Here is a 115,343-nt window from a genome sequence, read left to right as displayed (position 1 = left end):
GCCAAGCGACACCCGAAACCTGGGACCATCAGTTGGGCGAAATGCGCTCCGCATTGGCCACCCAGCAGCGCCGCTGGGACAGTGCCAACGAGCAGTCCCAAGCCCTTGATGAGGACCGGCTGGCCTTTACTGATCTGGTGGCCGCATTTGAGCAGCTGCTCACACTGGCTGCGGATATCAATGCGACAGACTCACCGGATGCCCTGACCGAACTGTCCGGCCGTTGGCCCGGCGAGTATCAGCCCCCATCGGCATTGCTGGCGCTACGCACCCTTAAAGCCGAAGCCGCCGATGCGCAAGCTCCAGCACAACCCCGACCTGCGCAACCTCACCGGGGTCTGCTGGTCGCCCTGAAACGGGAGCTGCGCCAAGGCAATCTACGCCATGCGAACCGCCTCTGGCACAAGGCCCAGGCCATTATCGAAAACCACGGTGATCGCCTGCTCGATGCAGAACTGGCCAAGCTCGCTCCGCGCCGTGCAGAGCTGCAAGACTGGCACCGTTTTGCCGCCGAACCGAAAAAAATCACCCTGTGCGAAAGCATGGAAGCGCTTAACGGCGCCACCATGGATGCACCGGAGCTGGCCACGGCTATTCAGGCGCTTCATGACGAGTGGCGCGCGCTGATGAGCTCGGATCAGGGCGAAGACCAGGCCTTATGGGCACGTTTTAAAGAAGCGTCAGATCAGGCCTACCAGCCTTGCCGTGCCCACTTTGCCGAACTGGACGCAACTAAAGCTCGCAACCTGGAAAAACGTCGAGCGCTGTGCGAGCAACTGGAAGGTTTTATTACTGCTCAGAACTGGGAAACCGCTGACTGGCATGGTGTCTGGCAGATTCGCCAACAGGCGCCGAAAGACTGGAAAGCCCTGCACCCGATCCGGTTCACTGACGCCCGGGAGGTGCAGAAGCATTTTTCCTCCCTGCTCACTCAGCTCGACGAGCAACTCAGTGGCTACATCGAAAAAGCCGAGGGCGAGCGTAAGCAGTTGCTGGATCAGGCCCGTGCATTAACGGAGCTTGATGATGCCCAGCACGCCACGCGCGAAGCCCAAGCCATCCAGAAGCGCTGGCGGCAATCAGCATGGCTGCCGCCCGGTCAGCACCGAGCGCTGCAGAAGCCATTTCGGAAAATCATGGATGCCCTGTTCGATGCCCGCAACCGGGAGATGGCAGCCCGGCGCGAGCAACAGGAGCAGGCCAGCGATGTACTGGCGACGCACATCGATGCGCTGGAAGAATCCCTGGCGAAGCCGTTCAGCAATGACACCGCCAGTAGCCTGCGTAGCGCGGCGTCCGCCGTGGACGAGCACCTTGCTGGCAACCCTCCTCAGCCACTGATGCGTAAAGCGCAACAATTAAAGCGGAGGGCCAGTGAGCGCCTTCAACAACTCAGCCGTTGGCAGCAGTGGCAGCAGCTTCGCGATGCCGTCGCCGCCCTGCCGGAAAGCACTGGGGCCACCGCAGAGAAAGAAAGTGATACGCAAGCGGATGCGGCCCTGACCCTGGCGGTGGCGTTTGAAGCCCTGGCGGGAGTGCCCAGTCCGGAACCTGAGCGCCAACGCCGCCTGCAGTGGCAGCTGGAGCAGTTGCCCAGTGCCATGAAGCGGCAACAATTTGATGCACGTGAAGAAATGCAGCGACTTATCGGGGAACAGAAAGCCCCGGTGTCCGCTGCAGTAAAGGCGCGCATGGATAGTGCCATTGCCGTGCTGGAACCCGGCAATGCGTAACCTGCTTTCGCGCTTTACGCGTTCGCCCAAGGGTCTGCAGTGGTTCCTGAACTTGTACGGCCCCTATCTGGGCGCCGGGGTTCGTGTTGACTATCTGGCAGAAGACTTCCGCGAACTGAATGTCTCCATGGGGCTGCACTGGTACAACCGGAACTATGTAGGCACCCATTTTGGTGGCAGCCTCTACTCCATGGTGGACCCGTTCTACATGCTGATGGTGATGACCGTGCTTGGTCGCGACTACGTGGTGTGGGACAAGGCGGCGGATATCGAATTTGTCCGCCCCGGCAAGGGCCGGGTCTTCGCCCATTTTCTGCTCACCGATGCCATGCTCGACGATATCCGCGCGAACACCGATGGGGGTGAAAAATACCTGCCAAGCTGGCCAGTTGAAATCGTGGATGGCAATGGCAACCGCGTTGCGGTGGTCAACAAGACGCTCTACATCCGCCGCAAGTCCACGTAACGCGCCCTTCTACTACAGAGCTAACCTGATTACTGTCCGAACCCGGAGCTGTTTTCCAGGAAACCAAGCTCTTGCGCGGTGCTGTCCCGACCCAGTGCGCGATTGCGATGAGGAAAGCGACCGAATTGCTGAATGATCTGCTGGTGCTCCCGCGCAGATTTCAGCGAACTGTCCACATGGCCTGCCAATGTTTCCGGTGCCTCGGTTTTAATCACTTCCAGCGCAGACAGGCATTGCTGTTGCAATTCCTCGTCCTCGGCATGCATTAGCGGCATGACAAAGAAAACCTGCCCGCACAGCGGCAGCTTGCTGTGCATCTGCCGTGACAGCCCTTCGATGGCCAGCGTGGCGGCCCGATGATCACCACTGAAAGCCTGGGCCTGACCGCGATAGATGTTGCGGGTAAATTGGTCCAGCAACAAAATCAACGCCAGCCGTCCCTGAGGATTTCTCTCCCAGTCCACCATCTCTTGGCGAAGCGCCGCTTCCACCAGCACACCAAAGCGATGCTCGATATCGGCATCGTCTCCAGCCGTAGCCGCAAACCATTGTTTGGCCATATTGCCCGATGGCCAGCCCAGCGCCATGCCATCCTTAAACCAGTAATCCAGTATTTCTTGCCACGACGGACCTAAATCAAACATGGGGCTCACTCGGTTTTGTTCACTGATGGCTTCTGGTTTGGCAATGCTCAGGCAGTTGCGGCTCAATCACTGACAGCGCGGCTTTCAATAATAGTGGCTGGGCCTCGATGGTGGGGTGAATGCCATCATCCTGCACCCAGCCTTGTTCAATCACGCCATCCAGGAAAAACGGCACCCAAGGCACATTGGAGGATTGCGCCACATCACGAAATTGTTGTTCAAACAACGCCGTGTACTGCTGCCCGTAATTAGGAGGAATACGCATGCCCAGCAGAACGGCGTCGGCCTCTGCCTCACGGGACAACGTGACCATTTGCTCAATATTGCTCGCCATGGCCATGGGCGACAGCCCGCGCAGGCCATCGTTACCGCCCAGCTCAATCACCACCAGATCCGGCTGGTGCCGTGACAACAGGGCCGACAACCGTTCTTTGCCTCCAGCCGTGGTTTCGCCACTCACCGATGCATTGATGACAGGATAATCTGGGCACCTTTCTTGCAGCTGCTGGTCCATAAGAGCAACCCAACCGGCTGACTTTTCAATCCCATAGGCAGCACTGATACTATCGCCCAGTATCAGCACACCGCTGGCGTGAACCGATACCGTCAGGCACAACAATTGAATCAGTAGAAGATATCTTGCCATGAATACAGCGTCTCCCGTTTTGCTTGCCCACAATATCAGTAAGCGCGTTCAAGGCCCGGAGGGCGGGCTCGATTTGCTGCAGGATATCACGCTTGAAGTGAATGCCGGTGACAGCCTGGCGATTACCGGTCCCTCCGGCTCCGGCAAATCCACCTTGCTATCGCTGTTAGCCGGCCTGGACGTACCCACTGACGGTGACGTGCAGCTCAACGGGGCATCGTTTAGTCAGGCCAATGAGGATGAACGGGCGCGACTGCGCGGCGAACAGTGCGGTTTCGTGTTTCAGCATTTCCAGCTAATCAATGATCTCACCGCGTTGGAAAATGTCATGCTACCGCTGGAAATTCTTAACCGCGAAAAGCGTCGCGAGCAAGCCATGCACTGGCTGGAACAGGTGGGTCTGGGGCACCGGCAACATCACTTCCCGGCACAGCTTTCCGGTGGCGAACAGCAGCGTGTCGCCCTGGCGCGGGCTTTTGTGGTGTCACCCGCCCTGCTGTTTGCCGATGAGCCCACCGGCAGCCTGGATTTCGCCAACGGCGAACATGTGGCCGACCTGTTATTTTCGTTAAACGCGGAGCAAAAAACCGCGTTGGTACTGGTTACCCATGACCCGCAGCTGGCAGGCCGCTGCAAGCGATCCGTCTCCCTCACGGAGGGTCGTCTCAGTGTTTAAACCCTGGCGCTCCCCCGCGTTCCGGGTCCAGGCGTTGGCATTGCTGGTCGCCGCCTTTGCCATGACGGCCATGTTGATTCTGCGCGATAGCGTGGATCAGCGCTTTAATCAACGCACCGCCGTGGCGCTCGGGGCAGACTGGATTTTGGAAGGCACCCGCTTTCCGGAAGTCCCCCAACAGCAGGCGGTAGCCAACCTGCCCCACGCCGAGGCAGCCAGCTTTGCCAGTGTGCTGATTAATGAAGACCAGTTTCTGCTGGCCAGCATTCGTGCGCTGTCCAAGGGTTACCCGCTTTACGGCGAGTTATCGGTCAGTGATTCCCGCTTCAGTGACCCCTATTCCGTGGATCATGGCCCCACATCGGGAACCGTCTGGTTGGCCGGCCCGGCTCTGGACCGGCTGGACCTAAAAACAGGTGAATTCATTACCCTTGGGGAGCGTAGCTTTCTCATCGACAAGGTGCTGGTGCAGGAGCCAGATCAGCAAGCGGGTTTCTACAGTATGAATCCCCGCGCCCTTATTCACCTGTCGGACCTAGAAAGCACTGGCGTGCTCGGCCCCGGCAGTCGCTATCGGCACCACCTGCTAGTCGCGGCAGATAGCGAGCAGCGCACTCTTCTTGATGAGGCTCTTGGCGACACTCTGCGCCCGGACCAGTCCATTGAAACCGTGGCAACCACAGATCTGAGAAATCGCGGCCCGGTGGAGCAGATGTTCCTGTGGTCACAACTGGCCGTCATGCTGGTGGTACTGTTATGTGCCGCCGCCATTTACCTCACCGCCAGTCACCGGGCGCGGCAACAGCAGACATTATGTGCCGTCATGAAAACCGTAGGCGCCCGACAGCAGCAAATCATCCGTCGCTTACTGGGTGGCGATGTGCTGGCGCTGCTGCTGCCGATTGTTGCCGGTGTGGCTCTGGCGATACTGGTGGGCTGGCAGCTCTCTGCCCTGCTCGGCGCTGAACAGATCTTCGTCGCGCCTATTCTCTGGGGGCTGCTGGGGCCGATACTCCTCTGGCTAGGATTTGCCGCTCCAACTTTGTGGGTTAGCCTGTCCCTGCCTGCCACCGCACTGCTTAGCGGCCGTGAAGCACCCAGCAATTTGGGGCGGCGGGTGTTGCTTATCGCTATTCTCACCCCCATTCCGCTAGCCGCAATCATGACCGGTTCGCTGGCGGCTCTGTGGCCGCTATTGCTGCTGACGCTGGCGGTCTCGCTGGGGCTACCCATGATTTTGTGGCCGTTGGTGCTACTGTTGGACCGTTTCAGCACTCGCCTCAGCCTGCCCGCTCGCCTGGCCCTGCGCCGGCTGAGCCGACGCAAAGCCACCACCCTGCCCTTACTGGCGGCTCTGATCATTTCCCTGACCGTGCTGTCTCTGTCGGTTCAGACCGGGCGGGAATTACTGGGGGACTGGCGGGCCACGCTTCCGGAACAAGCACCGAACTATTTCGTGATTAACCTGTTCGATCAGGATCTGGATGCTTTCAATAACTGGCTTTCAGAACACAACAGCGAATCCCAGCCGCTTTACCCAGTGGTTCGCGCCCGGCTAACCGCCATTAACGACGAACCCGTGCGCAGCGCCGTCACCAAGGAAGAAGACCGGGCCGAACGCGCCCTCAACCGGGACCTGTCTCTCACCGAAGCGGATGCCTTGCCGGACAGCAACATTCTGACCGAGGGGCGCCTGGCCACTGGTGCCGAGGAAGTCACCGTGGAAACCAAACTGGCACAATCGCTGGGTCTGAAGCTCGGGGACTCGCTCACGTTCACCGGAGCGGGTCCCGCCATCAGTGCCACCGTGGTGGGGCTGCGCGAAGTGGATTGGGAAAGCTTTGCCCCTAATTTTTATTTCATCTTCTCACCCGACACGCTGAAGACTCAGGGTCGTACCTGGATCACCAGCTTTTTCCTGCCTGCCGATCAGCAGCCGGAACTGGGGGAGCTAGTGCAGCAATTTCCGCAAATCAGCTTGCTCGACGTGAACGCCATTCTCGCCACGCTGCAAGACATTATCAGCCAGGCCAGCCGCGCGGCCTTTGTGGTGGGTGTCCTGTTGTTGTTGGCAGCGCTGCTGGTATTAATGGCCGCGCTGTTGGCGATGACAGACGCGTTGCGGCGGGATAACCGGCTATTGATCGTTATCGGCGGGCGCCGAGCCTTGCTGCGCAAAACGGCGGCACTGCAGGCGTTCTATCTGTTTGGCGGTGCCGCCTTGTTGGCCAACCTGATCCACCTTGCCGCGCTGATACCGCTCGGGGCACGCCTGTTTGACAGTCAACTGCCATTGAGTGGCTGGTTATTGCTACCGTGGGGCGTAGCCGGACTGGTCACGATAGTCGCGCTGCTGGCGCCACCGTTGATGCCGACAAAACCGGTTCAGGGCACTATGTAGGCAATGGCAAGGCATCGAGGTTTTCCAGCCGATGTTACCGTGGAGCGTGCTTGACGCCTGATGCCCAGTGCTTGAAGAAAATAATCGAAACGGCTGTTAATCCAGGCTTTACGGGTAAGAAGCAATGCGGCCTCTTCAGTCCGCGTTGCGTTTAGCGTCAGGCACCGGGCACTTGGGCGTCCAGCAATGCGCCCATTACCCGCAACCACAAAACCCAATTAAGATAACGGCGCTTTTCACTCCAAGCCGTGATGGCGCCAATATTCAGGCCAGTCGGCGAGCCAGTAGGGAAAAGGCCACCCAAGCCGCCACGCTGCTGGCGGCCATCAAGGCGGTCATGGGTAGTGTGCTGCCGTCGTGGAGCATGCCCAACACAACCCCGATAAGGCCGGCGAGTAAAAACTGCAAAGCACCGTTCAAGCCAGTCGCCGCACCGCTGTCCCGCTCAAACAGGTCCAGGAAACTGGCGATGCCGTTGGGCATGATCAGTGCCACCATACCAGCGGCAACCATGATCAACGGCACCACCATCCACAGCGTTAGCAACCCGGCGAGAGTCAGTCCCAACAAAACAACGCAGGCGATTACCTGCAGGGTTAGCGCCACCTGCATGATCGAGGTGCTGGTGTAGCGTCGCAACAGCAACACGTTCAACCGGTTCATACCCAGCATGGTTACCACGTTGGCGCCAAAATACAGCGGAAATTGCTCCGGACTGATGCCGAAATACTCCATGTAAAGAAACGCGGCATCGGTAATAAAGGTAAACATGGCGGCAAACGCCAGGGCATTGGCCAGAATAAACCCCATGGCCTGGCGGTTGCGCAGCACCCGGCCATAGGCCAGAAACATACGCTGGCGCAGGGGCTCAGTGCTTGGCTGTACCGGCACGGTGGGTAGCAAAAAGCGCACAATGCCGAACAGCATGAATCCGTAAACCGCCAACATGTAGAAGATGCTCTGCCAACCAAACAATTTGAGGAGCAACGCACCAAGTGCCGGCGCAACCAGCGGAGCCACCAACATCACCAACCCAATGGTGGTCATCACCTTGGCCGCTTCCTTGCCGGTGAAATGATCCCGTACGGAGGCCGCCGCGATAACCACTGTGGCGCCCCCGCCCAGGGCCTGCAAAAACCGCAGCGCATAAAGCATGTCGATATTCGAAGACAACGGAATGCTCATGCAGCCAAGGATAAACAGGATCAAGCCCACATAAGCCACCGGCTTGCGGCCGAACTGATCAGACAATGGACCACCTATCCATTGGCCTGCAGCCACACCCAACACATACACACTGACTGACACTTCAACCGCATGGATCTCCACCGAGAAATGGCCGGACATGGCCAGCAACGCGGGCAGGTAGGTATCAATGGCCAAAGGCCCCAGCGCCACCAGCGTGGCGAGTAAAAATGCCAGGCGGCCGGGAGAAAGGTTTTGCATGAAAAGTCCTGATGCCGGTCCGGGTGCAGGTTCAGAGCGCAGAAATAAAGTACCGGTTTAGAGTACCTTGCAAGCCCTGATGGAGAACGATCGGGAACGACAAGTCGATTCGGGAATGCGCTAACGCAAAGCCCTGAGGGTGCGGTTGGAAAGAATGGTACCGCAATAGGCGGCCCCTTTCAGCTGCTTTGTGAATCTGATTCACTATCAGCAGCCAAGGAGCAGACGAAAAACGAGTTGCGGCGCCATTGAGGGGCTGGGACTATTACCCGGCTCGCAGGAGGCAGTCTGTTGCGCTCTGCCAGAATACGCGTTTACCGCCACTGGCAATCATGCATAATGCGCCTTGGTTGGTGGCAGCATGGCAGTAGCCGTATTGCTCCGCCCTGCGGCACTCTCAAAACCCCATCTGCCGGCCAACGGATAAGCCGCCCACCAGATGCGGATTCGTCTAATCACCTAGGAACTTCATGGATTTAAGTGTCCCTTTCCAGCTAGCCATCATCACCGTGGTTGCGTTTGCCTGCCAGTGGCTATCTTGGAGAATCAAGCTCCCCGCCATTTTGCCGTTGTTGCTTACCGGCCTTGCTCTTGGCCCGTTTTTCGACGTACTGCAACCCAAGGAGCTGTTCGGCGACTTACTGCTTCCCGGGGTATCGCTGGCGGTATCCATTATCCTGTTTGAAGGCGCAATGACGCTGCGCTTCGATGAAATCCGCGGCCTGGAAAAGACTGTCCGCCGACTGGTGACCTGGGGTGCTCTGGTCACATGGAGCATTGTTACTGTCTCTGCCTGGTGGGTATTGAAACTGCCGTTGGGCCTGGCCTTGCTGTTTGGCGCCCTGGTTGTGGTTACCGGGCCCACCGTGATTGTTCCCCTACTTCGCAGCGTGCGGCCCGTAAGCAGCGTAGCGCGCCTGCTTCGCTGGGAAGGGATTGTGATTGACCCGCTCGGCGCGATTTTTGCGGTACTGGCCTATGAGTTGGTAGTGGCAAGCGGTCAGGATGGCGCAGTACTGCACACGCTCTGGCTATTTATTCAGACCATTGGTGTGGGGGCCGCAATTGGCGCTGTGGTGGCTTTCGGTTTGGCGGAACTACTGCGTCGGCACTTGATCCCTGAATATCTGCGCAGTTTTCTGGTGCTGTCATCGATCATCGGTGAATTTGTCCTGGCCAATGGCCTGAGCGAGGAATCCGGGCTGGTTGCGGTGACCGTTACCGGTATTGTGCTCGCCAACCGCAAAGGGGTGCGCACCGACGACATTCTTCACTTCAAGGAGAACCTGTCCGTCATGCTGATTTCCGGCCTCTTTATTGTGCTCGCTGCACGGCTGGAAATGAGCGAATTGAGCCAACTTGGGCTCACCGCTCTGGCGGTACTGGCGATCATTCAATTCGTCGCCCGCCCCCTGTCCGTGTGGGTTTCTACACTGGGTTCATCGCTAAACTGGCGAGAAAAGTCTTTGCTCGCCTGGATTGCGCCACGGGGCATTGTTGCCGCGGCGATTTCCGCTCTGTTTGCCGAACGCTTGCAGCAAAATGGCGTTCCCGGAGCGGAAAAACTGGTACCTCTCACCTTCATGGTGATTATCGGCACGGTGGCGTTGCAGAGCCTTACGGCGCGTCCTCTTGCCCGCCTGCTGAAAGTGGCAGAGCCGGCAGCGCGCGGCTTCCTGATTATTGGCGCCAACCCGGTGGCCCGCGCCATTGGCGCGGCCTTGCAGAAAAACCAATACCCGGTGGTGGTCACCGATTCCAGCTGGGAATCCATTCGCTCCGCCCGCATGGAGGGGCTCGGCACTTTCTATGGCAACCCGGTATCCCAACACGCGGACCAATATCTGGATTTGGTGGGATACGGCAAGCTACTGGGGCTTAGCCCACGTCGTGAGCTTAATACCATGGCGACCATGCGTTACCGGCTGGAATTTGGCGAACAGAACATCTTCAGCTTGCCCACCCAGAAAACGGAAAAGGAAGTGAAGCACGAAGTGGCCCCCGAGCACCGCGGTGCCACGCTGTTCGCACCGGACATGACCTATGCCCGGCTGGCCAGCCTGCTTAGCCAGGGCGCGGAAATACGCAAGACGCGTCTGACAGAAGAATTCAGTTTCCAGGCATACAAGGAGGCCCCAGGTCGCCAGGTCTGGCCCCTATTTGCCATCGATGCCCGTGAGAGAATTCACGTGTTCTCCGCAGAAGAGCAGCCTGACCCCAAAGCCGGCTGGCACATTCTTGGCCTGGTGAAAGAAGACGCCGCCAAGGAAGAAAAGAAGGCTGAAGCCCGTGCGGAAGCCGCCGCCGAGAAAGTGGCAGCGGAGAGCAAAGCAGACAACAAGGCGGAGGGGAAAGGCGGCAAAGCTGACGAAAAACCCGACAAGGGCAAGTCAGCTTCAGCCGTTACGGGAAAAAAGAAAGAGAGTCTGAAAAGGCCGGGGACGTAGGATTCACATCTGACGAGAGCCTGTAACCGAACGATTTATCGGCTGCAGGCAATCCCTTTTTCTATAAAGTAACGCGTTGCGCGAATACTAACCGTCAGCGCTACTGATGCTGCTTAGGCTCGTCGCCCACAAACGAATCAATCAGGCCGCATACCCGGCCATCATCCAACCGACAGTCCGGCGCGCCCTGCCATTCATTCATGGCGTTACGCATGCGAGAACTGAGCGCTTGCAGCTCAGCGATTTGAGCCTCCACCTGCGTTAAGCGGTTTTCAATCAAGGTGCGGACCTGTCCGCAAGGCGTCTCCCCTTCGCGGGAGGCTTGGGTTAGTGATTGAATGTCACCCAGCGTGAATCCCAGAGAGCGTGCTTTCAGGGCAAATCGCAACAACCGTAAATCCTCTGCCCCGTAATAACGATATCCGTTATGACTGTCGCGACCAGGAGACAGCAAACCGATGTCCGTGTAATGACGCACGGTTTCTGCGGTGGTGTTCGCCTGTTTTGCCAGTTCCGATACGCGCATGGCGTTACTCCTGATCCGCGGGCAGGATCGGTAATGAATAGGTTAGCGCCCATTGATGCCAACTTTCCGGCACCGGGCGGTTGTGGGCGGCAAAAAACGCCGCCACAGAATCCATAATCGTATCCACAGACAGTTGCTGGGTCAGTGCCACACCAAAGGCGGTCTGCTCCGGCATGTGGCTCAACGAGCATTGCAGGGCCACGTCTGCCAACGCCAGCACGTCCTGGTGGCGCCGCCAGGCGTCGCGCAATGGCGAAACCAGCCAGCTACATTGTTGGTATTCCAGCGCGTACTGCCCTTCCAACCACCACAGGTAAGCATCATCGCCCAACGCAGCCAGCAACGCAGCATGCTGTTGCCGGTACTGATCTGTGTCGCCACTGGCAATGGCCCGGCGCAGCAACCAGATCATCGGTTGCTCGGACTCAAGTTGGTGGGCAGCAGCAATGCGCTCACAGGGGTTACCCAGACATTGGGTCAGCCACAATTTCAGTGCGGCCGGTCGCCCTTCAGCCAGAGTAGCCACGCTGGGCCCATCCGGAGACTCCCCCAGCTCACTCAAAAACGCCTTGCCGTCTTCACTCTGCAGCCAGCGTCTCTCTTCCAGTAATGCGGTTAGTCGCAACCCGGAGCTATAGTCGTACCAATCGGTCACCGTGTAGGGCTTGGCCGGGGTGCCTTCCAGGCGGAGAAAACTGATGTTGCCGTCAGGGAAATGCAACCGCACCCGCGCCGCAAAACGGTGATCGTTTTCATTGAATCCAGTGATCGCAAAACGGTCGATGGGTTGTGGTTGTATCCAGGGTTTGAGGGTCGATGCCGGGAGCCGCACGATATCCTGGCGTTGCAACAACACATCCAGCTGGCCCTGTGAGAGGTCCGATCGTAATTGGCTCAGTGTGCCGTCACCGTCCTCACTCTGCGCAGGCACAGCCACCAGCAGCAAAGACAGAAAGAGAGACAGCGTTGAGCACCAGCGAAGCATGGACACAGACCGGGAAGACAATGGAGGCACGACCCTACCACAGGCAGCGCACTCGGGAAGGATTAAACCCGTGCCGGGTAGCCGGTAATACGGCGGATGGAGCGGTATAACGGCGCTAGCCGGGGATACAGTTTGCGGTAAACGTCGCGGTAAAGGGCGTCGTAGTGACCTGCCGGTGCGGCTTCAGGCAGGAAAGTGTCGCCCGGGCGAGTCATCGCCGCCACCGCGGAGGGGTAATCCGGGTGCAAGCCCAACGCCACCGCCGCATTAATCGCAGCGCCCAATCCGGAGGTTTCCGTGGTGTGGGGCCTGATAGCGGGCAGGTTAAAGATATTCGCGGTGATCTGCATGATCGCATCGCTTTGCGAGCCACCGCCGGATACACGCAGGGACGTAACCGGAATGCGGTTACGTTTTTCCAGCCGCTCCTTCCCCTCACGCAGGGCGTAAGCAATGCCTTCGATAATCGCCCGGTACATATGGGCACGGGTGTGTACATCGCCAAATCCGATAATGGCGCCTTTTGCCTCTGGGCCGGGGATGCGCACGCCCGGATTCCAGAACGGCTGCAGCATCAACCCCATGGCTCCCGGCGATGATTCTTCAAGCAAGGCTTCGAACAGGGTTTCCGGGGCCACGCCAAGCGTTTCGGCTTGCTGTACTTCCTGTTGCCCGAATTCGCGTTTAAACCAGTTCACCATCCAGTAGCCACGCTGCACGATGATTTCGGAATTGTATCGATCCGGCACGGCGGCGCCGTAGGCCGGGACAAAGGTGATCGGCTCGACGTAGCGCGCGTTGCAGGTGTTGAACGTGGCGGTGGTGCCGTAACTCAGGTTGCCGATTTCCGGGGTAAAAGCGCCCGCCCCCAGCACTTCGCAGGCTTTGTCTGCGCCGCATGCGATCAGGGGCAGTCCCTCAGGGATGCCCGTGATAAGGCTGGCCTGCTCGCTGATAGTCCCCAGAGGCTTGCCCGGCTCCACCAGTTCCGGGAGCTGTTCACGCCGAAGCCTCAGCGCCTTCCACTTGAGATCATGGGCCGCCGCCCAGCAGCGGCCTTTGTAATCGAAAGGGATGTAGCCCACCTGGGACGCGGTGCAGTCGCGCAGCTGTCCAGTGAGCTGATAGGTCAGGTAGCCCGACAATAACAGAAAGTGCCGGGTTTTCTGCCATAGCGCAGGCTCATCCGCCGCCAGCCAGTTGCATTCGGCCTTGGCCTGGAACTGTCGCAGGGTTTCCCCCTGCCCCGCTACGATGACAGGCGCAGCCAGCCACCAAGGTAACCGGGGTATCGAATCCGTGCGGCGCTGGTCCAGCCAGATAATCGCCGGGCGTATCGGTTGCTTGTGTTCATCAAGGCACACCACTGATGCCCGCTGCGTGGTCAGTGCCACCGCTTTAACCTGATGCTTCAGTGCGCCGTGCTTCTCCCATAATCCTTGGCAAGCGAGCCCGAGCTGTTCCCAGAAATACCCGGCATGCTGCTCCGCTTGGCCCGGTTCGTGGGAGAAATAAGGTTCAATATGCTGCTGGTAACGGGCGATCACTTCACCGTTGCGATCAAAAAGCATGGCCCGAACACTTTGCGTGCCCTGATCCAGCGCCAGTACCAGCGGCTCGTCCATCATCCTGCTTGTTGCTCCTGAACCTCAGCAGCCGGGCTTGCTTTAGACGTGTCAGTCTCTGGCTTGGGTACCCCATAGAAGCGCTGATGAATCTCCCGATAGCGCACTAGCTCCTTGTCCCACTGGCTGTCAGTCCAACCCAGAGCCTGCTGGATTTGCCCGCGTAATGTCGCCAGTACCGCAATGCCGGCAGCGGGTTTGATCAGCCCCAGACGAGTGCGACGCAGCATCAGGTCATCCAGATGCACTACCGATTCATGCGCCAGAACCCATCGGATAAACGCCGAGTCCGCTTGATCCGCATGCAAAAAGGCTTCCACGGCACCGGGGGCATCCTGGAGTGGCTCAAAACTGCGAGTTTTGCTTTTTTGGCTACGGCGGTGATCGCCATCATCGATTAAACCCGTAGCCAGCAACGCGTCCAGGGCAATTAACCTGAACGTGGTGAGCTTGCCGCCACTGACGGTAACAATGCCGTTATCCCCCCACACCGCATGGTCCCGGCGCTCCTTGGACGGATCTACGCCTTTGCCTGAGGCGATGACCGGGCGCACGCCAGCGATAGTGGAATAGATATGTTCCCGGGTCACATTGCGCCCGGGGAACTGGGTGTTGATCAGCTTGAGTAGATAAACCACTTCCCGGTCACTGGCAGCGGCTTCCACGTCCATGTCCTGGGGATGATCCAGATCCGTGGTGCCGACACAGGTCACCCCTTCCCAGGGGAAGACAAACACCGGGCGCCCATCGTCGGGGTGCATCACCGTCAGGCAGTCACTCACCGACAAGACGGCGGGGTCAATAAACAAATGGCTGCCGCGCAATGGCCGTACCCGCGCCTGTGCGCCGGAAAACCGATCCGCCCAGGCCCCAGTGGCACTAACCACCGCTCTCGCCTTGAGTGTCGACTGTTCGCCGCTGACCCGGTCCTCTACAGTAACGGCAAAGCCCTCTTCACCATTTTCACACTGCACAGCCTTAACGACCCGCGCGTAATTTTGCGCTAACCCGCCATGGCGGGCACCTTCCAGCAATGTGCGCATAACCAGACGACAATCATCAGTGAGTGCGTCGGTATAGCACATGGCGCCGGTGAGATCCTGATCCTGTAGCCCAGGCACACGCTTCAGAAGCTGCGCCCGGTCCAGGTAACGGTGATCACGAATACCGGCCAAAAAATCATACAGCCACAACACCGCTTTCATGGGCCAGCGTCCGGGGAACACGCCTTTGCGCAGAGGGAAAAGATAGGTTGCCCGCTCCACCAGCCCAGGTAACTCGTTCAGCAACCGTTCGCGTTCCAGCAATGAGTGCCGTGTCAGGGCGATATCGCCCTGGGCGATATAGCGCAAGCCGCCGTGGACCATTTTCGAGGATCGACTAGAGGTGCCCCAGGCAAAATCGGTTTGCTCAAGCAGCAGCACGCGGTGCCCGCGCCGGGCCGCTTCCAGCATGACGCCGGCACCCGTAATACCGCCACCGATGACGATCAGGTCCCATTGTGGCTTGCCCTGCGTGGAGGGTGCAGCCAGTTCAGTCAGCGTGCGGCGTTGGCCGAGCATAGAGTCTTCCCTGTTTGTTCGTAAGAGCGAATCGTGCGCGTATCAGTCGTCGATCAGGCAGCCGGGATTCAAACGATGCAGGGGGTCGAAATGGTCAACCAGCCGATGCAACACCGCCATCCCCTGCTCACCTTTTTCATGGTGCAACCAGGGCGCATGATCCCGGCCTACCCCGTGTTGATGACTAATGGTGCCACCGTTCGCCACAATGGCTTCACAGGCAACCTGCTTTAGCACGCGCCAACGAGCCAGGGTGGTTTCGTAACTGTCCGCGCAGCGAAACACGTAAGTGGTATAGATACTGGAACCTTGCGAGTACAAATGTGACAGGTGCGTAAAGACATGCACCTGCTCGCCGTCACCAGCGTTATCACGCACGGCCTGCTCCATGGCCACCATTGCCGGGGTCACCCGGTTCCAATCCACCGCCGTTTCAAAGGTATCCACCACATAACCATGCTCCCACAACCCGTGGCGCAGGTACGGTGAGCGGAAGCGAGACTCTTCCCACTTTTTACCCAACAGGGTGCCAACCATGACGCCCCCAGCCTGACGAATTCGCTTGCGGGCCTGGCCAAGCACATGGCGCGCCTGCGCTTTGTCGCCGGTGACACCGAAGGTGATCATGCATTTTCCGTCGCCACAGCCGCGTACATTCAGGTAGCGATGCAAAACCCCGACCAGTTTTTCGTGGCCGGCCAGCATCAGGTGTGTACGGGTTTCTTCGGCGTTGGACAGGCGCAGCATGGACAGCGGGATTTTTGCCTGGGTCATCTGCCGCACCAGTTCTTTACCGGTATCCCAGTCCGGGGCAAACGCCACCTGAAAACTTTCCGTTTCCGGTAACGGCGTAACGCGCACTTTCACTTCCGTAATCACGCCCATCCGCCCTTCCGAGCCGAGGATAATTTCGCGTAAATCCGGCCCTGCGGATGAGGCAGGAATAGTCGGAATGGTCATGGAGCCTTTCGGCGTTTCTACTCGGCCGCCGGCAAACATCTGTTCAATCCGGCCATAACGCATGGATTGCTGACCGCTGGAGCGGCTGGCCACCCAGCCACCGATCGTGGACAGCTCCCAGGACTGGGGGAAATGCCCCAGCATATAGCCACGCTCACGAAGCTGTTGCTCTACCTTTGGGCCGGGTGTTCCTGCCCCGAAGGTCGCGATCTGGCTTTGCGTGTCCAGGTCCATCAACTGGTCCATGGCAGCCAGGCTCAAGGTCAGGACCGGTGCATCGCCTTCAGGGGGGTTGATGTGTCCGGCCACGGACGTGCCGCCACCATAGGGGATCACCGTGATGCCCTGAGCCAGGGCCCAGTCCAGCAATGCGCGCACTTCGTCGCTACTGGTCGGGGTGGCAACGCCGTCGGGGAATCGCTCGAACTCGCCGGAACGCATGGCCAGCCAGTCTGGCAGGCTTTGTCCACGGGCATGTCGCAGCCGGGTTTCCGGGTCAGTGTCCACACCCGGGTGGCCCGGAAGGCGAGATGCCGGCACCTGAGCGATGACTGCCGCCATTTCTGCGTCCGGCAGTGGCTCGGCGCGGCCCAGACGGTCCTGGATAAAGGCCAGCCCAGACGGTTTTAACGGATAGTGATTATTGCTGTCACCCCAGCCATTCCAGCGTCGCATGCATACACTCCTTATTTTCACCCATAGTAGTCCCGACACGCTGCCCTTTCACTGGCGTGGCAGGACATTGCATGGACTATTTGTGACAAAGAAATGATTTCAGGGCAACGAGCAGGCTCAAGGTGTACTGACGGTTATAGCAACCAGCGGCGCCAACCCTGCTGCCGTGCCGCTGAACGCTCCTGATTCAATGAATCCAGCATACCGTTAATAGACGAAGCGACGGCTTCCCGGGCTTCCCAGCAGGCGTCGGGTTCTCCCTGCCTTCCGGCCCAGGGAGCGGTGGAAATCGGTGTCCCGATTTGGAACCAGAGAGGTTCGGGCCTGGGAATTAAGGTGGGGCCGACGCCGCGGCTAAGCGGCATAAACATATCGCCACCGCGTAATAATTTGTCGAGCCGCGGACGTTTCAACAACGTACGTCCCAGCCAGGATTGCTGGAAGTCATTACCGTCAATCAGCACGCGGTAAGCTTCATCACAACCTGCCGACGCAAACGGGATGATGTCGTAGCCGTGTTCAATGGCCATGCGCGCAAAGCCCGTGCGCTTCTTCCATACCAACTGGTGTATTTCATCCTTGCGCATGGCCACTTCCCGCGCGCCACCAGGAAACACCAATACCGGCTGGCCGGCCTGCATCAGTCGGGTACAATTTTCAGGGTTCCCCTCCACCGCACCCCAGCGCTTAAGCAATGGCCCCCAGCCCGGCACACGGAAATGCAATCGGTCGCCGAGGGCTCTGGGGAACACCCCGGTTTGCCGGTATAGCTCCAACACAAAAAGCGGGGAATCGATCAGCCCGTACAGGCCATGATTGCCCACGAATAAAGCTGGGCGTTCCGGGTTCACATTCTCGGCCCCAAATAAGCGGGGAGCGAAATAGTGCCGGGAAGCAGCCAGCAATCGATCCATTGTCGCCAGCGGTGGCGGAGAAAAATCCTGAATAGCCAAGCGGTATCCTGTAACGATTTGATCAAATAAGGTGCTGTCGTGACGCCGGCACTTTACCAGCTTTTACACTACGGCTATGGTTCATTCAGGCATAAACCAGTAAAAAAACCAATATGTTATCGAATCCCAAGGAGCTTTCATGAAACGATTTGCCGGATCACTTGCGCTCGCGAGTGCGATTGCCGTTACGGGCTGCAGCACGGTTAACCCCTACACGGGTGAGAAACAGACCTCCAAAGCCACATCCGGTGCGGCAATCGGTGCGGTAGCTGGCGCCCTGATCGGTATCGCTACCTCCGACAGCGCCAAAGAACGTAAAGAGCGGGCGCTGGCCGGGGCTGGCATTGGCGCGGTTACCGGTGGTGGTGTGGGCTATTACATGGACGTTCAGGAGGCCAAGCTGCGTCAGAAGCTTGAAGGCGCAGGCGTTTCCGTTACCCGTGATGGTGAGAACATCATCCTCAACATGCCGGGCAATCTGACCTTTGCCACCGACAGTACCAATGTGAAGTCTTCCTTTGATCCAGTACTGGACGCGGTGTCCGAGGTGCTCAACGAATACAAGTCCACCATGATCCAGGTAGCCGGACACACCGACAGCACTGGCGGGGATCGCTACAACCTGCTGCTGTCCCAGCAACGGGCCCAGGCGGTATCCAATAAACTGTCTGCCCACGGGGTTGAGCAGGTTCGCTTGGACACCGTCGGCTTTGGTGAAACCCAGCCCATTGCCAGCAACAGCTCGGCCAGCGGCCGGGAGCAGAACCGTCGCGTGGAGCTGACACTGCTGCCTTACACCAAATAAGCACAGCAGCGACACCCGAATCGATTGCGGCGAGCCTGGCTCGCCGCAATGGTTTCACCGCCCCGCTATAGTTTCCCCCTCCTCACCGTTTTCTCGAATACAACCGCAACATTTCGAATGTCTGCCCAGCCCTTTTTCTCCATGCTCCCAGTCAGCCCCATTTCCCTTCATACTGCGGAACAGGACCCATGCGCACAGGCCAATGCACAACCATGAATGCAGACCAGCAACGCCAACAGGCCATCAACGAACATCGATGTATTCCCGGTGATGACTTTGTCTATGGGGTAGTCACAACGGGCATTTTCTGTCTGCCCACGTGCCCATCGCGCCGCCCGCGCAGTGAAAATGTGCGTCTGTTCGATAACGTCAGTGCCGCATTGCAAAACGGCTATCGCCCCTGCCGGCGCTGCCACCCACTCGGTGACAACCCGTCGCCCACAACAACAACGGTGATTGCCCTTTGCCGAGCCATCGAAGCCGCTGAACACAAACCCACTCTCGCGGCGCTGTCCGCGCAATCCGGTTGGAGCCCCTCCCACCTGCAGCGCCAATTCAAGGCCATCACAGGCATTTCTCCGCACCAATACGGCGCTGCAATCCGTCGTCGCCGAGTCCGGCAACAACTCCGTGACGAGCAGCCCCTGACCCATGCCGCACACCTCGCCGGTTTCGACTCCAGCGGCCACCTACACGCTGCAGCCGGGGCAACGTTGGGAATGAAACCCGGGCAGTATCGCCAAGCAGGAAAAGGCCTGGCACTGCGCGTCGCCATCGCCGACAGCTCAATGGGGTCGGTGCTGGTGGCAGAAAGCGAAATCGGTATTTGTGCGGTTGCCATGGGGGATGACCCCGACATCCTGCTTCAGGATTTCGAACGGGAGTTCAGCGGCGCAGAGCTTTTGCCCTGCGATAGCGCATTTGACCAACGTGTTGCCATGGTCATTACATTGATCGACGTACCACTGAACGCAGAGTTCCAGTCACCTGACACGCAGGTTCCGCCTGCCTTGCCTTTGGATATACGAGGCACTGCCTTTCAAGAACAAGTGTGGGCCGCGCTAAGGACTATTCCGGCAGGACAAACGCTCTCCTACCAAGCACTAGCAGAGAAACTGGGAAGGCCGACGTCGGCCCGCGCCGTGGCCCGCGCCTGCGCCAGCAATCGGCTGGCCGTACTGGTACCCTGCCATCGCATTGTGCGCGCCGATGGCGGCCTGTCTGGCTATCGCTGGGGTGTCGAGCGCAAGGCCGCCCTGCTTGGCCGCGAGCGCGGTGATCAGGAAGGAAGTGAAAAACAGTGAATAGCCTTTCAATCGCGCTGCCGCCACACTTTAGCGTGGCGACCTTTCTCGATTTTCATGGCCGTGATCAGCACGCCATTTCCGAGAAAGTGGAAGACAGAGTGCTCAACAAGGCCATTACACTGGACAGCCAGCCCTGCCTGTTAACCATGGATTTCAATCAGCTCGGGCAAGTCTGCACAGCGTCCAATACACTCACCGGTCCGCCGCTGTCCCGGCAAGCGCATGCCATGCTTGGCCTCAATCAGCCCATCGAGACCTTCGAGCAGGCGATGGCAGAGCGCACACCTCTCTCCAGCCTGGTGCACAAGCAACGAGGCCTGCGTGTGCCGCAATCGGCCACCCCGTTTGAGGCGTTGAGCTGGGCCATTATTGGTCAACAGATCAGTGTCAGCGCAGCCACGGCCATTCGGCGACGATTTATCCAACTGGCCAGCCCCGAGGAAATCGGCGGGCTGTGTTGTTACCCCGATGCAGCAGCGGTGAGCCTGCTGGATGCCAACGCGCTGCGCAGTGTCGGTTTTTCTGCCAGCAAGGCGGACACGCTGTTGGCGGTGTCGCGACGTTGCTGTGATCACCAACTGCTACCTGACGCTTTGCGTTCAGACACGGATGCACAGGATCTGGAGCGCGACCTACTGGCCATTCGCGGGCTGGGGCCCTGGAGCGTGAATTACACCCTGCTACGCGGCTATGGCTATCTGGATGGCAGTCTGCATGGGGACGTGGCAGTACAGAAAGCACTGGAGCGATTACTTGGCTGGAACGAACGCCCTACAGCGAAAGCCACCCGAGATTGGCTCGTTGATTTCACGCCTTGGCGGGCGCTGGTGGCGGCGCATCTGTGGCAATCGCTATTGCTTCAGGCCTGATTTGGGCTCAGGCCTTACGGCTAAGTCGCCAGGCGAGTACGGACATGGGCACCAGTAACCCAATCACCAACAGATAGGGCCAGCGGTGATCCAGAGTGTACAGGCCCGTGCCGACCAGTGGCCCGACGATGAATCCCAGAGCCGGACAGGCGCTGGCCAGCCCAGCCACCCGGCCCTGCTCTTCCGTGGGCACCCGCAGGCTCGCCAAAGACATGATCGCCGGCATGCCAAATCCCAGACCCAGCCCGACCAGCAGCACCGCCCCGCTCATCAATGCCTCTGTGTCCGCTAGCCAGAGAATAACGGCGCCGGCACCAATGCTGGGTACTGCCAAGGCGATCAGCAGAGTTGCGGGCGCTTTCAGCCATTGCACCACGATTAACTGCCCTGACAGCGACGTGAGGGCTGCCATCATCATGGTCAGCCCCAAAGCCCTTGCGGCTTCGGTTGGGCTCATCTGGAATTGATCCTGGAACAGAAACCCCAGGGTTTGCTGGATCAACGCGAAGCTCATAAACAGCATCACCCCGGTCAGCAGTAGATCGCGCAACCGTGGATCCGCATAGGCTGCCAACCCGTGACGCAGCACTGACCGCAATGGCACGGTTCGCGCTGTGGGCTTGTGAGGCGACGGCGGCAACCACAGGGCCACGCTGATCGCCATAAGCGCGGTCAGCACTGCCACCCCATAGAGCGGGAACACCAGTGCAATGGCAGCCAGAATGCCGCCGGACACAGGGCCCACAACGGTGCCGATATTGTTGGCAGCGCCAATGCGTCCCATGCCCTGGGTACGCTGCTCCGGTGTGGTGATGTCGGCGGTATAGGCCGCGGCCGCTGCCGGGGTTGCTGCCATGATGGCAGCCTGCAGCATGCGGCTCAGCACCAGAGCCGCCACCAGCCCGACACCCACCAGCGCCCCTCGCAGGCCCAGATCAAACACCACGGCAAACGACAACGTGCCCACCGAATAGCCCGACAGCCCAATCACCATAACCCGCTTGCGGCCCAGCGATTCACTCAAGGTGCCCCACACCGGGCTGGCCAGGGCAAACACCAGCGATGAACAACTGATGATCAGCCCCACCTGCATCTCGGTCATGCCAGTGGCGCGCCCCAGTGATGGTAAAAGAGTAAAAACCAGGGTCTGACCCAGCGCCGTGACCGCTACTGCCGCCAACAACATTGTGTGACTGAAGGCCTGCGAGGTAGTCTTGCCAGCGATTTCGGTGGAAGGGTCAAGCTGTGACATTACACATTCCGGTTCAAGGTGTGGCGGATCACGCTCCGCAACGGGGCGTATCTCGACAGGAGTTGCTGGCGGATTGGCTAGCTAAGGCGCCTTTTACGCTCGCCATGTCATCCGGTTTTTTTGGTTTTTTTGCTCATTTCGGCACGCTGCGCGCCCTGCTTGATCATGGCCTGTCACCCGCACGTTTGTGTGGCTCCAGCGCCGGCGCCCTGGTGGCTGCCAGTATGGCTTCTGGTGCTAGTATTAATGCCATCGAAGATAAGCTGCTCGGCCTGGATCGGGCTCAATTCTGGGATCCGTCCCCGGGCCTGGGGTTGTTATCCGGCCAAGCGTTTCGTCGAATGCTGTCGGACCTGTTGCCCGCACAGCGCTTGGAAGATACCCGAACGCCGTTGGCGGTGTCTGCCTGGCAGGGGAAAAGCCGGCGCACGCAGGTGCTGCGACAAGGGAATCTGGTCGAAGCCGTATACGCCTCCTGCGCTGTCCCCCTGCTATTCCATCCTGCCCGTATAGGTGGCCGTTACTACTGGGACGGCGGCATTGCCGACCGGCACGGGCTGGCCGCTACCTATCCCGGCGAGCGCGTACTTTATCACCATTTACAATCCCGCTCTCCCTGGCGTGGCCGAAACAGTGCCTCTCTGCATCACCCCGCGCGCCCGAATCTGGTCACCCTCGCCATTGACGGCCTGGCCCGCTCCGGGCCCGGCAAGCTGGAACAAGGGCGCCTGGCCATGCACCAGGCCTATAATGCCACCGGCCGAGCATTGGCCCGGCCGGTGGATGATCCATTGATTATCGAATCGGTTCAGGACGCCTCATCGTAGAGCGGCTTGGACAGTTCCGCCCAGTCGATCTGGCCGTCGTCCACTAGATTTTCGAATTGCAGGATACCCAGCTCTTCAAAGCGCGGGCGCACGGAATCGGTGAGCAACCCAATGCGTTTCAGGTTGGGCATAATGCGGGTGAATAGCAGATTGCGAAACTGCGCCATGATGGTCGACGACAATACCTGCTCGCGGGCAGCGTCCACATCCCAGCCAAAGTGCTCGAACACTTCGGTGCTGATTAGCCGCTCCCGCATAACCACGCAGGCCTCGAAGGCAAAGTGGGCTCGCTCTTCTTTTTCCTCTTCAGACAGTGTCTCAACAAAGTCCTCCAAGTAATTGACCCCAAAGGTAACATGCCGCGCTTCATCGCGAATTACCAGGTGGATAATCTGCTTCAACAGAGGGTCCTGGGCAGTCATTTTCAAGGTATTGAATGCGGCCAGTGCCAGCCCTTCGATGATGATCTGCATGCCGATAAACTTCAGATCCCAGCGGGGATCGGACAGAATCTTGTCCAGCAAAGACTTCAGGTTCGGGTTCACTGGGTAGAGAATGCCGATCTTTTCCTGCAAATAGCGGGTAAAAACTTCTACATGGCGGGCTTCATCGAAGGTCTGGCTGGCCGCATAAAGTTTGGCGTCGTAGGTGGGTGCACAACTGGCCAGCTGGGACGCCACCAGCAACGCCCCCTGCTCGCCATGAACAAACTGTGCCAGCATCCAGGCCAGGTTATGCCAGCCAAAGCGCAGCTTTTCTTCCTCGCTTAATGCATCGAAGGTTTCCCAGCCATAAAATGGATTGAACGATTTATCGAGCGGCACCTCGGATTTGGGAAAGGTTTCTGACCAGTCCACATCCATGTCTGCATTCCAGTTAAGCTCTTTGCCCAGCTTGTACAGCTTGCGAATGCGGCCATCGGCGGAGGAATAATCCCAGTTGTAGTGGCCGGTGAGTGGGGTCTGGAATATTTCCACCACATCTTCCACGTGTTGCGCACTCAATTTGTCTTCAATGTCTTCGTGACCCGGTCCATCCCAGTTGTCGTAGATACTGACCTGGGTGGGCGGTGTGCTGACTTTGGTTATTTTCATGAGGCATCCCTGGTAGCGCTAAGTCATAACTTAACGCTAGGCGGATGCCGGGAAAGGAGCAATGTCGTGATATGACAATTAGCACCGTCCGTGGCGCCTAAACACAATGAATCGAAAGGTTAGTCCGTGCTGCCATCATCAGAGAGGAGGAAGTGAGCGCGAGCAATGGTAATCGGCTCCTGGCGGTTTTTCTGCCAAGCACTGATGTGCACGTTGGCAATGCGCCGCCCCAGACGGGTAATGCTGCATTCTGCGAAGGTATCGCGGAACAGGCCCGCGCGCAGATAATCGATGGTGAAGTCGATGGTTTTAGGCACTTTCGGCTCGCCCATCTGTAGCAGGATGAAGATAATCGCCGCTTGCTCCATGAAACCGGCCACCGCCCCACCATGTAATGCGGGCAAGGTCGGGTTACCCACCACATTGTCATGCTTGGGCAGCACAAAGGTCAGTTCATCGCCTTGGGCAACCACCTGAATTCCCAAAAACCGGGCATACGGTACCCGGTCGATCAGGGTCTGATAATCAGCCTTGCCACTACGGCACTCTTCGATCAGCGTTTTCAGTGCTTTCATTTCCCCACCACCGTGCCAGCTTTATCAATTTTCAATCGTGTGTAGGTTGCCAGCCCGGTGGCAATCGGCGCGTCGTCGCCGCCTTCCTCCCAGGTTGTCACGCGGACAAAGGCCACGTGAGTGGTTAACCGGTAGCAGGTTGCCTCGCATACCACTGCCTTCCCTTTTCCGGGGCTGCGCAGATGGTCCACGCGGAAATCAATGGTCGGGGTAATTTCAAAGGTCGGGAAGGTGCTGCAAGTAATCGCCATGCCGCCAGCCTGATCCATCATCGCGAAGATGGCCCCACCATGCATAACCCCGGTATCCGGGTTGCCGACCAGATCGTCTCGCCAGGGCATTCTGACACGAACGCCTTTTTCGGTGGCACTGACGACCTCAAGCCCCAGCACAACAGAGTGACGGACGGACTCCAAGAAGCGATTGCATATATCCAAGCGTGTATACGGAAGCGTTTTATCTGTCACGGCGGCCAATGTCTCCAGCTGATATCGGGGGCAAGATTAACGGCTGGCAGCTAATCTGCAAGTGTTACTGTTTTACCATAGAAGCGACCCTATCCTCTGCTAAGCTTCCCCGCCCAATTCAGGAGGCGTTTGAATGGCGACATCACGATTAAAGAACAGCCTGCGGGCCGTTGGCCACATTGTGGAACGCAGACGCCACCCGCAGCGCTTTATCCAGGTGGATAAATCCCCGTGGGATGAAATTTATCGTGATGGCATCATGGCTGTGCGCCATTACAGCCTGCCCCCCATGGCCGAAATCCCGCTAAACGACGACGTCGTGCCGGTATCCGCCAACAAACACCGCATCCCCCTGCTGCTGGTACCCGCGCTGGGCATTCATTGCTGGACCTACGACTTGATGCCCAACCGCTCCATGGTTCGCTATCTGATGGCCCGCGGCTACGATGTGTATTTGGTGGACTGGGGCAAACCGTCCAACGCGGATCGTAGCCTGGACCTTGATACCTACGTGAATCGCTGGCTTCCCTCTGCGGTTGAAGCGGTAAAGGCCCATGCAGAATCCGATGTCATCAACATGATGGGATACTGCATGGGCGGGTTGCTCTGCCTGATGTATCTGGGCGGCCACAGTGATGCGCCGGTCCGCAGCCTGATCACCATTGCCAGCCCGGTGAACTTCCATAAAAGCGGCCCTTTCGGGAAGGCGCTGGGGCTGGCCGCCATTCCTGCCATGCAGGCACATGACTGGTTCCAGGTCCGCCTGGAGCCGCTCAGTGACAAGCTGTTCCACATCCCCGCCAACCTGCTGGCGCTGGGCTTCAAAATGACAAACCCACCCGGTGTGGTACAGGCCTACATGGATTTGATACGTAATCTGGGTGACCGTGAATACGTGACCGAGTACATGACCATGGGTCAGTGGTTCAACGACATGGTGGATTACCCCGGTGCAGTAGTCCGCGAGGTGATTGAGAAGATGATTCTGGCCAACAGTCTGGCCAAAGGAAAAATTCGCATCGGTGGGCGCAGTGTGGATTTTTCTTCCATTGACCAGGATTTACTCGCCTTTGCCGGCATTACCGACGGCATCGTCAGCCTGCGTGCTGCCCGGGAGGTGATGCACCTAGTTGGCAGCAAGGAAAAACGTTTCGAGGAAGTGCCGGGCGGCCATGCCGGGGTATTTTCCGGTTCAAAAGCCCCTTCCCATGCCTGGCGTATCAGCGCTGACTGGCTGGTAGCGCGCTCACAGTAATCGCACCACCAGCCCGATAGCACTACGTGGTTAGGGCTGGGTAAGCTCGCTAACCCGTTCCGCCATTTGTGTGGCGTAGCGATAGAACAAGTAAGGAATTTTCTGCGTGTTCGGGTCATCCATACCGGGGATAGACTTGCGCACGAAGGTCCAGCGCTGATCAATAAACGCCAATACCTCCCGGGCCTTTGCATCCCCTGCATATTTCCCCTTCAGGCTAACCAGCGACTCATCGATGGCCCGGGCTTCCGCGCCAAAATTCATGGACTGCAGCCCCGTGCCGGTTTTCAGGCCCGCCGACGGGAAGGCCGCCAACGCCGCATACTCACTGGCTAGACGCTGCATCGCCACGGATAACCGAGCAATATCCAAGTAGGTCGCATCGCCCGCCGCATCCGCCTCCCGCACTAGCGCATCCACTGCCAGTGTGGTGGTATTAATCTCACTCATGGCGCTGTAATCCGCATAGCCCAGTGAAGCCAGTGGATTATCCAGAGCGCGGTCGCTGAGTGCTTCCCATGACGCATCCAATTGCGTAGCGGTCTCTTTCTCACCCGGCGCAGCTTGTGCCGTCAATGCATCCAGTTGCTGCTCACCGTTCGCCAGCAGGGCTTTCAGGGCTACGCGATCTTCCGGGTTGTCCCCACGGATCGAGAGCAGATGAAACCCCATGCGGACCCGCCATGCATCTGCCTGAACCAGTGCCAATTCCGTGGCTGACATCGCTGCCTGTGTCCCTGCTGACACCAGAAGTAGTGCCGCAACCAGGCCATGTCGAATTTCCTTATTCACCCCATTCTCCCCCTATGTATTGTAAACAATAGCGGCTTAAGACAAGCCACCATCAAAAAACCCCCGCACAAATGCGGGGGTCAGTAAAACAGAGCCATCACTGGCTCCGTTTTATTCAACTGGCCCGAAGCTGGGCTTTTCCACATCCGTGGAGGCCAGGCTGATCGCCTGGCTCATGGTGTCTACCATCTGGTTGGTATAGCGATAAATCAGGTAGGGCACCGCGTTTTCATAAAACTTGACCATGGACTCGCGAATAAACATCCACTTGACCCCCACCTGGCTAAGCGCGCGGCTAATGGCTTCATCATCAGCGTGGTTCTTTTTTGCCGCTGCCAACAACCTCTCAAATTCAGGCACTGCATCCTTGAATTCAATACGGCTTTGATCCGAGCCAGAAGCCATGCCACCCGCCGGATCTGCAGCGATATTCAGGTACTCGGAAGTCATGCGCTGAAGGTAAGCCGAAAGTTCACGGATGTCATCATACTGACCTTCAGTGGCACCAGAGAATGAGCCTATGCGCAGCGACATTGCTGTCGGCATCTCATTCACATCCTGAATCGTGTAGGCATTGGTGAAACCCTGCTCCGCCATGGTGTTGCTTTGGGCTGACCCTTTTAGAATGTCCCAATTCTTGTTTAGGTCATCAACCAGCGCGCGCTCTTCACTCCCCTCGGCATCATTACGTAAATCCGTCATTACGGACTGCGCCTGGGCGATAGCGTCATCAAGATTGGAAATATAGGTTTTGCTGCCCGCCATGACGGTCAACATGTGGAAATCGGCGCGGACTTTCCACAGCGCCGATTCAAAATCTTCGAGTTCCGCATTGCTGATTGATGCAACCCCCTGCATTGGCAGCAATACCATCGCAATGAGGCACCCCAGAAGACGCTTTCTCATAGCTACTCCCTATTATCACTATTGTTGTTGTTGCTGACTTATTCTTGCTCTATATATCGCGACAGGTCAGCTCATCCCCGGACCTGAGTCACAAGACAATAGCATAAAAGGTAGCAAAAATAGGAGCCTGCGACTAATAGTTCATAAGGTGTTGAGCCCCTGCTGCATTGACTCAGTCCACCCCTGCGGCAGGTGGTTAAGGTAAGGGACCAGCAGCTCAGGTAAAAGCCAGCCCATCGCGCCGATAACCAATATCGCCACAAGCGCTAACAAATTGATAAACCAGCACAAACCGCCCACCAACATCACCACGCTGCTAACCGGCGGATTCGGTGTTCCGAAGCGGTTCATCATGCTGCTGCCATCGCCAAGATACAGATAGAGCTGAAATGGCAAATTGACCAACGGCACAAACGCCAGGATGACCCACCAGCCACTTTTTCCCATATCGTGCAAACGGCGGACGAGAAGTCCGATTTGATAGACCAGCAGCGCCACCGACGTCATTGCGGCGACACCCCACCCCACCCACTGCGGCAGCAGTTCAACGGACAACAGCAGAAACAGGGTAATCACCAACGTCGCCAGCAGCGCAGCACCAAACTGGTAGCAGGCAAACCGCAGGCGGCCAAGCCGCTGCCACAGGCTGAGCACAGAGAGCGGCTCGTAAACGATGGTGCCCTTCCCCTGATACCCGGGCTTGAGCGATGCGCTCTCGTAAATCTCATTCATGGCTTTCCCCCCGGCCATTTTCCTGCTCAGTACGCCACTGCTGGTAGCGCTCCAGATCGTTGCGGGTTAGCTTCAGTGTGCGCGATATTACCGCGATGTCATCCACAAACCCCAGGGCCACAATCGGGTCGGGGATGGCATCAAGCGGCATCAGGAAATAAACCAGCGCACCGGTGATCGTCAGCAAGGTGCCCCAGGGAACCGTTCTGTATCGACCGGTTACCCAATCCCGCAGCAACGAGGTCAACAACATCAGGTCCGCAAAGGTGTCCCCTAGCCGAGCCTTGAATCGATCAGAGCGATTAAACACCGCCTGAATTAGCCAGCGGGTGGCCGTCGTAGAGCGAAGAATTCGCCCAGCTCGGCGTCGGGCCTCAACCCGAAATGGATTAACGGGCACTGATTTCCCGAAACAGCTCACGGTACTCATCAGTGAGCTTGTGCCGTGGCTGCATATTCACCAGTGGTGTGGCTTTTTCATGGGACTCACGCATCACTACGCTGCTGGAGAGCTTGTTGGCGAGAATCGGCAGGCCCTCTTCTTCCAGTGACGCCACCAGCTCCTGCGGTAAACGCGCCCGTGGCTGATATTGATTGACGACAATGCCTTCCACCTGCAGGTCATCATTGTGGTCTTCCCGAGCCTCCTGAATATTTTCCAACAGCGTATACAGCGCCTTGCGGGAAAACGCATCGCAGTCAAACGGGATCAGCACCCGGTCTGCGGCAATCAGCGATGACAAGGTGTAGAAGTTATACGCCGGCGGTGTGTCCACAAAGATTTCGTCGAAGTCTTTCGCCAGGGATTTCAGCAGCCCGCGCAACTTGTAGATCTTGTGCTTGGACTCGAGCATGTGTTCGATTTCCCCCAGCTCACCATCGGACGGCAATACAAACAGGTTCTTGAACGGCGTGGCATGCACATAGTCACGGGGGTCTTTTTCCTTCAGGCGAAACGACAGGGTTTGCGCAAAGAAAGTGCCGATATTGGGTTTGGGGCCCTGGCCGTTGCTGTACGCCGGCATGCCCAGCAAATACTGGCTGGCGTTACATTGTGGATCCAGATCGACAACCAGGGTGCGCTTGCCTTCCGACGCGCTGATGGCAGCCAGATTGACTGTGATACTGGATTTGCCCACGCCCCCTTTCTGATTGAACACCACTCTACGCATTCCTTGTTCTCCTTAAACAGCAAGTATTGGCGTTGCCGAATCATACACAGCCTGCAATGCCACTCACAGTGCCAAAGTGACAGCGGCGATCTGCCATTAAGACTGTCCACAGAATCTGTGGATAACCTGGTGAATAACCGCTGAGCGAAATCGGCAAACCATGGTGAACCAGACGCAGGTTACGGTTCGATTAAAAAACACCCAGATTAAACGTGGGCGTGAAATCTATTTACTTTCCCTTGCTGAGATTTACCAAGCCAGCTAAAAGTAAACACGTTGTTTCGCCTCGATGCATCACTTGCTTGCGTCGTTCACGGCTATTTTCAGGTGTCTTATATGTCTCAGCCATTTTGCGTGCCGCCACGGACAAGTACGCTCAAGGCCATCCCCGGTGATGCGGGGTTGCCCCTTATCGGCCATACACTGGGTTTTATGCGTGATCCGATCGGATTAATGCGCAAGCGCTACAACACCTATGGCCCGGTATCCTGGAGCAGCGTGTTTGGTTTACGCATGATTCAGATGCTTGGCCCCGACGCCAACCAATTTGTGATGCTCAATCGTGGTGATCTTTTTTCCAACCATGAGGGCTGGGATTACTTTATTGGCCGGTTTTTTCACCGTGGCATCATGCTGCTGGATTTTGAGGAGCATCGCTGGCATCGCAAGATCATGCAGCAGGCCTTCAACAAGAACGTGCTAAAAGGCTATCTCGACCGCATGGGGCCACACATCGCCAGCGGCATCGCCGACTGGGATAGCATCGATCAATTCAAGGTTCTCACCGAGATTAAGCAGCTGACCCTGGATCTGGCCACCGATGTGTTCATGGGCTATGAGTTGGGGCCGGAGGCTGACGCCATTAATCAGGCCTTTGTGGATACAGTTCGCGCCGGCACGGCCATCGTGCGCACCAATGTTCCAGGGTTGCGCTGGTCCAAGGGGCTCAAGGGACGCCGGGTTTTGGAAGCGTTTTTCCGCAAGGAATTACCCGCCAAACGTGCCAGTCAGGAATCGGACCTGTTCAGCGCGTTGTGCCATGCCAGCACCGAAGACGGCGACCGATTCAGTGACGATGACGTGGTCAACCATATGATTTTCCTGATGATGGCTGCCCATGACACCACGACTATTACGCTCTCGACGCTTTTCTATTATCTCGCCAAAAACCCCGAGTGGCAGGAACGGTTGCGCGAAGAAAGCCGCGCGTTGAAAAAGCGCGATCTGGAATATGACGATTTGCCCAAGCTGGAAGGTATCAGCATGGCCATGAAGGAAGCTCTGCGGCTGTGCTCTCCGGTGCCATCACTGCCCCGCAAAACCGTCAAGGATGTGGAATACGAGGGTTTCTTTATTCCCGCCGGCAGCTTTATCAACGTGGTCCCCTACTTCACTCACTACATGGATGAGTACTGGCCAGAGCCAGAGCGTTTCGACCCGGAACGGTTCAGCCCCGAACGGCGCGAAGACAAGGTGCACCCTTATGCCTGGGTGCCTTTTGGTGGCGGCGCTCACAAGTGCATCGGGCTGCACTTTGCCGACCTGCAAGTGAAAGCCATTCTGCACCAGGTATTGCTCAATTATCGCTGGTCAGTGCCGGCTGATTACGTAATGCCGGTGGACAACAGCAGCCTGCCGGTACCTGCCGACGGTTTGCCGGTGAAACTGGAAAAACTCTGATGAGAAGTGATCAGTGAGTTGCGAAAAGCCAAAAACAATCACGCTGAAACTACCGGTTTTGTTTTTCGAAACTCACTTCTCCTAACTCGATACTCATTGCCATCAAGCCGTGATCAATACCCCCTGACGCATTGTGACCAGCTCTTCCGCCGCGGTCGGGTGAATCCCCACGGTGGCATCAAAGTCGGCTTTGGTGGCGCCCATCTTGATCGCCACCGCAAACCCCTGGGTGATTTCTGCCGAGTCTTCCCCCGCCATATGCAGGCCAAGCACCTTGTCGGTGGCGTCGTCCACGATCAGCTTGATCAGTGACCGCTCCTGCTTGTCTCCCAGGGTATAACGCATGGGCCGGAACGCACTTTTATACACCCGGATCGCCGGCACACGAGCCAATGCCTGCTCTTCGCTCAGACCTACAGTACCGATATTAGGGTGGCTGAATACGGCGGTAGCAATATTATCGTAATCCATGGCAGCTTCAGGTTTCTGCTCGCCATAAAGTTGCGCCGCCAACCACATACCCTCGGCCAATGCCACCGGCGTCAGCTGCACGCGGTCAATCACATCACCCAGTGCGTAGAGCCCATCAATGCTGGTAGCAAAGCCGTCATCTACCTTGATGGCACCGCCCACTGCCATGGCCGGCGCGGCCCCTTCGGCAAACAAATCGTCTAGCTTGGGAATGCGCCCGGTGGCATAGAAGACGTCGTCGAATGCCGCCTTTTCACCGCTCTGATAGGTAACCTGCTTTTCACCGTTAACCACGTCAATACGGGCAACATCCGCATTGAATTTCAGCGTAACCCCCTGCTCGGTCATCTGGTCGGCGATAAACTGGCGAATGTCCTGATCGAAGCCACGCAGAAACAAATCGCGACGGTAAATCTGCGTTACCTCACAACCCAGGCCATGCAAAATGCCAGCAAACTCCGTGGCGATATAGCCACCCCCGACCACGGCAACCCGTTTCGGAAGCGTGTCCAGATAGAACAGGTCGTCGGAAATGCGCACATGCTCACGGCCAGGCAAGTCCGGCACAAAGGGTTTGCCGCCCACCGCCACCAGAATATGGCGGGCCGTCAGCACCGTGTCGCCCACGGAAACTTTGCCGCCACCTAGCACCTGTCCGTGGCCTTCAAAAATAGTCACCCCGGCCTGATTCAGAATTCGCTGATAAATGCCGTTAAGCCGGCTGATTTCCCGGCTCTTGTTATCTCGCAGTGTGGCCCAGTCGAACTCCCAGCCTTTTACGGTGTAGCCATAATCTTCTGCCAGCGCAAACTCCTGGGGAAAGTGGCTGCCGTACGAAAATAGCTTCTTGGGCACGCAGCCTACGTTCACACAAGTGCCACCAAAAAAACGCTCTTCGATAATGGCAACGTTGGCACCATGGGATGCAGCCATGCGTGCCGCGCGTACGCCACCAGAGCCGGCACCAATTACGACAAGATCAAATTTCGTGGTCACTTAACGCTCCTCTGTGTTTTGTTCATTGTGAAGGCTGCAAGCATCAACACAAACGCAGCCATTCGATATAAGTCATAGACGCCGACGATTACGGGCCGGTTCCAATGCCCTGCCAGCGGACAAAAGGCTGTTTCTCACTAGGTCGCCCATCACGCAGATAAGCGCCCGCCTCAACCTGAGGCCACAGCCGGTCCAGCGGGATGGACTCGCCGTTACTGCTGAGCATGCGGGCATGGTAGCGGCGTAACTGGCGAGGCTCGGTGACACCGCAGGAATGGGCGATGGTCTCCACTTCCTTGACCAGGTTGTTATGAAAGTGCGCCACACGTTGGGATTTTTCCGCCGGCACCAGCCCCCGCTGTAATCGTGGATTATGCGTGGTGACACCGGTCGGGCAGGTATTTCGGTTGCACTGCAGCGCCTGAATACAGCCTAAGGCGAACATATAGCCACGTGCAGACACGCAGAAATCCGCCCCCACCGCTATCGCCCAGGCCACCATGCTGGGTGTGATCAGCTTGCCCGACGCGATAATACGAATACGATCCGTAAGGCCGTAGCCATCGCGTAGATCAACCAGTAACGGCAAAGATTCCGCCAGATACAAACCCACATCATCCATCAGCGACATGGGGGCCGCGCCGGTGCCGCCGTCACCGCTATCGATGGTGATAAAGTCCGGTGCCGACTCCGGCCCGCGGGCATGAATGGCGAGGAAGAGATCCTCCACCCAGGCCCAGGCACCAAGCACACATTTGATGCCAGTGGGCTTGCCACTGACCTCGCGCACATGGGCGATCAGGTCCAGCAAGTCATCCGCGTTATTCACGTCCGGCTGGCCGTTGGGGCTAATGGATGCCTGGCCTGCCGGGATGCCACGAATGGCCGCAATTTCCTGAGTCACCTTGGCTGCGGGGAGAATACCGCCCTTTCCGGGCTTGGCGCCCTGGCTAAGTTTGATCTCGATCATTTTTACTTGCGGCCTAGCCGCAATTGCCGCCAGGCGCTCATCATTCAGGTTACCCTGCGCATCGCGCACGCCGTAACGGGCCGTGCCCACTTGAAAGACCACATCGCAGCCGCCCTCCAGATGATAAGGGGACAATCCCCCTTCCCCGGTGTTCATCCAGCAATTGGCGATGGCTGCACCGTGAGACAAAGCCTGTACCGCCGGGCGGGACAAAGCACCAAAGCTCATGCCGGACACATTGAAGAAGCTGTGCGCCACATAGGGCTGCTCGCAATGAGGACCGATCATCAGAGGCAGGGTTTTCGCCGCGTTTTTCTCCAGCGTCGGGTAGGGACAATTCATGAAAATCACCCGCCCAGCACCAACTTGCTTGGTAGAACCGAATGCCATGGTGTTGCTCAGATCCTTGGCTGCCCGGTAAACCCAGGCGCGCTGCGCTCGATTAAAGGGCAACTCTTCACGGTCCATGGCGAAGAAATATTGGCGGAAAAACTCGCCAAGAGTTTCGAAAAAGTAACGAAAACGTCCGATTAGCGGGTAATTACGACGAATAGCATGGCCTTTTTGAAAAAAACGATCCTGTAGCCATAACCCCACAGCCACCAAGGTCAACAGCAATACCAACAGCAGAAAACCCAGCTCCAGCCAGGCAATGGTGTTGTTCAGCCAGGGTTCCAGGTACTCGGGAAACATTCGCTCTCCTCGCTCGCTAAATTCGCCGCTGGGTAGCTCAAGGCGGAAATGTGCGCCAGTGCACTTGGGCCACCCCCGGCGCAATAGTATGATGTCTGTCCGTCGATTTTGTTACGCTTAGCGGCCAGTGTGGTCAATTCGTCTGGTGCTGGCCAGAAAGAAAAAAGAATGGCGTTATCATGGGGGTAGCGCTTGGCGATAAGCCAGAACGACGGAAGAACAACAAACTAACGGTGTTCGCGGTGCCCAACAAGCACCTTGAGGCATCAGAAAAGGGGTACGGGGTTCCATGCGGGTTTTATTGACGAAATCCTGGCTGACGGGGGTCTTTGCGGCTGGCTGCATGCTGGTGGCCAGCAACGGCGCACAGGCTGACAATATCTACAAATACCGCTCTGCGGACGGCACCATTCTGTTCACTGATCAAGCCCAGGAACAGGTCGGCCAGCAATACACCCTGCTATCCGTTCGTAAAGGTTGGAGCTACACCCCCCGCGCACTTTCCAATGCCCAGCGTGACCAGTACGACACCCTGATCACCCAGGCTGCTACCCGCTTCCGTGTTGACCCAGCTCTGGTCAAGGCCGTCATCCATGCCGAGTCCCTGTTCAACCGTAATGCCATTTCCCGGGTGGGCGCCCAGGGGCTTATGCAGCTAATGCCAGAAACCGCCGCCTACCTGAAAGTCAGCAATCCCTTTGATCCCCGCGCGAACATTACCGGGGGCACCCAGTTCATTGCGTACTTGAAAGACAAGTTTTCTGATCTCGACCACATTCTCGCCGCTTACAATGCTGGCGAAGGCAATGTGCGACGCTATGGTGGTATTCCACCTTTCAAGGAAACCCAGGCTTACGTAAAGAAAGTAAAGCAGCTGCGCCAAAGTTATGCGCATCAGTTTGTGGCCGAGCTTGGTGACGAAGAAACAGTGTTTGCGTCCAGGTAAGAGCGTTTCACCGGGTCCATGTCGGGTTACGCCCTTCACCTATTAAAGCTCCCGTAGGTCTGATTAGCCTGAAAGGCGTAATCAGACAACAAGCCAAACGTTCAATCAAATCTCCACCCCCAGCCACTGGCCATCGTAATCAATCCGGAAGTGCTCGAGCTGATAGCTAGATGTCTGGCATTTGCCATTACGCAGCGAGAATGTCAGCCCGTGACCTGGGCAACGCAGCTGATCATTCATCACCGTGCAGCGGTCGAGAGGAAAGTCCGCGTGGGGGCAGCGCCGCTGCATCAGCCAGGTGCGTCCCTCTTCATGAATCAGCAACAACTCCTTACGCCCTACCGTCACTGGCAGTCGCAGGCCGTCGTAAAGATCCATGATGCGAATTAATCGGTGAAACATGTCACCTCACAGGTTTCTCTAACGTAAAAAGCCCGCAGAAGCGGGCTTTTTACTGTGCTGCGAAGCAGCCGGTCGGTCAAGCAGGCATTAGTTGCCGTGCTTCTCCGCCAGATAGAACCAAGTATCCAAAACCGAATCCGGGTTAAGGGAAACGGACGAGATGCCCTGCTCCATTAGCCACTTGGCCAAGTCCGGATGATCCGAGGGGCCTTGCCCGCAAATCCCGATGTACTTGCCTTTGGCATTACAGGCGTCGATGGCCATCTTCAGCAGTTTTTTCACCGCCGGATCACGCTCATCAAACAGGTGGCTCACGATACCGGAATCCCGATCCAGGCCCAGCGTCAGCTGAGTCAGGTCGTTGGAACCAATAGAGAACCCATCAAAGTGCTGCAGGAAGTCATCTGCCAGCAAGGCATTGGTCGGCAGCTCACACATCATGATGACACGCAAACCGTTCTCGCCACGCTTGAGGCCGTTTTTGCCAAGCAGGTCAATAACCTGCTCCGCTTCACCCACGGTACGAACAAACGGCACCATCAGTTCAACGTTGGTAAAGCCCATTTCATCACGGACTTTCTTCATGGCACGGCATTCGAGCTCGAAACAGTCGCGGAAATTTTCGCTGATGTAACGGCTGGCACCGCGGAAGCCCAGCATCGGGTTCTCTTCCTCGGGCTCGTAGAGCTTGCCGCCGATCAGGTTGGCGTATTCGTTGGACTTAAAGTCCGACAGACGCACGATGACCTTCTCCGGGTGGAACGCGGCCGCCAGGGTAGAAACGCCCTCGACCAGCTTCTCCACGTAGAAATCGACTGGATCGCCATAACCGGCAGTCCGCTTGTCCACGTTCTGCTTCACGTCTTTGGGCATGGAATCGTAGTTCAGCAGCGCCTTGGGGTGCACGCCGATCATACGGTTGATGATAAATTCCAGGCGGGCCAAGCCCACGCCCTGGTTCGGCAGGCCGGCGAAATCAAAGGCGCGATCCGGGTTGCCCACGTTCATCATGATCTTGAACGGCAGCTTGGGCATGGACTCGATGGAGTTACGCTGAATATCAAATTCCAGCTGACCTTCGTAGATCTTGCCGGTATCGCCTTCTGCGCAGGAGGCCGTGACTTCCTGGCCATCCTTGAGAATTTCGGTGGCATCACCACAGCCAACGATGGCCGGCACACCCAGCTCACGGGCAATAATGGCGGCGTGACAGGTGCGCCCGCCACGGTTGGTAATAATGGCAGCGGCACGCTTCATTACCGGTTCCCAGTCCGGGTCGGTCATGTCGGTCACCAGCACATCACCGGGCTGCACCTTGTCCATTTCCTTGATGCTGGTCACCACACGCACTTTACCTGCGCCGATGCGCTGACCAATAGAGCGCCCTTCCACCAGCACTTTACCGGTCTGCTTGAGCAAGTAGCGCTCCATGACGTTCACGTCAGAGCGGCTTTTCACGGTTTCCGGACGGGCCTGAACGATGTACAACTTGCCATCGTCGCCATCCAGCGCCCACTCGATATCCATGGGCATGCCGTAGTGTTTCTCGATTTCAATCGCCTGGCGGGACAGGTTTTCGACCTGCTCGTCAGTCAGGCAGTAGCGAATACGCTCGTCTTTATCCACATCGACGATTTCAACGGACTTGCCCGCGCTGCCTTCTGCACCGTAGACCATTTTCTGCATCTTGCTGCCCAGATTACGGCGCAGCACAGCAGGCTTCTTGTTCAGCAAGGTCTTCTTGTGAACGTAGAATTCGTCCGGATTAACCGCACCCTGCACGACCATTTCGCCCAAGCCGTAAGACGCGGTAATAAACACCACATCCTTGAAGCCGGATTCGGTATCCATGGAGAACATCACGCCGGCGGCGCCCGTCTCGGAACGCACCATGCGCTGCACACCCGCCGACAGAGCCACCAATTTGTGGTCAAAGCCCTGATGAACCCGGTAACTGATGGCGCGGTCATTAAACAGCGAGGCGAACACCTCTTTCACCGCAATCATGACGCTGTCCACGCCACGAATGTTCAGGAACGTTTCCTGCTGACCGGCGAAAGACGCATCGGGCAGATCTTCCGCCGTTGCGGAGGAGCGCACAGCCACTGGCAGATCGGCGTTGCCCTCGCCAATCTCGGCGTAGGCATCACGAATGGCCTTGTCCAGTCCGGGCTGGAACGGCGCATCAACCACCCATTGGCGAATCTCTTCGCCGGTTTTCGCCAACGCAACCACGTCTTCAACGTCCAGCGCGGACAGTGCTTCGTTGATTTTCTGGGTCAGGTTGTTGTGCTCAAGGAACTCACGGAAGGCTTCAGCGGTAGTAGCAAAGCCGCCCGGAACGGAGACACCCGCCGCAGACAGATTGCTGATCATTTCACCCAGGGATGCGTTCTTGCCACCTACGTGCTCAACGTCATTCTTTCCCAGGTCCTGAAACCAGACTACATATTCCGCCAAGGTCGTCTCCTTTTACGTATTACCGGTTGGTTTGTTGGCCAAAGCAGTACCGGCACACCTTGTGCCGATAGCACCTGAATGCAGGCACAGCGCAAGGTGCCGGATCAAATCGAGCCGACATTCTACTCAAAACCGACGCAGTTTGCCTGCCCCCTCTTTCAGATTTAGCCAGTATTTGGGCATCACTTTGGTCAACGCCCGGCCCAGCCACTCTTTATCCGCTCACACAAGACACTATGCCATTGAAATTGCAGGGTTATTCTTCACGCAGCAGAATGATTGGGCGCAGTGTCGTGCCTGCGTCTTGCCTGGACAACGCATGGCGCCACAAACCAGCAAACGGACTGCCCAGCGCCCTCAGATAGCACTGGTCGCACAGCGACACAGCGTCTAGACTGGCTCCATTCAAAACAACGACTTACCCGTAGGAGCGGCACTTGAGCCGCGAAGGACTTGCGTCACACCTTGCCACTACCCTTCGCGGCTCAAGCGCCGCTCCTACTGCACAGGAAACGGCAGAGCCAATGAAGCGAACCGCATTCTACCTATCCGATGGCACCGGCATTACCGCTGAAACCCTTGGCCACAGCATGCTGAGCCAGTTTGGAGACTTCGAATTCGTGCAGATGACCCTGCCCTTCGTGCAATCCGATGAGCAGACCCGCGAAGCGGTTGCGCGCATCAACAAGGCCGCGGAAGAGGACGGCGCCAAGCCAGTGGTATTCTCCACCCTGGTCAATACCGATCATCGCACCATCCTGCATGGTTGCAACGCCCTGATCCTCGACCTGTTCGGCGCCTTCCTTCGCCCCCTCGAAGATGAGCTGGGCGTGCGCTCCAACCACAAGATCAACCAGAGCCACGCCATTCGCGACGCGGAGTCCTACCGCATTCGCATCAACGCGGTGCATTTTGCCCTGGATAACGACGACGGCGCCCGCACCCGCCATTATGACCAGGCCGACATCATCCTCATTGGCGTCTCTCGCTCCGGGAAAACCCCCACCTGTCTTTACCTGGCATTGCAGTTCGGGCTATTCACGGCCAACTACCCGCTCACCGAAGACGACTTCGATGACCTGCGCCTGCCCAAGGCCCTGATAGAGCACAAACACAAGCTGTTCGGTCTCACCATCGACGCCGACCGCCTCAGCGCCATCCGCAGCGAACGCAAAGCCGGCAGCAAATACGCCTCCCCGCGCCAGTGCGACATGGAATTGCGCGCACTGGAAGCCATGTACAACAAGCACAACATTCCGTATCTGGACGCGACAGAATTGTCGATTGAGGAGATCAGTACGCGGGTGTTGGCGATGAAGGGGTTGTCGCGGCGGTTGCAATAGCCAAAACGTGTAGGAGCTTGCTTGCAAGCGAACCCCGGTGATTCTGCCAGCCCAGGTTCGCCTGCAAGCAGGCTCCTACAGTAAACACACAGCACATCGGTACAAATACAATGAAACTGGATGAATTCACGCGCGCCGTATACCGACTAGATGACGCAATCCGGCAAGAAAAGAACGAGTTTATCCGTGACTCAGTCATTCAACGCTTCGAATTCAGTGTCGAGCTAGCCTGGAAAACAGCCAAAAAGACCATGGGGGTATCCACCTCCGCCCCGAAAGATGTCATCCGTGAAATGGCACAAAGCGGCTACATTGAAGATGTAGCGACCTGGCTGAAAGCCATCGACATGAGAAATCTATCTTCACACACCTACAAGGAAAACCTTGCAGAGCAAGTCTACACGTTTGCCTGTGACTTTCTGCCTGCGCTGAAAGCGCTAGTCACACGCCTGGAGCGAGAATGAAGTTTGGATTAACGGAAGAGGAATACGGTTTTATCACCGAACAGGTCATTACGCCCCTTCGGGCACAAGGAGCCCACGTATTCTGCTACGGCTCCCGCGCCAGAGGCGATAACCAACCCTTTTCTGATCTAGACATCATGGTTGAGGCAAGCGTCGAACTTTCTGAGCTTATCAGCCAGCTACAGGAGCAACTCACAAACAGCAACTTCCCCTACAAAGTCGACCTGGTGGAACTGAAGGATTTTGCTGAAAGCTATCAATCCGGCTATCAGCAGGACAAGGTTCCCTGGTAGCACGCCCCCATTGCTGCCCTGCAGCTTAAGTGGTATTACCAACCCAGGTTCGCCTGCAAGCAGGCTCCTACAATAACCAGCCGTGAATTCTGCCGCTCAATCACCGTTTTAGCATCGCGGTGGAAGCGCCCAATATTTGTAGGAGTGGTGGTTCCACCACGAAGGGACTTGACCGAGAATCGCGGTGGAGCCGCAGCTCCCGCAGAACAGGGCGAAGCCCGCTTTTCTGTAGGGTATTCGCCAAGGGGTGGGTGTCCTTTCTTATCCACTTTTTGGTGGTTAATTCGGACCACAAGGTGGTAATGATTAGACATTACCGCGTAGGCACAAAGATCAATCGCAAAAATGGCAGCCAACACCGCCAGATGCTCCACTACCCACTGGCGGCGATGCTCGTACTCGTAATCCTGGCCAGAGTAATGGCCTTTGCCACAAAGAAAGGCCCGCCGCACGCAGCGACAAATGCAGTGCAAATGCAGTGATAGTACGGCGTGGAATCCAGAGATACTTGAGTATATAGCGAGCACGGATCATGGGAAGCCTCCTTGCGTTTCCATGACCCTCAATACTGACCTTGCAGACAGCATAAATATCAGACAAGAACCTAACCTAGTGTAGGAATTCCTCTAATTTATGCGTGTCTCAGACAGCCTTCCCAGACAGCCCTCTTTGCTTCAGGGTCGCCAGGATCTGGCTGCCGGAAAATCGAGACTTCTTCATCATTCGCTCCTTGTGAGAGGATTGTAAAAGTCTCTACTCAAAACCTCGATTAATTTTCGGGGGGATTACACTAGACTTCTCCTCCCGTACTGCTGCGCTGTTCTATTTTTTAACAGAAACGAGCGTCACCCCAACAATTTGGAGTTACATATTGGGAGGTCAACTGCAAATTCGATAGATGCAAATCCACCGGATTACCTCCCTGTGAAGGATCAGTTGCAGCATCAAGATCAACAATAACCGGTTCGGGGGTCGTCATGGTAATACCGAACAGAGTGCCAAGTGAGGCTACCGCTGGCGCATAAACTCTGTTTTCTTCTTTCAAAAGCTCTGCAGTCATTAACGTAGCCACTTGGGGCAAAACACTGTCTATATTCACTGGATTTGAAGCATTAAGCTTGCCTAAATCCACCTTATCTGAAAACGACATCCACCACCCCTGTTTAGCTACATCATCTTGATGAGCTCCAGGCCACTTCACATCCTTGCCCTGCATTGACAAATAAAACCCTGTTCCGGTTAAAGGAATATTATGAATCATGCTTAATTTTTGGCTAAAATCGATTTCCATATTCAAATTTTGAATAGCAGAGCCATCAGCCAGTTCAACTTTTGCCTGGCAGGCAATAAGTAGAATACAAGGAAATGAAACACGTAGCTGGTTTTTCGGCCCATCACTCAATGAAATTGAGTCAACTTTCGTAGTGATCCCTTCAATAACAGCGGCCGTCTGCCTCTTTCCGTTTACTGTAAAAGACGGAACGTAAAAATCTGTAGTAAGCGACGGTACCGATATTCCATCGGTATCTCTATGGCCAGGGGTGCTTGTGAATTGCCGATCAAATCCCAAAGCGTTAAGCAGCCCGGATATTTCGTGATCAGACTCTGTGCCAAATAGCGTGGCCTCTGTGGAAGCAGAGCCGCTTGTCTCTTTAATCTGCATGAAGCCACTTAAAGACTGAATTCCATCTGTAGAAGACGCAGAACTTCCATTAGCAGTCCCAGATGACAACAAACCCAGCATTTCCGATGCCCCCATCCTAATCCCAACAACTTCCCGCAAGGTTTTAGAGTGGTCATTTTTTATCGCAAACTCAAAGAATGGACGACTCAGTGATGCACTTGTAGCAACACGTCCTCCATTACCTGTGAAGTCGGGGCTCCCCAGTGTTGGGGCATTTGGATTGGTAACATAAGAAGATGGCAGCCCACTTAATGAAAAATTACGAATATCAATGTCGCAATTCCTCCCATTATCAACAGCGTTCGTACAGCCAAGTTGAAGTTTTTCAATATTCATATTCAGCTCAAGCTGTGCATCCAATCCTGCTTTATAAAAAGTCATGTTTTCAGATATAGATCCAACCTCGCCTTGCGTCTTCCCCATCTGCAAAAGCGCCTGCCCAGAAACGTTCGACAGTTCATCGTCTTTCATTTCCGTCATCGCGCCTGCAGCTGAGAAAACGATGGTCAACAACAGTGTTAACAGCAGCCTGACAGTCAGTCCGATTTTACCCATTTGGGATTGGGCGAAGGCAATGCCGCCAGTGCGCTGCAGATGAGAGGCCGCGCGAACAGAAAAGGGTTTCTTAAGCTGGGCGCCGAGCATTCGCCATGCAAGCATAGCTCCTACAAAGGTAGGCTCCATAAGGGTGGCTATTATTGTTTTTTTTCGGTTGCTCATCTTCTGGCCTGTTCAGTTGTTCTGTACGACAGATTCTGTCGTGTTGTTTGCCATAACTTATGGAGCCGCTGCGCTTTGTGGCTCCAGGGTAATACTGGAATATATTTGTGCAGACGGAATGACCATGCGGCCAAGATTGGCGTCACCCAACATGATGTTGTCGATCATGACGGGGTTGCCTGGGTTTCCTGCAGCAATGCTGTCAACGCCCGGCACTGTGTCGAGAACACTATTCATGTGAGGTTTTGCCGCATAACCCAGCTTGATGTTGTTGGCGATGACCATTTGAGGCTCTGAATCCGTACCCAATTCGCCAGTACCCACCAGATCTACCCGCCCTTCAGTGAAAGCGATATCGCCGGTTATGTTTGCCAGTTTAATGGCAGCTTCAGGTTGGCTGGGCTCGGCAATGGAGAGGTAGCTGCCACAATCTTCGTTACCACCGGAACCACAGGTTGCCAGGTTGGAGGTGCCACCGACCATGCTGGGGTCAGTGGTATTGCTGCCCAACCTCAGGGCGCCGCTATAGCCCAGGAAATTGCGGGCGCCGCCGGGATTGTTGGCCTCGACTGGATCTGACGGTGAGAAGCGCAGGCTGACCAGGCCTTCCAGGTTCACATCCAGGTTGGCGCCCCGGATGGTCTGGGCGACGCTGGTATTTCCATAATTGGCATGGCCTGGCAACAGGCCGCCACCAAAGGTGGCGCGGTAGTTGAAGCGTGCCTGAGGGGAAAAGAAATCAAGGCCACCGGAGTAATAGTCGGTTCCATCTTGCGGTTTCACCCAGATACGAGTGTCGTTAGCGGCCAGCACAAAGCTGGAGCTCATAAAGCCAATACCCATGTTAGCGGCGGTATCGGCAATCATCAGGTGCGTACCGTGATCCCAGTTGTGGCCTTGATAGTCGCCATCCAGAGTCTGGGACATCAACAGAATATCCGCGATGACCCCCTGGTTGTCTGTCACAGCCCCTGCTGTGCCATCGCGGGTGATACCCGGGTATAGGTAAATATTGCCATTCACATTGGCAAGGGAGTAAATCAGCCCCCAGTCGAATTCCCTGCCTTCTTCTTCTGGGCGGTTCGGATCGGTATCGGTGCGAATATTGCCACTTGCATCTCGCTCCAACAAACGCACCTTGCGGGAATAACTTTGTAACTGGCCATCTCTAATGATAATGGCAAGAGCATTTTCATCGTTTTCCGTAATGCCATAATTGGTGATCGATCCCGGCGTCACATCAATAAACTGGGTGTCTGGCTCAGCCGTGCTGCCACAGCCGGAGGCCCCTCCGCTACCATCAACCAAGGCAGAACCGTGCCCCCAGCAAAGGCCCCCGGGGCCTTGGCCGGCGCCACTAATCACATCCAGAGCGATTAACGGGAAGTAATGGGCGGAGGGTTTGGCCGCAGTGCGAGAACCCCAGATAGTCCAATCACCCAACTCGAAGTTGACCCGGGATTTGTCTGCACTTGCTACATCGGCGGTTTCGCCAAGACGCCAACGGAACTCTTTTTCGGCGTCACCAAAAACATGTTCTGCCTCGACCTGACTGACATAATCCCACTGGGAGCTGAAGCGCAAACCGTTAGAGGTAACGGCTTCGGTTCCATAAGGATCGAAAACACCATCTGTGCTGCCCTGCCAGACCCCTCCAGGCATCCATTTTACTTCCGCATCTTTAACGCTACCCAACCAACCAAAATGCATCAGGCCCCGGGCACCTGCGGTGATTTCGAACTCATTACTGCCCTGCTTACCAAAGATGTACTCGAAATCCAGGGCGAGGTTGATTAAGTCCGAAGCAGAAGGAAGGTAACCTGATAGTTCGCCCTCATCTACTGTTCCGTTACTGTTAGCATCCTGCCACTCGGTTGCCTGCCTCTGGGGATCACCCTCACTCCATAGTTCGCCGGCACGATGCACAATACCCTCATTATTGATGCCCAAAGTGCCCTCGGGAATTTCCCAGCTCAGGTTGAAGTCATGCATGGCCATCCAGGCATTGTCGTCCTGGCTGTAGAAAAGGTCAGCGTCGGTGATCTGCCCCAGCAAATAGGCCTTCTTATAGGCCATATTGAAAATGCCTTTGTTAATCAGATCAACGTTACCTTCGAAATCAAACGCCCAAGTGCCGTAAGAGCGATCAGACCCCACCGGAACATCGGGCGTTTCAGGGTCGCTGTCATCATCGGTATAGACAAAAGCTGTCAGGTTATCGATGCGCAGGCGGGTGCGTTCTGTTGTGCCAAAGCCCAATCGCAGTAGCGGGTCTGTGCCATTTGAACCAGCATCCAGGGTAAATTCCATGCCCGCATTGCCATCAATAACACCGGTGGGACTGACTCCCTGAAACGTCAGGCCGTTGGTGCTTATCGTAGCTTCACGGGCAGTATCTGTATCCAGCGTAGCTCTGATGGCATCGGCGCTCATATTGCCATCCAGTTGCACGGAGATACCATCCTGGCCTGCAACACCTGCCAAATCACTATCATCCAAAGCCTGCATCGCTGAAGCCTGCAAGGTCATCATCAACAGGCATACGGGAAGCGCACCGATTAGTAGTACCGGACGGGCCATCGAAGTATAAACGCTTTGTGTTGTTATTCTGCGTTTTTTCATGTTCAGAACCCGTACATATAGAAGTTGCCGCCAATGGCGATACCGGCCTGATGGGCATTATTATCGGCGATTTCAAAGCCTAGGAAGGAGCCGAAGTTATCGGATTGCCAGCCTGGCTGAGTGGGGAAATTTTCTCCAGCAGCAGGGTCTGGTTCGTTGTATTCAATCGCCAAGCCTTCGACATGGACACCGAGGCGGACATCGTTGTAACCCGTGGTGGTGCGAGAGCTGTGATCATAGCTGCCACCACTTTCCGGATAGTGAGCACGGACGCCAGGCATCTTGTCGATATAAGGCTTCACACAGTTACCTGTACCGAGCAAACAGTCACCGGGAGTGGTTCCTCCGTCTGGTGATTCGGCCCGAAATTTTTCATCGTTTAGCGCAATATCTTTGTTTTCTGTACTAACACCGTTCGGAACTCCACCTAGTAGAGAGGCGTCCAGGCTCAACCGATTCATTTCCAGCGAAGCATGGCCGTTTTTAAATACCAGCCAGCCGAAGTCGCGGTTTTCCAATTGCAGGGCGAGACGGCAGTTTACGCTGGCCAGACCGGTGCAGTCTGCATTGGCTGCGCCGATATCGTCAGCCCCCCTCCCTTCGGCTCGAACCGTTGCATCGTCCTTATAGAGAGGCTTGCTGTTGTAGTAGTAGTCCAGGCTGACAAGGATGCCTTCCTGGCCGGTGACGGAGCCCATTTCGGTGTCGTTCAGAGGGTCCATTGCCTGGGCCGGGTTCGCGTGCAAGCACGCTCCTACGACAAAAGCAGCCAGGAAAACTTTCACGGTAGCATGATGCCACCCATCAAAAAAAACTAAAACCGGAGAAGTGCTGGCTCGACTCATGGCTGCCCTGCCCCCAAGGTGGTGATTTTCATGTGGTGGATGCGCATGCCTTCGATGCGGGAAATACCGATATTCGTGATACTAGGATCCCCTGAGTCCGCCATGCTCGGGGCAACGGGAACACATGTGGCCCCCGAAGAACAGCCGGTCGCCCCCCCCACAAAGTAGATGCCATTGCCAGTACTGTTTACCCCTGGGAGATTACCATACGGGTCTGTAACAACACTTTGTTTATATGTCGTTTCTGCCCCCTCTATCTCTGTAGTCCAAGGAATATCCCCTGTTCTGGTTTCATACGAAATATCCACACCTTCCCAATCACCCCAGCGTACATAGCCGACAGTATCGGAATTAGGGTTGGTGATGTTATTATTCGCATCCAGAGAGCACTCTTCGCCTGAACAGTAAAAATCTTCATAAACCGCTTTAAGATTAGGAATGCGAGTAAGTTCGATCACGAAATTGCCGCGCTCACTTCCGGTGCGCACGGCATCAAGTGTCAGAGCCTGGTAATGCAGCTGCCCCAGCGGCAGGTAGGCATCTACTTTCTTGAAGTACATGCCTTCGTTATCTTCGAAATTGGGCACCCAATGCAGGCGATCTTCGGAGTCGGCTTGCTGGCGAACAGAGAAACGAAAGTCGCCAGAGAGGGCACTTTCGTAGGTGATGCCGAAGGTGTCGCCATCCGGGTTATTGGTTGTGTGCATCAGGCGCAAGCGGGCAGGTCTGCCGTCAACGGTTACCGGTTTGCCGTGAATGATGGTCTGGCTTTGCAGGAAGTCTGCACCGCCAGAGCCGATCACAACACTATTGTTGTCTGCACCATCAGTCTGGGTGGAGCGGTCCACTTCCAGCTCCCCCCAGAAGGCCCACCGCCAAGGGTTCGTTTTGCTAGGGCCTATCAGCTCCATAACCGTGGGCATGTCTGTCGTGTTATCCAGATCGTTGCCCGCGTAATCATACCCCTCGTATTGATAGGCACGGAGTACATAGGGGTCGTAGATGGAAGCAAAGGCGCCGATCCCATAAGGGTTATCCGGACCACCTTCGCTATCAAGATTAATGGGACTGCCATTACCCAATGGCGAAGCCAGGAACTCGTTGCCAAAAATATAGTCACCGCCGTCCTGATAAGCCGCAGTGCCGGAACCATGCCAATCAGTGCCTTCGGGCATTGCTCCATTGGTAATAGAGAGGCCATAGTAGCGGGCATCGCCTCGATCCCAGCCTAATCCCTGAGCTTCGGTACCGGTCAGTTCAATGTAGCTGGTAGGCGCCATTCTGAAACTGAAATTATCCATGGCAAACGCCAACCCCGCGCCCTGGACTTTGGACAGGGAGTCATCACTGAGTTCAGTAAGGGCTTGCGTTTGAGCGGCGCCCAAGGTGAGGGTCGCAGCCAACAGCAGATTGGTCGATTGGAGTCTTGGGCGCACTGTGACCTCGTTTTCTTGTTATTCCAGCCTGATCCTTTTATTGAGCACTTTGGCCAAGTCTGGTGATCTTTAGTCACAAGGCTACACAGCGCCAAACCGTATGGCAACACTTGTTAACGCAAACGCTACACAAGGTCGTCGTTATTAATCTATTAATATCAGCAAGTTACGCATAATAAACACGACGTATACCAACCCCGTGCATGCTTGTACTCTTTACTCAAAAACGGCTTGTTACCAAAGTGCACATATAGTGCCGGAATATCCCGATTGGTTATGTTTCATTCAGCTTGACGTTCAAGGCTGATGATCCCTGCTCACGGGCAACTGGATAAGGAGCCAGGGTTGCCGTAGTCGGAGAAGGACCGCTTATGCATCTGGGGTTTGGTGCAGGGAACCAAGGTGGCTATAGCTCAAGTGTGAAAGTGTAGTATCGCGCCGCGAGGGACGTTATTCGCTACGCTCACCCTACGGGGCGACCTTCGGTCGCTGCTCCGCTGCGCTCCTACAGGGCCGGGTCTATTGCACCAGCATGTGCATAAATTCATGCACTGGCATGGAGGCAAGGGACTGGGGGTTATTACAGGCGCCGAGGATCCGTTCCGCTTTGGCTGGGGGGAAGCAGGTCAGCAGGTTCTGGTGGAGTTTTTTCTCCAGCACAGGCATGCCCTCCTCCCTGCGGCGTCGATGGCCTATGGGGTATTCCAACTCTGCCGTATCCGTCTTTGTGCCGTCGCTGAAAAAAACCTGTATCGCATTGGCGATGGAGCGCTTTTCCGGGTCCAGGTAATCGCGGGTGTAATCGTCGCTTTCCACGACCTCCATTTTATTGCGCAGCGTATCGATCATGGGGTTGTTGGCATGGAAGCCATCTTCGTAATGTTCCGCGCTGAGGTCGCCCATGATTAACGGCACGGCGATCATGTATTGCAGGCAATGATCGCGGTCTGCCGGGTTGGCCAAGGGGCCTTCTTTGGAAATAATGCGAATGGCAGACTCATGGGTGGTTACAACGATTTTTTCGATGTCATCCAGGCGCCCTTTCACTTGTTCGTGAAGTAACACCGCCGCTTCACACGCTGTCTGCGCGTGAAACTCGGCCGGAAACCGAATCTTGAAAAGGATATTTTCCATCACGTAGGAACCATAATCGCGCTGGAAGCTGAATTGGCGCTTATCTTCCGGTTTGATGGCTTGGTCCTGGTTGGTTTTGCTGAACAGCACATTATAAAAGCCCCACTGGGGCGCGCTGAGCGCGCCCGGAACTCCCATTTCGCCGCGCAAGGCAATATCCGCAAGGCGCACCGCCCGGCTGGTGGCATCCCCCGCTGCCCAGGATTTTCGTGAGCCGGCATTGGGAGCGTGACGATACGTACGCAATGCCTGACCATCCACCCAGGCATGGGAGACGGCAGACAGCATCTGCTCCCGATCGGCGCCCATAAGGTGAGACACCACAGCGGTAGAGGCGACCTTCACCAGTAGCACATGATCCAGACCGACACGATTAAAGGAATTTTCCAGTGCCAGCACGCCCTGAATTTCATGGGCCTTGATCATCGCTTCCAGAACAGCCTTCATGGCCAAGGGCGGCTCTCCGTTCGCTACCCGTTTTTGCGAGAGATAATCGGCTACGGCCAGAATGCCACCGAGGTTATCCGATGGATGCCCCCACTCTGCAGCAAGCCAGGTGTCGTTGTAATCAAGCCAGCGAACCATGCAGCCGATATCCCAAGCGGCTTTTACTGGATCCAGGCGGTACGGGGTGCCGGGAACCCGAGCGCCATGAGGCACCATGGTGCCCTCCACTATCGGGCCAAGATGCTTGGTGCATTCCGGAAAACGCAGGGCAAGGAGCCCGCAACCCAGGGTGTCGAGCAAACAATAATGGGCGGTTTGCCAGGCTTCTTCCGATTCGATGGTGTAATCGCGAACGTAGTCGACGATGTCCTGAATGACCTGATCATAATCGGGTCTTTCGTTCTTATCGGTATTGCTGGCCATAGTGCGCACCTCCCTGGATAGCTTGACGTTCAGGGTCACCCCGGGGTGGCAGAGGGTCAAGTGTAGCTGGTGGTTAATTGAGCGGCTTTTACAGTTGTAGGTCGGGTTCCCCCAAGGGCACAGAGAGGCAAAGCAGTAACCCGACAGTGGCGTTGTCGGATTACGCCTTCAGGCTAATCTTATCTACATGAAATGGCGTTAGCTGTGATGAGGCTCGCCTGCATCAGAAGCTGTCGCCCGGAATCCGGACATTACCTTCCATCAGGACCCGGGCGCTGCGGCTCATGCTGGCTTTGGTGGCGCTCCATTGGCCGTTGAGCTCCGCGGCTTCAGCGCCGACTTGCAAAGTACCAGATGGATGACCAAAGGTGACCGCATTGCGCTCACCGCCACCGGCAGCCAGGTTTACCAGCGTACCGGGAACCGCTGCCGCCGTGGCAATGGCCACCGCTGCGGTGCCCATCATGGCGTGGTGCAGCTTACCCATGGACAACGCACGCACCAGCACATCGATGTCAGCCGCGTTGATTTGCTTACCGCTGGATGCCGCATAGCTTTTTGGCTTCGCGACAAACGCTACCTTCGGGGTGTGTTGACGGGCTTCGGCTTCTTCAATGTTGTCAATCAACCCCATGCGCACGGCACCGTAGGCGCGAATGGTTTCGAACATGGCCAGAGCTTTCTTGTCTTCGTTGATATCACCCTGAAGCTCGGCGCCTGTGTAACCGATGTCTTCTGCGTTGACGAAAACGGTGGGGATGCCGGCATTGATCATGGTTGCCGGGAAGGAGCCCACACCTGGCACGTCCAGCTCATCGACCACATTGTCGGTGGGGAACATGGCGCCCTCCCCGTCTGCCGGGTCCATAAAGTCCACTTTGACTTCGGCGGCGGGGAACGTCACACCATCCAGTTCGAAGTCACCGGTTTCCTGAACGTCTCCGTTCGTGATCGGCACATGAGCGACGATGGTTTTCTGAATGTTTACCTGCCAGATGCGCACCACGGCAATACCGTTTTCGGGGATACGATCTTTGGCGACCAAGCCATTGCTGATGGCAAACGAACCGACCGCTGCGGTCAAATTGCCACAGTTGCCGCTCCAGTCCACAAACGGTTTGTCGATGGACACCTGGCCGAACAGGTAATCCACATCGTGGTCGGCTTTTTCGCTTTTAGCGAGGATCACCGATTTACTGGTGCTGGACGTGGCGCCCCCCATGCCGTCGGTGTGCTTGCCGTAAGGATCGGGGCTACCGATCACGCGCAGCAAGATCTTGTCACGGGCTTCACCCGGCACTTGGGCGGTTTCGGGCAAGTCGTTAAGGCTGAAGAAAACACCTTTACTGGTGCCGCCACGCATATAGGTGGCAGGTATTTTGATTTGTGGTGCGCAGGGCATGAGTTTGCTCCTTAAAAACCCCGACGGGGTTACATTGTTCGGTTTCCGCCAAGAGGTTAAGCGGCTAAAGCAGCCTTAATGCGGGAGCCTGCCTGCAGGTTAAATACAATGAATCTAACCCATATCGTTTGCAGGCGAACTCCCACAGGGGCCTCAGGTTTAGCCTGCTTCTGCCATAAATTCGTTAGCGAATTTCTGCAAGATGCCGCCGGCGGAATACACCGATACTTCTTCTGCGGTATCCAGGCGGCAAATGACAGGGATGCGCTCTACGTCACCGTTGGCGCGATGCATGATCAGCGTTAGCGTGGCACCCGGTGCCGGTTCACCTTCCACGTCGAAGGTTTCAGTGCCATCGATGTTCAGGGTGTTGCGCGTCGTGCCCTCTTCGAACTGCAGAGGCATAACGCCCATGCCGAGCAAGTTGGTGCGGTGAATCCGCTCGAACCCTTCCGCCACGATACTTTCTACACCGGCCAACGCCACGCCTTTGGCTGCCCAGTCACGGGACGAGCCCTGACCGTAATCCGCACCGGCGATGATGATCAACGGCTGTTTGCGTTCCATGTAGGTTTCAATGGCTTCCCACATGCGCTTCACTTCGCCTTCCGGCTCAATACGCGCCAAGGAACCTTGAATCACATTACCGGCTTCGTCCTTAACCATTTCATTGAACAGTTTCGGGTTAGCCAGTGTCGCGCGCTGGGCGGTCAGGTGATCGCCCCGGTGGGTGGCGTAGGAATTAAAGTCCGCCTCCGGCAGACCCATCTTGTCCAGGTAGGCACCGGCAGCACTGTCCAGCAGGATCGCGTTGGACGGTGACAGGTGATCTGTGGTGATGTTATCTGGCAGTACTGCCAGCGGACGCATGCCTTTCAGCGCACGGGCTTCAGCCATGGTGCCTTCCCAGTAAGGCGGGCGACGAATGTAGGTAGACTGCGGACGCCAGTCGTACAGCGGGCTCGCGGCACGTACGCCATCGCCCTTCTTCTCGAACATTGGGATGTAGGTCTTGCGGAACTGTTCCGGCTTCACTGCGGATTTCACGATGGCGTCGATCTCTTCATCGGACGGCCAGATATCTTTGAGCATAATCGGGTTGCCGTCCTGATCATGGCCCAGCACATCCTTCTCGATATCGAAACGAATGGTACCTGCAATGGCGTAAGCCACTACCAGCGGCGGCGAAGCGAGGAACGCCTGCTTGGCATACGGATGAATACGGCCATCGAAGTTACGGTTGCCGGATAGCACCGCGGTGGAATACAGGTCACGCTCGATAACTTCTTTCTGGATTTCAGGATCCAGCGCACCGGACATGCCATTACAGGTGGTGCAGGCAAAGGCCACCACATCGAAGCCCTGCTGTTGCAGCTCTGGCAACAAACCGGATTCTTCCAGGTACATTTTTACGGTTTTGGAACCCGGCGCCAGAGAGCTTTTCACCCAAGGCTTACGCACCAGGCCAAGCTTGTTGGCGTTACGGGCCAGCAAGCCAGCGCCAATGATATTGCGTGGGTTGGACGTATTGGTACAGCTGGTGATGGCGGCGATGATCACAGCCCCGTCCGGCATCAGGCCTTCTTCCTGTTCCCACTCTTTGGCAATGCCACGGCTGCCCAGTTCGGACACCGGCAAGAGTGAATGGGGATTCGATGGACCTGCCAAGTTACGCGCTACGGAAGACAGATCGAACGTCAGTACACGCTCGTATTCCACCTCTTTGAGGCTATCGGCCCACAGCCCGGTTTCCTTGGCGAACTTTTCTACCAGTGCCACTTGCTCATCTTCACGGCCAGTGAGGCGCAGGTACTCAATGGTCTGATCATCGATAAAGAACATGCCAGCGGTGGCGCCGTACTCCGGGGTCATGTTGGCAATGGTGGCGCGATCACCGACAGACAGGCTGTCTGCCCCTTCACCGAAGAATTCCAGATACGCGCCGACTACCCGCTCTTTACGCAGGAATTCGGTCAACGCCAGTACCAAGTCGGTACCGGTGATGCCCGGGTTCAATTTACCGGTCATTTTTACGCCGACGATGTCTGGCAGGCGCATCATGGAGGGGTTGCCCAGCATCACGTTCTCGGCTTCAAGGCCGCCCACGCCCACGGAAATCACGCCCAGTGCGTCGACCATGGGGGTGTGGCTGTCGGTGCCCACGCAGGTATCCGGGAAGGCAATGCCGTCACGTACCTGCACCACCGGAGACATCTTCTCCAGATTGATCTGGTGCATGATGCCGTTGCCCGGCGGGATCACGTCCACGTTATCAAACGCGGTCTTGGTCCAGTCGATGAAATGGAAACGGTCCTCGTTACGGCGATCTTCCACCGCACGGTTTTTCTCGAACGCGCCCTCTTCAAAACCGGGGTGTTCCACAGCGAGGGAATGATCCACGATCAGCTGCGTTGGCACTACCGGGTTTACCTGGGAGGGATCACCGCCCTTCTCAGCGATGGCATCACGCAGGCCAGCCAAGTCTACCAGTGCGGTCTGGCCAAGAATGTCATGGCAGACGACACGGGCGGGATACCAGGGAAAATCCAGGTCGCTTTTGCGTTCGATCAGCTGCTTAAGCGCATCAGTCAGATCCTGTGGCGCACAACGGCGCACTAACTGCTCCGCCAGAATGCGGGACGTGTATGGAAGTTTTGCATAAGCCCCAGGCTGGATCGCATCGACCGCCGCACGGGTGTCGAAATAGTCCAGCTCGGTGCCGGGAAGGGATTTGCGGTATTCGGTGTTCATAGCCTGGGGATCTCTTGTCTGGGTGCTTGAATGTGAGCAGAGGAATAAATAAATCGACGCTGGATGCCAGACGCACAATGCCCGACGGGGTTAGCGTCAGGCATTGAGCGTCAGGCGTCAGGCGCTATCAACCTCGCTCAGCGATCGGCGTTACCGGGCGAAGCTCTTCACCGGTGTAATCCGCGCTTGGGCGAATAATGCGGTTATCGGCGCGCTGCTCCATCACGTGGCCAGCCCAACCGGTCAGGCGGCTCATCACAAAAATCGGCGTGAACAGCTTGGTCGGAATGCCCATGAAGAAGTAGGCAGACGCGTGGAAGAAATCCGCGTTACAGAACAATTTCTTCTCGCGCCACATCACTTCTTCACAACGCACAGACACTGGGTACAGCACGCTATCGCCCACATCCTGACCCAGCTTTTCCGCCCACTGTTTAATGATGGCGTTACGCGGATCGGACTCGGTGTAGATCGCGTGGCCAAAGCCCATGATCTTTTCTTTACGTTCCAGCATGCCCAGCATTTCTGTTTCGGCTTGGTCCGCACTGGTGAACTTCTCAATCAAAGCCATGGCCGCTTCGTTGGCGCCGCCATGGAGCGGACCACGCAGGGTGCCGATGGCACCGGTGATGCAGCTATGAATATCGGACAACGTGGACGCACAAACACGGGCGGTGAAGGTGGACGCGTTGAACTCATGCTCTGCATACAGGATCAGGGACACGTTCATCACGCGCTCATGCAGCTCGTTGGGCTTTTCGCCACGCAGCATGTGCAAGAAATGTGCGCCGATGGAAGCATCGCCGGTATTCTCGTCGATACGTACGCCATCGTGACTGAAGCGGTACCAGTAACAGATGATGGACGGGAAGCACGCCAACATACGATCTACGCAGGCTTCCTGAGTCGGGAAAGCCCCCATCACGCTGGTGTCTTCCTGCTCCAGGTTACCCAGCATGGAACAACCCGTGCGGATTACGTCCATGGGGTGAGCATCAGCCGGAATCTGTTCCAGAACGGTTTTCAGTTCTGTCGGCAGACTACGCAGACCTTGGAGTTTGCTCTTGTAAGCATCCAGTTCCGCCTGGGTCGGCAGCGCGCCCTTGAGGATCAGGTGTGCGACTTCTTCAAATTCGCAGTTTTCCGCCAGATCTTTAACGTCGTAACCACGGTAAGTCAGGCCTGAGCCAGAAACACCTACAGTGGAAAGTGCGGTTTTACCAGCGACCTGGCCACGCAGGCCTGCGCCGCCGAGTTTTTTTGCTTCTGCCATGATTTGTCTCCTTGTGAATCTTATTTCCGCCAAAGCGGATTCTGTACTGAAGGGCGCCCCTCGAGACTCGAACCGGCATGAAGAGGCTCAAAACCGGGTTCGCACCTCAAGAGGAACTCCTACAAAATTGGTATCAGCCCTTGCCCTTGGCGAAGAGTGCATCCAGTTTCTGCTCGTAATCGTGGTAGTTCAGGAAATCGTACAGCTCCATACGTGTCTGCATGATGTCCACCACGTCTTTCTGATGGCCTTGCTCACGAATACTTTTATACACTTGCAGCGCGGCGTTGTTCATGGCGCGGAAGGCACTCAATGGGTATAACACCATATCCGCTCCGGCATCAGCCAGCTCTTCGCGGCTGAACAGCGGCGTGGCACCAAACTCAGTGATGTTAGCCAACAACGGTGCATCACCCAGGCCTTTCTTGAAGGCTTTGTAATCTTCCAGTGTGTGCACAGCTTCCGCGAAAATGCCGTCGGCACCGGCGTCGATGCAGGCGCGAGCGCGCTCCACCGCAGCGTCCAGGCCGTCTTTCTGGAAGGCATCGGTACGGGCGATAATGAAGAAATCATCATCGGTCTTGCCGTCCACCGCCGCTTTTACGCGGTCGACCATTTCTTCCTGGGTGACAATTTCCTTGTTCGGACGATGACCGCAACGCTTCTGGGCCACCTGATCTTCCAAGTGCACCGCGCCAGCGCCTGCCTTGATCATTTCCTTCACAGTGCGGGAAATATTGAACGCCCCACCCCAGCCGGTATCGATGTCTACCAGCAGCGGCGTTTCCACGGCACTGGAGATACGACGCACATCTTCCAGCACGTCGTTCATGCTGGTCATGCCCAGGTCCGGCATGCCATAGCTGGCATTGGCCACACCGCCACCGGACAGATAGATGGCGCGGTAACCAACCTGTTCCGCCATCATTGCCGCATAGGCGTTGATGGTTCCCATGATTTGCAGGGGCTTTTCTTCCGCGAGCGCTTTACGGAAGCGGCCGCCGGCGGTCAGGTTTGCTGACATGGCGTTCTCCTAATTGTCCGATTTGAGGTTTTCCGCCTTGTGAGCGGCATATTGGGTTTCGATATTCTTGCGAGCACTGCTGATGTGACGGCGCATCAACAGCTCCGCCATTTCGCCATCGCGGGCCTCGATGGCCTCCACAATATGGCGATGTTCGTTAAGGGCTTTTTGCGGGCGATTGGCCACCGAGCTGAACTGGTAACGGTACATGCGCACCAAATGATAGAGCTCGCCAATCAACATCTGGCTGAGGGTGCCGTTATGGCTGCCTTGGATAATGCGGTAGTGAAAATCCAGGTCACCCTCGCGCTGAAAATAGGCGGTGTCCTGCTGCAAATCCTGCTGCTGCTCATGCTGGGCCAGCACGTCATAAAGGCCTTTGACCTCCTCTGCTGACATTTGCTCGGCCGCCAATCGCGCCGCCATACCTTCCAGCGCTTCACGCACATGGTAGATTTCGATGAGATCGTCGAAGCTCAGTGAGGCGACACGGGTGCCCACATGGACGACGCGTTCCAGCAACTTGCGGGATTCGAGGCGACGGATAGCCTCACGGAGGGGTCCACGGCTGACGCCGTATCGACCAGCCAGCTCGGTTTCGCTGACTTTGGAACCGGGCGGAATCTCGCCACGCACGATATCGTCCTGCAGACGGGAAAAAACCCGGTCAGCCAGGGTTCGTGCAGATTCTGGTGCAGTAACAGACATAAAACAGCCCGATTGTTGACAATTTCAACGACCGAGCTGGACTTTACGCCCTCATGATAGGGACTTCAAGGGCAATTGTTGACAATTAAGCGGCATCAAATGTGAATCGATGGCCTGTAGGAGCGTGCCTGCATGCGAACACCTTTTCGTTTCGCCGGGTGTGTTCGCTTAGAAGCAAGCTCCTACAAAACAGGCTCATGGCTGATTGGCAGGGTCACAGGTATTCCCCGGCACTGGCGCCCCGGCAAAAAACTGCACTGCCCCCTGGGAGAGAGCCACCAGCATCTCCTGCTGGTCCTCAGTGAGATCGTTCACGTTATTGGTATCATCAGGATCAGCAGGCGCCGGCAACGCGTCGACCCACTCTTTCTGCTGAATGTAGGGGTAATAGCCATCCACCCAAAGCGCGCGCAGGCCTGCATCAAAGTTGACATCACCGGTGCGGTACAACGGCACGCACGCATCATCAATATCAACCCGGCCGTTAATCGTGACGCCGAAGTTAGCAGCAACATCCGGCTGACTAGCGTCCGGGGCCAACAACAATGAAATATTGGCGGAGTTCGAATCCGCCAAGGTACGGGTGACAAAGCCCACCGCCCAGCTATTGGCAGCACTAGTGGGGCAAGAGCCATCCGCCGGGCCAGCCATGATCACACCGTAATCCGGGCTGCTGATATCCGCGATAACATCAAGACAGAAAACAGCACTGCCATAGTAATCCGCCCGAGGCTGCTCATCGGTCACGCTTTTATTGTTAATTTCCGGGAAGTAGTTGCCGCTGCCATCATCTGCCGTTTCGATATCTAAATTAGGAATCGAAGTGCAGTCTGCCGCATCATCCTGGGACAGGCAGGCACGCATCAGGCGAACCGTAAACGGCCCCGCCAGTGCCAGATCATCGATAACGGTCTGATTCGGCTCAGCCTGGGGGGCCGCCTCCAGCTCACCGGACAACGGCAGATCAACCGCATCGCCAACCAACGTCCCGGTCAGCGCTCCTTCGTCATTACTGGCCAAAGAGGACGACAGGCTCGGGTAATTGAGTTCGAGATCCGTCTTCCCTACCCCGTTTTCTGGCAGGAAATTATTGTAAACAATCTTGTTGAGAAAACGCCCCTGAACGGCCAAGTCGGTATCTCCATCGAGCTCGATAGATATCACTGAGCCATTTTCGAACTGCAACTTTTCGTTAACGGCCGTAGACGCAGTAAAGGCCACCAGCTCTCGAGAGAACTCGCCTTGGCCCTCCCCTCTTTCTGCGAAACCCAGCCCCATTACCTTGCCGTTGGGAAGAATCAAGGGTGGCTGTCCCAGCGGGGTATCATCGATAAGACGGCCAGGCAGATTGATTCTCACAATATCCTTACTTGCGGCAGAGGATGAATTGTCATCCTGGCAGGTAATAAAAATACAGGAGCGAAAGCTGTAGTTCCCCGAAAACGTGTAACCATTAGCCAACTGCACTTTAGCCAACGGCACATTAGGGTCCGGGTCCATCCCGGCCAGCGAACCCGAGGCCAATTGCGCATTAACCGCAACAAAGAAGGGGTCCCAGTCACTGCGGAAATCGGCATACACCGCAGTATCAATCGGCTGTTCATAGGTCTCAGGGTCATTGTCATACACCTCATGAACGGCATCTGGGATTTTCACGAAATCCGATGTTGCCGGGTCCACATCCAGGCCCTGAATAAACGCGGCCACGTTACGGCTCTGAGCGTCAGAGGCCGCTTCACGGAACGGGGAATTTTTCAGATCAGCCACAGTGACGGCATAACGGGTATAGGCCTCTTGGCTGGGAAATTCAATGCTACCCAGGGACAAGTAATTCCCTTCAAAAAGAGCGTTACCGATCAGGAACTCAACACCCTGAGCACCGTCCGGACACAGTGCATTGAACGCCGGCACGGTGACCACGTTACCATCGGAATCGACCGATTGCTGGTCCGTATCCGAGGTGAAGAACACCACGTTGGTGCCGGTGCAGGTGTAGCCCAGATTGCTGACATGGGGGCCGGCAAGCTCAACCAGCACATCGCCACGCGAGGAGGGATCACACCCTGCCCCAGCGGGGCATCCAGGCACGATCGCATCAGAAAAATCTTCACCACCATTACACCCGGCTAGCGCCAGTAAGAGCGTGGTCAGAATAAAAAGAAATCGCATATTGGTTTCCTGTGCATTCGCGTGGGGTTCATTAACGCTCTCTTACGGGGCGGTCAGAACCAGCTCGCCTTCCGTCACCTGTTTCAAACCATCGGTGCCTGGGCGGCTTTCAAAATAAGGCAGAAAAATAACCAGATAGTGTTGATCCGGTTCCCTTTCAACGGTTCCCTGCAAATAGCCATATCGGTACCAGGTTTCCGGGTACTTACGGCTGAACGGCTGGTCTACGAGCATGACGGGCAGGCCAGCTTTATCCAGCCAGAGCAACTCAACGGCGAGATAACTCTGCTTGCGTATAAACGCCATCAACGAGACGCGGTTAACCTCGTCAGGGAATGAATAAATTCTGGCCCGGTAAGCGGATTCACCCACCATGACGGGGGTATCTGCCCCAAAGGCAATTAACGCTTCTTTACCGGATTCCAGGCTATGCGATTCTTCCAGCAGGTGCTGGCAACAATCAGCCCGCAGCGCCCGATAAGTTTCCAGATAAGCGCCTGAATCCAGAGTCTCATAGGGCGCCGGTGCCGAACTGGCCGCCTCACGTTCAGCCCCCATGTCCAGGGGGCGGCTCACGAGTTGCCCGGTTTCATCCACATAACTGATAAAACGGTCGTTCTCACGGGCCTCCAGCTCCTCGTCCACCTCGCCGCTGGGGCGGTAGTCTTCCACAGACTCCAGGGTAGCAGAACCCCCTGCCGGCTTTTTCTGACTGGTGACAGAACCGGCAGGCTCTGCCGTTTCGATTGACGCTGTGGTGTTACCCGAGTCGGACGGACGTTCGAGGGTTACCAGGTTTCCCTGCGCATCCGTGTAGACATATAGCCCGCCCCCACCAGCAGCACGCTGAGGCTGACTCTGGCTGATGTTTTGCCCCTGACTCTGGCAGCCAGCAATCAGCGCCACGAGCAGCAAGATCAACAGTCGCATCAAAATTTGGTTCTGAATGCCAGGCCGACCATCATGATCCTGGCTTCGGTTTTGATATCCAGCCCGGCGTAGGGGTTGTAGACCACATTATCGATGCCGGTACAGTTAGCCGCGCAACTGGTGTCTGCAGGAATCTCATCCTTGCTGTGCAGCATGCCGACACCCAGATCGATATCGGTGTCCTTGTCCCATTTGTAGCCCATCCCCAGGCTGTAATAGCGCGACTCATTGATGGGTACCATGGGGCTACGACGCTCTTCGGGAATCGCCGATGCGCGGGGCTCATAGCCTGCGCGGAGCTGAATACGGCCGGTCAGGTCATAGGCGGCACCAAAGGCAAGGTTCCAGGTGGACTGGAAATTCAATGGATAACTTAATTGCGTCGACGTGGAGCCCGGCGAGAACAGACGCGCCAGGCTCAGTACCGCGGAGCTACGGTCGAAGACGATATTAAACGCATCCCACTCTTTGTAATCCGCCCATACCGCATCCACATTAAACTGCAGGCGCTCGGTGGGCTTAATTTTAATGCCGGTCTGGAAAGTCGCTGGCATGGTCAGGTCCATACTCACCGCCCCGACTTCTTCACTGCCGATCTGTGAAGGGATACCCAATACGGCCAACGCCAATGCACCGGTGGCCGAGCTACCGATACCGTTAACGGTCTCCTGGGTCGCATTGGAATAGGAAATTTTATAATCCCCTTTCATGTGCGTCTTCGCTTCAGAACGCCACACCGCCCCCCAGGCAAATCGGTCATTGGGTTCCCACAACACACCCAGGTTATAGGATGGGCTGAATCGCTGATCCATGGAGACTTCCAGCGATGCCAGGTTCTTGAAAGGTCCAAGCCCTTCATCCGGGTTACAAATCCCGAACAGGATCAAGTCGAGCGCAATATTGGATTCACCCGCGAAAGGCGCACAAATACTTTCATCAATCACACGGGCAAAACCCAGCAACTCATTGGGCGCACGGAAATCCTGCTCCAGGGCAATGGCCTGATAACTCATGCCGATGGACGCGCCGATGGATAGCTCATCATTCACCTGGTAGGCCACCGACGGAGACAGGTAGGTAATACGCTCAAGCGCCATTCGCTCGCCCATGTAGTTACCGACGTCATCTTCATCGCGGTAAAAACCCGCCGCCATGGGCAAATACGTGGCCGTACCGAAGGTAAACTTGGAGCCCGCAGGGCGAATGGAAAATGCCGGCAAGGGGCCTGCGATCAGCGGGCCCGGTGGCAAGTCCACTGTATCGTTGATGAACGGCACATAGAGGGAAATCCCTTCCACCGAACTGGTCGCGGTTTTAAAATTACGGCAGTAGTCCACGCCATCATCCGGCACGTCATCACACACTACCGGATCATCAGAAAAACCAAAGACGTTGTAATCAGGCGGTGCTGAAAATTCAGATTCCAGTGAAAAATCGGCCCCAACGAATTGCAAGTCCATACGCCGACCATCAAGCCGGGCAAGCCCCGCCGGGTTGAAGTGAATAGACATGACACCCGGGGGATCTGCAGTGACAGCGTGCCCCATACTCATGGCCTTCACATCTAAGGCCAGGTTGTTAGCAAGCTGCGCATGGGCAGAAACGGCCACAAGCCCTGCCAACATGACGAGAATACGCACACCGGACCCTTTATTTTTGTTATTCATGGCTAGCCCCTTCCAACTGCTTATCACGGCTTATGCCCCGGGTTTCAGGCCTGAAAAATCAATCGGCAAAGAAAGTCCGAGCAGCACATCAGGGGAATCTTCCGTCAAACCAAACCCGAAGCTCAGGTTGACGATGCGGTTACTGGAAGTCCGAAGACCCAGCGAAGTATTGATGACACTGGAGGTGGAGTCCTCCGATGCCGCCGTGTAATCCTCGAAGAGAAAATTGGTTTCGAAATTGTACGACTGCTGATAGCTTGCGCTCAGCGACACCTCGTAGGATAACGAATACGCCATCCCCATGGAGAAATTAATACTGTCCCCAGGCTGCACTTCATTGAGAATCTGGCCACCCCGAACCTGGTTCAACTCAGTCGCATCAAACGCATAGGTGTAGCCCAGCGAACCGAACAGCACGACTGGATCAATCACCTTACTGGCACTGACACCTGCCCCCACAGAATAATAACCGGAGCCACTGGACACCTCTTCATTCACGTTGATGTCATAAGGGCTGTCCCCCGTGGGCGTGCTCAGCGTGGTGTACAAGGTCGTATTCATGGCCCCCGGCTTCACCGGGAAAGGCTGGTAACGCAAGCTGAAAGACACATCCCCCAGTGCGGCCTGGGAGACATCTTTCTGCGTGTCATACTTGTAGGACACCGGCAGACGGGTATTAAACGTCAGGTTATTCCAGATACCGTAATCCAGTGACAACGATGAAGAAAACGCATGCTGAGCATCCTGCTCAATACGAAAACGGCTGATATTGCCGGTGTTTTCGTCAATGGCAATGTCGATACGGTCATCACGGTAGTAGTTGTAACTGGAAGAAAAGTTCAACGACATCTCGCCGCTGGGAAGCAGTGAATATTGCTTCTCAGCCGCCTGAAAGACCTCTTCAAGATTTTTTTCCTGAGTGACATCCTCATCCGTGGTCTGCAGGGCATCTCGGGCTTCGTCAACCTCGGCGGCCCAGGCAACATGGTGCGCCAGCAAGAGTGCGGCCATTACTGCCGCCTTCCCAGACATCATTTTCATGCAAGCCTTCCTTTATTATGTTTGTTATTCGCCACTGCAGGCTGTTATTGGCGGAAGTAGGTTCGTGTCGGCACATTGATGACCCGTTTATCCCCGTCATCCTCAGTAATCTGAACCCGAGTTAGCGTGCTCGCCTTGTCCGCCCAGTTCTCAATCGGTGCGGTAAACACCGGGAACACATCAAACGCCAAACGATTAATGGTCCGCTCATCAAGCAAGCGCAGATCATAATCGGTGAGTTCCAGACCATCCTGGGGCTCAAAACCGTTCGGAAACACGATGAACAGTACGTTCTGGTCCCAGACCTCCTGGAATTTCGATTCACTGAAACTGATATTGCCCAGCGCCGGATCTGCCACATAAACATGGCCATCCTGGTACTTCTTGAGCACGACGAAATGCTTAAAACCGCCGTAGGCAATCGGCACAATAGCGGGATGATCCAGAGACTGAATGTCAGACATTTCCGCCCGGAAACCACCACTAGGGTGCCCCAGCGCAGTGGCCAGCCGTTTCATATCGAGTAGGGAAAAACCGCGTCGTTCCACGATCTTGTCGGTTTCGCCAAACCGAAGCAGGCCTTCCATGATCTGGCGCTCTTGGAACTGTCGTCCCAGATATTGGTTCAGTACGGTAGTCAACGCCGCGGAGCCACAGGAATAGTCGTATGCCTGGCGCGTCACATTGTGGTATCGGAACTCGGATACCGGTTTCACCACGAGATCACGCTCGCGTAAGGACACCGGTTGAGTCGGGTGTTCATAGTAGATTTCGCCCTTCTGCGGGGGCTTGATCACTACAGCCTCATTGGCGGCGAAGTAAATAAGCGCCACACCCAGCATGGAAGTCAGCATCTATGCAATCCAGCGTTATTGTTATTGTTTGTTTCTTATGGTGGCTGACATGTTAACCACGTCACCCAACACTGGCAACCACCTATTCTGACAATACAGCTCGGCATTTCAGCCAATAAAAAACCCGGCCGAAGCCGGGTTTTTTACTAACGCTAAAGAAACTAGTGACCACGAACAGCGATCTGGGTGCCGTTCAAGTTCAGCCCCAAAATCTCAACATCACCGATGGAAGTACCGGTACCCAGCGCAACATCTGTCATTTGGACAGAAAGGCCTGTAGCTGTACCAAGCTGCCCTACTGAGATCACAACACCATCAGTACTGTCCAAGTTAACACCTGCAACAACATCCATGCCCCCGTTATTCCCATCGATGACAATGGAGCCAACAGAGAGGGATCCGCCGGTGGTGGCAGTAGCATCATTCAAAGAAAAGTTGGAGATTGTGATGCCACCAGTAATAGTGGTATCCATGGCAATCATCTGGGTATCAGTAAATCCAGCAATGGTCTGAACCTCGTTACCAAGCTGAATATTCATATTCACCTGACCCAAAGTGATATCCATGCTATCTAGGATTGCTGTAGAAGAGCGGTTTTCGATTGAAGTAGCAAGCGTATCCGTACCAGTAGTGGCACCCATGCCCAAGCTACCAGCCACATAGAGATCACCGGTGGAAATAACGGTGCCAGATGGAATAGTTACAGCAACATTCAAAATCGGTGCACCAGCATTGCCGTCCGCATCAATTTTCGCAGTAATTTCATTGCCATCTGTATTCAAGACTAGATTATCAATAACGATCGCACCAGCTTCGCCGCCAGTGATGCCATTACCACCGCCAGCAAGACCGTCATTGTCATGAACCACCGCATCCAAAGTCAGACTAGGCGTGGTAAGGCCAATGGTGATACCGTCCTGACCCGTTACAGCAGACAGCGCGTCATCCTGCATCGGCTCGAGAGCCAGGGCGCTCATCGGCGCGACGGCTACAGCGGCAGCCAGAGCCAGTTTCTTGAAATTCATATTGTTCTCCTCGTGTGCACAACGTTTTTGTAATGCTTATGTGCGCCCCAGTCTTCGCAGAGCACACAGTTACGTTAACACAACAGTTACAAAAACAAATATGCCCGTTACAAAACGTTGGCGGCTCTAAAGCAAAGTCCAAGTCATTGTAATTATTAGTCTTTATTCTATTTTAGAACAGACGCAACAGGTTGGAATGAATGAAAAGGTCAACCCCTTTTGTTACGACTGTTACCCCCGGTAACAGGAATGGGCATCGTTGCGTTACAAGGTTAGACTAACCGCCTCATTTTAGTCTGGCAGCCCATGACTTACCGTTGCGTTTTTCAATCTGAAGGTAGCTTACGCTGGCTTGGCGAGCCTGATGCAGTGCTCACAGCACACTCGCAGGCAGAGCTTCTGCGTCTGCGAGTCAGAGTGGAGCACGCACTAGCAGGAGAATATCGCTTTGCGGCAGGCGTGCTGCCCTATGAAGCAGGCTCGGCATTGCAGGGGCTACCTACCGCCCCTTTTACCGCTTGGGTATACCTATATAAGGAAGCGCCTGCCACACAGCCCAGTGCCACCCCCTCTGATAGCGACGACTTCACGCTAGCCTCGACCTTCCAGCCTGAACAAAACCGGCAGGCGTATCTCAGCAGCCTTGCCCGTATTCAGGCCTACCTACAAGCCGGTGATTGTTACCAGGTAAACTTGGCGCAACGCTTTTCAGCCCACTTCAGCGGCTCAACCCTGGGCGCCTGGCTGGCACTGCAACAGGACCACCCTGCCCCGCACAGCTGCTATTTTGAAACCGGTCATGGAGACAGCGTGTTCGGTGTTTCGCCAGAGCGCCTTCTGTCTATTCAGGGCCGGCGGGCGGTGACCGAACCCATCAAAGGCTCGCGCCCCCGCGGGCAGACGCCTGACGAGGACGACCTGCTCGCGGCCGAGCTGCAGGCCAACCCCAAAGATCAAGCTGAGAACCTGATGATCGTGGACCTGCTCCGCAATGATCTGGGAATCAGCTGTGAATCCGGCAGCATCCAAGCGTCTCCGCTGTTCGAATTGCGCAGATTCAGCAATGTGCAGCACTTGGTGAGCACCATCACCGGCACACTAAAAGCGGACATCACACCGCTTCAGGCCCTGTTTAGCGCGTTTCCCGGAGGATCGATTACCGGAGCACCTAAAAAGCGGGCCATGGAAATCATCACCGAACTGGAGCCGACGCCCCGCGGGGCGTATTGCGGCAGCTTCTTCTGGATGGATGACCAGGGCAACCTGGACAGTAATATCCTGATTCGCACGCTACAAACCGAGGGCGACAGACTCTATTGCCATGGCGGTGGCGGGATTGTGTTTGATTCGGTGCCGGAGGCGGAGCACGAAGAGAGCTGCTTCAAGGTTGCCAAGCTGATGGGCGCGTTGGAGGAAAGATTTCTGTAATCTGCACACCAAGCTGTGCCTCATGCAACACGTCAAAACAGCCCCTCCCCAAAGAAAAAGCCGCACCCAGATTCTGGACGCGGCTTTTCATTTTCAGGTCTACCACGCTCGCTTCGCGTTGTTGCATGAAGCGTGTTGAGTGCAGCGTGCTTTACAGCTGGATATCACGCTCGCTGGCTTTGATGATCTCTTTCTTCAGGTCATCGTAGCTGTGCACTGCGGGGAACTGCGGAAATTCGGCGATCACATTATCCGGGGCATGGAACAGAATGCCCTGCTCGGCTTCACCCAACATTGTAGTGTCATTATAGGAATCACCGGCGGAGATGACCCGGTAGTTCAGGCTGTGAAACGCAATAACCGAGGCCCGTTTCGGGTCTTTCTGGCGCAGTTTGTAATCGGTAATGCGGCCATTCTCGTCCACATCCAGGCGATGACAGAACAGGGTCGGCCAACCCAGCTTCTTCATCAACGGCTTGGCGAACTCGTAGAAAGTGTCCGAAAGAATGATCAGCTGGAAGTTCTCACGGGCCCACTCAACGAATTCCTTGGCACCATCCATTGGGTCCAGGGTATCGATGACAGCCTGAATGTCAGGCAGGCCGTAACCATGCTCATCCAGGATTTTCAGGCGCATGCGCATGAGTTCGTCGTAGTCCGGAATATCCCGGGTGGTGGCACGCAGCTCATCGATGCCGGTTTTTTCAGCGAAGTTGATCCAGATTTCAGGGATCAGCACCCCTTCCAGGTCCAGGCACAACAATTCCACGGTGTTTCCCCTTTGGGTTGATAAGGCGCGCACAATGTAGCCGCGCCCCGGAGGCTTTGCAACGGGGGGCCAGAATTTGGGGGTATGCAAACCTTATGAAGAAGGGCAAGCGCTTTGTGGGAGGCTGCGCTTGTTAGCGCTGTGCCTCCGTCTTCGCGATGCAAGCATCGCTTCACAAAAAGGGAGTTAGCTCGAATGTTAGCGGATGGGTAGCTCTATGCCCTCAAACAAGGCCTCTCTTTCCTCCCGGTTAGGGGCCTTGATGGCAGCTTCTACCAACTCTCGGCTTAGATGGGGAGCGAACGCCTCCAGAAAGTCGTACATAAAGCCCCGCAAGAAGGTGCCTTTGCGGAAGCCAATGCGGGTGGTGCTGGATTCGAACAGATGGCTGGCATCCAGGGCCACCAGGCCCTTGTCTTCCACCGAGTCCACCGCCATGTGGGCGATAATCCCGACCCCCATGCCCAAGCGAACATAGGTCTTGATCACGTCGGCATCTGCTGCGGTAAATACCACTTTCGGGTCCAGGCCTTTATCCACGAAGGCATCATCCAGCTTGCTGCGCCCGGTGAAGCCGAATACATAGGTAACAAGGGGGTATTCAGCCAACGCCTCCAGAGTCAGCGGGTTCACACTGGCAAGCGGGTGCCCTTCAGGTACTACCGCCGTCCGGTTCCAGCGGTAACAGGGCATCATGATCAGATCGGAGAACAGATCCAGGGCTTCTGTGGCGATGGCAAAATCCACGCTGCCGTTGGCCGCCATTTCAGAAATCTGCATGGGTGTGCCCTGATGCATATGCAGCGACACATCCGGGAAAAGCCCGGTGAACTGATGGATAACCGGGGGCAGCGCATAACGCGCCTGGGTGTGCGTGGTAGCGATGCTGAGTTCGCCACGGGATTCATCCCGAAACTCCTGGGATACCCGCCGAATGGATTCGGTTTGCTGCAGGATTTCACCCGCAATTTGCAGGATAGCCTGCCCGGCAGGAGTGATATGGGTCAGATGTTTGCCGCTACGGGCGAAAACCTCCACCCCCAGCTCGTCTTCGAGCATGCGGATCTGTTTGCTGATGCCGGGCTGCGAGGTGTAAAGCGCCGCTGCGGTGGCTGATACATTCAGGTCGTGGCGGGCCACTTCCCAGATGTAGCGTAGTTGTTGCAGTTTCATTCCTGCCTCCGCATTGAAGCCGTAATCGGTTATAAGAATATAATCGATTATTCATTCAGTGCATAGATAACCGCGCCTGCTGAGCCACCCAGCTTCTGCCACAGTTTTCGCGATGCACACATCGTGTTCACACAGTAAGCCACCCTAACGTCAAGCCAGTGAAGCCTCTACGGCAATCCGCTTTCTTACTTGTCTTTCTTTCTATTGGAAATGCCATGCGGCACGTGGCCCGCGGCCACATGCTCCGCCGCAGACTCACAGTGACCCTGCTGATCATCGAAGAACACATCCGCCCCGAAGGCGCGCAAGAACTCCCCTTTGGATAACCCGCCCAGGAACAGGCTTTCATCCAGGCGAATATCCCAATCGCGCAAGGTACGCACTACCCGTTCATGGGCAGGCGCACCGCGAGCCGTCACTAGAGCGGTACGAATTGGGCAATCCGCTACCGGAAAACTGTTCTGTAGCTGATGCAGTGCCGCCAGGAACGGCTTGAAGGGTCCGCCATCCATCGGCTGTCTGGCCGACTGCCGTTCGTTCTCGGTAAAAGCCTCAAGACCATCGCTCTGAAAGATTTGTTCTGACTCATCAGAAAACAGCACCGCGTCACCATCAAAGGCAATCCGCAAAATGCCATCCGGGCGCTGACACTGACCACCGGACAAAATCGTCGCCGCCGCATAGCCCGCTTCCAGCACCTGCTGCACATCGCCAGGATCGGTGGACAAAAAAAGGTGGGCTCCGAAAGCGGACACATAACGGTGCGGGCTTTCGCCGCTGGCAAAGGCGGCACGGGTAATGGGCAATCCATAGTGGGCAATGGAGTTGAACACCCGCAGCCCCGTATCCGAGCTGTTTCGCGACAGCAGGATTACTTCGACCCGCCCTTCCCCCTGCTCCAGATCATTGATCGCCAGGAGCTTCTTAACCAGAGGAAAGGCATCGCCGGGTTCCAGCAAATCATCCTCATGCTGAACCTGGTAGTCCTGAAAGGCTTCCAGCCCCTCTTCCAGATATACCCGGTGACTGTCGGAAAGATTGAACAAGGCCCGTGAGCTAATCGCGATGACTAACTTGCCATCGAAGGTTACTGGCATAATTCCTGTCTCAGACGATGAGTATGTACGCCAGTATCCTGCCCTGCTGCTTAAACCGCAACGGCATGGTAAGACGCAGGAGCCATGAAGGCTCATGCGCTTCCGGCATTTGGCGTCGAGCATTGAGCCCCGCTTGATCAATGGTTGTTCAAGGTTCATATGTGGCATAAAGTTGCAACGGCAAGTGCGTTGATCTGGGCCATCGCTCATCCCGAGCCGGTTGGCCATTAACGAATTAATCCGTAGGGGAAAGGGAGTCATCCATGGCTGCTAGCAAGGTGAAAGATACCGTCGAGGAACTTCAGGCTCAGATTCGCAAGCTGGCTGAGCGCTTCGACAAGGAACGTGAGAAGCAGATCGCACAGTTGGAAAAGCAACTGGATAGAGTGCGTGACAGCCTCAATCAGCAATTGAAGCGCCAGCGCGAATATTTCGCCAAGCTGGAAAAACTCCAGGCCGAATACCGGGAAAAGGCCACCAGCACCGTAAAACGTCAGCTCGACCGCGCCCGCAAAACCGCAGACGACACCCGCAAACAGGTGGATGATTCCGAAGCGCGCAAGCGCATTCTGGAAACAGAGGTCAAGGTTCTCAAGGCCACCGCCAAGCAGGCTCATAGCCTGGCTCGCGTTATTGGGCAGTACGAAAAGGACCTGGAAAAGCGCGCCAAGGACATTCAGCGCAAGGTAGCGCCGAAGAAAGCGGCGAGCAAAAAAGCCCCGGCCAAGAAAAAGGCCGCAGCCAAGAAAGCCCCCGCTAAAAAAGCGGCTGCCAAGAAGGCACCGGCGAAGAAGAAAGCCACCGCCAAGAAAGCAGCCGTGAAAAAGGCTCCGGCTAAAAAAGCGGCGGCCAAGAAAGCACCAGCCAAAAAGGCGCCTAACGCGTCTTGATCCTGGACCCATAAAAAAACCGCCAACATGGCGGTTTTTTTATGGCTATTCGCAGGCAGCGCTTCTGGAATCAGCGTTTATCCACCATCCCAAGCCAAGCCGAAGCAGCACCAGCTTCCGGCCGCAGAATCACCCAGTACCCACCGTCCCGAGCAATGGCTCCATACCCGCCAGATAGCGAATCTGGTGTTGATCTGTATCACCCACCAATTCGCGTAAATTAGAGTAGGTGCGCAGCCCGAGACGGTAGGCCTGCCCTGCCCGCTGGCAACTCACCACTTCAGCGGACACACGACGCAGAATCATGCCTGGAGAATAAAGATCGAGCTGCAGAATGGTGCCATTACTGAACTTAATCGGCGAGGTAAGACCGATTCCGTAACGGTTATAGTCCAGCGCCTTGGCCCGGGTCATGAAACGCCAACCACCGAACAGCCGGTGGCGATAGATGTCGATACGCATTTGCGTGTTGATTCGTGCCAGCTTGCGGCGGTTTGCGCCGCGCGTTTCCCTGCTATCCATCATCGAACCGTATCAGCATGTTGTCGAAGTAATTGACCACCGCCTTCCTGGCGTCGGTATCCATGGCTGTCAGGCCCTTGTGTGTTGCCGAGGCCGCAGCTTTACATATTGTAACACGAGCCGCAGACACAAGGGCACGATTTCCCCGACCCAGCTGTAAACAGGAAACAGAATTATCCATAAAGTTAACCACGGCACCGTCATTGATTGCCTGCATCACGCTCAATAATGCCTCTAGCTGACCTTCGCCTTGCTGATACTCAAGAAAAACCATAGCTGCTTTTTCCGCCACTGCCGGTTCCAGCGGATAAGCCGCGTAGACGTTGCTATTGAGGACTTTTCTCAAGCGGTGAAAATAGTCAGCCAGGGCTTGTTGCTCAGCGACCGTGGTATTGCGAATCAACCGCCCGACCAGGCTGTCGGCTGCCCGATTAATGATCTTCATGGCCCCCAGAATTAGACGGGCCGCCGCGCCCTGGCTGTTCGCGGCTTCGATGGGACCTTTGAAATAAACGTTTAACACAACATCAACAAACTCAGTGACCAACAGTTCCAGTTCAGCCACATGAGACACCCCCGGCTCTCCATCGCATTGCGCCAGATACACATCAATGGCATCACGCAGTGCAGTCGGGGCGGGAAAGGCGACGTGCAGGGTATTTTCATCCATACTTGACTGACCAAATTAACAAAAATTGCGGGGCTGAAACGCCGTTTGTTCCTAGCCTGAAACGCAACGGCCAATGACCTGGCCGCAGTAACGTTTCAGTCAGCATATAGAACAGAGTCGTTTCAGCGCCCCAACAGAGCAGGAACACAGGGAAGTGGCGAATCATACTGGAATATTGACACCGGGACGGCTGCTGTACTGCCTGGCTTTTATGGCGTGCCAGCCACTGGCCGCGCAGGCCCCCTTTCCCGCCGAACTCCGCCCCGCCGAAGGCACTTACCGGGTCGTTGTCAACGGCATCCCTGTAGGCCTCAGCGCCACGATTCGTCTGGAGAAAGCCGAGCCCGGTTACCGACTCCATTTCGCCGCCCAGAACCGGCTATTCAGCCATGAAGAAAGTGCCCATTTTGACTGGCAAAACTGTGAGGCCACCCCCTTCCACTACCAGCATGCCAGTGCAGGCTTTGGCATGCAGCGAGGCGGCGAAATTCGCTTTGACTGGGAAGCAGGCCAAGCACAGGGCAGCAAAGCCACCTACGCACTGGCGGCGAATACTCTGGATGCACTCAGTGTAGCCATGGTGGCACGCTGTCACATGGCAAACGGTGATACCACATTCAGCTACGCCGTCGCCGAGCCCGATGGAATGACCGATTACCATTATGAATCACTTGGCACAGAGTCATTGAAAACCCCCGCAGGCACCTGGCAGGCAGCAGGCCTTGAGCGAGATTACGCAGAGCGAGGTCGCCATTCCGAATTCTGGGCCGCCGAGGAGCTGGATTACTTCATGGTGCGTATGGACCACCGGGAAAACCCGTTTATCCGTGGCCGCATTGAGCTGACCGACTTCCGCTACCTGGACGAGCCTGACAGCAACACCGAACGCCAGGACGGCAACACCGTTACCAGCCGCTGAACCGCCTCACCAACAACAAAGGCCTGTTCGTCTTCCAGCTGCCAGCGGTAATTATCCTGACTATGGCGAGCGCGGGACGTCAGGCCCTTGCGGCCCTCTCCCCGATCGAACTGCTGGCAGGTCTCTGCAAATTGATGGATCGCCGCCACATCCGCTTTCGGGGAAATATCCGCCGGCAGACTGTCCAGCAAAGCGCTAATACGGATGGCCGCCTCACTCAGTTCAACCTGCTTCTGCTCCACCGCGCGGCAAAGCACCTCCAGGCTATCGAGTATATGCGTGTACTGCGCCACACTGCGTTCCTGCTCCGCCAGCCTAAGGGCTTTGCGGTGACGGACCATCCAGGCTTTCCAGATCAACAAGCCGAGTACGGAGCCAATCAACAGTCCGATCACGATTGCCAGTACTACCTGCCCGGCCATGGCCATATTCACTTCTCCTGGAAGGCACTATCGACCCAAACTGGCCCACGCGCCTCCATCAATAATTAATGTTGCACCAAGCTGACAGTTTCCACCGCCAAGTCTCAACACAGAAACGGCAAAGCAGCTTCATGAATAACGCCTTACACCGGCATAACCACGATTGAAAATTGCCTGTCATAGCGCCATTGTACGTTTCACTGAGCGTACGTTCACACTATTCTCCGGAGGCCTATTGAACGCTGAACTGCCCGGCTGGCTCGCGCCACTGGCCCAACAACTGGAACCCTGGCTGCCGGCCTTGACCGTTACTGGAGTCATCATGGCCGTGGCGTCACTGGTGGCGCTTCCCTGGTTTCTGGTGCGCATACCGGAGAACTATTTTACCCAAGCGTATTCACCACATCAGAACCGGGGCGCTCTTGCCTGGTTAGTATGGCTGTTACGCAATCTGCTGGCGGTACTGTTGCTGGTCGCAGGGACCCTAATGCTGGTCCTTCCCGGGCAAGGTTTGCTGACTATTTTGATCGCCATCATGACCAGTACATTTCCGGGGAAATACCGTTTGGAACGCGCTATCATGCGCCGCCCCGGGGTCTTCCGGGCCGCAAACTGGATCAGGGGCAAGTACCATCGCCGCCCACTGGAACACCCGGACGCATCCAAGGAGTCCTCCCATGGCCGTTAATAGCGCCGCTATTCGCTGGCATAGCGATCGCCTGCAATTATTGGATCAACGCCGCCTGCCAACGGAGACCCAGTGGCTGGATATACTCGACAGCCAGCAAGCAGCCGATGCTATCCGCGATATGGTCGTGCGCGGCGCACCGGCCATCGGTATCACGGCCGCTTATGGCTTGGCGCTGGAAGCCAGACAATTGGGCGATGACGCATCCCTCGCCGCGTTACAAAGCGCCATCGCCACCCTCGCGGCCAGCCGCCCCACCGCAGTAAACCTGTTCTGGGCCCTGGAACGACTGCAAGGTATTGCCGGTGATCTTCAGGGCAGCACCTTGTATCAGGCGTTAGCAACCGATGCAGAAAACATTCACCGCGAAGACCTGGCTGCTAACCAGGCCATGGGCGAATTCGGCGCCGACCTGCTCCCTGATGGCGCCACGGTCTACACCCATTGCAATACCGGCGCGCTGGCCACGGGTGGCCACGGCACCGCATTGGGCATCATCCGCAGCGCCTGGGCCCGTGAGCAATTAGCCGGGGTCTACGCCGGTGAAACTCGCCCGTGGCTGCAAGGCAGCCGACTCACCAGTTGGGAGCTGCTCAATGACGGCATTCCGGTCACGCTAGTGGCCGACAGCTGCGCAGGCCAACTGATGCAACAAGGCAAAATTCAGGCGGTCATCGTCGGTGCCGATCGAATTACCGCCAACGGTGATACCGCCAACAAAATTGGCACCTATAATCTGGCGGTACTGGCGCAGCATCACCAGATTCCATTCATTGTCGCCGCCCCCGTTTCCACCCTGGACCCGGCACTCCCCGACGGCAGCCACATTGAGATTGAGCAGCGCGACGGCAGTGAAGTACGCGCCATCCAAGGCAAACCGGTAGCGCCCGAGAACTGCCCAGTGTACAACCCGGCCTTTGATGTCACCCCCGCGGCGCTGATCACCGCCATCGTCACCGAACAAGGGGTTATCCATAAGCCGAACACGGAAAAACTCAAGGCTCACCTGAGCCAGGCCAAGGAACGCCACCATGACTGATCGCCCTTATTCCACCAGTGCGTTCCGCGACGCCGCCCGCGCTCTGGCGGCCACTGGCCAACGCATTTATGCCCATGGCTGGTCGCCCGCTACCAGCAGCAATTACTCGCAGCGCCTGAATGCAGATTTTGCGGCCGTGACCCAATCCGGCAAGGACAAGGGCCTTCTCCGTGAAATCGACATCATGGCCGTGGACATGGAGGGGCAACCCGCTTCCTCCGGCAAGCCCTCCGCTGAAACCTTGCTGCATACCCAGCTTTACCGCTTTGATGCCGATATTCAGGCGGTACTGCATACGCACAGCCACGCCACCACCGTGCTGACCAGGCATTGGCCCGCCAACAGCATTACGCTGGAAGGCTATGAACTGCTCAAGGCCCTGGAAGGCATCACCACCCATGACAGCCGGCTAACCATACCGATCTTCGAGAACACCCAGGATATTGCCGCCTTGGCCGGTGAGGTGGATAAGGAGATGCGGGCTGGGCACATCAGCCACGCCTACCTGATTCGTGGCCACGGCCTGTACACCTGGGCGAGGGACCTGCCTGGCTGTTACCGTCAACTGGAAGCGCTGGAAACCCTATTGGCCATTGAACTGGAATGCCGCCGTCTTCGGGGCTCTTGATACACCGCGCGCAAGCAACATGTTCTGGCAAGAAAGTACGGATAGAAAGAACAGATAAGAGAGAAGATGCCATGCACAGCGAACTAAAAGTCTTTTCCGACCTGGCACCTGACGTGCTGGAACAACACCACACCGACAAGGCTGCCATGGCCCGCGTGCTGGCCGGCGCCGGGGTACGCTATGAACAATGGCAAGCCAACCAGTCGTTGTCTGAAGCCCCCCAGCAGGAAGAAGTGATTCAAGCCTATCAGGCGGACATTGACCGACTGATCGCCGACGAAGGCTACCAAACCGTGGACGTGGTCAGCATGGTGCCCGATCACCCGGACAAAGCCCTCTTCCGGCAGAAGTTTCTCGAGGAACATCGGCACAGTGAAGATGAAGTGCGTTTTTTCGTGGAAGGCCGGGGACTATTCACCTTGCATATCGAGGGCAAGGTCTACGAGGTGCTGTGCACAAAGGGGGACTTGATTAGCGTGCCGGCCAACACCCCGCACTGGTTTGATATGGGGCCAAGTCCCCGTTTTGTCGCCATTCGCCTGTTCAACAACCCGGATGGCTGGGTAGCCGACTTTACCGGCAGCGATATTGCCCAGCGCTTCAATCGACTGGACTGACGCAACAGCCGCTATACCGCCGAATTCTTCGCGTGCAGGCACGCTCCCACAGCAGGCTCGAGATATATGATCAACGCCATCATCACTGATATCGAAGGCACCACCAGCAGTATTGCGTTTGTGAAAAACGTACTGTTTCCCTATGCCGCCAAGCAGTTTCCTGCCTTTCTTGATGCCCATTGGGACGATTCAGCCGTACAGCAACAGATTAAAGCCGCCGAAGCCGAAGCCGGGAAAACGCTTGGCACCCCGGAGCAAGCCAGCAACCTGTTCCGCCGTTGGATTGAGGAAGACCGCAAGGCCACCCCGCTGAAAGCCTTGCAGGGAATGATCTGGAAGGCCGGCTACGAAAACGGCGATTACACCGCCCACATGTACCCGGACACAGCCCCGGCCCTGAAGAAATGGCACGAGAGCGGGCTGGATTTGTATGTTTATTCCTCCGGATCCATCGCCGCTCAAAAGCTGTTTTTCGGCTACAGCGATGCCGGCGACCTCACCGGGCTGCTATCCGGTTATTTCGATACCACCACTGGCCCCAAACAGGCCGCAGACAGCTACCGTGACATCCAGCAGACCATCGGCCGCCCAGCCAACACTCTGCTGTTTTTGTCCGATATCGAAGCAGAACTCGATGCCGCTGCCGAAGCGGGCTTACACACTTGCCTGCTCGACCGCGAACAGGCCGGGCTGCAAAGCCGCCACCCTGTAGTCAGTGATTTCAACCACATCAACTTCCCGGACTAGGGCCTGTTAACATCAGGTCAGCGGTTGCTGGCAACGCCACACCACAAACTTGGCGTTGCTGCCCAATACCGCCACCGATCCGAACCGGCGCGACAGCACCTTGTGGTAGTCCAGATGCCGGTTACCGATAACCCGTAACTCACCACCCGGTGCCAAGGCCCGTGCCGCCTGATTAAACAGCCGCCGGGCCACATGATCGCCGACCACATGGCCGTCATGGAAAGGCGGGTTCAGCAGGATACAGTCAAAATCATTCTCCAGCCCCGCCAAACCATCGCCATGATGAAAGCGGCACTGCGCATCAGGACAATAGCGCGACGCATTGTCTCGGGCACTTTCCAGCGCCAGCCAGGATTCATCACAGAACGTCATCTCAATGCCTGGGCTCGCCTGCAACGCCGCCAGACCAATCACCCCGTTACCACACCCCAGGTCCGCTACCCGTGCGCCCGCAGGCAAAGCCTGTGGCAAATGCTCCAGGAAGAACCGCGCACCAATATCCAGCTGTTGCTGGGCAAACACGCCGGCATGAACGGTTAATTGCCAGTCTTTGGCCTCCACCATCGAGGGATAGCCCGTTTCCGCCAGAACCTGCCCCGGTGCCTGCGCACTGAACAAGCGGGCTTTTTTCCAGCCGTACTCGGCGTGGCCGTTACCGAGATAACGTTGCAGTAAAGGCACCAGCTGTCGGGGCAAGTGTTTGTCCATACCCGCCAACCACACAGGCACGCCCTGCGGTATATGCTGGCTAAGCCAGTGCAGCTGCCATTCGAGCAGCGCAACGGACTTGGGCACACGCATAACGATCTGATCCGGCGTCTGCCCGGGCGGATCGAAGGGCCACAGAAACGGTGTTGCCGTTGTCAGCCCATTATCTTCGCCATTGGCCTGGGCGCCAGCCAGAGCCATAAAGGAATCGCCGCTGCTTTCCACCGACGCATCGCCCGGCGAGGCGCTCTGTTGCAACGCCAATGCCAGTGCGCCCTGCTGATCATTCAGCACCAATGTGTTGGCGGTTTTGGTGGCCTCCGATCCAGACAGCCCACGCTCTGCCAGCGTATTGAGCAGATACAGATCCGCGTTGTCCCAAGCCTGTAAAGTCTCGTTTCGCCGGCGGGGCCAACGCTGCAGTTCAAGCTGCCCCCAAGGATGGATAAACGGTGTCATTTGAGTCCTGTATCCATAGTGAAATACATGGGTGAAACACATGCGGGCGCGCATTTTGCCCGCTGATCGCCGGATTGGCCAGAAACTGCGCAGCCATGTGCCCACGCCGTATTTAGGTATAGCATTTTCTGAATTGGCTGCTAGAATGCGCAGCCATCGGAGTATAGCTCAGCTTGGTAGAGTACTACGTTCGGGACGTAGGGGTCGCAGGTTCGAATCCTGCTACTCCGACCAAATAAATCCCCTAGCATAAAGGGGGATGCAAAAAGGCCGCTTTCGCGGCCTTTTTTGTGTCTTGGCGGTGGGGGGTCTACACAACCTACGCGCGGTATTCGCTCTCTTGTAGGTTGAATTAGCCTGAAAGGCGTAATCCAACACTCACAGTGAAACGCTTTCAACACGAATGAGGGTTGCGACACTCACTCGTCAGCCAAACGCGGATTCAACGTATAGCTTACCGTCAGGCTGTCCTGATCCAGCGCATGCGCCTTGATCTGTTCAGCCAGCGCTGCACCACTCACATCCTTGCTCTCTGGCAACGTCTCCACATCCAGCGCATAGACCGTAAAGACATAACGGTGCACGATGCTGTCATTCCACGGCGGGCAAGGGCCATCGTAGCCAAAGTACTGCCCTTCCATGTCGGCGTCGCCGGCAAACCAGCTGGTGTAATCGTTCAACCCATGACGCTGACCATCCGGGGCGGCCGGGCCACGTTTACCCTTCGGGGTGATGCTCTGGCAATGGCTACCCTCGCGGATTTCGCTCTGCTCCGCCGGAATGTTAAACAGGGTCCAGTGGTAAAAGTCCGCGCGTGGCAGGCTGGCGGAAATCTCCCGGTCTTCCTGGTTCGCGTCATCTGCTGAACTGGGCGCATCCGGGTCCAAACACACTACCGCAAAGGAACGAGTGCCCTGCGGGGCGCCTTTCCAAGCCAGGTGCGGATTGATATTGGTCGACAGCGATACATGGGTATCCGGGTCGATCACCGCAAAGGCAAATTTTTCCGGGATCGGTGCTTGATCGGTGAGGCTGTTGCTCAGTAGCTGCATCGGTAAGCTCTCCTTGTTGCACTGCATGCATACTCTATCAAGCATGCGGGTGATAGCGAGGAATTCAAGTTGTTGGATGCTCGCGGGTTGCTGGCAATGCCTTGCTGGGCATCATAGCAACGGTTTAACCCGTTCTCAGGGAAAACCGTGCCAGTGGCTCATAGGTCGGAAACGGTTCACCCAGCTCACTGCGATATAGCCACAACGTATCCACCGGTAACACCCACTCTCCGGTCGCATTGAATGGCGCTTTCGCTGTCCCCGGCTTGGCCAGCGTAATGTGAGGGCGAAACGGCCGCTCTTCGAGCGCCAAGCCGTGTTCTTTAAGGCACAGGCAAAGCTCATAATGCAGTTGCTGGAGTGCCGGAGATGCTGCACCGGTCAATGCCATAAAAGGGCCTTGGTCCCGGGGAAAGGGATGACAACGGTTGAGCAACTGCTGAAACGCTCGGTGTCTGCCAGCAAGCGCTGCCAGCGAACCATGCAGCTCGCGCACAGACGATTCGGACTGTTCGCCGAGAAATGCCAGAGTCAGGTGCAGGTTGGCCACGGGCGTCGCGCGGCCCATGCTATGAGACAGAGCCCCACACTGGTCTGCCAACGTGCCGGTAACAGGAATCCCGATAAAACAGCGCATACTTGCTTTGCGTCCTTCCAAGGTATGGCATGGCGTCCCGCCGGGGACGGCGTTAGAATGCCGCCCCGATTGACCGAAAGCCTCAACCTATTCTGAGCGAGCTTCACAGCCTAGGCTATCAGGCCACCTCAGCTGCGAATATGTCGACAAGTACAATCGTCGGATCACTCTGCCTGGCCATGGCACCCTTTACCCTCGGCCCCTTCATCACCGGATACCTTGCCAATGAATGATCAACCCCTGAAGGGTGCCCTGCTATTGATCCTTGGTGAGGGGTTGCTGGCGGTGATGGCCGCCATGATCAAGCATCTCTCTGATCATCTCGACACCGAAGTCATTGTGTTTGCACGCAACCTGTTCGGGTTGATGTTCCTGCTTCCCATCATTGCCACTCGCGGTGGCTTTGGACAGCTGCGAACCCAATTTGTGCATCTGCATTTGATCCGTGCCTTCACCGGCGTCAGCGCCATGTTTTGTTTTTTTTACGCCATTGGCCATATTGCCCTGGCCGAGGCTGTACTTGTCAAAATGACGGTGCCGTTTTTCCTGCCGGTCATCGCCTGGTTATGGCTCAGGGAACGTATCGGTCTGCATACCTGGATCGCGATCGTTGCTGGCTTTATCGGGGTTGCTATCATCATGCGCGCCGGACAAGGGTACATCGATCCCGTAATGTGGGTGGCACTGGCGGGTGCGGCCATCATGAGTATCGCCAAAGTCAGCATCCGTCGCATGGCGGTTTCCGAGCCCGCCCAACGTGTGGTGTTCTATTTTGCGCTTTTTGCCACGCTGTTTTCAGCTTTCCCCTTGCTGTGGGCTACTACCCAGCCCGCTGGCACCGATTACCTGTGGCTTCTCGCCATCGGCCTGGTTGCCACGGGCGGGCAGTACGCCATGACCACCGCCTATCAAATTGCCCGCCCTGGCCAGGTCGGTGTCTATAATTACTCCTCCGTCATCTGGGCGGCACTGCTTGGCTGGATGTTCTGGGGAGAAACCCTTGTCCTGACTACTGTTCTCGGCACTCTGTTGATTGTGGCTGCCGGCATCTGGAACCTTAAATCCCGCTAGAAAACCGTTCTGATTGATACAAATGGCCCGTTCAGAAGGCTTTTTTGCCTGTGTTTCCCCTATGCTTGGCCCACTTTGGCAAGGTAACCCTATTGCTTGCCACTCAAGCCCAAATGGTTCTTGCATCGGGTTTCACGGCATATGACGGAGAGTTTGGCATGCAACCGAAACACCTTTTTTTTCTGATCCTGTCTACGTTTTTTTTCAGTGGCTGTGAAGGAATGGCGCACTGGGCCTACGACAAAGGCCTGAATATTGAAAAAAATCGAGCGGGGCTTAATGACCAGACACTGACCACAGCAGACGGTATCGAGTGGCACCTGCTTGCCAGCGAGCAAAACGGCGAAAACCACACCGACAAAGAAGCCGTCTTACTGATCCACGGCTTCAGTGCCGACTCCAGTAACTGGGTTCGTTTCGCCAATGAACTTGAAGGTGATTTCTTCTTTATCGTCCCTGATTTGCCTGGCCATGGAGACACCACCCGAAATCTCGACCTTGATTACACCATGGATGCTCAAGCTGCCCGCCTATTGGTCTTGATGGACGCGCTGGAAATCAAAAATTTTCATGTAGCGGGTAACTCTATGGGGGGAGCCATTTCCTTGGCTATTGCACAACAGGCACCCGATCGGGTTCTCTCATTGGGGCTGGTCAATTCAGCTGGGCTCACCCGCCAAACCGAAGAGTTCAAAAATATTCTCGCCAACAGTGACAGCAATCCACTTATTCCACACAAACCGGAACAATTTCAGACCACCTTAAAATGGGCAATGGAAGAACCGCCCTATATCCCCGGATTCTTCATTGACATTATGGGACAGAAAAAAGCGGAAAATGCAGAGGTGGCAGAGAAAGTATGGGGCGACCTGCAACGTGACCCAGGAATGGCTCTGGAGGGCAAAAATCTGTTGCCCAAAATTCAGACACCGACGTTAGTGCTATGGGGACGAGAAGACCGCTTGCTAGGACTAGATAACGTGGACGCCTTCCTTGCGGAATTGCCACAGTCCCGCGCTGTCATTCTCGACGGTATTGGTCATGCCCCCATGGTTGAAGCTCCGGGTAAAAGCGCCGACGCTTTCCGTGCCTTCTGGCGCGAGGTACGGCCCTGATCGAGGCTAACTTCCGCCGGTGCGCTGCTCCGGCGGAGTCCAATCGAACGGCACCTGGTAACTCATCAAAAAACCGCCCAGCGTAATCAGCACCCGGGAAATGCCGATATAGGAATCGGGAATACTAATGCGCTCTTCCCGAAACCTGCTCATCAATTCGCCCATGGCACCAATAGGGCCTTGTTCATTGAGGCGATCGGTCAGCACATACAGCGCCAATTGTTTCAGGGTTTCCGGGCTGCCGCCCTTGAACCCGGCCTGCATGAATAATTCACCAATATCCACTGGCCCTTCAAAGCCCATCAGCCCATACAGCAGGCGGGAGTATCGCTGCACCTCGTCCGCCGTGAGCACTCCGATGGCACCGTAATCAAGAATCACCACCTGCTCAGCATCATTAACCAAAAAGTTGCCCGGATGCGGATCTGCCTGGTAGACGCCAAACCGAGTCACCTGCTGAAGATAGCTGGTCAGCAACACACCCAGCAGGTCTTGAGCTTTTTCAGGGTTGTCGTCCAGATAATTGCGTAATCGCTTCCCACCTTCCCAGCTGGTGACCAGCACCGATTCACCGCATAAGCCCTCAATGATATCCGGAATACGAATACGCTCGTGATGGCGCTGACGGGAAAAGCGCATCGTGTTCGCGGCTTCGTTACGAAAATCCAGCTCCATGGCCGTCATTATCAGCAACTGCTCAATGGCTTGCTGCAGATCGAACTCACGGAATGTGGGCGCCACCAACGCCGCCACCGCCTGAAAGACCTTGGCATCCTGTTCGAAAATTCGTTTCACGCCAGGTAATCGCACCTTGACCGCCACGTCTCGGCCATCCTTGAGCTGTGCCCGGTGCACCTGCGCGATAGACGCCACCGCCACAGGGGTTTCATCCAGCCAGGCAAATTGATCACGCCAGTCTGCACCCCAGGAGCGTCGCAAGGTTCTCTCTATCAACGGGAAAGAAACAGGCTGAGCGTCGTTCTGCAGCTGCTGGAACGCTTCGATATATTCCAGCGGCAACACATCAGGCCGGCAACTAAAGAATTGTGCAGCCTTGACCCAGAACGCGCCATTGCGGCGGCACAAAGCGACCAGGATTTGCGCTCCACGGCGATGGCAAGCAGCTTTATTCCCACTGCGCAGCCCGGACGCGTATACCGTCCCCATTTTGGCCACCGCAGCGACGGCACGAATATATCGCGATCGTCCAGCTGCCAGGCCACCTAGCCCCACGATACCCGTTCTGATCATTGTGTTTTTATCATTGGTAACGTCATCCCTGTATTATGCCCGTGATTTCGTACTTGAATCACAGGGGGCTTGACCGTACTGTTTCCAAACTTTGCCGCTGGTGAGCGATTATGTCAGGAACAGTTATACGTGCTGGAGAACCCCATACCATTCGCACTCGCGGCATTACCCTGCTGCGTTCCGGCCACAAGGAAGTGCGGCGCCTGAAACGGGCCAACCACACGCCGTCAATTCACGGCAACAAGGTGTGGAATTCCAGTTACCTGATTATGGATCACCTGACCAAGCGAAAGCTGACTGCTGATGAGCATTTGATGGATATCGGTTGTGGCTGGGGCCCACTGTCCATTTTCACGGCAAAACGCTTTGGTTGCCGGGTTACCGCAGTCGATGCCGACCCGGACGTGTACCCCTACCTGGATTTGCACGCCAGTATCAACAAGGTAGACGTGACACCGCTGCAAGCTCGCTTCGAGAAGCTGACGCGAGCGCGGCTGGCGGATGTGGATATCGTCGCCGGCGCAGACATCTGTTTCTGGGATGAGCTCACGCCGGTACTGTATAACCTGATTCGCCGTAGCCTGCGCGCTGGTGTCAAACAGATCATCATTGCCGACCCGGGCCGCTCACCGTTCTATGCACTGGCAGAGAAATGCGAAGCGGGCAAGCTGAACAGCCGCGTGGTCGAGCGCCGAACCAAAACCCCCAGGGCCCTGTGTGCGGATCTGTTAATCATCGACAATTGAATTTTCCGGCCTCGCCACCATGTTCTTACCACGGACCATGGAAGTGACAGGATTATGACCGACAACGATAGCGCCCATCACGATACAGCCAATGTTGAACCGCAAGCCGGCGGCCTTGCTGTACCGGACCACACACCGCCGCAACGCATCTACCTGATTCCGGTTAAACATCGCCCCTTTATGCCGGGGCTGGTGCAGCCAGTGATGCTGGACAAAAAACGTTGGGAACAGACCCTGGAGCGGGTCAGCCAGACCCCACACCAATCCCTGGGCTTGGTGTACGTGGGTGAAAAGAACCCGGACTCGGTGACCGTTGAAGATTTTCCCGAGTTCGGCTGTCTGGTGAAAGTTCATGCTCTCAATGAAGAAAATGATCAGTTTCAGCTGGTTGCCCAGGGCACGGCACGTTTTCGTATCAATAGCTGGCTGAGCCGCAAACATCCGTTCATGGCTGATGTGAGTTACCCGGAACCGCGGGCAGAAGCGGATGAAACCATTCGTGCTTATGGCATGGCTATCATCAACACCATCAAGGAATTGCTGCCGCTCAATCCGCTGTACAACGAAGGCTTGCGCCACTACCTACAGAATTTTTCACCCAGCGAGCCCTCTCCGCTCACCGATTTTGCCGCCGCACTAACCAGTGCCAACGGCGTCGAATTACAAACCATTCTGGAAACCGTACCGCTGAAACCACGCATGGAAAAAGTCCTGACGCTGGTGAAGAAAGAACTGGAAGTGGCACGGCTGCAAAGCGAAATTTCCGACGAGGTTAACGAAAAGGTCAGTCAGCACCAACGCGAATTCTTTCTCCGCGAACAGCTGAAAATCATCCAGCGTGAACTGGGCCTGAGCAAAGACGATAAAACCGCTGAAGCCGATGCCTTCCGTGAACGTATGGATGCCCTCGCTCCGCCTGAACCGGTACAAAAGCGTTTTGACGATGAGCTGCAGAAATTGTCCGTACTGGAAACCGGCTCCCCGGAATACGGCGTGACCCGTAATTATCTGGACTGGCTAACCAGCGTCCCCTGGGGCCAATACAGCGACGACAATCTGGACCTGGATCATGCCCAAACCGTGCTCACGGAGCACCACAGCGGCCTCGATGATGTAAAAGATCGCATCATTGAGTTTCTTGCTGTGGGCGCCCTGCGTGGCGAAGTGAAGGGCTCCATCATTCTGCTGGTGGGCCCTCCCGGTGTCGGCAAAACCAGCATCGGCAAATCCATCGCCGATGCGCTGGATCGCCAGTTCTACCGGTTCAGCCTGGGCGGTATGCGCGACGAGGCGGAAATCAAGGGGCACCGGCGCACCTATATCGGTGCCATGCCCGGCAAGCTGGTCCAGGCCCTGAAAGAAACGGGCACCAGCAACCCGGTGATCATGCTTGATGAAATCGACAAGCTGGGGCAGTCGTTTCAGGGCGATCCGGCTTCCGCGCTTCTCGAAGTGCTCGACCCGGAGCAAAATCAGGATTTCCTGGATCACTACCTGGATGAACGGCTAGACCTGAGCCACGCCCTGTTCATCTGTACGGCCAACACGCTGGACAGCATTCCTGGCGCCCTGCTTGACCGTATGGAAACGATTCGCCTCTCCGGCTATATCACCGAAGAAAAAGTCGCTATTGCACGGCAACATCTATGGCCCCGTTCGCTGGAACGTGCCGGCGTCAAACCCAGCCAACTGCGTATCAGCGACAGCGCCCTGCGCCTGATCGTAGAAGGCTATGCCCGCGAAGCTGGGGTCCGCAACCTGGAAAAACAGCTCAACAAGATCATCCGCAAAGCCGCGGTAAAACTGTTAGCTGGCGAAAAGAAACTCAGCATCTCTGGCAAGAACCTGACCGATTTCCTCGGCCAACCGTATTTCCAGACAGAAAAGACCCAACGCGGTGTCGGGGTTGTTACCGGCCTGGCCTGGACATCTATGGGCGGTGCCACCCTGTCTATCGAGGCGAATCAAGTTCACAGCAAACAACGTGGGTTCAAGCTTACCGGGCAGCTCGGTGATGTGATGAAGGAGTCCGCTGAGATTGCTTATAGCTATGTGGCGAGCAATCTGGCGCAATTTTCTCTGGATCCGGAGAGACTCGACGACGCCTTCCTGCACTTGCATGTCCCTGAAGGCGCCACGCCCAAAGACGGACCCAGCGCCGGCGTCACCATGACCACCGCCCTGCTCTCACTGCTGATGAAAAAGCGGGTACCCCGCAAGGTTGCCATGACGGGTGAGCTGACCCTTACCGGGCAAGTATTGGCGGTTGGCGGCATTCGCGAAAAAGTCATCGCAGCCCGGCGGGTGGGTATCAAGGAAGTGATTCTTCCAGAAGCCTGCCGCCGGGATTTTGATGAACTGCCCGACTATTTGAAACAGGGGCTCACCGTTCACTTTGCCGAGCAGTACAGCGATGTCTTCCACATCCTCTGGGGCTGAAAGCGCGCCCTATTACATCGTTCCCTTGTGTCATGAACGCGTGGGGACGGTGTACCGGGACGAGCATATTCTGCTGATTAACAAGCCCGCTTACCTGTTAAGCGTCCCCGGTCGTGCGCCGGAGAACAAGGATTGCGCTGTTCGCCGATTGCAGGCCCAGTACGCGGACATTCGGCTGGTTCACCGTCTGGACCTGGATACCTCGGGCATCATGGTGTTTGCACTCACTGCCCAGGCGCAAAGCCGATTGAGTCGACTATTCCAGCTGCGCACCGTTCAAAAACGTTACCAAGCCGTTGTGCATGGCCTTGTGGAACACGACAGTGGCAGTATCGATCTGCCGTTGATTGCGGACTGGCCAAACCGGCCCCTGCAGAAGGTATGCCACGAGACTGGCAAAAATGCGCTAACCCACTACCGAGTGCTCGAGCGAGACATTCCCGGTAACCGGACCCGACTAGAACTCAGCCCGGTCACCGGCCGCAGCCACCAACTTCGCATTCATTGTCGCGAGCTTGGCCATCCGATCATCGGCTGCGATATGTATGCCCCCGCCGAAATCGAAGCCCTCAGCCCGCGCCTGCTGCTGCATGCCGAATGGCTCGCGTTCAACCACCCCGTGACAGGTCTGTGGCAGGAATTCACTTCCCCCTGTCCATTCTAGGAAACCCTACTCAGGTCCACTCTTCGCCGTAATCGTGAAACAACTCATCTCCGGCCTTGATCTTCTTCAGGGCCACCACCGATAAATCGTCGTAATAGGCCACATTGGCGCGTTTGTTGTGGTTGATGAATCGTAAATCGCACAGCACTCGATAGCGCTCTTCACCTTCATCATCCAGCCACAACACATAAGGGCCACTGCCCTTGGCACGTTTTACCTTGCACTGGCCCAGTTCGGTATTGCGGGCGATATCCTGGCTGGCAAAAAGGCCGCGGCCATGGACCTCACTGTTGCGGACTTCAACCAGATCATCGCGTAAATAGTGTTCAGACATGTTTGCGCTTTACCTTGCAGTGATTGCCATGGCATCTTGCCAGAAAACCGATAATGCTGTTAAGGCGACTTAACGGCTCAAGCAGACGTTTTACCGACCCCTTGTTGCAACTTTGCGACAGCGCGTTCCACAGCCCAGCCTACAGGGACAATGTTGTGAACCTTTTGCACACAGGCAAAGATCTACTCCGCATGAATGAACTGGCAGCAATCCTGCTCAAGTACGGGTTTGCCGACATGATTCGCAGGCTGGGGCTTTCCACCCCGGTCGAGCATGCGGGGAAACTGGTTCGCAGCAGCATGAAGCCAGATATGCTGCGCATGGGCACGGCAGAGCGCCTGCGCCATGCCATGGAAGAAATGGGGCCGACTTTCGTCAAGCTCGGTCAGGTGCTGGCCACCCGCGTGGACATGTTCCCCATGGACTGGATTGCCGAGTTCGAGAAGCTGCAGGATCAGGCGCAAGCCGTGCCGTTCGAATTGCTCAAGGCCGATATTGAAGTGTCACTGGGAAAACCGGTCGACACCCTATTCGCACGCATTGATCCAGAGCCTATCGGCGTGGCGTCCATCGGCCAAGTGCATAGTGCGCTGACCCGCCGCGGGCAGAAAGTCGTGCTGAAAGTTCAGAAGCCCGGCATTCGTGACAAAATTGATTCCGATCTGCGCTTACTGGATCAGTTAGCAAAACTGGCTGCCGACAACTCCGTTGAATTGCGCCGCTACCGGCCCGTAGAGCTAGTGCGCGAGTTCAAGCGTTCGCTCACACGGGAACTGGATTTCACCATTGAAGGGCGCAACGCGGACCGGATCCGTAAAAACCTGCGGCAGTTCAAATGGCTACAGATCCCCAAGGTCTACTGGGACCTTTCATCGCCTACCGTGCAGGTGCAACAACACATCGAAGGAATTCCGGCAAAAGCCGTGGAGCGCCTGGATGACGCTGGCCTGGACCGGGAGCTGATCGCACGCCGAGGCGCACTGGCCGCCTGGAAAATGGCACTGGAAGACGGTTTTTTTCATGCCGACCCGCACCCCGGTAATTTCATCATCCTGTCGGGGAACCGGATTGCCATGCTGGATTTCGGCATGGTTGGCAAACTCAGCCACAGCCGCCGTGAGCAGATCCTGCAGATTACTCGCGCAGTGGTAATGCGTGAGGCTGAACAATGCGCCGGGGTTCTTTCCGGGTGGTCCGACGGGCAACCCATCAAGTTCGACCAACTGGTGTCCGACGTGGAAGACGTGATCAGCCAATACCACGGCGTGTCGATTTCCGAGCTGGATATCACTGCCCTGCTCAATGACATCACCGCCCTGGTACGCAATCACAACCTGGTCCTACCCAGCGATATCGCCCTGTTTATCAAGGCCATCATTACCCTGGAAGGCTTTGGGCGGCTTCTGAACCCTAATTTCGACCTGATGAGCGAGGCCGAACCGTTACTCAAACGCATGATTCGCACACGCTATTCCCCGGTTCGCCTGGCTAAAAGCCTGAGCCTGCGAGCGCTCGACGTGGTCGACAAGGTCTATGCGCCGCCCCCGGTACCGGGCCAGGCCACCGCTGGCGAGACCGGGATTGACCCCCGACACCTGGAGCGGCTGATTACGAGAATTGAACGTGGCCAGTACCGGCAGGTCCAAACCCTGCTGGTAACCGGTGGATTACTGGCCGGTGCCATCATGTTGAGCGGCCGGGTGCCCCCTGCCCCTTGGGGAATATCAGTGTTTGGCTTTATCATCTTCCTTTCCAGTGCCGGCTGGGCTGGCTGGCTAATGTTCGTGTCCCGACGTTTCCTGCGGGAATGGGAGTAAAAAAGACAATGACGTTGCGTAAATTTCTCACCCTTAGCGTACTTGCCGGCAGTCTCGCCGCCTGTGCCACCTCCCCACTGGGGCGCCAGCAGTTTCTGTTGCTGCCCGCCGACCAGATGGATGAAATGGGTGTCACCGCCTATTCCCAGATGAAAGATGAAAAACCGCTGAGCAGCAGCCAGCAGCAAACGGCTTATGTCAGCTGTGTGACCACAGCGATCACCTCCACCCTGGAGGGCTCGCAACAATGGGAGGTCAATCTCTTCCAGGACGACAGCGCCAATGCCTTTGCGCTTCCCGGCGGCAAGATCGGAGTCAATACCGGCTTGCTGAAAGTGGCCAACAACCAGAGTCAGCTCGCCACAGTGATTGGCCATGAGATCGGCCATGTGCAGGCACAACACTCCAATGAGCGCATGTCACTTCAATACGCCACACAGAGCGGCATGCAGGTGCTTGGCGCGCTCGCCGGGGAAGACAGCGCCACAAAACAAGGCGTATTGGCCGCGCTTGGGGTTGGCGCCGAATATGGGCTGGCACTGCCTTTCAGCCGCAAACATGAAGCCGAAGCCGACATCATAGGCTTGCAACTCATGGCACAGGCCGGCTTTGATCCGCGCCAGAGTGTTTCCCTGTGGCAAAACATGAACGCAGCCAACGGTAATGAGCCACCGGAGTTCATGTCCACCCACCCCTCCAACAGCACCCGTATCAATGGCCTGCAATCACGGATACCGGAAGTCATGCCGCTGTATAACCAGGCCAAGGCTGCCGGGCGGAATCCGCAGTGTGGCTAAGAATAGCGGCGAGCTGCTAGCAACGAGTAAAAACAAGATCCATAAAAGCAAAAAACGCAGCTCAAGGCTGCGTTTTTTGCTTTTTTTAGGAGCTAGATGCTAGAAGCTCATAGCTGCTAGCCGTTAGCTGTAGTACGCGTTATCCGTCACCGAGTGGTCGGTCTTGTCCCGTACACCCGTGAGTTCTGGAATGCGCTCTTGGAGGGTTTTCTCTACCCCATCACGCAAAGTCACATCGACCACGGAACAGCCTTGGCAACCGCCACCGAATTCCAACACGGCCACATTGTCCTCGGTGAGTTCCAGCAACTGCACACTGCCCCCGTGGGCCGCCAAGTTCGGGTTGATCTCGGCGTACAGCACATAATTGATCTTCTCTTCGATAGAAGCGTCATCACTGATATCAGGCACCCGAGACTTCGGCGCACGGAAGGTTAGCTGGCCGCCCATGCTGTCTTTTTTGTAGTCGATAACCGCGTCTTCCAGGTAGCGGACGCTCTTACCCTCAATCCAGGCATGGAATCCTTCATAGTCGTAGCGAACATCGCTTTCTTCCTGTTCGCCCTCTGGGCAATAGGCCATACAGCATTCCGCATGCGGAGTACCGGGGCGCTCGACAAAGATACGCACACCAATCTCGGCCTGATCCTGCTTGCCAAGCAAGTCACGCAAGTAATCTTGGGCGGTTTCGGTAATGTCGATCAACTGCTCTGCCATCATGATTCCTGGTCGGTATGAATGAACCCATACGCAATAAAACGCATAAAAGGTAAAGGCGGCGATCTGAGCCAACCTCATTTCCTGACTATTTTAGTCAGGTACTCACCAGTTGCAATGGCGACACCGCATCCACAATTCAAGTCAGCCTGTGCGGATGCTGTCGCCAGGCGGCTGTCAGGGGTACAATATGTCGCCCGGGGCCGTGCGATGGTTTGCATTCATTGCGCGCTACGGACATCCAACGTTTAGCCTTCAGCCAAAACACAGGATTACCCATGTCAGATCAACACCCCGCTCAAGATCAGGCCCAGGAGCCGGATAACGGCAAGCCAACACTCTGGCAGACCATTCACAGCATTCTGGCCGGCCTGCTTGGTGTGCAAAGCAGCAAAAATCGGGAACGCGACTTCACCAAGGGCGATGCGGGCAACTTTATTGGCGTGTATGTGGTGCTGGTACTGGCCCTGATCATCGGCATGGTAGTGACGGTGAACCTGGTGCTGGACGCGGCTGCCAAATAGCTCTTCGTAATAGAGATATGCCAAGATATTTCTTTTCACTATAAGGGCGCTTTGCTAGAGTGCCGCTCTGTCCCCTCCGGGAGCAGCGCTTACCTATTGAATTTTAAGCATTTAAGGACGGTGATACAGTCCCATGTACGTCTATCAGGAATACGATCAACGGTTGCTGGAAGAGCGGGTGGCGCAGTATCGCGACCAGACCCGCCGTTTTCTCGCCAATGAGCTCAGCGAAGACGAGTTCCTCGTCCTTCGCCTGCAAAACGGCCTCTACATTCAGCGTTATGCGCCCATGCTGCGCATTTCCGTTCCTTATGGCCTGTTGGCAAGCCGCCAACTCCGCCGTCTGGCGCACATCGTGCGGACCTATGACAAGGGCTTCTGCCATGTCAGTACCCGTCAGAACATCCAGCTGAACTGGCCTTCCGTTGAGGAAGTGCCGGATATTTTGGCGGAACTGGCCGACGTACAGATGCATGCCATTCAGACCAGTGGTAACTGCATCCGCAATATCACCACCGACGAATTCGCGGGCGTTAATCCCAAAGAGATTGAAGACCCGCGTCCCTGGTGCGAAATCATTCGCCAGTGGTCCACGTTCAATCCGGAATTCGCCTATCTGCCGCGTAAATTCAAGATTGCCGTCAACGCCGTACCTGACGCAGACCCGGCCTTGATCGGCGTTCATGATATCGGTGTGCAGCTGGTGCACGGCGCCAACGGCGAAACCGGCTTCCAGGTATGGGCCGGTGGCGGTCTGGGTCGCACCCCGATGACCGGTGCAGTGATCGGTGAGTTTGTACCGTGGCAAGACCTGCTGGCCTACCTTGAATCTATTTTGCGGGTCTACAACAAGTACGGTAACCGCGACAACAAGTACAAGGCGCGCATCAAAATTTTGGTGAAAGCCCTTGGCGCGGAAAAATACCGCGAGCTGGTAGAGCAGGAATTTGCCGAGCTGAAAGGCGGCGAGATGACCCTCACAGAGGAAGAAGTCTCGCGCATCAAAGGCTGCTTCACCGACCCGGATTATCAGAACACCGATACTTCGGCTCTGGATGCCAAGCTGGCTGAAGATAAAGCCTTTAGCCGCTGGTTCCACACCAACACCCGTGCGCACAAGCAAGCGGGCTACCGTGCCGTTAGCTTGACGCTCAAGCGCACCGGTCGCGTCCCTGGTGATATCAGTGACGAACAGCTGGAAGCTGTGGCCGATCTCGCTGATCAATACAGCTTTGGTGTGCTTCGCAACAGCCACCAGCAGAACATGGTGCTATCCGACGTGGCCGCCAACGATCTTTATGATCTCTGGAAAGCCCTGGATGCCCTCGGTTTTGCGACCCCGAACCTGGGGCTGCTCACGGATATCGTGGCCTGCCCCGGCGGTGACCTGTGTGCGCTGGCCAACGCCAAGTCGATCCCCATTGCCGAATCCATTCAGCGTCGTTTCGACGATGTGGATTACGTCCACGATCTGGGCCCGCTGGATTTGAATATTTCCGGCTGCATGAATGCCTGTGGCCACCACCACATTGGTCATATCGGCATCCTCGGCGTGGACAAGAAAGGCAAGGAATTCTACCAGGTCACCCTGGGCGGTCGCGGCGATAAACTGTCGCGCGTGGGTGAGAAAATGGGCCCGTCCTTCGAGTCCGATGAAATCACCGATGTGGTAGAAAAAATCATCAAATTCTATGTGGAAAAACGCCTCGAAAATGAGCCGTTTATCGACACCTACGAACGCATTGGCATGGCCCCGTTCAAGGAGCGCATCTATGGGTAAGGTAATCATTGATGGCGCCATCGTGGACAACCAATGGCAACGCCTTGAAGAAGAAAGCCTGGAAGGTGAGCTGCCCACCGGCAACGTTATTGTACCGCTAGCCTACTGGCAGACGCACCGTGATGCCCTGCTAAACCGCGGCGATGTAGCTGTCTGGTTGGCGCCAGGAGAAGAGCCGAAAGACCTGGAAGACGACTTGAGCGCCCTGCCCCTGATCGCCATCCATTTCCCGGCCTTCAAGGACGGCCGTGGCTATTCCTACGCCCGTGAGCTGCGCACTCGCTACGGCTTCAAAGGTGAAGTGCGAGCGACCGGTGATGTGCTTCGTGATCAACTTTTCTATATGACACGTTGTGGCTTTAATGCCTTTGAAGTGCGTGAAGATCGCAGCATCGAAGAAGCCCTTGAGGGGCTGAAGGACTTCAGCGTGACGTACCAGGGCGACGTGAATGAACCACGCCCGCTCTATCGCCGTGGCTAAATGATTGGGTGGCCAGGCTTCATCAGGGCCAATAAATAGCACCTACCTCAGCAGGCTCAGAGCTTGCGCTTCACAAAAACGCCGTTGGCTTTTAAAGCCAGCGGCGTTTTCGCATCCACACCAGCACCCCGACACTGACCACACCAATTCCTGCTGTAAACCACCAGAAACCCGCAGGGTCCTCCACTCCCGGCAAGCCCCCCACATTGATGCCGAACAGGCCAGTAAGAAAACCCAAGGGCAAAAACAACGCGGAAATCATCGCCAGCAAATACATGCGGTCGTTGATCGCTTCGTTCTGAACGGAAAACACCTCTTCCTGCAGCAGGGTCGCGTGCTCACGGGCAGCGTCCAGATCTTCCAACAAACGCTGCAGCCGGTCCCCGGCTTCACGAATCATCAGTGCATCACCGCCAGTGAACATCGCCTCGTTCTGCAGTTTGGTCAACGCTTCACGCTGCGGCGCAAAAAAACGCCGAAGCGTAATGGAGCGACGCCGAATCTGACTCAGCCGCGGCGTTAGACTGATGGTTGGGGATTCCTCAATGGACATTGCACAGTCTTCCACTTCGGATTCCAGGTTTTCGATCACGTCTTCCATGCGCCAGATTAACTGGTCAACCAGCCGCGCGACCAAGCCTGCAATCCCGGTAGCGCCCTGCCCGGCATCCAGCTCTTCCAGCACAGTCGTCAACGATTTCAGTGTGCGCTTCTGCGTGCTGATGACACCTTGAGGCCCGACCCACAAGCGCAGGGCAATCATGTCTTCAGGCCGCGCGCCTGGATGCAAATTGACCCCACGTAGATACACCAGCAGGCCACCCGCAACTTCTGTGGCACGAGGCCGCGTTTCCGAGGTAGTGAGTGCCGTAATAACCATTGGCGGAATGCACTGCTGTTCAAGCCACTGTTCGCTTTGCGGCTGCGTATAGTCCAGGTGAACCCAGTATGGCGATGTTTCGGACAATCGCGCCTGCGCATCGAAACCGGTGGCGCTACCCTGCCCATCCAGTGTCAGGGCTATTTTAAACCAGTGAGATTCGTTCATAAGCGTCTTTTCCACTCGCCACTGCTAACATGTTGCCACGCTACACAGCATGCGTTAGCAGACAAAAGCGCACAAATAAAAAAAGCGCGGATAAACCGCGCTTTTTACGTTCTGTCTAACTTGCTCTAGCCAGTGGCTATTGCGGAAGTTTCACGACAACCCGTCCACGAACGCCCCCGGCAAGAATGCGATCCACCCACTCGACCACACCGCCAAGATCTGTTTCATCAGCTTCAAGAAGCGCCAGGTCTTTCGGCATCCACTCATCAGCCAACAGTTGCCACATTTGCTGCTTGATCTCACAGGGCAGCTCAACACTGTCTACACCCAGCAGATTGACACCGCGCAGAATAAACGGGAAAACTGTCATTTCCAGTTTTGGCGAACCTGCCAGCCCGCAGCAGGTAGCACTGCCACCGTACTTGAGCCCCTTGAGGGCAGCAGCGAGCATCTCACCACCGACGCAATCCACCGCACCGGCCCATTGTTCTTTGGCCATCGGCTTGGCCGCGCTTTCCAGAAAAGCTTGGCGATCAATGATCCGCGCGGCACCCAGATCCGTTAGCCATGCACTGGCATCTGCCTTACCGCTGACGGCAACCACTTCAAATCCCAGCTTGGCCAGAATCGCCACGCAGACACTGCCCACACCGCCAGTCGCTCCGGTTACCACTACCGGCCCCTGATCCGGATTAACGCCCGTATCAAGCAGCGACTCAACGCTCAGTGCCGCCGTTAAGCCAGCGGTGCCTAAGAGCATGGCATCACGAGGCGCCAGGCCATCCGGCAGCGGCACCAGCCATTCAGCAGGCACGCGGATATACTCCGCGTAGCCGCCATCGGTATTCATACCCAGGTCATAACCCGTACAAATCACAGCATCGCCCACACTAAAAGGACCATCGCTGGCCTCTTCCACTACGCCAACGGCATCAATGCCTGGCGTATGCGGAAACTGGCGGGTGACGCCCTTGTTGCCGGTGGCGGACAGCGCATCCTTGTAGTTCAGTGACGACCACTGCACCCGTACTAATACACCGCCTTCGCCCAGTTCGCTCAGCTCGCGCTCTACCAACGAATTGCTATAGCCGGTATCGGTCTCGCGGGTTTGTAATGCCTGAAAACTCATGGACTACTCCTCTGCGGTGTTGGGTAAAAAGAAGGTTAGTGAATTTGGCGCTGACTACCTCGATGCCAGAACTTCTCCAGCACTCTATGCACAGTCGCCTCCAGGGAAAAGCCAAGCTTCTCTCCCAGCTTACGTTTGGCTTCCCACTGTACTTGGTAGAGCGTTTGGCTGTCTTTGCGCAGTTGTAACAACTCATCACTGGTCATAATTTCATCAACCAGGCCCAATTCCTTCGCCTGGGTGCCGAACCAGTGTTCGCCAGTGGCCACCTTGTCCAGATCAAGGCCACGGCGGTTGTCACGGACAAATCCCTTAAACAACTGATGGGTATCTTCCAGCTCTTCTTGAAACTTGGCCCGGCCTTTTTCGGTATTTTCGCCCAGCATGGTCATGGTGCGTTTGTATTCGCCAGCGGTCATCAGCTCCACATCAATATCGTTTTTCTTGAGCAAACGATGGAAGTTGGGAATCTGCGCGACCACACCAATGGAGCCGATAATCGCAAAAGGTGCTGCCACGATACGATCCGCAATGCAGGCCATCATATAACCGCCGCTGGCAGCCACCTGATCCACAGCAATGGTCAGCTTGATCCCCTGATTGCGGATACGACGTAACTGGGACGATGCCAGACCATAACTGTGTACAAGGCCTCCCGGGCTTTCCAGGCGAACCAGCACTTCATCATCCTGGCTGGCCACTTGCAGAATCGCGGTAATTTCACGGCGCAGATAATCCACGCCACTGGCCTGAACGTCGCCATCGAAATCGAGTACAAACAAACGCGGCAGCACCTTGTCTTCCGTACCGGCCTTCTTTTTCTGCTTGGCTTCGTGTTTTTCCTGTTTACGCTTGGCTTTACCGGCCTTTTTGCGCTGGGCCTCCGGAATGATTTCCGCTTCCAGAGACTCTTTCAGGTCATCAAACTCATCATTCAAATGGCGGACTTTCAACTCACCATCCTGGTCACCCTTGCCCCGGTTACGCGATGCCGCCGCGGCAATGCCACCCAAAATAAACAAAATCGCCACTACCAGGGTGGCGACTTTGGCCAGAAACATGCCGTATTCCATTAAAAACGCGATCACTGTTTATCTACTCTCCAGGGGATCCGGCGCGCTGCGCCAGTCAATTCAGGGAAATCAAACTCCCGCTGATTCTACAGAAGCCGGAGCGATTGGGGTAATCAGGGGGAGGAATGACGGGGCAAAGGCGATTTGCCCCGCAAAAGTAAGGTACGCCAACAGTCTGGTGATCACGGCTGGAGCAATCAGTTCCAGCCAGAAATGGCTTGCTGGGCACTGCCGTTCATAGGGCGTGCCACCAGCCCGGTGGGCCCTACATTTACTTCAAACAAGGCACCATCCGCCATGGGCAGATAAGCCGCGCTACCGTAGCGTGCATCAATAATCAGGCTCCAGCCTTCCTTTGCCAGCAGCCACACATCCAGACCAACCGGGTCACGATGCAAGCTGTAAACGGTACGCTCACGGGAGCGCTCATCCTCAAGGGCGTAATAACGGCCCTGAATACGGTCAAGCTGATAACCCGGCTTAAGGCCAAGCAGGCTGAACGGCATCTTCCATTTGATAACGCGTGCATCCAGCTGCCATTGGTCCCCTTTCAGTCGAAAGTCCTCAGCGCTACCGTCGGTGCGGGTAACCGTAGCAATAAAGGACTGATCACCGGATTCACGGAAACTGACCGTGGCCACTGACACTTCCTGGGCATATTCCTTGTAGCCATACAGGTTCAACGCAAACACGCTCATGTAAATCGCCAACACCACCAACACCAAGCCTGCGGTGCCTTTCAGCCATTGCAGCACCCACTTCTGGCGCAACAATACCCAAGCACCCAGCAAGACAAACAGGAGGCTGAAAGCGATAAGCACCAGCGGTGCCAAGGAATAATTCATGCTCAAATCCTTCTAGAAACGCGCTATCCATTGGTCAATTAGTGAGCGGGCTATGCTGCCTGGCGGCGGCACCATGGGGAGGTCCTGATAATGAAACCAGGCTGCATCAACGATTTCATCGTCATCGATACGAATGTCTCCGCCCGCATATTCCGCCATGAACCCCAGCATCAGGGAATGCGGAAACGGCCACGACTGACTCTTCAGGTACTCTAATTTTTTTACCGTGATGCCACTTTCTTCCATGACCTCTCGGGCTAGCGCCTGCTCCGCCGTTTCACCAGCTTCCATAAAGCCGGCCAGGCAGGAGTAAAAACCTTCGGGAAAGCGGGCAGAACGCCCCAGCAGAGCATGCTCACCATCGGTGACCAGCGTAATGATGCACGGGGTAATGCGTGGATACTGGAAATAACCACAGCCGGCGCAGGTCATCGCAAGATCACGTGGATGCGGCTCTGTTGGGGTGCCGCACCGGCTACAAAAACGGTGGTTCTGGCGCCAACTCAGAAACTGCAAGGCCCGACTGGCCATGGAAAAATCGGCATCGCTAAGCGCTGCCCCGATCAGGCGGCGCAGAGGCACACGCTGCAACTGGCCATCATCGAATTCATGGCGGGACAATTCACAGACGTAGCAGGGCTTGCCGGCAAGAAAACCCAGAAAGTGATAATCCGGGTGCTGACGCAGCCACTTGGCCGGCAATTCCGGGAACTGCCAGTCCGTCTGGGTGGAGATCATCACATCCTGTTCATGGATCACATAGCAGCGAGCGCTATCGGCGTCTTGGGGTTCCGGGCTGGAAAGATCAATCATGGCTGTCTCATGCGACGTTTTTCATGGGCGTAGTCTCAAGCGACTTTTGACACCGGAAAGCCTAATGCATTCATGCTTTCTTCAGCCACCTCCAGCACGCCATCGCCAATGGGTTTTTGTTCTTCCATGCTCTCCAGATAATAATCCACCCCGGTCAGTGCATCGGCCAAAGTTTCCATATTTTCCCGGGTAGGCACCTGGTCACCACCAAGCAGCCGGTTGCTGATGTATTTATGGCACGCCTCGGTAACCGCTTTGGCCCGGTCCAGTTCCAGGAACATCAAGCCCCCCGCAATCGAGGCGAACGTACCCGGCAAGTTGGACAGATGCATAGCATCCCAGTTGTTATCCATGAATGAGGAAATAGACCGTTTGGCCAACGCCAGTCCGGCACGGCACTCGCCAACCACCGTCATGCGAGCGTCATCCAGCTGATACAGGGAAATATTCGTGTTGTTGGCCGTGCGATGAACATCGTCTTCCGGGCTAATGCTTCGCTCCAGCCCCGCCACGACGTTCTCCACAATCAAAAGGTCATCGACCAACCCATGGAACGCTTCCCCTTCCACGCTTTGATCTGGAGCCCATGTCGACACTTCCTGGGCACGTAACTTGATCGCTCGGGACTCATCATCCTTGTTGATCATGTCCAGGGTGCTGCCCAGACGCTTCAAGCTGGCGGCCACCGATTGGTAATTGGTATCAGCGACGCCTTGTGAGGCCAGATCCAGGCTCTCCTTCAAATCAGCAATTTCATCTCGCATGGCACTGGCCACAGAGCGAATCACTGACCCACTTGCACCGGTCATCAAGGCCAGCTCACGCTGCAGTACGGTATCACTGACTTCCGACTTCAGACCAAAAGCCTGCTTCACGTCACCAATCGCACCGCTGTCTTCAGCTGATAGAGAAACAATGTAGAGGCTTTCTTTGATCAGCAGCAGCGGTGCTTCTTCCGTCACCGCCTGATCGCCATCATAGACCAGCTTTTTTAGCTGACGATCGTATTGGGACAACAGAGCCTTGCGGGCCGGAGTGATCGCCATCTGATCGCAATACATGGCGGTCAATACAGACTGCGCCACCCACAGAAAACGGCTCAAGCCGCATTGGCCGGCCGCACGATCCAAGCGCACCAGCGCCCGGGCCATCAACTTGAGGTTGGTGGCACTGTTCTGTCCGCGAAGAATTCCCAGCAACCCCACTTGATACATATGACGCAGGCGTCGGGCCAGGGCCGACAGCTCGCTAACGGACATGTCCCGTTGCGAGGCCTCCGGGACCCGTTGACGGGATAGATCCGCGCTGAAGAAATGGCTTTCCTGGATCAGGCCTTTACCGCCCGAGTGGCGCAGCTCATTAATGCCACCGATCAACAAAGCAGGCAATGTGCGGTTCTTCAGCTGTACATAATCAAAATAGCGTGTCAGCAGGACAATCGCATTGCTTAACGCCTGGATGCGGGCGTCAGACACTTTATCCTGCAACTCCCGCGCGGCCAGCGCCATTTCTTCACTCATTAAGGCTGCCGCAGGCAGCTCAACCACCTGGCAGATACCGCGAAGCTGCTGAAAGGCTTGCGCACAATGCTGCAACTCATCCTGGCGGCTACGGTCATCCGAAAACGCTTCGAGCTGGTTTTCAGCTTCTGTCAGGGTGGTATCTATCGCTTCCTTGAGAAAAGTCAGGGAGGTGGTGTTTGTTATGGCAACCATGGACTCTCCGCAAGCACCAAACTGTTATTATCATCGGGTTCGTTCCGTTAGGCGCGCAAACCCCCGGATACGCCCGCAATCAACATAATAGGATTGTAAAACAAGGCGTATCAACTCTTGCACGTCATCAAAGACTGCGTCAACTTTCATTTGTAAGCAACTGATTTATTGATGATTTGTTAACCTGCCCACACTCCTCTTATCAACCACATCCAGCTACCCTATATGTGCACCAGCCTTCTACGTCAATCAGACCATTGACGTAAGACAAATTGCCCCACTGATTGCCCTGTACTGGCGCATAACAAGTCCTTATCATTGCCGCGCCCCGCATCCGCCCCTATGCGGTCAGCACGGGCAAACCTCATCCAATCGCCGTTCAGCAGGAACCCGTCATGTCAGCCACGCTAGGCCGCGCCTTTGTGCAGAACTTCTTGGGGCAGGCCCCCGCCTGGTACAAGTACACCATCGTTGCCTTCCTGCTAATCAACCCCCTGGTCGCTTTGGCACTGGGGCCCGTCACGGCTGGCTGGCTGCTGCTTGCCGAGTTCATTTTTACCCTGGCCATGGCGCTCAAGTGTTATCCGTTGCAGCCCGGCGGCCTACTGGCTATTGAAGCGGTGATGATCGGCCTTACGACCGCAGAGACTGTGTTACACAAGGTGGTCGGCAATATCGAAGTGATGTTACTGCTGATTTTCATGGTCGCGGGCATCTACTTCCTTAAAGATCTGCTGCTGTTCATGTTTACCCGCCTCCTGTTGGGGGTGAAATCCAAAGTCACTCTGAGCCTGCTGTTCTGTGCCGCCGCCGCCCTTCTCTCAGCCTTTCTTGACGCACTGACCGTCACCGCCGTAGTCATTGCCGTGTGTACCGGCTTTTATGGCATCTACCACAAGGTGGCTTCCGGCAAGACTTTTCAGCAAAAACACGACCACGGCGACGACACAACTGTGGAAGAGCTGCACCGTGAAGACCTGCGTCGTTTTCGCTCGTTTCTGCGCAGCCTGCTTATGCACGCGGCAGTGGGCACTGCTTTGGGCGGAGTCTGCACCCTGGTGGGTGAACCCCAGAATCTGCTGATTGCCAACAAAGCAGGCTGGGAGTTCGGGGAGTTTTTCCTGCGCATGGCTCCAATTACCCTGCCGGTGCTGGCAATGGGGCTCCTGACATGCGTTTTTCTGGAGATCAGCGGCAGCTTTGGCTATGGCGAAGATATTCCGGAAAAAGTGCGCGGCATCATGCGTCAGTACGCCCTGGAACAGGACCGCAAACGCACTCCGCAAAACCGCGCGGCACTGGTTATTCAAGCCATCACTGCAGTGTGGCTGGTCATCGCCTTGGCGACCCACGCCGCATCTGTGGGGCTGGTCGGGCTCACCGTCATCATTCTGGCCACCTCTTTCACCGGGATTATCGAAGAACACCGCCTTGGGGCGGCCTTCGAAGAAGCCCTGCCTTTCACCGCCCTGCTCACGGTATTCTTTGCCGTGGTAGCGGTGATTGCCGACCAGCAGCTATTCGCACCGGTGATTGAATACGTGCTGACCCTGGACAAGCAGGTTCAAGGGCCCGCCTTCTACATGGCTAATGGTGTCCTGTCGGCGGTGTCTGATAACGTCTTCGTGGCAACGGTGTACGTAGATGAAGTCGGGCAGGCGCTACTCAAGAACGAGATTGACCGGGATACGTTCGATCTGCTGGCTGTAGCCATCAACACAGGCACCAACATTCCATCAGTGGCGACACCTAACGGCCAGGCTGCCTTTCTGTTCTTGCTGACATCGGCGCTAGCGCCGTTGGTGCGGTTATCCTACGGGCGAATGGTCGTCATGGCTCTGCCTTACACCATAGTGATGTCTATCACCGGCCTGATCATGACAGCCACAGCGCTAGAACCCGCCACTGACTATATGTATGAAAACGGCTGGATTCAGCATCATCAGGTAGAAGATCTTCAAGAAACACCGGCCATTCCGGGGCACTGATAGCCCGGAATTACCGGCGTGAAGGAGTGTCACAAGACTTCGGCAGCCCAACGGCCGCTCACGCAGCCAGCGCCTACTGTAGCGGCGTGTCGTCGTCTGCCAGCCCCTGCCAAACAGTAGGCTCACCATTCTTACTGCCGATGGCCGACAGTTTGTCGTGGTGACGCTGCTCTTCATTGTCGCTGGCGCGCACCACTGCCAGCGCGGGGCGATCCGCACTTAACCGTCTGATCACTTCTGCAGCGGCATCACCGCCTTGCTCGCTACTGTCGTTACCACCCAACGACAGGCGGGTCTGCCCGCCGGTCATGGCCAGGTAAACGTCCGCCAGAATCTCCGCATCCAGCAAAGCACCGTGCAGTTCACGGTGACCGTTTTCCACGAAATAGCGGCGGCACAACGCATCCAGGTTGTTCTTCTGCCCCGGGTGCTTCTGGCGTGCCATCACCAGGGTATCGAGCACCCCGCACCGCTGTTCGATGGTCCCGTAGCGGGCCCCAAGGCGACGCAACTCATGGTTTAGGAAGCCCACATCGAAAGGAGCGTTGTGGATGACCAGCTCCGCTCCGTCCACGAAGGCCAAAAACTCATCGACCACTTTGTCGAAGGTAGGCTTGTCAGCCAGAAATTCGGTACTGATACCGTGGACAGCCAATGCCCCTGCATCGATTTCCCGCTCCGGATTCAGGTACAGGTGCAGGTTATTACCGGTGAGGCGGCGATTTTCCATCTCCACACAACCGATTTCGATGACCCGGTGCCCATCATTGGGCTCCAGGCCGGTAGTTTCCGTATCCAGTACAACCTGACGCATTAGCCTGCTCGCCCCTGCTGTTTCATTTCATCAATACCCCGGTTGGCCAGCGCATCGGCCCGTTCATTGCCCGGATGGCCGCTGTGGCCCTTGACCCACTGCCAGTCCACGTCATGCCGTTGAACCGCTGCATCGAGACGCTGCCACAGGTCCACATTCTTGACCGGCTGTTTTGAAGCCGTTTTCCAGCCGCGCTTCTTCCAGTTAGCCATCCACTGCGTGATGCCATCCATAACGTATTTGGAATCTGTGGTCAGCACCACCTGACAAGAGGCGTTGAGAGTCTCCAAAGCGACGATGGCCGCCATCAGCTCCATGCGATTATTAGTGGTCTCCGGCTCGCCACCGAATAATTCCTTCTCCTTGTCTCCATAAAGGAGAATGGCGCCCCAGCCACCCGGGCCGGGATTACCGCGGCAGGCGCCGTCGGTATAAATAATCACGTTCTTCAAAGACTCAGGACTCCCTGTTCTGCTGACCCCAGCGGGCCACCGGTACCGGCACCACGGTATTGCGTGGCACCTTGCGTTGTCGTGTGGCCAACGGACGCACTACGCCTGCGCGTTTTCTCGCCACCAAGAGGTAGGTATTGCCGTGTCGCGGCCAGAGGAAGCGCCCCAGCCAGTCCAGTAAGCGCAACCGGCTGCGGCCACGATCGGACAGCGGCATAGTATAGAAGCCACTGGCCATGCCATCGACCTCAAATCCGAGAACCTGCAACCAATCGGTCAATCGGTTGGGACGGTAGTAACGCCCTATCCAGCCCGGAGCCTTCCACCAGAGTAGCCACCGGGCCAGCCCCATCACACTGATGGGATGAAATCCGATGATCGCCATCTTGCCGCCAGGCGCCATGCAGCGCGACGCTTCACGTAGTGCCTGGTGAGGATCCGCGGCAAAATCCATGGTGTGATGCAGCAACAACACATCCACACTGCTTTTCGCGATCGGCAACAAATCCAGCCTCGACTGCAATTTCACTCCGGTAAAACCGGGTGGTGCGATACTGGTTTGCCAGCGCAGCGGTGATTCCGACAGGAAATCACGACCACCACCGGCATAAACCGCCACCGCACGTTGACCTGCCTGGCTGCGCAACCACTCGGTCAACATGGCTTTTTCTTCGCACAACACTGCCTGCCCCGGCTCAGTATCGAGCCATTCATCAAAGCCTCTTCCCAATTCACCGGAAGAGGCATTGAACGAGATACGGTTGAGTGGAGGTAGCTGCATAGCGGACAATCTCTTGATCCATGAATGCGTGAGCCGGATGATGAAGCACAGGAACAGGTGCCAGCAGACCTGCTTACAGACAGGAGCGTACCACGACATGACAGCCAGCCCTATTGCTATCCCCGCCTTCAATGACAACTATATCTGGGCATTTCATCAACAGGATCAATGCGTTGTCGTCGATCCCGGTGACGCCGAACCAGTGGAGCGCTACCTGAGCGAGAACGGCCTGAGCCTGTCCGCACTCCTGATCACCCACCATCACCCCGACCATGTTGGCGGTATCGCGGCATTAACCAAGAATCGGGATATTCCCGTGTATGGCCCGGCGGCGGAATCCATTCCGGCCATGAGCCACCCGCTAAACGACAGCGACACCGTCACCCCCGCGGGTACGGACCTGTTGTTCACCGTCATGGCCGTACCCGGCCACACCCTGGGCCATATTGCTTTCATCAATGCGGACAACGGCTGGTTGTTCTGCGGGGACACCTTGTTTGCCGGCGGCTGTGGGCGCCTGTTCGAAGGCACTCCGGAGCAAATGCTTCACTCCCTGCAACGCCTGGCCTCCCTGCCCGAAAGCACACAGGTTTTTTGTGCCCACGAATACACCCAGGCCAACCTGACCTTCGCCGCCGCTGTTACCCCGCAAGACCCCGCCGTGCAGGCGCGCTTGCAGGCGGTCATCGATCTGCGCCGCAAAGGTAAAATTTCTTTGCCCTCCACCCTCGCGGAAGAAAAAGCAACCAACCCCTTTTTACGCAGTGATGACAAAGACTTGAAAGATTCCTGTCAGCGGCACGAGCCAGGATGCGGCGATTCCGATATGCAGTGTTTTGCGGCCTTGCGTCGCTGGAAGGACAACTTTTAGCGCCTCGTGCTTGCCGTGCCGCCTATCCGTCGCCAAAATGCATGAAATTTTTAGCGTTACTCCATGATTATGAAAAAAATTATTCCATTAGCCCTTTTTCTCGGGCTGGGCGTTCTTGGCGGTTGTGCGACCAATAAGCCCCTTGAAGATCTTCCCCCCATGCCGGCTGCCGAGCCTTCCGTGGATGACGCCAATTTGGCGAACGGCATGGACGAACCCAGCCCAGTCGAAGACAGCGATAACCAGGCAACGGTGGACGACGACCTCTGGATGCGCTTGCGCGGAGGTTACGGGCTCGATCTGAGTATCGAAAACGACCGGATTCGTGTGCAGCGTGAATGGTACGCACGCCACCCAGAGTATTTTACCCGCGTCACCACCCGTTCAGAGCGCTATCTGCACTACATCGTCGAGCAAGCCGAAGCCCGCGATATGCCGCTGGAACTGGCCTTATTGCCCATCGTAGAAAGTGCCTTTGATCCCTTTGCTTACTCCCATGCCCGCGCGGCCGGGCCCTGGCAGTTTATTCCCTCCACTGGGGATTATTTCGGCATGCAGCGCACCTGGTGGGAAGATCAGCGCCGGGACATCCTCAAGTCCACCAATGCCGCCCTGGATTACCTGCAACAGCTCTCCAACCGCTTTGAGGGTGACTGGTTGTTGGCACTAGCCTCTTACAACGCGGGCGGCGGCACCGTATCGCGAGCCATCCGTCGCAATAAAGAAGCAGGAAAGCCCACCGATTTCTGGAACCTGGACCTGCCCCGCGAAACCACCGCGTATGTCCCTAAATTACTGGCCATCGCACAGATTGTCGGTGACCCGCAGGCCTACGGCGTGCCCCTTCACCCCATCAACAACGAACCGTACTTCGCCACGGTAAAAACCGGCGGGCAAATCGACTTGGCCCAAGCCGCACGCTTGGCGGATATTTCCGTGGAAGAGCTCTACCTGCTGAACCCGTCCTATAACCGCTGGGCCACATCCCCGGATGGCCCCTTTCAGTTGTTGGTGCCTGTAGATCGGGCCAAACGATTCCAGAGCAAGTTGGCTGACCTGCCCAAGGACCAACGCATGCAGTGGGCCCGTTACGAAATTCGCCCCGGCGATAATCTGGGCGCCATTGCCCGCCAGTACCGCACGACACCCCAGGTGCTACGCAACATCAATCACATGAAGAACAACACTATTATTGCCGGCCGCACCCTGCTTATTCCCGGCCCAGTGTCCTCCAACAGTGACTACAGCCTTAGTGCTGAATCTCGCCTGGCCAAAAAACAGTCCAAGCAACCCAAGGGGCGCCAGCGCGTCGATTACACGGTGCAGTCAGGGGATACGCTCTGGGAAATCGCCCGTCGCCATAAAGTCGGCGTGCCTGAGTTGGCCAAATGGAACAGCATGGCGCCCACAGACAGCCTGCGTATAGGCCAGAGCCTGGCCGTGTGGACTAAGGGAAGCATGGCGGCCAGCCCGGCCAACACCCCCTCTTCCAGCAATCCCAACATGGTGCGCAAGGTCCGCTATGCGGTTCGTAATGGCGATTCCTTGTATGCCATTGCCGACCGCTTTAATGTATCGGTCAACGATATAAAAAGCTGGAACAACACTGTAGCCAGCAATCGATACATACAACCCGGGCAACGGCTGACAGTCTACGTTGATATTCGCCAAACGCACTAAACGCACCTTTGCCCTGCTGGGCCTGTTGCTCGGCGTGGTCTGCCACGCCGAGCCCACTCGCAGCCACGGTTACCATCCGTTCGGCACCCTCAAGTATCCCGCCGACTTCCAGCACCTGGAGTACGTCAATCCGGATGCCCCCAAGGGCGGCACTCTGCGCTTGTTTGGCCAGGGCACCTTCGACAGTCTGAACCCCTATATTCTTAAAGGCCGTAGCCCTGCAGATACACCGGGCATCCAGATGTATGGGGTCACCGAAATCGCCGACAGTCTGCTAATGGGCAGCCAATCGCACAACCCGCTTGGCGATGAAGCCGGTGCCGCTTATGGGTTAATCGCCGACTGGCTGGAATATCCGGAAGACCGCAGCTGGTGTACCTTCCATATCCGAGACGAAGCGCAATTCCACGACGGCCACCCGATACGTGCCGACGACGTGGTGTTCTCGGTGAATACCCTGCGCGAAAAAGGCCACCCGGAATTCACCCTTCGCCTGGCCGATATCGCCAGCGTAGAAGCCATTGACCCGCAAACGGTAAAATTCACGTTCCACCGGGGCCGCCGGGACCTACCCCTGATGGCTGGCGCCATCCCGATTCTGCCCCGCCATTACTGGCAAAAAAATGACTTCGAAAGCGCCTCCCTCACCCCACCACTTTCCAGTGGTCCCTACCAGGTCAGTGAGGTGGATGCCGGACGTAAAGTCACCTTTACCCGGGTTAAGGATTACTGGGCCAAAGACCTGCCGGTAAACCGGGGCCGCTATAATTTCGACACAGTGGAATTCGAGTTCTACCGCGATGCGGATGTGGGCTTCGAAGCCTTCAAGGCCGGTGGCTACGATCTACACTACGATTACAGCTCCAAGCACTGGGCCACCGCCTATGCGTTCTCCGCCCTGGAAGACGGCAAAGTGAAGCGCGCGGAAGTGCCCCATCACATTCCACGGCCGGTGCAGGCCTTCTTCTTCAATACCCGGCGCGCGCCTTTCAATGATATCAATGTCCGCCGCGCCGCCAGCCTGCTATTCGACTTCGAGTGGTCCAACAAGAACCTGTTCAGCGGCGCCTACCAACGTACACAAAGCTGGTTCCCTAATAGCGATTATCGGGCAACAGTACCGGCCCCGGAGGCAGAAAAAGCCTTGTTGACCCCGTTTCTGGATCAGCTTCCAGACGATTATTTTAGTGCCGATATCAACCCGCCGGTAAACGACGGCAGCGGCCAGATACGCCACCGCATGCGCGAAGCCCTGGCGCTTCTGAAAGAAAGTGGCTGGAAACTCGACGACCAGACCCTGGTGAACACGCAAGGCAAACCGCTGCAGTTCACCGTGCTGAACTACCACAACCCAGGCATTTACCGCATTCTTGCTCCCTGGTTCCGTAATTTGAAACGCTTGGGTATCAATGCCCAATATCGGGAAATCGACCCGGCGGCCTATAAGCAACGGCTGGACAGTTTCGATTACGATGTGGTGTTGTTTGTATTGCCGATTCAAGCCTATCCGGGCCCAGAGCTGAAAGACTACTTTCTTTCTGACAGCGCCAAGGTGGTCGGCAGTCGCAACCTGGCGGGTATTCGCAATCCCGTGGTGGATTTTCTGGTCGACCACGCACTCAGTACCGACAACGAAGGCGACTACCGGTTAAGCTTGCAAGCACTCGACCGGATGCTGCGCTACCAGCAATACGGGGTCCTGAACTACTATATCAGCACGCACCGCATTGCCTGGTGGGACAAGTTTGCCCGCCCACCGGAACCAATCCCTTACGGACTGGGTCTGGACACTTGGTGGGTTAAAAAATAACAAGGAGTCTTTATGGCCGTTAACCGCAGCCTGTTGCGCGGGTTATTGGTGGGTTTGTGCTGTTTTTCCGCCTTGGCACAGGCCGATGTTCATCGCAGCCATGCCATGGCCATGCACGGCAGCCCGAAGTACCCGGCAGGCTTTCAGCATCTGGAATATGTGAACCCCGAGGCACCCAAAGGCGGTAAATTGCGTCGCCACGTCATCGGCACCTTCGACAGCCTGAATCCTTTCGTGCCGAAAGGCACCGCTGCGGCCGGGATCGGCTCCCTGGTCTATGACACGCTGACCACTCGTGCAGAAGATGAGCCTTTCACCCAATATGGCTTGCTCGCCAAGACCATCGAATGGCCCGAAGACCGTAGCTGGGTGCGTTTCCACCTGAACCCCAACGCCACATTCAGCGACGGCAAACCCGTGCAGGCCAGCGATGTGGTGTGGACATTCAACACCCTCATCAACGATGGCGCGCCTTTTTACAGTTTTTATTACAGCGGCGTTGATCATGTCACCGCTGATGACGCACGTACTGTCACCTTTCATTTCAAACCCGGTGACAACCGGGAACTGGCGCTGATCATCGGCCAGCTACCGGTGTTACCTGAGCACGTCTGGAAAAGCCGAGAATTTACCAGTGCAGGCCTGGAAAAACCCATTGGCTCCGGTCCTTATGCCGTCGGCAACGTCGAGACCGGTAAACAAATTAGCTACCAGCGACGCAAGGATTACTGGGCCAAAGACCTGCCCATTATGCGTGGCCGCAATAATTTCGATGTGGTTTCCTTTGATTATTTTCTGGATGACACGGTAGCACTGCAGGCCTTCAAGCGAGGCGATTACGACTGGCGCTTTGAGGTGAGTTCAAAAAACTGGGCTACCAGCTATAAAGGCCCTGCCTTCGATAAGGGCGAACTCGTTAAAGAAGACGTTCCCCATTCCAACCCTGCCGGCATGCAGGGAACCGTCTATAACCTGCGTAACCCCCTGTTCCAGGATGTGGCCCTACGTGAAGCCATGACCTTCGCGTTGGATTTTGAATGGTCCAATGCCAACCTGTTCTATGGTCAGTACAACCGCACGCGCAGCTATTTCCAGAACTCTGATATGGCTGCCACCGGCCTGCCCTCCGATGCGGAGTTGAAACTGCTGGAACCGTTGCGCGACGACATTCCGGAACGGGTTTTCACAGAAAGTTATGAGCCGCCCAAAAGCGATGGCAGCGGCCGCCCCCGTGCCAACCTGGCCCGGGCGCAGACACTGCTGAAGAAAGCCGGTTACCAGATCAAGGATGGCCAGCTCCATACCCCAGATGGCGTTCCGGTGAGTTTCCAGATCATGCTGCACCAACCCGCATTCGAGCGCATTCTGCTGCCGTTTGCCCGAAACCTGAAAGCGCTGGGGATCGATGCCCAGGTGGTCAAAGTAGACACCAGCCAGTATGTGGAACGTATCCGCAATTTCAATTTCGACATGGTAGTCAGCTCCTTCGCCCAGTCGTCCTCCCCCGGCAATGAGCAACTGGAGTACTGGGGCAGCGATGCCGCCGAGGACCCCAGCAGCCGCAACATCATCGGCATTCAGAATCCGGCCGTGGACAATCTGGTCAACGCCATTGTCACCGCCTCCACACGGGATGAGCTGATCACCGCCTGCCGCGCTCTGGACCGGGTACTGCAATGGAATTTCTACGTGATCCCCAACTGGTATGCCGACCACCATCGTCTCTCTTATCGTAGTCGCCTGAAACATCCATCGCTGCCTGAATACGTAGGCATTGATGGCGCTATCGACACCTGGTGGGACAGCAACGCGCAATGATGCGACTTTATATTGCCAAACGACTGTTGCTTATCATCCCTACTCTATTCGGTATTCTGCTACTGAATTTTGTGGTGGTGCAGGCAGCGCCCGGCGGCCCCGTAGAAAAAACGCTGGCGGAACTGCAGGGTATCGGCGGCGGCGCCGGTGGCAGTTTTGCTGGCGGCAGCGTGGATACGCTTAGTAGCGGCGGTGATTATCGCGGCTCTAAGGGCCTGCCGCCAGAATTGGTGGAGCGTATTCAAAAGCTCTATGGTTTTGACAAGCCAGCGCCGGAGCGTTTCTGGCTTATGGTCAAAAGCTATCTGACTTTTAATTTCGGTGAATCCTACTACCGTGATCGCTCAGTCACCGAGCTAATTGTGGAACGTATTCCCGTGTCTTTGTCCCTGGGACTGTGGAGCACCTTGATTGCCTACATGGTGTCAATCCCGCTTGGCATCCGCAAAGCCGTAAAAGACGGCTCACGGTTTGATATCTGGAGCAGCACGGCCATTGTAGTCGGCTTTGCCATTCCCAGTTTTTTGCTGGGGATTCTGCTCATCGTCCTATTCGCCGGGGGCTCATATTTAGAGTGGTTCCCGTTGCGCGGGCTGACCTCTGACAATTTCGACCAGCTTGGACTTTTTGGCAAAATCACCGATTACCTGTGGCACATCACTCTACCCACTCTGGCTATCGTCGCTGGTAGTTTTGCCACCCTGACCATGCTGACCAAAAACTCCTTTATGGATGAAATTCGCAAACAGTATGTGCAGACCGCTCGGGCTAAAGGGCTTAGCGAAAAGCAGGTGCTGTATGGGCACGTTTTTCGCAATGCCATGCTGATCATTATCGCCGGTTTCCCCGCCGCTTTCGTCGGCATGTTCTTCACCGGCGTGCTGCTCATCGAATTTATTTTCTCTCTCGATGGCCTGGGGCTGCTCGGCTTTGAGTCCGTGATCAACCGCGATTATCCCGTAGTTTTTGGCACCCTGTTTATTTTTACCCTGATCGGCCTGCTGCTGAAACTGGTCAGTGACCTGACCTATATGTGGGTCGATCCGCGCATTGATTTCGAGCGGAGGCAGAGCTAATGGCCTTCCGTAACCCGGTTTGGCAACGCCAATGGCAGGCGTTTCGTTCCAACAAACGTGGCTATTGGGCGCTGTGGATTTTTGCCACGCTGTTTGTGCTCAGCTTGGGTGCGGAGCTGATCGCCAATGAAAAACCCCTGCTAGTCAGCTACGACAATGAACTCTACGTTCCCGTATTCAACACCTACCCGGAAACCACTTTCGGCGGCTTTTTCGAGTCGGAAACCAACTACCGGGACCCGGTCGTCAAGGATCTGATCAACGACAAGGGCTGGATGATTTGGCCGCCCATTCGCTACAGCTACAACACCATCAATTACGATCTGACCGTCCCTGCGCCGGCGCCACCTTCTGCAGAAAACTGGCTGGGAACGGATGACCAAGGCCGCGATGTGTTGGCCGGGCTGATTTACGGCTTCCGCATTTCCGTCTTGTTCGGGCTGGTACTGACGATTCTTTCCAGCATTGTCGGCATTATCGTTGGCGCTATTCAGGGGTATTACGGCGGCTGGCTGGATCTGGCCGGCCAGCGGTTTCTGGAAATTTGGTCGAGCATGCCTACGCTTTACCTGATCATCATTATTTCCAGCTTTGTGGTGCCCAGCTTCTGGACATTATTGGTCATTCTGCTGCTGTTCTCCTGGATGGCGCTGGTGGACCTGGTGCGCGCGGAGTTCCTGCGCTGTCGCAACATGGACTATGTGCGCGCCGCCCACGCCATGGGCGTACGCACGCCGATCATCATGTTCCGCCACATGCTCCCCAATGCCATGGTAGCCACCCTGACCTTCCTGCCTTTTATTCTCAACAGTGCCGTGGTCACGCTCACCTCGCTGGATTTCATCGGTTTTGGCATGCCACCGGATGCGCCCTCACTGGGCCGCCTGGTGGGCCAGGGCAAGGCCAATCTGCATGCCCCGTGGCTGGGCATCAGCGTATTTGCCACGCTCACCCTGATGCTGACCCTGCTTGTGTTTATCGGTGAAGCCATCCGCGATGCGTTCGACACAAGGAAGTTTCTGCAATGAGTCTGCTGCGCATAGAAGGGCTGAGCATTCGCTTTGCCGATCAGCTCGCCGTCGATGACATGTCGCTGGAACTCCAGCCTGGGCGTATGTTGGCATTAGTCGGCGAGTCCGGTTCTGGCAAATCACTCACCGCCTTGTCAGTGATGGACCTGCTGCCAGAGAACGCTCACTGGCAGGCAGACAGCCTGCAACTGGACGATATGGACTTGCTGGCACTCAACAGCGAGCAGAAACGCAAACTGCGCGGTGGCCGTATCGGGATTATTTTTCAGGAGCCACTGACGGCCCTGAACCCTCTACACACCGTGGAAAAACAGATCAGCGAAAGCCTGTTTGTGCATCAGGGAATGAGCAAAAAGCGCGCTCGTGAGCGCTGCCTGTCACTGCTCGAACAGGTCGAGTTACCCGCCACACCGGACATGCTGGACCGCTATCCGCACCAACTTAGCGGGGGCCAACGCCAGCGGGTCATGATCGCCATGGCCCTGGCCAATGAACCACAGATCCTGATAGCGGATGAGCCCACCACCGCTCTGGACGTGACCGTGCAGGAAACCATTCTCGACCTGATCAAGCGACTGCAGAAAGAACTGAATCTTTCCATTTTGTTGATCAGTCACGACCTGGGCGTAGTGAGCCGTTTTGCCGAAGACATCGTGGTGATGCATAACGGTAAACGTGTGGAAGCCGGGCCCACAGATGTCGTGCTGAATCACCCCAAGGAAGAGTACACCCGTCACTTGATCAATGCGGAGCCTCAGGGCCGCCTGGCGCCCCTGCCAGACGATACGCCGGTACTACTGAAAGCTAGTGGCATGGCAGTGACGTTCAAAGGCAAACGCCGCGCCCTTTTCTCGCCGCCACCGCTGCTCCATGCGGTGGACCAGATAGACCTGACCCTGCGCCGTGGCGAGACCCTGGGCATCGTTGGTGAGTCCGGCTCGGGCAAGTCCACCCTGGCTCTCGCCCTGTTACGGCTGATCCAGAGTGCTGGCGATATCGAAATGGATGGCACGGATATTCGCACCCTTTCCCATTCCGGGTTACGGCAATGGCGAAGCCGTTTCCAGGTCGTATTTCAGGACCCCTACGGCAGCCTGAACCCGCGCATGACCGTGGGCCAGATTGTCGCCGAAGGGCTTGCCGTGCATGCCCCAACACTGGGCGCTACGGAAAGAGAAGACCAAGTCTGCCGTATTCTCGAAGAAGTGGGTCTGCCCACTAACGTACGCCACCGCTACCCCCATGAATTTTCCGGGGGCCAGCGCCAACGGATCGCCATCGCCCGCGCGCTGATCATGGAACCGGAATTGTTGGTACTGGATGAACCCACCTCCGCGCTGGACCGCAGCGTCCAGCACCAGATCCTGGAACTGCTCAAATCCTTGCAGTCACGGCGCGGACTCAGCTACCTGTTTATCAGCCACGACCTCAAGGTAATCCGGGCTATCTGCCACCGGGTACTGGTCATGAAAGACGGCAAGACCGTGGAGCATGGCGATACGCAGGCCGTCTTCGACAATCCACAGCAGCCCTATACCCACAAACTCATGGCCGCCGCCTTTGCCCGCAGTAGGAAACAGACGGTTGCACTTTGACCGTTTGCAGGCGGGCGTAATAACGCGGCAAATTGCCTATAATCAATCACAAGTTTAAAGTTTAAAGTTTAAAAGCACTGAGCAGCCTAACGCCAAGAGCGGCCACCTTTTCCGTGATACAGCTGTGAGCCGCTCTGCAACTGAACAGCGTGCGTTGTTGGCGCAGGAACTGCCTATAACGTTAGCTCAAGCGGCAGATCGCGCTTTGAAACTTTCAACTTTTAACTTTTAACTCAAAGCATATCGAGGACGAACATGGGATTTCTTGCAGGCAAGCGCTACCTTATCGTCGGTGTCGCCAGCGACCGCTCCATTGCCACCGGTATTGCCGAAGCCATGCACCGCGAAGGTGCCGAGCTGGCTTTCACTTACCAGAACGACAAACTGAAAAGCCGCGTTCTCAAAGCCGCAGAACGGTACGGCAGCAGCGAGGCCATGTGCTTTCCCTGCGATGTGACCAGCGACGAGGCTATTGACGCTGTCTTTGCCGAACTGGGCAAGCAATGGGATGGCTTGGACGGTATCGTTCATGCAGTAGGTTTCGCTCCCGCTGCAGAACTGGATGGTAATTTTGTGGATGTGGCCACCCGCGAGGGTTTCCAGATTGCCCACGACATTTCCAGCTACAGCTTCGTGGCACTGGCCAAGGCTGGCAAAAACATGTTGGCCGGCCGCAATGGCGCCCTGCTCACCCTTACCTATCACGCTGCCCGCCAGTCTGTGCCCAACTACAATGTCATGGGCATGGCCAAAGCCAGCCTGGAAGCGTCAGTGCGCTATCTGGCCGCCAGCATGGGCCCTGATGGGGTGCGGGTTAACGGTATATCTGCCGGCCCCATTCGCACTCTAGCCGCCTCCGGCATCAAGAAATTCCGCAGCATGCTCGACTACAATGCAGCCAAAGCCCCCTTGCGACGTAACGTTAACATCGAGGAAGTGGGCAATACCGCCGCATTCTTGTGCTCTGACTTGGCGTCCGGCATTACCGGCGAGATCACCTATGTGGACGCCGGCGCTAGCACAGTATCCATGCCCTTTGAGCTTGAGCTCTAGGACTGATACCTCAAAGTAACGCCTAGAAAAAGAAAAGCCTTAAGCACAAAAAAGCCCACCATCTCGGTGGGCTTTTTTGTGGGCAGGATACCGTAGAGAAATTACTCTCCCTGGTTGGCACTCAACCGGGACGGGTGCAGTTCCACATCTCCCTCTTCACGCAGCAGGGCAACTACCTGACGGAAATTGCGCTGCCCTTCCACATTGCCAAGCTCAACCAGTGCGGCCTGTTGCTGGGCATCACTCAGTGGTTCGGCGTTACCGTCAGCAACACGGGTCACCTGGTAGGCCACTACAGAGCCATCACCCAGGCGAGTTACTGCTACAGGAGATGCGCCACCTTCCTCGAAACGTGGGGCACTGAACGCACCATTAACCACTTCCATGGACGGTTCCGCGCCACCGCGCTGCACGCCTTCCTGCTCTTCAATATCCACCTCGAACAACGCCGCCACTGACGCCAGATCGGCACCATCCTCAATGGATTTCTGTGCCTCTTCGCTAAGCTGCTGGACCTTGTCCATGGCACGCTCACCTTTCAGGCGCTCACGGATAGCAAAGGACACTTCTTCTAACGGCATAGGCTCTGCAGACTTGTTTTCAGCGATCCGTACAGCAATGTAACGCGTTGGATCGACTTCAATCAGATCACTGTTATGCCCTTGCTGGCGAACCTGATCCGAGTTCAGCGCCTGCTGAACCTGTGGCAGAGACAAAGGTGCATCAACCGCAGCCAGGTCAACCCAGTCAGTGGTTACCACAGAGGAGCCCACTTGTTCTGCCGGTGTTTGCAAGTCCGCATGTTCATAGAGCAGCTCTTCCAGTTTCGCCACATCTTCATTCAGCAGTGCTTCTGCACGGGCCTTTTTCAGGTCTGAA

General features: G+C 56.3%; 102 protein-coding genes and 1 tRNA gene (2 of these 103 running past the window's edge). 43 read left to right on the top strand and 60 right to left on the bottom strand.

The window, feature by feature from the left end:
* Both ABNH18_RS06400 and ABNH18_RS06395 read left to right on the top strand, forming a co-directional pair.
* Positions 1-1,733 carry the 3' portion of a DUF349 domain-containing protein gene (locus ABNH18_RS06400; RefSeq protein WP_349382012.1) on the top strand. 859 nt of this gene lie to the left of the window's left edge, so only the last 1,733 of its 2,592 coding nucleotides appear in the window; its start codon lies beyond the left edge, outside the window; its stop codon occupies positions 1,731-1,733.
* Positions 1,726-2,199, top strand: a complete 474-nt coding sequence (locus tag ABNH18_RS06395; protein WP_349382011.1) for a DUF4442 domain-containing protein — start codon at positions 1,726-1,728, stop codon at positions 2,197-2,199. Before ABNH18_RS06400 ends, ABNH18_RS06395 begins: the two co-directional genes overlap by 8 nt.
* Positions 2,200-2,228: 29 nt before the next feature.
* On the opposite strand, the gene ABNH18_RS06390 is transcribed toward ABNH18_RS06395, so the two are convergent.
* Together ABNH18_RS06390 and ABNH18_RS06385 are read right to left on the bottom strand one after the other, a co-directional pair.
* On the bottom strand, positions 2,229-2,843 hold the full coding sequence (locus tag ABNH18_RS06390) for a DUF924 family protein (RefSeq protein ID WP_349382010.1): 615 nt from the start codon (positions 2,841-2,843) through the stop codon (positions 2,229-2,231).
* A gap of 19 nt (positions 2,844-2,862) precedes the next feature.
* Positions 2,863-3,489: an arylesterase gene (locus ABNH18_RS06385; RefSeq protein WP_349382009.1), complete on the bottom strand. Its 627-nt coding sequence runs from the start codon at positions 3,487-3,489 to the stop codon at positions 2,863-2,865.
* Between ABNH18_RS06385 and ABNH18_RS06380 the strand changes: the two genes are divergently transcribed.
* Positions 3,488-4,165, top strand: a complete 678-nt coding sequence (locus tag ABNH18_RS06380) for an ABC transporter ATP-binding protein (protein ID WP_349382008.1) — start codon at positions 3,488-3,490, stop codon at positions 4,163-4,165. The two genes, ABNH18_RS06385 and ABNH18_RS06380, sit on opposite strands and share 2 nt — an antisense overlap.
* Positions 4,158-6,566, top strand: coding sequence for an ABC transporter permease (locus ABNH18_RS06375; RefSeq protein ID WP_349382007.1), 2,409 nt, complete (start codon positions 4,158-4,160; stop codon positions 6,564-6,566). The genes ABNH18_RS06380 and ABNH18_RS06375 overlap by 8 nt, the downstream gene beginning before the upstream one ends.
* Before the next feature lie 264 nt (positions 6,567-6,830).
* Here the strand turns inward: ABNH18_RS06375 and ABNH18_RS06370 are convergent, their stop codons facing one another.
* A complete protein-coding gene (locus ABNH18_RS06370) occupies positions 6,831-8,012 on the bottom strand; it encodes a multidrug effflux MFS transporter (protein WP_349382006.1) in 1,182 nt (393 codons plus the stop codon).
* A gap of 470 nt (positions 8,013-8,482) precedes the next feature.
* Here ABNH18_RS06370 and ABNH18_RS06365 point away from each other — a divergent pair, with 470 nt between their 5' ends.
* Positions 8,483-10,459 (top strand): cation:proton antiporter, encoded by a 1,977-nt coding sequence (locus ABNH18_RS06365; protein WP_349382005.1) that lies wholly within the window; start codon positions 8,483-8,485, stop codon positions 10,457-10,459.
* 100 nt (positions 10,460-10,559) lie between these two features.
* Here ABNH18_RS06365 and ABNH18_RS06360 read toward each other — a convergent pair whose 3' ends face one another.
* The 6 genes from ABNH18_RS06360 to ABNH18_RS06335 all read right to left on the bottom strand — a co-directional run bounded on the left by ABNH18_RS06360 (position 10,560) and on the right by ABNH18_RS06335 (position 17,745).
* The gene (locus ABNH18_RS06360) at positions 10,560-10,985 is read right to left on the bottom strand and encodes a MerR family transcriptional regulator (RefSeq protein ID WP_349382004.1); all 426 of its coding nucleotides are present in this window, start codon (positions 10,983-10,985) and stop codon (positions 10,560-10,562) included.
* Between the two features lie 4 nt (positions 10,986-10,989).
* On the bottom strand, positions 10,990-11,970 hold the full coding sequence (locus tag ABNH18_RS06355) for a hypothetical protein (protein ID WP_349382003.1): 981 nt from the start codon (positions 11,968-11,970) through the stop codon (positions 10,990-10,992).
* A 62-nt stretch (positions 11,971-12,032) separates the two neighbouring features.
* Positions 12,033-13,595, bottom strand: a complete 1,563-nt coding sequence (locus ABNH18_RS06350; RefSeq protein ID WP_349382033.1) for an FGGY-family carbohydrate kinase — start codon at positions 13,593-13,595, stop codon at positions 12,033-12,035.
* A complete protein-coding gene (locus ABNH18_RS06345) occupies positions 13,595-15,157 on the bottom strand; it encodes a glycerol-3-phosphate dehydrogenase/oxidase (RefSeq protein ID WP_349382002.1) in 1,563 nt (520 codons plus the stop codon). Before ABNH18_RS06345 ends, ABNH18_RS06350 begins: the two co-directional genes overlap by 1 nt.
* Positions 15,158-15,199: 42 nt before the next feature.
* Positions 15,200-16,792, bottom strand: coding sequence for an FAD-binding oxidoreductase (locus ABNH18_RS06340; protein WP_349382001.1), 1,593 nt, complete (start codon positions 16,790-16,792; stop codon positions 15,200-15,202).
* 134 nt (positions 16,793-16,926) lie between these two features.
* A complete protein-coding gene (locus ABNH18_RS06335; RefSeq protein ID WP_349382000.1) occupies positions 16,927-17,745 on the bottom strand; it encodes a lysophospholipid acyltransferase family protein in 819 nt (272 codons plus the stop codon).
* A 139-nt stretch (positions 17,746-17,884) separates the two neighbouring features.
* On the opposite strand from ABNH18_RS06335, the gene ABNH18_RS06330 reads away from it, so the two are divergent.
* The 3 genes from ABNH18_RS06330 (at position 17,885) to ABNH18_RS06320 (ending at position 20,726) form a co-directional block, all read left to right on the top strand.
* Entirely contained in the window at positions 17,885-18,550 is a 666-nt protein-coding gene (locus tag ABNH18_RS06330; RefSeq protein WP_349381999.1) for a YiaD family glycine zipper/OmpA-like lipoprotein, read from the top strand.
* A 188-nt stretch (positions 18,551-18,738) separates the two neighbouring features.
* Positions 18,739-19,854, top strand: coding sequence for a bifunctional DNA-binding transcriptional regulator/O6-methylguanine-DNA methyltransferase Ada (ada, locus tag ABNH18_RS06325; protein WP_349381998.1), 1,116 nt, complete (start codon positions 18,739-18,741; stop codon positions 19,852-19,854).
* Positions 19,851-20,726 (top strand): DNA-3-methyladenine glycosylase family protein, encoded by an 876-nt coding sequence (locus ABNH18_RS06320; protein WP_349381997.1) that lies wholly within the window; start codon positions 19,851-19,853, stop codon positions 20,724-20,726. The genes ada and ABNH18_RS06320 overlap by 4 nt, the downstream gene beginning before the upstream one ends.
* 7 nt (positions 20,727-20,733) lie before the next feature.
* On the opposite strand, the gene ABNH18_RS06315 is transcribed toward ABNH18_RS06320, so the two are convergent.
* A complete protein-coding gene (locus tag ABNH18_RS06315) occupies positions 20,734-21,978 on the bottom strand; it encodes an MFS transporter (RefSeq protein WP_349381996.1) in 1,245 nt (414 codons plus the stop codon).
* On the opposite strand from ABNH18_RS06315, the gene ABNH18_RS06310 reads away from it, so the two are divergent.
* The gene (locus tag ABNH18_RS06310) at positions 21,972-22,805 is read left to right on the top strand and encodes a patatin-like phospholipase family protein (RefSeq protein WP_349381995.1); all 834 of its coding nucleotides are present in this window, start codon (positions 21,972-21,974) and stop codon (positions 22,803-22,805) included. The two genes, ABNH18_RS06315 and ABNH18_RS06310, sit on opposite strands and share 7 nt — an antisense overlap.
* Here the strand turns inward: ABNH18_RS06310 and ABNH18_RS06305 are convergent.
* The 3 genes from ABNH18_RS06305 to ABNH18_RS06295 all read right to left on the bottom strand — a co-directional run bounded on the left by ABNH18_RS06305 (position 22,787) and on the right by ABNH18_RS06295 (position 24,866).
* A complete protein-coding gene (locus ABNH18_RS06305; protein ID WP_349381994.1) occupies positions 22,787-23,899 on the bottom strand; it encodes a ferritin-like domain-containing protein in 1,113 nt (370 codons plus the stop codon). The two genes, ABNH18_RS06310 and ABNH18_RS06305, sit on opposite strands and share 19 nt — an antisense overlap.
* Positions 23,900-24,018: 119 nt before the next feature.
* Positions 24,019-24,474: a PaaI family thioesterase gene (locus ABNH18_RS06300; protein ID WP_349381993.1), complete on the bottom strand. Its 456-nt coding sequence runs from the start codon at positions 24,472-24,474 to the stop codon at positions 24,019-24,021.
* A complete protein-coding gene (locus tag ABNH18_RS06295) occupies positions 24,471-24,866 on the bottom strand; it encodes a PaaI family thioesterase (RefSeq protein WP_349382032.1) in 396 nt (131 codons plus the stop codon). The genes ABNH18_RS06300 and ABNH18_RS06295 overlap by 4 nt, the downstream gene beginning before the upstream one ends.
* Before the next feature lie 208 nt (positions 24,867-25,074).
* Here ABNH18_RS06295 and ABNH18_RS06290 point away from each other — a divergent pair, with 208 nt between their 5' ends.
* The gene (locus tag ABNH18_RS06290) at positions 25,075-26,196 is read left to right on the top strand and encodes an alpha/beta fold hydrolase (RefSeq protein WP_349381992.1); all 1,122 of its coding nucleotides are present in this window, start codon (positions 25,075-25,077) and stop codon (positions 26,194-26,196) included.
* Between the two features lie 30 nt (positions 26,197-26,226).
* On the opposite strand, the gene ABNH18_RS06285 is transcribed toward ABNH18_RS06290, so the two are convergent.
* The 5 genes from ABNH18_RS06285 to ABNH18_RS06265 form a co-directional block, all read right to left on the bottom strand.
* Complete coding sequence (locus ABNH18_RS06285; protein ID WP_349381991.1) at positions 26,227-26,988, bottom strand: hypothetical protein; 762 nt, start codon at positions 26,986-26,988, stop codon at positions 26,227-26,229.
* 111 nt (positions 26,989-27,099) lie between these two features.
* On the bottom strand, positions 27,100-27,894 hold the full coding sequence (locus ABNH18_RS06280; protein WP_349381990.1) for a hypothetical protein: 795 nt from the start codon (positions 27,892-27,894) through the stop codon (positions 27,100-27,102).
* A gap of 141 nt (positions 27,895-28,035) precedes the next feature.
* Positions 28,036-28,626 carry a DUF805 domain-containing protein gene (locus ABNH18_RS06275; protein WP_349381989.1) on the bottom strand — a complete coding sequence of 197 codons (591 nt, stop codon included), beginning with the start codon at positions 28,624-28,626 and terminating at the stop codon, positions 28,036-28,038.
* Entirely contained in the window at positions 28,619-29,026 is a 408-nt protein-coding gene (locus tag ABNH18_RS06270; protein WP_349381988.1) for a YkvA family protein, read from the bottom strand. Before ABNH18_RS06270 ends, ABNH18_RS06275 begins: the two co-directional genes overlap by 8 nt.
* A complete protein-coding gene (locus ABNH18_RS06265; RefSeq protein ID WP_349381987.1) occupies positions 29,016-29,798 on the bottom strand; it encodes a ParA family protein in 783 nt (260 codons plus the stop codon). The genes ABNH18_RS06270 and ABNH18_RS06265 overlap by 11 nt, the downstream gene beginning before the upstream one ends.
* Before the next feature lie 336 nt (positions 29,799-30,134).
* On the opposite strand from ABNH18_RS06265, the gene ABNH18_RS06260 reads away from it, so the two are divergent.
* Positions 30,135-31,478 (top strand): cytochrome P450, encoded by a 1,344-nt coding sequence (locus tag ABNH18_RS06260; protein WP_349381986.1) that lies wholly within the window; start codon positions 30,135-30,137, stop codon positions 31,476-31,478.
* A gap of 102 nt (positions 31,479-31,580) precedes the next feature.
* Here ABNH18_RS06260 and gorA read toward each other — a convergent pair whose 3' ends face one another.
* Together gorA and ABNH18_RS06250 are read right to left on the bottom strand one after the other, a co-directional pair.
* Positions 31,581-32,945 carry a glutathione-disulfide reductase gene (gene gorA, locus ABNH18_RS06255; protein ID WP_349381985.1) on the bottom strand — a complete coding sequence of 455 codons (1,365 nt, stop codon included), beginning with the start codon at positions 32,943-32,945 and terminating at the stop codon, positions 31,581-31,583.
* Positions 32,946-33,033: 88 nt separating this feature from the next.
* Positions 33,034-34,608 carry an FMN-binding glutamate synthase family protein gene (locus ABNH18_RS06250; protein ID WP_349381984.1) on the bottom strand — a complete coding sequence of 525 codons (1,575 nt, stop codon included), beginning with the start codon at positions 34,606-34,608 and terminating at the stop codon, positions 33,034-33,036.
* Positions 34,609-34,897: 289 nt separating this feature from the next.
* Between ABNH18_RS06250 and ABNH18_RS06245 the strand changes: the two genes are divergently transcribed.
* Complete coding sequence (locus ABNH18_RS06245) at positions 34,898-35,554, top strand: lytic transglycosylase domain-containing protein (RefSeq protein WP_349381983.1); 657 nt, start codon at positions 34,898-34,900, stop codon at positions 35,552-35,554.
* A 105-nt stretch (positions 35,555-35,659) separates the two neighbouring features.
* Here the strand turns inward: ABNH18_RS06245 and ABNH18_RS06240 are convergent, their stop codons facing one another.
* Complete coding sequence (locus ABNH18_RS06240) at positions 35,660-35,956, bottom strand: Rieske (2Fe-2S) protein (RefSeq protein WP_349381982.1); 297 nt, start codon at positions 35,954-35,956, stop codon at positions 35,660-35,662.
* Between the two features lie 87 nt (positions 35,957-36,043).
* A complete protein-coding gene (ppsA, locus tag ABNH18_RS06235; RefSeq protein WP_349381981.1) occupies positions 36,044-38,416 on the bottom strand; it encodes a phosphoenolpyruvate synthase in 2,373 nt (790 codons plus the stop codon).
* A gap of 524 nt (positions 38,417-38,940) precedes the next feature.
* Between ppsA and ppsR the strand changes: the two genes are divergently transcribed.
* The 3 genes from ppsR (at position 38,941) to ABNH18_RS06220 (ending at position 40,516) form a co-directional block, all read left to right on the top strand.
* A complete protein-coding gene (gene ppsR, locus ABNH18_RS06230; protein WP_349381980.1) occupies positions 38,941-39,759 on the top strand; it encodes a posphoenolpyruvate synthetase regulatory kinase/phosphorylase PpsR in 819 nt (272 codons plus the stop codon).
* Between the two features lie 110 nt (positions 39,760-39,869).
* The gene (locus ABNH18_RS06225; RefSeq protein ID WP_349381979.1) at positions 39,870-40,223 is read left to right on the top strand and encodes an HI0074 family nucleotidyltransferase substrate-binding subunit; all 354 of its coding nucleotides are present in this window, start codon (positions 39,870-39,872) and stop codon (positions 40,221-40,223) included.
* Complete coding sequence (locus tag ABNH18_RS06220; RefSeq protein WP_349381978.1) at positions 40,220-40,516, top strand: nucleotidyltransferase family protein; 297 nt, start codon at positions 40,220-40,222, stop codon at positions 40,514-40,516. Before ABNH18_RS06225 ends, ABNH18_RS06220 begins: the two co-directional genes overlap by 4 nt.
* Before the next feature lie 829 nt (positions 40,517-41,345).
* Here the strand turns inward: ABNH18_RS06220 and ABNH18_RS06210 are convergent.
* The 16 genes from ABNH18_RS06210 to ABNH18_RS06135 all read right to left on the bottom strand — a co-directional run bounded on the left by ABNH18_RS06210 (position 41,346) and on the right by ABNH18_RS06135 (position 64,671).
* On the bottom strand, positions 41,346-42,920 hold the full coding sequence (locus ABNH18_RS06210) for a hypothetical protein (RefSeq protein WP_349381977.1): 1,575 nt from the start codon (positions 42,918-42,920) through the stop codon (positions 41,346-41,348).
* Between the two features lie 57 nt (positions 42,921-42,977).
* The gene (locus ABNH18_RS06205; RefSeq protein ID WP_349381976.1) at positions 42,978-45,500 is read right to left on the bottom strand and encodes a DUF6160 family protein; all 2,523 of its coding nucleotides are present in this window, start codon (positions 45,498-45,500) and stop codon (positions 42,978-42,980) included.
* Positions 45,501-45,544: 44 nt separating this feature from the next.
* Positions 45,545-46,387, bottom strand: coding sequence for a DUF6160 family protein (locus ABNH18_RS06200; protein ID WP_349381975.1), 843 nt, complete (start codon positions 46,385-46,387; stop codon positions 45,545-45,547).
* Positions 46,384-47,823 (bottom strand): hypothetical protein, encoded by a 1,440-nt coding sequence (locus ABNH18_RS06195; RefSeq protein WP_349381974.1) that lies wholly within the window; start codon positions 47,821-47,823, stop codon positions 46,384-46,386. The genes ABNH18_RS06200 and ABNH18_RS06195 overlap by 4 nt, the downstream gene beginning before the upstream one ends.
* Before the next feature lie 519 nt (positions 47,824-48,342).
* A complete protein-coding gene (locus tag ABNH18_RS06190) occupies positions 48,343-49,827 on the bottom strand; it encodes a bifunctional 2-methylcitrate dehydratase/aconitate hydratase (RefSeq protein ID WP_349381973.1) in 1,485 nt (494 codons plus the stop codon).
* A gap of 223 nt (positions 49,828-50,050) precedes the next feature.
* Positions 50,051-51,229, bottom strand: coding sequence for a 2-methylaconitate cis-trans isomerase PrpF (gene prpF / locus ABNH18_RS06185; RefSeq protein ID WP_349381972.1), 1,179 nt, complete (start codon positions 51,227-51,229; stop codon positions 50,051-50,053).
* 159 nt (positions 51,230-51,388) lie between these two features.
* Positions 51,389-53,980: a Fe/S-dependent 2-methylisocitrate dehydratase AcnD gene (acnD, locus tag ABNH18_RS06180; protein WP_349381971.1), complete on the bottom strand. Its 2,592-nt coding sequence runs from the start codon at positions 53,978-53,980 to the stop codon at positions 51,389-51,391.
* Positions 53,981-54,107: 127 nt separating this feature from the next.
* Positions 54,108-55,253 (bottom strand): bifunctional 2-methylcitrate synthase/citrate synthase, encoded by a 1,146-nt coding sequence (prpC, locus tag ABNH18_RS06175; protein WP_349381970.1) that lies wholly within the window; start codon positions 55,251-55,253, stop codon positions 54,108-54,110.
* 133 nt (positions 55,254-55,386) lie between these two features.
* A complete protein-coding gene (gene prpB, locus ABNH18_RS06170; protein WP_349381969.1) occupies positions 55,387-56,277 on the bottom strand; it encodes a methylisocitrate lyase in 891 nt (296 codons plus the stop codon).
* 9 nt (positions 56,278-56,286) lie between these two features.
* Positions 56,287-56,985, bottom strand: a complete 699-nt coding sequence (locus ABNH18_RS06165) for a GntR family transcriptional regulator (protein ID WP_349381968.1) — start codon at positions 56,983-56,985, stop codon at positions 56,287-56,289.
* A 195-nt stretch (positions 56,986-57,180) separates the two neighbouring features.
* Positions 57,181-59,154 carry a hypothetical protein gene (locus ABNH18_RS06160; protein ID WP_349381967.1) on the bottom strand — a complete coding sequence of 658 codons (1,974 nt, stop codon included), beginning with the start codon at positions 59,152-59,154 and terminating at the stop codon, positions 57,181-57,183.
* A gap of 42 nt (positions 59,155-59,196) precedes the next feature.
* Positions 59,197-60,084, bottom strand: coding sequence for a hypothetical protein (locus ABNH18_RS06155; RefSeq protein ID WP_349381966.1), 888 nt, complete (start codon positions 60,082-60,084; stop codon positions 59,197-59,199).
* Positions 60,084-61,751, bottom strand: a complete 1,668-nt coding sequence (locus ABNH18_RS06150) for an OmpP1/FadL family transporter (protein WP_349381965.1) — start codon at positions 61,749-61,751, stop codon at positions 60,084-60,086. Before ABNH18_RS06150 ends, ABNH18_RS06155 begins: the two co-directional genes overlap by 1 nt.
* 30 nt (positions 61,752-61,781) lie before the next feature.
* A complete protein-coding gene (locus ABNH18_RS06145; RefSeq protein WP_349381964.1) occupies positions 61,782-62,792 on the bottom strand; it encodes a transporter in 1,011 nt (336 codons plus the stop codon).
* Positions 62,793-62,836: 44 nt separating this feature from the next.
* Positions 62,837-63,646 (bottom strand): C39 family peptidase, encoded by an 810-nt coding sequence (locus ABNH18_RS06140; protein WP_349381963.1) that lies wholly within the window; start codon positions 63,644-63,646, stop codon positions 62,837-62,839.
* Between the two features lie 161 nt (positions 63,647-63,807).
* Positions 63,808-64,671 (bottom strand): DUF6160 family protein, encoded by an 864-nt coding sequence (locus ABNH18_RS06135; RefSeq protein WP_349381962.1) that lies wholly within the window; start codon positions 64,669-64,671, stop codon positions 63,808-63,810.
* 417 nt (positions 64,672-65,088) lie between these two features.
* Here ABNH18_RS06135 and ABNH18_RS06130 point away from each other — a divergent pair, with 417 nt between their 5' ends.
* Positions 65,089-66,099, top strand: a complete 1,011-nt coding sequence (locus ABNH18_RS06130; RefSeq protein WP_349381961.1) for an anthranilate synthase component I family protein — start codon at positions 65,089-65,091, stop codon at positions 66,097-66,099.
* 151 nt (positions 66,100-66,250) lie between these two features.
* On the opposite strand, the gene thrH is transcribed toward ABNH18_RS06130, so the two are convergent.
* The 3 genes from thrH to ABNH18_RS06115 all read right to left on the bottom strand — a co-directional run bounded on the left by thrH (position 66,251) and on the right by ABNH18_RS06115 (position 69,138).
* Positions 66,251-66,868 carry a bifunctional phosphoserine phosphatase/homoserine phosphotransferase ThrH gene (thrH, locus tag ABNH18_RS06125; protein WP_349381960.1) on the bottom strand — a complete coding sequence of 206 codons (618 nt, stop codon included), beginning with the start codon at positions 66,866-66,868 and terminating at the stop codon, positions 66,251-66,253.
* Between the two features lie 198 nt (positions 66,869-67,066).
* Complete coding sequence (gene cysB, locus ABNH18_RS06120) at positions 67,067-68,041, bottom strand: HTH-type transcriptional regulator CysB (protein WP_349381959.1); 975 nt, start codon at positions 68,039-68,041, stop codon at positions 67,067-67,069.
* Positions 68,042-68,226: 185 nt separating this feature from the next.
* Positions 68,227-69,138: a 5'-nucleotidase gene (locus ABNH18_RS06115; protein WP_349381958.1), complete on the bottom strand. Its 912-nt coding sequence runs from the start codon at positions 69,136-69,138 to the stop codon at positions 68,227-68,229.
* Positions 69,139-69,401: 263 nt separating this feature from the next.
* Here ABNH18_RS06115 and ABNH18_RS06110 point away from each other — a divergent pair, with 263 nt between their 5' ends.
* Positions 69,402-70,028, top strand: a complete 627-nt coding sequence (locus ABNH18_RS06110; RefSeq protein ID WP_349381957.1) for a hypothetical protein — start codon at positions 69,402-69,404, stop codon at positions 70,026-70,028.
* A gap of 129 nt (positions 70,029-70,157) precedes the next feature.
* On the opposite strand, the gene ABNH18_RS06105 is transcribed toward ABNH18_RS06110, so the two are convergent.
* Both ABNH18_RS06105 and ABNH18_RS06100 read right to left on the bottom strand, forming a co-directional pair.
* The gene (locus ABNH18_RS06105) at positions 70,158-70,550 is read right to left on the bottom strand and encodes a PilZ domain-containing protein (protein WP_349381956.1); all 393 of its coding nucleotides are present in this window, start codon (positions 70,548-70,550) and stop codon (positions 70,158-70,160) included.
* Positions 70,543-71,220, bottom strand: a complete 678-nt coding sequence (locus tag ABNH18_RS06100) for a hypothetical protein (protein WP_349381955.1) — start codon at positions 71,218-71,220, stop codon at positions 70,543-70,545. Before ABNH18_RS06100 ends, ABNH18_RS06105 begins: the two co-directional genes overlap by 8 nt.
* A gap of 154 nt (positions 71,221-71,374) precedes the next feature.
* On the opposite strand from ABNH18_RS06100, the gene ABNH18_RS06095 reads away from it, so the two are divergent.
* Positions 71,375-72,139: a DUF3108 domain-containing protein gene (locus ABNH18_RS06095; RefSeq protein WP_349381954.1), complete on the top strand. Its 765-nt coding sequence runs from the start codon at positions 71,375-71,377 to the stop codon at positions 72,137-72,139.
* Here ABNH18_RS06095 and ABNH18_RS06090 read toward each other — a convergent pair.
* Positions 72,076-72,567 carry a DUF2489 domain-containing protein gene (locus tag ABNH18_RS06090; RefSeq protein ID WP_349381953.1) on the bottom strand — a complete coding sequence of 164 codons (492 nt, stop codon included), beginning with the start codon at positions 72,565-72,567 and terminating at the stop codon, positions 72,076-72,078. The two genes, ABNH18_RS06095 and ABNH18_RS06090, sit on opposite strands and share 64 nt — an antisense overlap.
* Before the next feature lie 229 nt (positions 72,568-72,796).
* Between ABNH18_RS06090 and ABNH18_RS06085 the strand changes: the two genes are divergently transcribed.
* The 5 genes from ABNH18_RS06085 to mtnC all read left to right on the top strand — a co-directional run bounded on the left by ABNH18_RS06085 (position 72,797) and on the right by mtnC (position 76,280).
* Positions 72,797-73,249 carry a hypothetical protein gene (locus ABNH18_RS06085; protein ID WP_349381952.1) on the top strand — a complete coding sequence of 151 codons (453 nt, stop codon included), beginning with the start codon at positions 72,797-72,799 and terminating at the stop codon, positions 73,247-73,249.
* The gene (mtnA, locus tag ABNH18_RS06080; protein ID WP_349381951.1) at positions 73,239-74,288 is read left to right on the top strand and encodes an S-methyl-5-thioribose-1-phosphate isomerase; all 1,050 of its coding nucleotides are present in this window, start codon (positions 73,239-73,241) and stop codon (positions 74,286-74,288) included. Before ABNH18_RS06085 ends, mtnA begins: the two co-directional genes overlap by 11 nt.
* Positions 74,281-74,916, top strand: coding sequence for a methylthioribulose 1-phosphate dehydratase (locus ABNH18_RS06075; RefSeq protein ID WP_349381950.1), 636 nt, complete (start codon positions 74,281-74,283; stop codon positions 74,914-74,916). Before mtnA ends, ABNH18_RS06075 begins: the two co-directional genes overlap by 8 nt.
* Positions 74,917-74,987: 71 nt before the next feature.
* Positions 74,988-75,533, top strand: coding sequence for a 1,2-dihydroxy-3-keto-5-methylthiopentene dioxygenase (locus ABNH18_RS06070; RefSeq protein ID WP_349381949.1), 546 nt, complete (start codon positions 74,988-74,990; stop codon positions 75,531-75,533).
* A gap of 66 nt (positions 75,534-75,599) precedes the next feature.
* On the top strand, positions 75,600-76,280 hold the full coding sequence (mtnC, locus tag ABNH18_RS06065; RefSeq protein WP_349381948.1) for an acireductone synthase: 681 nt from the start codon (positions 75,600-75,602) through the stop codon (positions 76,278-76,280).
* Between the two features lie 12 nt (positions 76,281-76,292).
* Here mtnC and ABNH18_RS06060 read toward each other — a convergent pair whose 3' ends face one another.
* Positions 76,293-77,447, bottom strand: a complete 1,155-nt coding sequence (locus tag ABNH18_RS06060) for a class I SAM-dependent methyltransferase (RefSeq protein ID WP_349381947.1) — start codon at positions 77,445-77,447, stop codon at positions 76,293-76,295.
* A 157-nt stretch (positions 77,448-77,604) separates the two neighbouring features.
* On the opposite strand from ABNH18_RS06060, the gene ABNH18_RS06055 reads away from it, so the two are divergent.
* Positions 77,605-77,681 (top strand) — tRNA-Pro (locus tag ABNH18_RS06055).
* 185 nt (positions 77,682-77,866) lie between these two features.
* Here ABNH18_RS06055 and ABNH18_RS06050 read toward each other — a convergent pair.
* Positions 77,867-78,499 (bottom strand): YbhB/YbcL family Raf kinase inhibitor-like protein, encoded by a 633-nt coding sequence (locus ABNH18_RS06050; protein ID WP_349381946.1) that lies wholly within the window; start codon positions 78,497-78,499, stop codon positions 77,867-77,869.
* A gap of 124 nt (positions 78,500-78,623) precedes the next feature.
* Positions 78,624-79,136 (bottom strand): RNA 2',3'-cyclic phosphodiesterase, encoded by a 513-nt coding sequence (gene thpR, locus ABNH18_RS06045; RefSeq protein ID WP_349381945.1) that lies wholly within the window; start codon positions 79,134-79,136, stop codon positions 78,624-78,626.
* A 225-nt stretch (positions 79,137-79,361) separates the two neighbouring features.
* Here thpR and ABNH18_RS06040 point away from each other — a divergent pair, with 225 nt between their 5' ends.
* Positions 79,362-80,207 carry a DMT family transporter gene (locus ABNH18_RS06040; RefSeq protein WP_349381944.1) on the top strand — a complete coding sequence of 282 codons (846 nt, stop codon included), beginning with the start codon at positions 79,362-79,364 and terminating at the stop codon, positions 80,205-80,207.
* Positions 80,208-80,365: 158 nt separating this feature from the next.
* Positions 80,366-81,322 carry an alpha/beta fold hydrolase gene (locus tag ABNH18_RS06035; protein WP_349381943.1) on the top strand — a complete coding sequence of 319 codons (957 nt, stop codon included), beginning with the start codon at positions 80,366-80,368 and terminating at the stop codon, positions 81,320-81,322.
* 6 nt (positions 81,323-81,328) lie between these two features.
* Here the strand turns inward: ABNH18_RS06035 and ABNH18_RS06030 are convergent, their stop codons facing one another.
* Positions 81,329-82,489: an ABC1 kinase family protein gene (locus ABNH18_RS06030; protein WP_349381942.1), complete on the bottom strand. Its 1,161-nt coding sequence runs from the start codon at positions 82,487-82,489 to the stop codon at positions 81,329-81,331.
* Between the two features lie 194 nt (positions 82,490-82,683).
* Between ABNH18_RS06030 and ABNH18_RS06025 the strand changes: the two genes are divergently transcribed.
* From ABNH18_RS06025 to ABNH18_RS06015, 3 genes are read left to right on the top strand one after another with little or no spacing between them, the layout of a single operon-like run.
* Positions 82,684-83,319, top strand: coding sequence for a class I SAM-dependent methyltransferase (locus tag ABNH18_RS06025; RefSeq protein ID WP_349381941.1), 636 nt, complete (start codon positions 82,684-82,686; stop codon positions 83,317-83,319).
* Between the two features lie 54 nt (positions 83,320-83,373).
* Positions 83,374-85,758, top strand: coding sequence for an endopeptidase La (gene lon / locus ABNH18_RS06020; protein WP_349381940.1), 2,385 nt, complete (start codon positions 83,374-83,376; stop codon positions 85,756-85,758).
* Positions 85,733-86,422 (top strand): RluA family pseudouridine synthase, encoded by a 690-nt coding sequence (locus tag ABNH18_RS06015; protein WP_349381939.1) that lies wholly within the window; start codon positions 85,733-85,735, stop codon positions 86,420-86,422. Before lon ends, ABNH18_RS06015 begins: the two co-directional genes overlap by 26 nt.
* A 10-nt stretch (positions 86,423-86,432) precedes the next feature.
* On the opposite strand, the gene ABNH18_RS06010 is transcribed toward ABNH18_RS06015, so the two are convergent.
* Positions 86,433-86,756 (bottom strand): SET domain-containing protein, encoded by a 324-nt coding sequence (locus tag ABNH18_RS06010; protein ID WP_349381938.1) that lies wholly within the window; start codon positions 86,754-86,756, stop codon positions 86,433-86,435.
* A 191-nt stretch (positions 86,757-86,947) separates the two neighbouring features.
* Here ABNH18_RS06010 and ABNH18_RS06005 point away from each other — a divergent pair, with 191 nt between their 5' ends.
* A complete protein-coding gene (locus ABNH18_RS06005; RefSeq protein WP_349381937.1) occupies positions 86,948-88,573 on the top strand; it encodes an AarF/UbiB family protein in 1,626 nt (541 codons plus the stop codon).
* 8 nt (positions 88,574-88,581) lie between these two features.
* Complete coding sequence (locus tag ABNH18_RS06000) at positions 88,582-89,370, top strand: M48 family metallopeptidase (RefSeq protein ID WP_349381936.1); 789 nt, start codon at positions 88,582-88,584, stop codon at positions 89,368-89,370.
* 123 nt (positions 89,371-89,493) lie between these two features.
* Here ABNH18_RS06000 and nfuA read toward each other — a convergent pair whose 3' ends face one another.
* On the bottom strand, positions 89,494-90,090 hold the full coding sequence (gene nfuA / locus ABNH18_RS05995) for a Fe-S biogenesis protein NfuA (RefSeq protein WP_349382031.1): 597 nt from the start codon (positions 90,088-90,090) through the stop codon (positions 89,494-89,496).
* A gap of 275 nt (positions 90,091-90,365) precedes the next feature.
* On the opposite strand from nfuA, the gene ABNH18_RS05990 reads away from it, so the two are divergent.
* The 3 genes from ABNH18_RS05990 to ABNH18_RS05980 all read left to right on the top strand — a co-directional run bounded on the left by ABNH18_RS05990 (position 90,366) and on the right by ABNH18_RS05980 (position 92,872).
* A complete protein-coding gene (locus ABNH18_RS05990; protein ID WP_349381935.1) occupies positions 90,366-90,611 on the top strand; it encodes a DUF2970 domain-containing protein in 246 nt (81 codons plus the stop codon).
* A 133-nt stretch (positions 90,612-90,744) separates the two neighbouring features.
* Positions 90,745-92,391, top strand: a complete 1,647-nt coding sequence (locus tag ABNH18_RS05985; RefSeq protein ID WP_349381934.1) for a nitrite/sulfite reductase — start codon at positions 90,745-90,747, stop codon at positions 92,389-92,391.
* Positions 92,384-92,872 (top strand): DUF934 domain-containing protein, encoded by a 489-nt coding sequence (locus ABNH18_RS05980; protein ID WP_349381933.1) that lies wholly within the window; start codon positions 92,384-92,386, stop codon positions 92,870-92,872. Before ABNH18_RS05985 ends, ABNH18_RS05980 begins: the two co-directional genes overlap by 8 nt.
* A 91-nt stretch (positions 92,873-92,963) precedes the next feature.
* Here ABNH18_RS05980 and ABNH18_RS05975 read toward each other — a convergent pair whose 3' ends face one another.
* The 6 genes from ABNH18_RS05975 to ABNH18_RS05950 form a co-directional block, all read right to left on the bottom strand.
* The gene (locus tag ABNH18_RS05975; RefSeq protein ID WP_349381932.1) at positions 92,964-93,920 is read right to left on the bottom strand and encodes a zinc transporter ZntB; all 957 of its coding nucleotides are present in this window, start codon (positions 93,918-93,920) and stop codon (positions 92,964-92,966) included.
* Between the two features lie 136 nt (positions 93,921-94,056).
* The gene (locus ABNH18_RS05970) at positions 94,057-95,049 is read right to left on the bottom strand and encodes a YhdH/YhfP family quinone oxidoreductase (protein ID WP_349381931.1); all 993 of its coding nucleotides are present in this window, start codon (positions 95,047-95,049) and stop codon (positions 94,057-94,059) included.
* A 35-nt stretch (positions 95,050-95,084) separates the two neighbouring features.
* Positions 95,085-96,137, bottom strand: coding sequence for a protease SohB (gene sohB, locus ABNH18_RS05965; protein WP_349381930.1), 1,053 nt, complete (start codon positions 96,135-96,137; stop codon positions 95,085-95,087).
* A gap of 182 nt (positions 96,138-96,319) precedes the next feature.
* Entirely contained in the window at positions 96,320-96,967 is a 648-nt protein-coding gene (locus ABNH18_RS05960; RefSeq protein ID WP_349381929.1) for a hypothetical protein, read from the bottom strand.
* Between the two features lie 12 nt (positions 96,968-96,979).
* Positions 96,980-97,780 carry an NAD(+) diphosphatase gene (gene nudC / locus ABNH18_RS05955; protein WP_349381928.1) on the bottom strand — a complete coding sequence of 267 codons (801 nt, stop codon included), beginning with the start codon at positions 97,778-97,780 and terminating at the stop codon, positions 96,980-96,982.
* Between the two features lie 35 nt (positions 97,781-97,815).
* Entirely contained in the window at positions 97,816-99,495 is a 1,680-nt protein-coding gene (locus ABNH18_RS05950; RefSeq protein WP_349381927.1) for a FimL-related protein, read from the bottom strand.
* A gap of 395 nt (positions 99,496-99,890) precedes the next feature.
* Here ABNH18_RS05950 and nhaB point away from each other — a divergent pair, with 395 nt between their 5' ends.
* On the top strand, positions 99,891-101,483 hold the full coding sequence (nhaB, locus tag ABNH18_RS05945) for a sodium/proton antiporter NhaB (protein ID WP_349381926.1): 1,593 nt from the start codon (positions 99,891-99,893) through the stop codon (positions 101,481-101,483).
* A 73-nt stretch (positions 101,484-101,556) separates the two neighbouring features.
* On the opposite strand, the gene dnaQ is transcribed toward nhaB, so the two are convergent.
* Genes dnaQ through ABNH18_RS05930 form a run of 3 tightly spaced genes read right to left on the bottom strand, consistent with a single transcriptional unit; the run spans position 101,557 to position 103,530 of the window.
* Entirely contained in the window at positions 101,557-102,297 is a 741-nt protein-coding gene (gene dnaQ / locus ABNH18_RS05940) for a DNA polymerase III subunit epsilon (RefSeq protein WP_349381925.1), read from the bottom strand.
* The gene (gene rnhA, locus ABNH18_RS05935) at positions 102,297-102,749 is read right to left on the bottom strand and encodes a ribonuclease HI (RefSeq protein WP_349381924.1); all 453 of its coding nucleotides are present in this window, start codon (positions 102,747-102,749) and stop codon (positions 102,297-102,299) included. Before rnhA ends, dnaQ begins: the two co-directional genes overlap by 1 nt.
* A gap of 4 nt (positions 102,750-102,753) precedes the next feature.
* Positions 102,754-103,530 carry a class I SAM-dependent methyltransferase gene (locus ABNH18_RS05930; protein WP_349381923.1) on the bottom strand — a complete coding sequence of 259 codons (777 nt, stop codon included), beginning with the start codon at positions 103,528-103,530 and terminating at the stop codon, positions 102,754-102,756.
* Between the two features lie 97 nt (positions 103,531-103,627).
* On the opposite strand from ABNH18_RS05930, the gene gloB reads away from it, so the two are divergent.
* From gloB to ABNH18_RS05890, 8 genes are all read left to right on the top strand, one after another.
* Positions 103,628-104,401 (top strand): hydroxyacylglutathione hydrolase, encoded by a 774-nt coding sequence (gene gloB / locus ABNH18_RS05925; protein ID WP_349381922.1) that lies wholly within the window; start codon positions 103,628-103,630, stop codon positions 104,399-104,401.
* 63 nt (positions 104,402-104,464) lie between these two features.
* Entirely contained in the window at positions 104,465-106,081 is a 1,617-nt protein-coding gene (locus ABNH18_RS05920; RefSeq protein WP_349381921.1) for a lytic transglycosylase, read from the top strand.
* Positions 106,059-107,891: an extracellular solute-binding protein gene (locus ABNH18_RS05915; protein ID WP_349381920.1), complete on the top strand. Its 1,833-nt coding sequence runs from the start codon at positions 106,059-106,061 to the stop codon at positions 107,889-107,891. The genes ABNH18_RS05920 and ABNH18_RS05915 overlap by 23 nt, the downstream gene beginning before the upstream one ends.
* Before the next feature lie 12 nt (positions 107,892-107,903).
* Complete coding sequence (locus ABNH18_RS05910; protein ID WP_349381919.1) at positions 107,904-109,709, top strand: extracellular solute-binding protein; 1,806 nt, start codon at positions 107,904-107,906, stop codon at positions 109,707-109,709.
* Positions 109,706-110,785, top strand: coding sequence for a microcin C ABC transporter permease YejB (locus ABNH18_RS05905; protein WP_502876772.1), 1,080 nt, complete (start codon positions 109,706-109,708; stop codon positions 110,783-110,785). The genes ABNH18_RS05910 and ABNH18_RS05905 overlap by 4 nt, the downstream gene beginning before the upstream one ends.
* Positions 110,785-111,813 (top strand): ABC transporter permease, encoded by a 1,029-nt coding sequence (locus ABNH18_RS05900; protein ID WP_349381918.1) that lies wholly within the window; start codon positions 110,785-110,787, stop codon positions 111,811-111,813. Before ABNH18_RS05905 ends, ABNH18_RS05900 begins: the two co-directional genes overlap by 1 nt.
* Positions 111,810-113,411: an ABC transporter ATP-binding protein gene (locus tag ABNH18_RS05895; RefSeq protein WP_349381917.1), complete on the top strand. Its 1,602-nt coding sequence runs from the start codon at positions 111,810-111,812 to the stop codon at positions 113,409-113,411. Before ABNH18_RS05900 ends, ABNH18_RS05895 begins: the two co-directional genes overlap by 4 nt.
* A 255-nt stretch (positions 113,412-113,666) precedes the next feature.
* Positions 113,667-114,464 carry an enoyl-ACP reductase FabI gene (locus tag ABNH18_RS05890; protein WP_349381916.1) on the top strand — a complete coding sequence of 266 codons (798 nt, stop codon included), beginning with the start codon at positions 113,667-113,669 and terminating at the stop codon, positions 114,462-114,464.
* A 101-nt stretch (positions 114,465-114,565) separates the two neighbouring features.
* Here ABNH18_RS05890 and ABNH18_RS05885 read toward each other — a convergent pair whose 3' ends face one another.
* Positions 114,566-115,343: the 3' portion of a SurA N-terminal domain-containing protein gene (locus tag ABNH18_RS05885; RefSeq protein WP_349381915.1), read on the bottom strand. The gene runs 1,154 nt beyond the window's last position; the window shows 778 of its 1,932 coding nt (coding positions 1,155-1,932); the start codon falls outside the window, past its right edge; the stop codon is at positions 114,566-114,568.

This window comes from Alcanivorax sp. (assembly GCF_040118815.1).
Lineage (GTDB): Bacteria > Pseudomonadota > Gammaproteobacteria > Pseudomonadales > Alcanivoracaceae > Alcanivorax.
The sequence above is the reverse complement of the archived record's forward strand: the minus strand, read 5'-3'. Positions and strand labels throughout refer to the sequence as shown.

Bases quoted from the DNA above. Each gene is read 5' to 3' on its own strand.
- ABNH18_RS05970 (WP_349381931.1), bottom strand. From the start codon at position 95,049: ATGAGTTTTCAGGCATTACAAACCCGCGAGACCGATACCGGCTATAGC.
- ABNH18_RS06135 (WP_349381962.1), bottom strand. From the start codon at position 64,671: ATGAATTTCAAGAAACTGGCTCTGGCTGCCGCTGTAGCCGTCGCGCCG.
- ABNH18_RS05895 (WP_349381917.1), top strand. From the start codon at position 111,810: ATGAGTCTGCTGCGCATAGAAGGGCTGAGCATTCGCTTTGCCGATCAG.
- ABNH18_RS06205 (WP_349381976.1), bottom strand. From the start codon at position 45,500: ATGGCCCGTCCGGTACTACTAATCGGTGCGCTTCCCGTATGCCTGTTG.
- ABNH18_RS06210 (WP_349381977.1), bottom strand. From the start codon at position 42,920: ATGAGCAACCGAAAAAAAACAATAATAGCCACCCTTATGGAGCCTACC.
- ABNH18_RS06100 (WP_349381955.1), bottom strand. From the start codon at position 71,220: ATGGATGAAAATACCCTGCACGTCGCCTTTCCCGCCCCGACTGCACTG.
- ABNH18_RS06300 (WP_349381993.1), bottom strand. From the start codon at position 24,474: ATGAAAGCACTGAAAACGCTGATCGAAGAGTGCCGTAGTGGCAAGGCT.
- ABNH18_RS05900 (WP_349381918.1), top strand. From the start codon at position 110,785: ATGGCCTTCCGTAACCCGGTTTGGCAACGCCAATGGCAGGCGTTTCGT.
- ABNH18_RS06340 (WP_349382001.1), bottom strand. From the start codon at position 16,792: ATGCGACGCTGGAATGGCTGGGGTGACAGCAATAATCACTATCCGTTA.
- ABNH18_RS05905 (WP_502876772.1), top strand. From the start codon at position 109,706: ATGATGCGACTTTATATTGCCAAACGACTGTTGCTTATCATCCCTACT.
- ABNH18_RS06010 (WP_349381938.1), bottom strand. From the start codon at position 86,756: ATGTCTGAACACTATTTACGCGATGATCTGGTTGAAGTCCGCAACAGT.
- ABNH18_RS06315 (WP_349381996.1), bottom strand. From the start codon at position 21,978: ATGTCACAGCTTGACCCTTCCACCGAAATCGCTGGCAAGACTACCTCG.
- ABNH18_RS05980 (WP_349381933.1), top strand. From the start codon at position 92,384: ATGGGTAAGGTAATCATTGATGGCGCCATCGTGGACAACCAATGGCAA.
- ppsR (WP_349381980.1), top strand. From the start codon at position 38,941: ATGAAGCGAACCGCATTCTACCTATCCGATGGCACCGGCATTACCGCT.
- ABNH18_RS05990 (WP_349381935.1), top strand. From the start codon at position 90,366: ATGTCAGATCAACACCCCGCTCAAGATCAGGCCCAGGAGCCGGATAAC.
- ABNH18_RS06225 (WP_349381979.1), top strand. From the start codon at position 39,870: ATGAAACTGGATGAATTCACGCGCGCCGTATACCGACTAGATGACGCA.
- thpR (WP_349381945.1), bottom strand. From the start codon at position 79,136: ATGCGCTGTTTTATCGGGATTCCTGTTACCGGCACGTTGGCAGACCAG.
- ada (WP_349381998.1), top strand. From the start codon at position 18,739: ATGCGCACAGGCCAATGCACAACCATGAATGCAGACCAGCAACGCCAA.
- ABNH18_RS06365 (WP_349382005.1), top strand. From the start codon at position 8,483: ATGGATTTAAGTGTCCCTTTCCAGCTAGCCATCATCACCGTGGTTGCG.
- ABNH18_RS06370 (WP_349382006.1), bottom strand. From the start codon at position 8,012: ATGCAAAACCTTTCTCCCGGCCGCCTGGCATTTTTACTCGCCACGCTG.
- ABNH18_RS06075 (WP_349381950.1), top strand. From the start codon at position 74,281: ATGACTGATCGCCCTTATTCCACCAGTGCGTTCCGCGACGCCGCCCGC.
- ABNH18_RS06165 (WP_349381968.1), bottom strand. From the start codon at position 56,985: ATGTCTGTTACTGCACCAGAATCTGCACGAACCCTGGCTGACCGGGTT.
- ABNH18_RS05975 (WP_349381932.1), bottom strand. From the start codon at position 93,920: ATGAACGAATCTCACTGGTTTAAAATAGCCCTGACACTGGATGGGCAG.
- ABNH18_RS06290 (WP_349381992.1), top strand. From the start codon at position 25,075: ATGGCGACATCACGATTAAAGAACAGCCTGCGGGCCGTTGGCCACATT.
- ABNH18_RS06140 (WP_349381963.1), bottom strand. From the start codon at position 63,646: ATGCTGACTTCCATGCTGGGTGTGGCGCTTATTTACTTCGCCGCCAAT.
- nfuA (WP_349382031.1), bottom strand. From the start codon at position 90,090: ATGATGGCAGAGCAGTTGATCGACATTACCGAAACCGCCCAAGATTAC.
- ABNH18_RS06275 (WP_349381989.1), bottom strand. From the start codon at position 28,626: ATGAATGAGATTTACGAGAGCGCATCGCTCAAGCCCGGGTATCAGGGG.
- ABNH18_RS06000 (WP_349381936.1), top strand. From the start codon at position 88,582: ATGACGTTGCGTAAATTTCTCACCCTTAGCGTACTTGCCGGCAGTCTC.
- ABNH18_RS06360 (WP_349382004.1), bottom strand. From the start codon at position 10,985: ATGCGCGTATCGGAACTGGCAAAACAGGCGAACACCACCGCAGAAACC.
- ABNH18_RS06220 (WP_349381978.1), top strand. From the start codon at position 40,220: ATGAAGTTTGGATTAACGGAAGAGGAATACGGTTTTATCACCGAACAG.
- ABNH18_RS06105 (WP_349381956.1), bottom strand. From the start codon at position 70,550: ATGGATAGCAGGGAAACGCGCGGCGCAAACCGCCGCAAGCTGGCACGA.
- ABNH18_RS06005 (WP_349381937.1), top strand. From the start codon at position 86,948: ATGAATGAACTGGCAGCAATCCTGCTCAAGTACGGGTTTGCCGACATG.
- ABNH18_RS06145 (WP_349381964.1), bottom strand. From the start codon at position 62,792: ATGAAAATGATGTCTGGGAAGGCGGCAGTAATGGCCGCACTCTTGCTG.
- ABNH18_RS06115 (WP_349381958.1), bottom strand. From the start codon at position 69,138: ATGCCAGTAACCTTCGATGGCAAGTTAGTCATCGCGATTAGCTCACGG.
- ABNH18_RS06390 (WP_349382010.1), bottom strand. From the start codon at position 2,843: ATGTTTGATTTAGGTCCGTCGTGGCAAGAAATACTGGATTACTGGTTT.
- ABNH18_RS06015 (WP_349381939.1), top strand. From the start codon at position 85,733: ATGTCTTCCACATCCTCTGGGGCTGAAAGCGCGCCCTATTACATCGTT.
- ABNH18_RS06350 (WP_349382033.1), bottom strand. From the start codon at position 13,595: ATGGACGAGCCGCTGGTACTGGCGCTGGATCAGGGCACGCAAAGTGTT.
- ABNH18_RS06280 (WP_349381990.1), bottom strand. From the start codon at position 27,894: ATGAGAAAGCGTCTTCTGGGGTGCCTCATTGCGATGGTATTGCTGCCA.
- ABNH18_RS06240 (WP_349381982.1), bottom strand. From the start codon at position 35,956: ATGTTTCACCGATTAATTCGCATCATGGATCTTTACGACGGCCTGCGA.
- ABNH18_RS06035 (WP_349381943.1), top strand. From the start codon at position 80,366: ATGCAACCGAAACACCTTTTTTTTCTGATCCTGTCTACGTTTTTTTTC.
- ABNH18_RS06355 (WP_349382003.1), bottom strand. From the start codon at position 11,970: ATGCTTCGCTGGTGCTCAACGCTGTCTCTCTTTCTGTCTTTGCTGCTG.
- ABNH18_RS06260 (WP_349381986.1), top strand. From the start codon at position 30,135: ATGTCTCAGCCATTTTGCGTGCCGCCACGGACAAGTACGCTCAAGGCC.
- ABNH18_RS05960 (WP_349381929.1), bottom strand. From the start codon at position 96,967: ATGAATTATTCCTTGGCACCGCTGGTGCTTATCGCTTTCAGCCTCCTG.
- mtnA (WP_349381951.1), top strand. From the start codon at position 73,239: ATGGCCGTTAATAGCGCCGCTATTCGCTGGCATAGCGATCGCCTGCAA.
- nudC (WP_349381928.1), bottom strand. From the start codon at position 97,780: ATGATTGATCTTTCCAGCCCGGAACCCCAAGACGCCGATAGCGCTCGC.
- ABNH18_RS05920 (WP_349381921.1), top strand. From the start codon at position 104,465: ATGATTATGAAAAAAATTATTCCATTAGCCCTTTTTCTCGGGCTGGGC.
- ABNH18_RS06150 (WP_349381965.1), bottom strand. From the start codon at position 61,751: ATGAATAACAAAAATAAAGGGTCCGGTGTGCGTATTCTCGTCATGTTG.
- nhaB (WP_349381926.1), top strand. From the start codon at position 99,891: ATGTCAGCCACGCTAGGCCGCGCCTTTGTGCAGAACTTCTTGGGGCAG.
- lon (WP_349381940.1), top strand. From the start codon at position 83,374: ATGACCGACAACGATAGCGCCCATCACGATACAGCCAATGTTGAACCG.
- mtnC (WP_349381948.1), top strand. From the start codon at position 75,600: ATGATCAACGCCATCATCACTGATATCGAAGGCACCACCAGCAGTATT.
- ABNH18_RS06070 (WP_349381949.1), top strand. From the start codon at position 74,988: ATGCACAGCGAACTAAAAGTCTTTTCCGACCTGGCACCTGACGTGCTG.
- ABNH18_RS06050 (WP_349381946.1), bottom strand. From the start codon at position 78,499: ATGCAGCTACTGAGCAACAGCCTCACCGATCAAGCACCGATCCCGGAA.
- dnaQ (WP_349381925.1), bottom strand. From the start codon at position 102,297: ATGCGTCAGGTTGTACTGGATACGGAAACTACCGGCCTGGAGCCCAAT.
- gloB (WP_349381922.1), top strand. From the start codon at position 103,628: ATGACAGCCAGCCCTATTGCTATCCCCGCCTTCAATGACAACTATATC.
- ABNH18_RS06305 (WP_349381994.1), bottom strand. From the start codon at position 23,899: ATGAAAATAACCAAAGTCAGCACACCGCCCACCCAGGTCAGTATCTAC.
- ABNH18_RS06330 (WP_349381999.1), top strand. From the start codon at position 17,885: ATGAAACGATTTGCCGGATCACTTGCGCTCGCGAGTGCGATTGCCGTT.
- ABNH18_RS06190 (WP_349381973.1), bottom strand. From the start codon at position 49,827: ATGGCCAGCAATACCGATAAGAACGAAAGACCCGATTATGATCAGGTC.
- ABNH18_RS06155 (WP_349381966.1), bottom strand. From the start codon at position 60,084: ATGCGACTGTTGATCTTGCTGCTCGTGGCGCTGATTGCTGGCTGCCAG.
- cysB (WP_349381959.1), bottom strand. From the start codon at position 68,041: ATGAAACTGCAACAACTACGCTACATCTGGGAAGTGGCCCGCCACGAC.
- ABNH18_RS06030 (WP_349381942.1), bottom strand. From the start codon at position 82,489: ATGGGGACGGTATACGCGTCCGGGCTGCGCAGTGGGAATAAAGCTGCT.
- ABNH18_RS06160 (WP_349381967.1), bottom strand. From the start codon at position 59,154: ATGCGATTTCTTTTTATTCTGACCACGCTCTTACTGGCGCTAGCCGGG.
- ABNH18_RS06025 (WP_349381941.1), top strand. From the start codon at position 82,684: ATGTCAGGAACAGTTATACGTGCTGGAGAACCCCATACCATTCGCACT.
- ABNH18_RS06090 (WP_349381953.1), bottom strand. From the start codon at position 72,567: ATGGCCATGGCCGGGCAGGTAGTACTGGCAATCGTGATCGGACTGTTG.
- ABNH18_RS05890 (WP_349381916.1), top strand. From the start codon at position 113,667: ATGGGATTTCTTGCAGGCAAGCGCTACCTTATCGTCGGTGTCGCCAGC.
- ABNH18_RS06245 (WP_349381983.1), top strand. From the start codon at position 34,898: ATGCGGGTTTTATTGACGAAATCCTGGCTGACGGGGGTCTTTGCGGCT.
- prpF (WP_349381972.1), bottom strand. From the start codon at position 51,229: ATGCCCTGCGCACCACAAATCAAAATACCTGCCACCTATATGCGTGGC.
- ABNH18_RS06040 (WP_349381944.1), top strand. From the start codon at position 79,362: ATGAATGATCAACCCCTGAAGGGTGCCCTGCTATTGATCCTTGGTGAG.
- acnD (WP_349381971.1), bottom strand. From the start codon at position 53,980: ATGAACACCGAATACCGCAAATCCCTTCCCGGCACCGAGCTGGACTAT.
- ABNH18_RS05950 (WP_349381927.1), bottom strand. From the start codon at position 99,495: ATGGTTGCCATAACAAACACCACCTCCCTGACTTTTCTCAAGGAAGCG.
- ABNH18_RS06385 (WP_349382009.1), bottom strand. From the start codon at position 3,489: ATGGCAAGATATCTTCTACTGATTCAATTGTTGTGCCTGACGGTATCG.
- ABNH18_RS06250 (WP_349381984.1), bottom strand. From the start codon at position 34,608: ATGTTTCCCGAGTACCTGGAACCCTGGCTGAACAACACCATTGCCTGG.
- ABNH18_RS06265 (WP_349381987.1), bottom strand. From the start codon at position 29,798: ATGCGTAGAGTGGTGTTCAATCAGAAAGGGGGCGTGGGCAAATCCAGT.
- ABNH18_RS05930 (WP_349381923.1), bottom strand. From the start codon at position 103,530: ATGCAGCTACCTCCACTCAACCGTATCTCGTTCAATGCCTCTTCCGGT.
- ABNH18_RS06345 (WP_349382002.1), bottom strand. From the start codon at position 15,157: ATGCTCGGCCAACGCCGCACGCTGACTGAACTGGCTGCACCCTCCACG.
- ABNH18_RS06110 (WP_349381957.1), top strand. From the start codon at position 69,402: ATGGCTGCTAGCAAGGTGAAAGATACCGTCGAGGAACTTCAGGCTCAG.
- ABNH18_RS06380 (WP_349382008.1), top strand. From the start codon at position 3,488: ATGAATACAGCGTCTCCCGTTTTGCTTGCCCACAATATCAGTAAGCGC.
- prpB (WP_349381969.1), bottom strand. From the start codon at position 56,277: ATGTCAGCAAACCTGACCGCCGGCGGCCGCTTCCGTAAAGCGCTCGCG.
- ABNH18_RS06395 (WP_349382011.1), top strand. From the start codon at position 1,726: ATGCGTAACCTGCTTTCGCGCTTTACGCGTTCGCCCAAGGGTCTGCAG.
- prpC (WP_349381970.1), bottom strand. From the start codon at position 55,253: ATGGCAGAAGCAAAAAAACTCGGCGGCGCAGGCCTGCGTGGCCAGGTC.
- ABNH18_RS06200 (WP_349381975.1), bottom strand. From the start codon at position 46,387: ATGAGTCGAGCCAGCACTTCTCCGGTTTTAGTTTTTTTTGATGGGTGG.
- ABNH18_RS05985 (WP_349381934.1), top strand. From the start codon at position 90,745: ATGTACGTCTATCAGGAATACGATCAACGGTTGCTGGAAGAGCGGGTG.
- ABNH18_RS05910 (WP_349381919.1), top strand. From the start codon at position 107,904: ATGGCCGTTAACCGCAGCCTGTTGCGCGGGTTATTGGTGGGTTTGTGC.
- ABNH18_RS06060 (WP_349381947.1), bottom strand. From the start codon at position 77,447: ATGACACCGTTTATCCATCCTTGGGGGCAGCTTGAACTGCAGCGTTGG.